Source organism: Alloyangia mangrovi, from assembly GCF_002300555.2.
Taxonomy (GTDB): domain Bacteria; phylum Pseudomonadota; class Alphaproteobacteria; order Rhodobacterales; family Rhodobacteraceae; genus Salipiger; species Salipiger mangrovi.
The window spans coordinates 1-107,687 of record NZ_NTHN02000012.1; the positions used below are offsets into that span (position 1 = coordinate 1).

Sequence of the window (107,687 nt, forward strand, 5' to 3'; positions counted from 1 at the left end):
CTCTCGCGCCCCCCGCGCCGCCAGCCGATCCGCCAGCACCTCGGGACGCGCGGTCACATGCAGCACCTCGAGCTCGGGCAGCACCCGCGCCGCCTGCTCGAGCGCCCCGCGGGAGCCGTTGAAAACCACCGGGCGGCCTGCCACGCGCGGCGCCAGCTCGGACCAGCGGATGCCGTAGCGCAGCCCGTGCGCCCCCCCAGTGCAGGGCAAAGGCCCCCTCCTCCAGCATGTCCGCGAAGACCTCCTCCGAGACGGCAAGGCAGGGCTCGCCGCCGGCCTCCGGCGCGCGGGTGACGACGCGCTGCACCACATGCAGCCCGGGCACCTGCACCGCGGCCTTGGCGAGCAGGCTGTCCTTGCCCACCCCCGAGGGGCCGACAAGGGCGAAGACCGGCGCCCTTTTCTCGGCTCCGCTCATGCCGCCCGCGCCGGGGTGAAGCCGCTGACATCGATCTCGCGGTCGCAGACCGCCTCGCGCGCCTCGGCGTCGTGGAAGATGCCGATGATCGCGGCGCCGCGCGCCTTGGCCTCCTCGATCAGCTCCAGAACGACCGCGCGGTTGGTGGCGTCGAGCGAGGCGGTCGGCTCGTCGAGCAGCAGCGCCGGGAAGCCATGGGCGAAGCCGCGCGCGATATTGACGCGCTGCTGCTCGCCGCCCGAGAAGGTGGTGGGCGAAAGGCTCCAGAGCCGCTCGGGGATGTTGAGCCGCGCCAGCAGCTCGCGCGCCCGCGCCTCCCCCTCGGCGGCACTGCCGCCCGCCGCCAGCACCGGCTCGGCCACCACCTCCAGCGTCGGCACCCGCGGCACCACGCGCAGGAACTGGCTGACATAGCCCAGCACCTCGCGGCGCAGCGTCAGGATCTCGCGCGGTTCGGCCCGCGCCACATCCACATCGCCGACCATGATGCGCCCGGCCCCGGCAAGGTAATTGCCGTAGATCATCCGCATCAGCGTGGACTTGCCCGCGCCGGAATTGCCCACCAGCGCCACGCATTCCCCGGGCGCCACGGAAAGCGACGCGCCCTCCATCACCGGGATCACCGCGCTGCCCTGGTTGTGCAGCACGAAGCTCTTCGACACGTCCGAGATCCGGATCATCGCCCCTGTCCTTCTTCTCTTTCCAAATACGCAAATCCCGCCCGCCCCACGGGCGCCACGCCGGTCATACCTGCAGCACGCTCGACACCAGCAGCTGCGTGTAGCCATGCTGCGGATCGTCGAGCACCTGGTCGGTGAGCCCGGTCTCGACGACGCGCCCGCCCTTCATCACCATCAGCCGGTCGGCCAGCAGCCGCACCACCGCGAGGTCGTGCGTGACGATCACCGCCGAGAGGCCCATCTCGCGCACCAGCCCGCGCAGCAGGTCCAGAAGGCGCGCCTGCACCGAGACGTCGAGACCGCCGGTGGGTTCGTCCATGAACACCAGCCGCGGCCCGGTGACGAGGTTGCGGGCGATCTGCAGGCGCTGCTGCATGCCGCCCGAGAAGGCGCGCGGACGGTCGTCGACCCGGTCCTCGGAGATTTCCACCCGGCCCAGCCAGTCGATCGCCTGCGCCCGGATATCGGCGTAGTTGCGCGCACCCACGGCCATCAGCCGCTCGCCGACGTTGCCGCCCGCCGAGACGCCCATGCGCAGCCCGTCGCGGGCGTTCTGATGCACGAAAGCCCAGTCGGTGCGCGCCAGCATCCGCCGCTCGGGCTCGGACATGGTGAGCACGTCGCGCGGGCCATCGGCGCGGGTGTCGAAGACCACCTTGCCCGCGTCGGGGGCCAGCTGGCCCGACAGGCACGACAGCAGGGTTGACTTGCCCGAGCCGCTCTCGCCGACGATGCCCATGACCTCGCCGGGCCAGAGGTCGAAATTAACGTCGCCGCAGCCGAGCCGCGCGCCGTAATGCTTGGTAACGCCCTGGACGGAGAGCAGCGGGGTCATGCGTGTTCCTCCTGCGGGGAGAGCGCGCCGCGATGGCCCTGGGCCTGCCGCGAGGCGCAGAAGTCTGTATCGGAGCAGACGAACATCCGCCCGCCCGCGTCGTCGGTGATCACCTCGTCGAGATAGCTCGTGCCGCAGCCGCAGAGATCGCAGTCGTGATCGGCCTTGCTGGGCTCGAACGGGTGGTCCTCGAAATCGAGGCTGACCACCTTGGTATGTGGCGGCAGCGCGTAGATGCGCTGCTCGCGGCCCGCGCCGAAGAGCTGGATTGCCGCGCTTTCGAGCTTGGGGTTGTCGAACTTGGGGATCGGCGAGGGGTCCATCACGTAGCGCCCCTCGACCTTCACCGGGTAGGCGTATGCCGTCGAAATCGCGCCGTTATGGGCGATGTCCTCGTAGAGCTTGACGTGCATCAGCCCGTATTCTTCCAGCGCGTGCATCTTGCGGGTCTCGGTCTCGCGCGGCTCCAGGAAACGCAGCGGCTCGGGGATCGGCACCTGGTAGACCAGGATCTGCCCTTCCCCGAGCGGCTGCTCGGGGATGCGGTGGCGGGTCTGGATCACCGTCGCCTCGGCGGTGTGCTCGGTGGTTTCCACCTCGGCGGTGCGCTCGAAGAACTTGCGGATCGAGACGGCGTTGGTGGTGTCATCGGCGCCCTGGTCGATGACCTTGAGCCGGTCCTCGGGGGTGAGGCAGGCGGCAGTCACCTGCACGCCTCCCGTTCCCCAGCCGTAGGGCATCGGCATCTCGCGGCTGGCGAAGGGCACCTGATAGCCCGGCACCGCCAGCGCCTTGAGCAGCGCCCGGCGGATCATCCGCTTGGTCTGCTCGTCGAGATAGGCGAAGTTGTAGGCCTGATCGGTCATGACTCTGGCTCCTCGCCGAAGAGATAGATTTCACCCCAGACGATCTCGTCGCCCAGCTCGGGGTCGCTGAAGGCTTCCAGCAGCCCCTCGTCGACCGCACCATCCTCGTCGAGCGGCAGGTCCGAGGGGGCCGAGATCCGCCGCACGTCCTCGATGCTGCTGGCCACGCCGCCGCATTCCGCGACATGTTCAGAGAGCTGCACCTCGACCTCGGCCGGGGAATTGGCCGAGAGGCAGATCCACAGCACCGCCAGCGCCGCGTCCTCGTCGACCTCTCCCTCGTCGTCACCGAAGAAGGGACAGGGCGTGCCCGGCATGCGGACCACCTCGACCAACGCGCAGTACCAGTCCTGACCCTTCGGCAGTTCGGGCAGTTTCGCCCCGTGATAACCCTTGCTCATTCCGCAGCCTCCTTGAATTTTGCTGTGCCCATCGCCTCTGCCCGCATCTTGCGGACCAGTTCCAGCTCGGACTGGAAGTCGACGTAGTGCGGCAGCTTGATATGTTCGAGGAAGCCTGTCCCCTGAATATTGTCGGAATGGGCCAGAACGAACTCTTCGTCCTGCGCCGGGGCGCCGAGGTTCTCCTCGCCGAGCTCCTGCCAGCGCAGCGCCCGGTCGACCAGCGCCATCGAGATCGCCTTGCGTTCGGTCTGGCCAAAGACCAGCCCGTAACCGCGGGTGAACTGCGCGGGCTCAAGCTTGGAGCCGGCGAACTGGTTGACGGTCTCGCATTCGGTGAGCGTCAGCTCGCCGATGCAGACGGAGAAGCCCAGTTCCGGCACCTCAATCTCGACCTCGACCGCGCCGATGCGCAGCTCGCCGACGAAGGGGTGGTTGCGGCCGTAGCCGCGCTGGGTGGAATAGGCCATGCCCAGCACGAAGCCCTCGTCGCCGCGGGTCAGCGCCTGCAGCCGCAGCGGCCGGCCGGCAGGGTATTCCATCGGCTCGCGGGTCATGTCGGGCGGCGTGCCATCGCTGCGCGGCTCGTCCTGGATCAGCCCGTCCTTGTTGAGAAACTCCGTCACCCGCGGCGTCGGCTCGCGGCGCGGCTCGGCCTCGCGGGCCCGCGGCGCCTCGCCCTCGGCTTCAAGTGCGAAGTCCAGCAACCGGTGCGTGTAGTCGAAGGTCGGCCCCAGCACCTGCCCGCCGGGCACGTCCTTGAAGGTCGCGCTGATGCGGCGGTCACAGCGCATCGCGGTGGTGTCCACCGGCGCGGAATGGCCGAGCCGCGGCAGGGTCGTGCGGTAGGCACGGATCAGGAAGATCGCCTCGATCAGATCGCCGCGCGCCTGCTTGATCGCCAGCGCCGCGAGGTCGGGATCGTAGAGCGAGCCCTCGGCCATCACCCGGTTCACGGCGAGCGCCATCTGCTCGCGGATCTGCGGCACGGTGAGTTCGGGAACGGACGCATCGCCGCGCCGCTCCTCGGCCAGCCACTCATGCGCCGCGTCGATCGCGCGCTCGCCGCCTTTCACAGCCACATACATCAGAGCGCCTCCACTGTGGTTGTCCGCGGCAGCGCCGCCAGCCTGTCCTGCGCGGTGAAGTAGCAATCCCAGCCGAGCGGGAAGCGCCGGGCATTATGGGCGAAGGCCTCGACCTCGGGCAGGCTCAGCGCCGCCTCGGTCGCGATGCCCGGGCCGGTGAGCTTCATGCCGGCGCTCTCCAGCGCCGCAACCTCGACGATCAGCGTGACCGAGCGGTCGGGGTATTCGGCGGTGCCGATCCGGTAGCGGTCCAGCGGCTTCAGCGCCTCCCAGCCGCCGAGGGCGAACATCGCCTCTTCCGCCACAACCACCGGCGCGCCGATGTGGAAGGCGATCCAGCGTTTCAGCGCCTCGCCGTCGCAACCGGACGCAAGGTGGATCGGCGTCTCGCGGTCGCAGAGCGTCAGCAGCAGCACCGCCGCCGCCGTCGAAATCCCCGGCGCCTCGGCGCCCTCCACCGTTTCGATCCGGCCCGGACGCGCCATGGCCTCCAGCGCCGCGCGGAAGGCCCGCGCCGCCTGCACCGGGGCGTCGGCAAAGCCGCCCGTCAGCGCGTCGCCCGTCATTATATCCGCCATCGTCACTCCCCCCCGCACCATGGTGAAGAAGTCCACCTTCGTCGCTGCGGCCCGCGCCGCCCGCGCGTCGCGCCGCGCCGTTTCCTCGTCAGCGAGCGGCGCCAGCACGCTGGCCTGCATTTCGCCTGCCCGCGGGCCCTGCATCAGCGCGTCGACCAATGCAGCGCGCTCGGCATGGGCGCGGCCCCGCCCCTGCACATGGGCATGGCCCACCTCGCCGCTCTCCAGCCGCAGTGCGCAGCGCGTCACGGTCATCTCGCCGAGGTTGAACGGCGCGCCGGTGCCGCCCATGCGGCCACGCACCATGACGCCGCCGGTCTCGGGCACGCGCAGCCAGTCGAAGCCGGGTAGCGCCGCCCCCGCGAGCAGCGCTTCCAGCCGCTCCGCCGGGGCGCGGGCCAGAAGGCCCATCCAGCCCTGCCGCGCGGCGATTTCCTGTTCTGGAGTTTCCATCTGGACACCTTGCCGATTTGTCTAGATAACTATACAACTAGACATGTGATACGCCGCAGCGCCCGAGTCGGGCAAGGGCTCATTGCGTGAAGTTTCGGTGACAGAGGTTCCACCATGCCCCGCTCCCCCGTCTGGCACGCCATTGCCACAACCCTCGAAGGCGAGATCTCGCGCGGCCATTACCGTCCCGGCGACAAGCTGCCGACCGAGGCCGAACTGGCCACACGCTTCGGCGTCAACCGCCACACGGTGCGCCACGCGCTCAAGGATCTCGGCGACCGCGGCCTCACCCATTCGCGGCGCGGCGCCGGGGTCTTCGTGCGCATGGCCCCGATGGATTACCCGATCGGCGGGCGGACCCGGTTCAGCCAGAACGTCCGCGCCTCGGGTCGCCTGCCCGACCGCCGCCAGCTGCGCATGGAGACCCGCCCCGCCGACGAGGCCGAGGCCGAGGCGTTGCAGCTTGCCCCCGGCGAGGCGGTGTTGGTGCTCGAGGGCATTTCGCTGGCCGGCGGCGTGCCGATGGCGCATTTCGTCTCGCTCTTCCCGATTGCCCGCCTTCCTGACCTCGACGAGACCCTGCGCGAGGTGAACTCGGTCACCGAAGCTCTGCGCCGCCATGGCATCACCGACTACACCCGCGCGCAGACAAGGCTCACCGCCGAGCCCGCCTCGGCCACACAGGCGCTGCACCTGAACCTGCGCGAGGGCGAGCCGCTGCTGCGTTCGACCTCGATCAACCTGGGCCCCGACGGCGCGCCGGTGGAACAGGGCCACACCTGGTTCGCGGGCGATCGCGTGGCGCTGACGATCAACCACGAGGATACCGGCCCCGCAAAGTAACACCCCACGTCACGTCCCCCGTCACGTCCATGACACAGACCAGGGGTAGAACCGCCTGAAACCCCAGAGCAGCCACGGCGGGTGACAGACATGACGGCCCTACTCCCTCCCCTGCGCCTCACCGGCGCAACCCTCCTGCGCGACGGCGAGATGCAGAAGCGCTCGCTGGTGATCGAGGACGGCGTGATCAGCAAGGGACCTTTGCCCGAGGTCGACCTCTCGGGCCACCTGATCCTGCCCGGCATCATCGACCTGCACGGCGATGCCTTCGAACGGCACATCGCGCCGCGCCCCTCCGCCCCCTTCCCGATCCTCGCGGGTCTGCGCTGGACAGACCGCGAGGCCGCCGCCCATGGCGTCACCACCGCCTGGCTCGCGCAATGTTGGAGCTGGGAAGGCGGCATGCGCGGACCGGAGTTCGCCGAAAAGGTGATGGCCGCCCTCGCCGCCTACCGCCCGCAGGCCCATACCGACCTGCGCCTGCAAATCCGCTGCGAGACCCACATGCCCGACACCCGCGCGCGCATGCTCGCCGCGATCCTCGCGCATGGGGTCGATTACGTGGTGTTCAACGATCACCTGCCCGAGGCGCTCGAGGTTGCCGACCGCGATCCGCACAGGCTCGCGCTCTGGGCCGAACGCGCCGGCGAGACGCCGCAGACCTTCGTCGCCCGGCTGCAGGAGGCCCGTGCCCGCTCGCGCGATGTCCCGCGCCACCTCTGCGCGCTGGCCGAGAGCTTCGACGCCCATGACATCCGCTATGGCAGCCACGACGACCCCGACGGCGACACCCGCGAATACTACCGCCTGATCGGCGCCCGCATCGCCGAGTTCCCGACCACTGTCAGCGCCGCCAAGCTCGCCCGCGCCTTTGACGACCCGGTGCTCATGGGGGCGCCCAACGTGGTGCGCGGCCGCAGCCAGGCGGGCAATGTCTCGGCGCAGCACCTGATTGCCGACGGGCTCTGCGACGCGCTGGTTTCGGACTACCACTATCCCTGCCTCGCCGAGGCCGCCTGGACGCTGCTCGACAAGGGGCTCAAGACGCTGCCCGAAGCCTGGGCGATGATCTCCACCACCCCGGCCCAGATTATGGGGCTGGTCGACCGTGGCAGCCTCGATCACGGCAAGCGCGCCGACTTCGTGGTCGTGAACGCCGAGAGCCGCGCCATCGAGGCGACAGTATGCGGCGGCCGGCTGACCTATCTCGCCGGCGAGGCGGGCGCCCAGCTGGTCTCGACGATGCAGAGCCGGCGCCTGGCCGCCGAGTAGCGCCTGCCGGCGGGTTCGGGCCGCCAGCGGCCTTAAGCGGTTGTTCAACTCTCCTGTCGTAAGACCCCGGCACGCGTTCCCGCGCCGGAGACAGGAGACCTTGCCGATGCCCCGCCCCCCCTCTCCCTCGCAGGTTGCATCCCCTGCGCGCGCTGATGCTCCTGCTGACGCTGCTCTTCGCCGCCGCGCAGGCCCGGGCCGAGGGTCGGATCAGCATCATCGTCAACGACCCCGAGAACCCCTATTGGGCCGCCGAGGGCGAGGTCGCAAAGGCCACAGCGACCGAGCTCGGCTACAAGGCCGTCGTCGCCGCGCACGAAGGCAATCCGCTGATCGAGGGCACCCATGTCGACAGCGCCATCGCCGCCGGTGTCGATGCCATCATCCTCGACCCCGCCGACGCCACCGGCTCCGCCGAGGCGGTCAGGCGGGCCAAGGCCGCGGGCATTCCCGTCTTCATCGTCAACGCGGGGCTGGCGATGCCCGGTCTCGCAGTGGCGCAGCTCCTGTCGAACAACGCGCAGGGGGCGGAACTCGGCGCGAGCCACTGGCTGCAGGCCATGGGCGGGACGGGCAGCTACCTGGAACTGCTCGGTGCCGCTGCCGATCCCAACGCCGCCATCCGGTCCAGGGGCTTTGCCAACGTTCTCGGCACGGCGGACGGGCTGCAACAGGCCGCAGCAGCCGCCGCGGACTGGAATCGCACACTCGCCTACGAGGAGACCCGCAAGCTCCTGGCCAGCCACCCGCAGATCACCGGGGTGATCGCCGGCAACGACGAGATGGCGCTCGGCGCCGTGGCCGCGCTGAAAGAGGCGGGGCGTCTCGATGCGGTGACTGTGGGCGGCTTCGATGGCTCGCCGGATGCGGTGGCGGCGGTGATCGCGGGAGAGCTCGCCTACACGGTGCTGCAACCCGTCGCCATCTTCGCCGAGGAGGCCGTGCGCCAGGCAGATCACTACATCCGCACCGGCAAGCCCCGCGAAAAGCGCGAGGTCCAGTTCTTCGACTGCCTGCTGATCGATGCCGGCGCTGCCGGGCGCATGACGGCCCCCTTCGTCCTGGGCGACTGACCCAGAGCCGCGCCGGTTAGGCGCTTGTTCAGCCTTTCGTGGTTGAAAGACCTCACCGGCGGGTGCCGCCCGATCCCCGCCAGCAGCAACAGGAACCCGCCATGTCCCGCCTGCGCAGCCTCTCGGTCGCTCTCAAACTGCCCCTCCTGATCATCGCCATCGCTATGGGCTGCCTCGGCGTCGCCGGAGCCATTTCGTACGAGGTGTCGCTCGCGCAACTGATGCAGGAGGTGAGCTTCCGCCTCGCCGCCGTACGTGACACCCGCGCCGCGCTGCTCGAAGATTGGTTCGACGACAAGCTCGAGGCGCTCGGCGACATTGCGAAGCAAGCCCACACGATCGAGGCCGCAAGCAGTTTCCTCAGCACCTACGAGAGCCTCGGCCCCGAGGCGAACGACTACCTGCGCCTCCACTACATCGATGAGAACCCCAATCCGCCCGAGGCCCGCGACACCATGGAGGAGGCGACTGACACCACCGCGTATTCGCTCTTCCACAAGAAATTCCATGCCGCATTCCGCAACGATGTCGAGGCGTTGCATCTGCGCGACCTGCTCATCGTCTCTGCCGCGGGCGAGGTGATCTACTCGGTCCGCAAGCAGGAAAATTTCGCCACGAGCCTCGGCGAGACGGGCGGTGCGCTTGGCAGCGCGGTCCGTGCCGCGCTTGCCGAGGGTACAGAGTTCGGTTTCGGCGATTTCGCCGCGGAGCCTGCGCTCGACGGGCGGGTCGCCGGCTTCCTTGCGTCGCCGCTGACGAATGAATGGGGTGACGTGACCGCCGCGCTTGTCTTCGAGCTCGACGAGGCGGACGTCAGCGCAATTCTCGCCATGCCATCGGCGCTCACCGCCACCACCCGCATCGCGCTCATCGGGCAGGACCAAACCCCGCGCGGCACCGGCAGCCTCTCCGAAGAGACCGGCGCGCTCGGCGACGCGGCGCCGGACAATCCGGCGATCACCGCCGCGCTCTCCGGCGAGAGCGGCGTCACCGAGCTTGCCCTGCCCGATGGAGAGAGCCTCGCCGCCTTCCAGCCGGTCCGCCTCGGCCCGCCGGATGCGCCCGGCGGCACCACCTGGGCGCTGCTCGCCGCGGAGCCCTCCGAGGTGATCGCCGCCGGGCCGCGTGCCATGCTGGGCAAGCTGATCCGCGCCGCCGTGCCCGCGCTCATCGTCGCCCTGCTGGTGGCGGTGCTCGCGGCGCGCAACATCGCCCGCCCGCTGGGACGGCTCACCGCGGCCGTGGGCGAGGTCGCAGCGGGTCATTATGACGGTGAAATCCCGGCGCAGAAGCGCGGCGACGAGATCGGCCGCATCGCCTGTGCCCTCGATGCGCTGCGCCGCGACCTGCGCCAGAGCCGGGACGACCTGCAGTCCGGCGCCAGCACCCGCGCCGAGATGCAGAGCGCGCAGGCCTCGGTGGTGGAGGCGTTGCAGACCGCCCTCTCCCGGCTCGCCGAGGGTGATCTCGGCAGCACCATCGCGCAGGGCTTCCCCGAGGATTACGAACGCCTGCGCAATGATTTCAACCGCGCCACGGACCGGCTGCAGCAGGCGATGATCGACGTGTCGCAAAGCGCCGAGGCGATCAACCACGACGTCGATCACATCGCCCAGGCCTCGGAGGAACTGGGCCAGCGCACCGAACGCCAGGCCGCCACGGTCGAAGAGACCGCCGCCGCGCTCGACCAGCTCACCGCCTCGGTCTCGGAGGCGGCGAAGAACGCCGCCGAGGTCGACAGCATCGTCGGCAAGGCGCGCGAGGATGCGCAGGCCAGCGGCGAGGTGGTCCGGGAAACCATCGAGGCGATCGCTGTGATCGAGGCCTCGTTCCAGAGAATTTCCGGAAATATCAAGGTGATCGACGACATCGCCTTCCAGACCAACCTGCTTGCCCTGAACGCCGGGGTCGAGGCGGCGCGGGCCGGAGACGCGGGCCTGGGGTTCGCGGTCGTCGCTTCCGAGTTCCGGATGCTGGCGCAGCGCTGCTCCGAGGCGGCGCGCGAGATCAACACGCAGATCACCGCCTCGTCCGATCACGTGCAGGACGGGGTGCGATTGGTCGGGCGCACTGGCGGTGCTCTGAAGGAGATCATCGACTCGATCCGCACCATCGCCGACCGGGTCACCGCCATCGCCGACTCGGCGCGCGAGCAATCCACCGGCCTGTCGGAGCTCAACAGCGCGGTGAGCGAGCTCGACATGACCACCCAGAAGAACGCGGCGATGTTCGAGCAGACCTCAGCCGCCAGCTCGGACCTGCGCAGCGCGGCGCAGGGGCTGCGGCAGAACGTCGGCCGCTTCACCCTCGGCAGCCGCGCCGAAAGCTGGACGGCCGGGGACACCGCCACCGAGAAGGCGGCATCCCGGCACGCAGCCTCGGCATGAGGCCGCCCGCTCCCGCGCAGGCACGGACAGGCGCCCTTCGCCCAGCCCGATCAGGCGGGTTCGGCGCTCGCTGTCTCGTATTTCTCGAGGAATTCCTCCGCCGGCATCGCCCGGAAATCCGCCAGCCGCGCGTGCAGCACCTCATGTGGCCAGTCCCACCAGGCCAGCGCCATCATCCGCTCGGCCAGATCCGGCGCGAAGCGCGCGCGCAGCGGCTGCGCGGGCACCCCGGCGACGATGGTGTAGGGGGCGACATCCTTGGTCACCACCGCCGAGGAGGCGACCACGGCACCGTGCCCGATGGTCACCTCGGGGCGCACCACGGCGCCGTGACCGATCCAGGTGTCATGGCCGATGCAGGCGCGGCGCGCGTGGCGGGCGGCGAAGAAGTCTTCGTCGCGGCCGGTGCCCTCCCAGTAATCCTCGGACCGGTAGAGGAAATGGTGCAGCGACGCGTTGCCCATCGGGTGGTCGGTCGGCCCGATGCGGGTGAAGCTGGCGATATTGGCGAACTTGCCGACGGTGACATTTGCCAGATCGGCGTAACGGTCGCAGTAGGAGTAGTCGCCCAGCTCAACCCGGTACAAGCGCGAGCCGCGACCGATCTCGACGTAGGCGCCGAGCTCGGTCGCGGCGATCTCGCAGTCGGGATGGAGGAAGGGATCAGGTCCAAGACGCGGCATTCAGAGCCCCTTGATGAGTTTGCGGCGCAGCCAGCCCGAGACGCTGTCCATGGCCATGACCATGAGGATCACGAGGATGATGTAATAGGTCACCTCTTCCCAATCCTTCTGGGTGATCATCGCCTGGGTCAGCAGCAGCCCGATGCCGCCGCCGGTGATCGCGCCTATGATGGTCGCCGAGCGGGTGTTGGATTCCAGGAAATAGAGCACCTGGCTCACCAGCACCGGCACGACCTGCGGGATCACCCCGAAGCGGTAGCGCTGGATCGGCCTGGCCCCGGTCGAGGCGATGCCCTCGATCTGCTTGCCGTCGACATTCTCCAGCGCCTCCGAGAAGAGCTTGCCGAAGGAGCCGGTGTCGGTGAGCAGGATCGCCAGCGCCCCGGTCATCGGCCCCGGCCCGAAGGCGCGGCTGAGCACGATGGTCCAGATCAGCCCGTCCACCCCGCGCAGGAAGTCGAAGACCCGCCGGGCGGCGAAGCGCAGTGCCATCAGCGGCGCGAAATTCTTCGCCGACAGGAAGGCCAGCGGCAGCGCGACAAGCGCCGCGCCCATGGTGCCGAGGAAGGCCATGAGGAGGGTCTCGAAAAGCGCCCAGGCGACGTCGGCGTGGCGCCACATGGCGTTGCCCCAGAAGTCCTGCCAGGTGCCTGCGAGGTTGCCGCGCGCGGGATCGATCCGTGCGCCGAAGAGAATCTCGCCCAGCCCGTGGCCGTGGTAGGGACTGTCCAGTGTGAAGAAGAACAGCTCCCAGCCCGGGAAGTAGCGGAAGAGCTCGGTCTTGGCGCGGGTCAGCGACACGCGCGCGCCATCTGCGGTCACCTGCAGCCGCGAGGAAGAGGCAGAGATCCACTCCGGCAGGCCCTTTTCGGGCAGGTTGCTGACAATGTCGCGCCCCTCGAGGCGGGCCTCGATCAGGCCAAAACCGGGCACATCCCAGCGGAACCCGTTGCCGGGCAGCAGCAGCACCTCCTGCCCGCCTTTCAGAGCGACGCGGACGGCACCACCCTCCTGCGGGTGCACCCAGTCGGGCGCGGTGCCCTCGGGGTATTCGCCCTTGCGCTCGCCCTCGATGGCGACCGCGACACCGCCGCTGCGATTGTCGCGGGTGACATGGGTCTTGTAGCTCCAGGTGTCGGCGAGCAGTGTGCGGGCATTATCCCAGCGCGCTCGCTCGGCCAGCCCCGGCAGGTCGAAGGCGAAGAAGACATAGGCCAGGTACAGGAGGATCACGGCGGGCAGGCCGAAAGCAAGGATCCTCTTGCGGCGGAAGACCCGTTCGGCAGAGGCGTAGAGCGCGGCGTCGGCCATCTCAGAAACCTCCCTTCTTGGAGGAGATCATGGCCCCCCTCACATGGCTCGAAAGCTGGTCGAAGACGATGATGGTCAGGAAAAGCAGCAGGAAGATCGCCGCCGCCTCGTCGAAGCGGCCCTTCCCCCAGGCCATGGCATTGCGCAGCTCATAGCCGATGCCTCCCGCCCCGACGAAGCCGAGGATGGCCGAGGCACGGATGTTGATCTCGAAGCGCAGCAGCGCGTAGCTGAAGTAGTTGGGCGAGACCTGCGGTACCACGCCCAGCCACATGCGCTGCAACCAGGTAGCGCCAACCGACGACAGCCCCTCGACGGGCTTGAGGTCGGCGTTCTCGTTGACCTCGGAGAAGAGCTTGCCGAGCGCGCCAGCGGTGTGCAGCGCGATGGCCAGCATGGCAGGCACCGGCCCGCCGCCGAGCACGAAGATCAGCACCAGCGCCACGACGATCTCGGGCACGGCACGCAAGATGTCCATGAAACGGCGGAAGACCGCGATCAGCCGCGGCCAGCGCGCCAGGCCCCGCGTCGAAAGCAGCGACAGCACGATCGCCCCGGCGGCGCCAAGCAGTGTCGAAACCGCGGCGATGTTGATGGTCTCGAGCAGCGCCGGGAAGTAGCGCACCAGGTGTCCGGGCAGCCGGTCGAGCTTGGGCAGCGTGTCGGCGATCACGTCGGCGGGGAAGTCAAAAACCTGCGGCAGGCCGCTCCAGAAGCCGCCGGCGTTGCGCGAATCCGCCAGCATGAAGCCGGAGATCATCAGCAGGGCAAAAAGGCCAAGGGTGAGCCCGCCATAGAGGCGTCTTTGCGCCATCAGGGCCATGTAGTGGCCGCGCGGATCATGCGGGGCGTCCGGGGTCTGGGTCATCAAGAAGTCCTGCGGGAGGATGCGGGCGGCGCGTGCCGCCCGCGCATCCGGGAAACGAAAAGGACCCCGCGCGGCGGCGGGGTCCCCTTGGGCCTGGCGATCAGTTGATCTTCGAGCGGCGTGCCGCGACGATCGACTCGTATTCGGCGTGGGTCACCGGGATGAAGTCCTTGGCATCGCCCGCCGCGACGCCGTAGGCGCACTCGGGGTCTTCTTCCCAAAGGTTGGCGGTCAGCTCGGTGACGGCATCCTTGACGTCCTTCGGCAGCGCCTTGCGGATCACGAAGGGGCCTTCGGGGATGATGTTCGACTGCCAGATCTGCACCAGCTCGTTCATGTCGACGAGGCCGGCGTCCACGGCCTTGCGCAGCGCGCCCGAGTTGTAGCCGTCTTCCCAGTTGCCCTGGCCGTCGGCCCAGGTCACGCCGCCATCGACGTCACCGTTGTTGACCGCGACGATGGTCTGCTCGTGGCCGCCGGTGAAGACGACGTCGCCGAAGTAGGTGCCCGGGGTCATGTCGTAGCCGGCTGCCGCGATCTCGATCGAGGGGATCAGGTAGCCCGAGGTCGAGTTCGGATCGCCGAAGCCGAACTTCTTGCCCTTGAGGTCGTCGAGCGAGGTGATGCCGCTGTCGGCGCGGGCAAACCCGATCGAGTAGTAGCCGATCGAGCCGTCGAGGTTCTGCTTGACGAGGACCGGCTCGACCGCCTCGGGGTCGGCGATATAGGTGCCGGCGTAGGAGGAGGCGCCCATCCAGGCCGCGTCGATGGTGCCGCCCAGCAGGCCCTGCATCACGCCGTTGTAGTCGGCAGGGGTGAAGACCTTCACCTCGACGCCGAGGGCTTCAGCGATCTTCTCGGCGAAGCACTGGTTCGAGGTCATGCGGTCCTGGGCGTTCTCGCCGCCGAGGATGCCGAGGCGAAATTCGGTGATCTCCTGCGCCTGGGCGGCGCCCACGAGCACGGTGCTGGCCAGAGCGGCTGCGATCAGTTTCTTCATCTTCTGTCCCTCATGTGGATTTGGACCCGTCCCGATGGGTCCGGGTGATCAGACCGCGACTTCCGCGGCCCGAATGACTGCCGTGGCCACGGGGTCACGGATTTCGGTGGAGGTGGCATTCTCCGAAAAATCGGCGCCGGCCCCGTAGATGTCGCGTGCCACACCCGTGGTGAGCTGCGCCGGGGTGCCGTCGAAGACGATCCGCCCGGCGCGCATGCCGATGACCCGGTCGCAGTAGCGCCGCGCGGTATCCAGCGTGTGCAGGTTGGCGATGACCATGCGGCCGTCCTCGTCGTGGATGCGGCGCAGGTCGTCCATCACCAGCTGCGCGTTCATCGGATCGAGCGATGCGATCGGCTCGTCGGCGAGCACCACCTTGGGGTCCTGCATCAGCGCCCGGGCGATGGCGACGCGCTGCTGCTGGCCGCCCGAGAGCGCCTCGGCGCGCTTGGCCGCATGGGCCGCGATGCCGAGCCTCTCGAGAATGTCGATGGCGCGATGGATGTCTTCGCGCGGGTAGAGGTTGAACATCGTGGCCAGCGTGCCCCGCCGCGCGAGCGTTCCGTGCAGCACGTTCGACACCACGTCCATGCGCGGCACGAGGTTGAACTGCTGGAAGATCATCGCGCAGTCGGACTGCCAGAGGCGCTTCTCGCTGCCCTTGAGTTGCAGCACGTCGCGCCCTTCGAAGACCAGCTTGCCCTCGGTGGCGTCGGTGAGGCGGTTCATCATCCGCAGGAAGGTCGACTTGCCGGCGCCCGAGCGTCCGATGATGCCGATCATCATCGGACGCTCGACCGTAAAGCTCGCCCTGTCCACGGCGGTGTTCGCGCCGAAGCGCTTCGTCAGGTTCTCGACGGTGAGCATGGTTTCCCCTGTCTGTCCGAAACGGTGTCTCGCCCCGAACCGTATCGAGGCTGTGACGCCCGGGATTCGGCGGCGTGTCATTTCGGTGAAGCTTTCGTGACAGGGCGGCTGGATTGCCGGATCCACGCCCGCGCGCGGCCCCTGCGCCTGAATTCCGCGCATAACGCCCCGGGTGCCCCCCTTTGAGAGCCGATCCCCCACCGCTGCGCTGACCCCGGGGCATTGCCCTCCGCCGGCAAGGGTGGTCTATGTCCGGACAAAAGCCCGCACGAGACTGGAATCCGCACCGTGCCCACGAGCCTGCCCGTGACCCCCACGCCCCTCACCCGCCTGACCGGCCTGCTGATGGTGCTGATCACCTGCCTCGTCGTCGTCCAGGAATGGCATCTCGCCGGCCGGCTCGATCTGCTGGTCGTGCCCGCGGTCACGCTGCTGGTGGGGCTGCTGACGCTGCAGGTCGCGCCGGGACGACGGCTCTTCGTCGCGATGGCGGTGCTGCTCGGCCTCGCATTGATCTGGCGGGTGCCCGAGTGGCAGACGGTGTTGCTCAACGCCTTCCAGTCCGCCGCCTTCATTGCCGCCTTCTTCGCCGCGCTCGCCACGTTGCGCAGCGCCGCGCAGCAGGCGCCATCGATCCGCGCCGCCGGCAACTTCCTCGCGCTGCAGCCGCCGGGGCGGCGCTATATCGCGCTGACCCTGGGCGGACAGGCCTTCTCGCTGCTCCTGAACTACGGCGCCATCGCGCTGCTCGGCAGCCTTGCCACCGCCGCTGCCCAGGACGAGCCCGACGCCGAGATCCGCAGCCACCGGACCCGCCGCATGCTGCTGGCGATCCAGCGCGGCTTCGTCGCCTCGTTGCCCTGGTCGCCCATGTCCTTTTCGGTCGCCATCACCACCGCGCTGATTCCCGGCACCAGCTGGGGCTCGGTGGTGCTGCCCGCACTCGGCACCTCGGCACTGATCACCCTGACCGGCTGGGCGCTCGACACGATCTTCAAGCCGAGGCTCTCGCACCCCCCCCGCGCCGCGCGCCGCACCCGACGGCAGCTGGGCGCTGATGAGCCCGCTGCTCGTGCTGCTCGGCCTGCTCGGAGTCTCGGTGCTGATCCTGCAATCGCTGACCGGGCTGCGGATCATCGCCATCGTCCTGCTCGTCGTCCCGCTCATGGCCACCTGCTGGGTGCTCCTGCAGAAGCGTGGCGGCGGCGCCCCACTGCGCAGCCGAGCCGCCGACTTCGTCTTCCGCGAGCTGCCCGCCTACCGCGGCGAGGTCACCCTGCTGATGATGGCCGGTTTCATCGGCACCGTCGGCGCGCCGCTGCTGGCGCCGCTGGTCAAGGCCTCGGGCTTCCACCCCGAGGACCTGCCACCCGCGCTGGTGCTGGTCAGCTTCGTCTGGATCATCCCACTTCTTGGCCAGCTCGGCATGAACCCGATCCTCGCGGTCACCCTGATCGCGCCGCTGGTGCCGCATGCGGACCAACTCGGCGTGCCGCCCGAGGTCATCGTCGTCGCGATCACCGCCGGCTGGGCGCTCGGCGGCGTCAGCTCGCCCTTCACCGCCACGACGCTGCTGATCGGCAGCTTCGGCAACGTCAGTGCCCGCCACGTCGGCCTGCGCTGGAACGGCGGCTACATGCTGTGCCTGCTTATCCTTCTCTCGGCCTGGGTGCTCATCCTCGGCTACCTGTTCAACTGACCCCCGCCCTCCGCACCATCGAAAGTCCTCTCATGACGCATGCCACCACCCCGCCCATCTTCGACGGCCACAACGATCTCCTGCTGCGTCTGCTTGGCGGGGCGGTCACCGCGAGCGGCGTGACCAACGGCCTTGGCAGCGGCCACATCGACCTGCCGCGCGCCCGGAAGGGCGGCTTCGGCGGCGGCTTCTTCGCGATCTTCGTGCCGAGCCCGGCCAAGCCCGGCGACGACATGGAGGCGATGAGCCGCCCGCAGTACGACCTGCCGCTGCCCGAGATGATCCCCCAGCCCGAGGCGCTCGAAACCACCTGGCGCGGGGTCGAGGCCTTCGAGGCGCTGGCCGCCGCCGGTGCCATCACCCCCTGCACCACCGCCGCCGAAATCGAGGCCGCGCTCGGCGGGCCGAAGATGGCCGCCGTGCTGCACCTCGAGGGCGCCGAGGCGATCGGCCCCGATCTCGAGGAGCTGCACGCGCTCCATGCCCGCGGGCTGCGCTCGTTGGGTCCGGTCTGGTCGCGCCCGACGATCTTCGGCAACGGCGTGCCCTTCCGCTATCCCTCGACGCCCGACACCGGCGAGGGCCTCACCGAGGCCGGCAAGCGGCTGGTCAGGGAATGCAACGCGCTCAAGGTGATGATCGACCTGTCGCACCTCAACGAGAAGGGAATGGACGATGTCGCCGCGCTCTCCGACGCGCCGCTGGTCGCAACCCATTCCAACGCCCACGCGGTGACCACTCACGCCCGCAACCTCACCGACCGGCAACTGGCGATGATCGCCGAGAGCGACGGCATGGTCGGCATCAACTTCGCCACCGCCTTCCTGCGCGAGGACGGGCGGATGGGCAGCGACTGCGGCCTCGACGTGGTGCTGCGCCATCTCGACCACCTGATCGGCAAGCTCGGCGAGGACCGTGTCGGCTTTGGCTCGGACTTCGACGGCGCGACGGTGCCTGAGGGCATCGCCGATGTCGCCGGCCTGCCGAACCTGCGCGCCGCGATGACCGCCCATGGCATCGATGCCGCGCTGATGGAAAAGCTCTGCTTCGGCAACTGGCTGCGGGTGCTTCGCAAGACCTGGGGCGAATAAGCCGCGCCGGCCTTCGTCTCTTTTGAACGTCGCCGAGGGGAATCCGGCGCCCGCCGCGCGATCTCCTGCCGTCGTCCACCCAAACCAGAGGCCGAGCCATGCCTGAATCCCCGAGTATCCCGACCCCCGCCGTTCTGGCCGTTCTCCACCGCGGCGACGCGGTGCTGCTGGTGCGCCGGGCAAACCCGCCCGACGCCGGTCTCTGGGGATTTCCCGGGGGCAAGGTCGAGCGCGGCGAGACGCTCGCGCAGGCGACCGAGCGGGAGCTGCTGGAAGAGACCGGCATCACGGCGCGCGCCTGCGAGCCGATCACCGCGCTCGATGTGCTGGACGAGGAGCAGGGGCAGCTGCGCCACCACTACATCCTGATCGCGCTGCGCTGCGAAGACGCCGAGGGAGAGCCAAGAGCGGGTGACGATGCGCTCGAGGTGCGCTGGGTGCCGCTCGCGGGGCTGGACGACCTTCCGCTGAGCCGGGATGTCGCCCGGCTTGCCCGCATGACCGGGACACGGTGAGGCGCAGAGCCCCGGCGCCGTCCCCGGGGTGACAGCGGACAGGCCGCCTCCGGCAGGGATATTGGGACCTAGAAGAAAGGCAGGGGAGCGCGAGCCCCCCTGCCCTTGCAGGATGTGCCGATGTGGCGGGCGGTCAGACCGCTTCGAGGGCTGCGGTCACATCTTCCGGAGCGCCGACGTTGCGCAGGGCGGCGCTGCGCTCGATGCGCTTGACCATGCCCGAGAGCGCCTTGCCCGCACCGATCTCCCAGAACTCGGTGACGCCCTGCGCGACCATGTATTCCACCGACTCGCGCCAGCGGACCGAGCCGGTCACCTGCTCGACCAGAAGTGCGCGGATGCGGGCGGGATCGGTGACGGCCTCGGCGATCACGTTGGCGACCAGCGGCACGCTCGGCGCGGTGATCTCGACCCGCTCCAGCGCCTCGGCCATGACCTCGGCGGCCGGGGCCATCAGGGCGCAGTGGAAGGGGGCGCTCACCGGCAGCAGCAGCGCGCGCTTGGCGCCCTTCGCCTTGGCGATGTCGAGCGCCCGCTCGACCGCGGCCTTGCTGCCCGAGATCACCACCTGCGACGGGTCATTGTCATTCGCCGCGGCGCAGACCTCGCCCTGCGCGGCCTCCTCGGCCACGGCGCGGGCGCCGGCGAGATCGAGGCCCAGCAGCGCCGCCATGGCGCCCTCGCCGACCGGCACGGCAGCCTGCATGGCCTTGCCACGGGTGCGCAGCAGCTTGGCGGCATCCCCGACGCTCAGCGCGCCGGCGGCGGTCAGCGCCGAGTATTCCCCCAGCGAATGGCCGGCGACGAAGCTCGCCGCGCCGATCTCGATGCCCTCGGCCTCGAGCGCGCGCATGGCGGCCAGCGAGGTCGCCATCAGCGCCGGTTGCGCATTCTCGGTGAGAGTGAGCGTTTCGATGTCGCCCTCCCAGATCAGCGACGAGAGGTTCTCGCCCAGCGCCGCGTCCACCTCGTCGAACACGGCTTTCGCCGCCGGGTAGGCCTCGGCGAGCGCCTTGCCCATGCCGATGGTCTGCGCCCCCTGACCGGGGAAAATGAAAGCTCGCGTCATGATCGTCTCTCCTAAGGCTCTGTCCGCGCTTTGGCGCGCAGTCCTACTCCCAAGCGGCCGCCCGCGCAACGCCCGGTGCTTCGGCCCCTTCTTCCAGGTCCCAATATCCCGGGGGAGTCCGCGGCAGCGGACGGGGGCAGCGCCCCCGGGGCGGTCACGCAGGACAGAAAGCCGACCCACGCCGATGACACCACCTTTGTCAGCCGCGGCATTCGCGCGTAAGAGGGGTCCGCGGGAGTTTCGTTCGCCCGCCAACGAGGAGACGCGACCGAGATGACCCTGCTTCGACGCACCGTTCTGGCGCTTGCCGCAGCAACTGCCCTGACCCCATCCACCCTGCTTGCCCAGGAGACGGACACGGCGCCGATCAAGATCGGCGAGATCAACCACTTCAAGCGCCTCGCGGCCTTTGCCGAGCCCTACCGCAAGGGTATCGAGCTGGCGGTGAGCGAGATCAACGCGAACGGCGGCGTACTGGGCCGGCCGCTGGAGTTCCTCTTCCGCGACGACCAGGGCGATCCCGCCGAGGCGGTGCGCATCGCCGAAGAACTGATGACCCGCGATGGCGCGGTGATGCTCACCGGCACGATCCTCAGCAACGTCGGCCTGGCGATCAGCTCCTTCGCCGCCGAGAAGCACTACGTCTACCTTGCCTCGGAGCCGCTGGCGGACACGCTGGTCTGGGGGTCGGGCAATCCCTACACCTTCCGCCTGCGCACCTCGACCTGGGTGCAGGCCGCGATGCTGGCCGAACAGGCGGCGAGCACCGACGCCATCCGCTACGCCACCATCGCGCCGAACTATGCCTATGGCACCGAGGCGGTCGCCGCCTTCAAGGCCAACCTCACGCGGCTCAAGCCCGAGGTCGAGTTCGTCGCCGAGCAATGGCCGCCGCTGTTCAACATCGATGCCGGCGCCGAGGCGCAGGCACTGGAGCGCGCCAAGCCCGACGCGATCTACAACGTCACCTTCGGCACCGACCTTGCCAAGCTGGTGCGCGAGGGCACCGACCGCGGGCTCTTTGACGGGCGCGACGTCTATGGCCTGCTGACCGGCGAGCCGGAGTACTTCGAGCCGCTCGGCGACGAGGCCCCCGAGGGCTGGTTCGTCACCGGCTACCCCTGGTACGATTTTGCCGAGGGCACCCCCGGCGGGGACTTCGTCGCGGCCTACGAGGCGATGTTCGGCGAGACCCCGAAGAACGGCAGCAACGTCGGTTACCTGACCGGGCTCTCGGTCGCCGCCGCCATCGAACGCGCCGGCAGCACCGAGACCGAGGCGATCCGTGCCGCCTTTGAGGATCTGGATATCCCCGACACGCCCATCGGCCCGCTGCACTACCGCGCGCTCGACAACCAGTCGACGCTGGGCGCCTTCGTCGGCACCACGGAGCTGAACGCTGCAGGAGAAGGCGTGATGGTGGATTGGTCCTACAAGGACCCCGCGCCCTACATGCCCTCGGACGACGAGATCCGCGCGATGCGCCCCGCCGAGTGAAACAGCGGCGGAGAGGCCATGGAGCCTCTCTGCCACTCCACGTTCCCGCGTGGATCGATCGCGAGCCACCGCAAGACCGTGCCGGCTCTCTCCGGCCACGCGCCTTTGCTACCCGGCGCATAACTTCCGACAGTCGAGCATCCCTGCCCCATGGCCTTCTACCTCGCCCTGTTCCTGACCGGCCTTGCCAATGCCGCGGCGCTTTTCCTCGTCGCCTCGGGGCTGTCGTTGATCTTCGGCGTGACTCGGATCGTCAACTTCGCGCATGGCTCGCTCTACATGCTCGGCGCCTTCATCGGGGTCACCCTCATGCAGGTGCTGCCGGGCGCGGTGGGCTTCTGGGGCGCAATCCTGCTGACCGGGCTGGCGGTCGGCGTCATCGGCGCGCTGGTCGAGATCGTGGTGCTGCGGCGCATCTACCGCGCGCCGGAGCTCTTCCAGCTTGTCGCCACTTTCGGCGTGATCCTCGTCATACAGGATCTGGCGCTGATGATCTGGGGCGCCGAGGACCGGCTCGGCCCGCGCGCGCCCGGCCTGCGCGGGGTCTGGCGGATCTTCGGCGAGCCGGTGCCCAAGTATGACATCGTGCTCATTGCCATCACCCCGGTCATCCTGCTGGCGCTGTGGTACCTGATCACCCGCACCCGGCTCGGCATCCTCGTGCGCGCGGCAACGCAGGACCGCGAGATGGTCGGCGCGCTCGGGGTCAATCAGGCGTGGCTCTTCACCGGGGTCTTTGCCCTAGGCTCGGCGCTGGCTGGATGGGGCGGCGCCCTGCAACTGCCGAAGGGCGGTGCGGATCTGCTCATGGATTTCAACATCATCGGCACAGTCTTCGTGGTGGTGGTGATCGGCGGCATGGGAAGCCTGCCCGGCGCCTTCATAGCGGCGGTGCTGATCTCGGTACTCAATGCCTTCGGCGTCGCCTTCCTGCCGCAATCGACGCTGGTGCTGATGTTCGTCGTCATGGCGGCGGTGCTGATCGTCCGCCCTTACGGCCTGCTGGGCCGCGAGGAGGTCGCGGGCGAGCATGGTCAGGTCGGCGCGCCCGAGAGCCCGATCCGCCCTTACGGCCCGCGCGGCATCGTGTTGACCGCCTTCCTGTTGGCGCTGCTGGCCTCCCTGCCGGGCTTCGCCGAACCCTTCGTGCTGACGTTGGTGATCGATATCGTGGTCTTCGCCCTCTTCGCCGCCTCGCTGCATTTCATCCTCGGCACCGGCGGCATGGTGAGCTTCGGCCACGCCGCCTTCTTTGGCGGGGGTGCCTATGCGGCGGCGCTGCTGGTCTTCCATACCGACACGCCGATGGAGCTGGCCTTCCTCTTCGCGCCGCTCGCCGCCGGGCTGCTGGCGCTGGCGATCGGCTGGTTCTGCATCCGGCTCTCGGGGGTCTATTTCGCGATGCTGACTCTGGCCTTTTCGCAGCTTGTCTGGTCGCTGGCTTTCCAGTGGCGCAGCCTCACGCGCGGCGATGACGGGCTGATCAACATCTGGCCGGCGGACTGGCTGAACGGCCCGCTGCCCTATTACTACTTCACCCTGATCCTCGGGGTCGGCGGCATCCTCACCCTGCGCCACATCATCCATTCCCCCTTCGGATACGCGCTGCGCGCAGGGCGCGACAGCCCGCGGCAGGCCGAGGCGATGGGCATCGACGTCAAGCGCGTCCAGCTCGTCGCCTTTGCTCTGGCCGGGATGATGGCGGGGCTGGCGGGCGGGCTCTTCGTCTTTTCCAAGGGCTCGGTCTTTCCCACCGAGCTTGAGATTGCCAAGAGCTTCGATGCGCTGATCGTGGTCTTCCTCGGCGGGGTGAAGACCTTGGCAGGCGGCGTGGTCGGCGCCAGCTTCCTGACCTCGGTCGAGCATTGGCTCACCCGGCTCGAGTACTGGCGGCTGCTGCTGGGGCTGGTGATCATTGCCGTGGTGATCCTCATGCCCGAGGGCATCGTCGGCACCCTGCGGCGGCAGGCCTTGCGGCTGCGACGCGCCGACGAGGAGGCCCCGCGATGACCGAGATCCTCCGCGCCGAGCGCCTGCGCAAGAGCTACGACGGTTTTCTCGCCGTGGACGGGGTCAGCTTCTCCGTCCGCGCGGGAGAGCTAAAGGCCCTCATCGGCCCCAATGGCGCCGGCAAGTCCACCTGCTTCAACATGCTCACCGGGCAACTCAAACCCACGGCGGGCGAGGTCTACCTGCGCGGCACCCGGATCACCGGCAAGCCGCCGCGCGAGATCTGGCGGATGGGCGTCGGCCGCACTTTCCAGATCACCGGCACATACCGCTCGATGAGCGTGATCGAGAACGTGCAGATGGCGTTGATCAGTCACCACCGGCGGCTCTTCTCCTTTGGCCTGCGGGCGTGGAAGCTCTACCGCGAGGAAGCGCTGGAATTCCTGCGCACTGTCTCGCTCGAAGATCAGGCCGACCGCCCCTGCTCGGTGCTGGCCTACGGCGACCTGAAGCGACTCGAGCTGGCCATCGCGCTCTGCCACCGCCCGCGCCTGCTGCTGATGGACGAGCCGACGGCGGGCATGGCCCCGTCGGCGCGGATCGAGCTCATGCAGCTCGTGGCCGATATCGTCCGCGACCAAGGTCTGTCTGTGCTCTTCACCGAGCACGACATGGACGTGGTCTTTGCCCATGCGCATCACATCATGGTGCTGAACCGGGGCAAGCTGATCGCCGATGGCACCGCCGAAGAGGTGCGCAGCGATCCCAAGGTGCAGGAGGTCTACCTCGGCGGAGGAACGCTCTTCAAGGAGGCGGGTCGTGCTTGAGATCTCGGAGATCCACAGCTTCTACGGCAAGGCGCATATCCTCGGCGGGCTGAGCTTTTCCGTGGCACGCGGCGAGGTGGTGGCGCTGCTCGGGCGCAATGGCGCGGGCAAGTCCACCACGATGAAATCGGTGATGCAGCTGCTGCCGCCGCGCTCGGGCTCGGTCACCTTCGAAGGCCACGAGCTGGTCGGCCTGCCCGCCTATCGCGTCGCCAAGGCGGGGATCGGCTACGTTCCCGAGGACCGGCGGGTGTTCTCCGATCTCACGGTGCTCGAGAACCTCGAGGTCGGCCGTCAGCCCCAGCGCGAAGGCGCGCCGCATTGGACCGTCGAGCAGCTCTTCGAGCTCTTCCCCAACCTCGCCGAGCGACGGCACAACCGCGGCAAGCACATGTCGGGCGGCGAGCAGCAGATGCTGACCATCGCGCGCACGCTGATGGGCAACCCGGCGCTGCTGCTGCTCGACGAGCCGTCCGAGGGCATCGCTCCGGTGATCGTCGAGCAGATGGCGCGCAGTATCCTCCGGCTCAAGGCGGAGGGGTTGACCGTGCTGATCTCCGAGCAGAACCTGCATTTCGCTCGCGCCGTGGCCGACCGGGCGATCATCCTCGAGAGCGGCCGGAAAACGTTCGACGGCAGCTTCGAAGCGCTCGAAAAACAGCCGGAAATCCGCGATGCCTACCTTTCGCTCTGAGGTTGACGCCAAGTAGCGCCACATCGGCGTTGCCGTGCCTCGCCCGACGCCCTACCTCTGGGAAAGAGGAAGGAGCGCACCCTTGGCCGACACGCCCAAAGCCCGCACGAGCGACGAGCATGGTTACCAGCTGCACGAGCAGGTCGGCTTCCTGCTGCGCAAGGCCTACCAGCGCAACTGCACGATCTTCTCGGACAAGATCGACGGCACGCTGACCATGATGCAGTTCTCGATCCTGCACCGGCTGGCCGAGGACGGGCCGATGTCTCAGAACCTTCTGGGCCGCTCGGTGGCCATGGACGGGGCGACGACCAAGGGTGTGGTCGACCGGCTTGGCGCGCGCGGACTCTTGCGCACCGAGCGCGATCCCTCGGACCGGCGGCGACACCTCGTCTCGCTCACCGCCGAGGGGGTGGCGCTTGTAAACTCGGCCACCGACGCCGCCATCGAGGTCAGCGCCGACGTGCTCGTCCCGCTGAACAAGCGCGAGCGCGAGACGCTGATCCGCCTGCTCGGAAAGATCGCCTGAGCTACAGTTCCAACAGCAGCGGGCAATGGTCCGAGACCTCGGGATCGCGCACCACGCTGAAGCCCCGGACCGCGGCGGCGTCACTGACCAGCATGTAATCCGCGAACTTGCCGGGCTTGGCGTAATGCACACTGCGCGTGCCCTCGAAGCCCCGCGTGGTCACCAGTTCGGTCAGGCCATCCTCCGTCATCAGACGCAGGGTTGCGCTCTCCGGCTCGACGTTGAAATCGCCGCAGGCAATGCGCAGGTCGCCCGGTTCGGCCACCTGCTGGAGCAGGGCAAGAAAGCGCCGCGCCTGCACCGCGCGTTCGGGCGTGTCCATCTTGCCGCGCAGGTCGCGCAGCCCGTGCATCTGGACGATGCTCACCGCCCGGCCCCGCACGTGGTCGAAGACCCGCACCGCGTGGGCGCTGCGCGAGCGCGGGTGATCGCCGAAGCCATCGGGCTCGTAGCCCTTGTGCACGAAGCCCTGCGCTTGGCCGATGATCGGCAGCGACGGGTGCACGAAGGTGGCCAGTCCCCAGCGCGAGGGCACGGGCGTCTCGCCGTCCCAGAGCATGCCCTGCGCCGCCAGGCAGAAGATCGCCACATGCTCGGGAAGAGCGCCTGCCACCTCGGAGAAGAGGTTAGCGCGCTGAGGCAGCACGTGCTCGCCATCACGGTAGGTGAGGTCAGCCTTGTCGGTCTCGGGGCTGTGGATCACCTCCTGCAGGCAGAGCACCTCCGGCGCCTCCGACGCCAGGTATTGCAGCAAGGGCACGTGCAGCGTCCCGCCCCAGGCGTTGAGTGACATGATCCGCATCGCGCGCCCTCCCAAGGAAAACCCCGGGGCGCGGAACGCCCCGGGGCCTTGCTAACGGATAAGTCCGTGCGGGGAAACGTCAGGCGGCCGCCGTGCCGTCCTTCACCCGGCGCACCAGGCGCATGACCAGCACGTAGAAGCCCGGCACGAGGAAGATCCCGATCACGGTCGAGGCGATCATCCCGCCGATCACTCCGGTGCCGATGGCGTTCTGCGACGCCGCCCCTGCCCCGCTGGCGGTGGCCAGCGGCACCACCCCGAGGATGAAGGTCAGCGCTGTCATCAGGATCGGCCGCAGGCGCAGCTGCGCCGCCTCCTTGGCCGCCTGCGCGATGGTCCGCCCCTGCCGCCGCAGGTCCTCGGCGAACTCGACGATCAGGATCGCGTTGCGCGCCGCGAGGCCGATGGTCGTCAGGATGCCGACCTTGAAGTAGACATCGTTCGACTGGCCGAACCAATAGGCCGCAAGCAGCGCCCCAAACAGGCCCACCGGCACCGAGAGCATCACCGAGAAGGGGATCGCCCAGCTCTCGTAGAGCGCCGCCAGCGCGAGGAAGACCACGAGGCCCGAGATCGCGTAGAGCAGCGGCGCCTGCGCGCCCGATTGCTGCTCCTGGTACGACAGCCCGGTCCAGGCGAGGCCGTAGCCGCCATCCATGCCGTCCACCAGCTCCTGCATGACGTCCATCGCCACGCCCGAGCTGACATCGGCGCTCGGCGAGCCCGACACCTCGATCGCCTGCGTCGCCGAGTAGCGCTGCAGCTTGGGCGCGACCGGCTCCCATTCGGTCGTCATGAAAGTCGAGAATGGCACCATCTCGCCGTCCGAGTTCTTGGCGTACCAGTCCATGATGTTCTCGGGTTGCATGCGGTGCTCGGCATCCGCCTGCACGATGACCGGTCGCAGCTCGGAGCCAAGGATGAAGTCGTTCACCTCGCTGCCCGAGAAGATCACCGAGAGCATCGAGTTGATCTCCGACAGGGTCAGCCCGAAACTCTCGGCCTTCTCCCGGTCGATGGAGATGCGCAGCGCGCTTTCATCCTCGGTGCCCGAGACGCTGACGTTGGCGATCTCGGGACGGGCGCCGGCCAGCGCCTCGAGGTCGTCGGCTGCGTCCTGCAGCGCCTCGATGCCGTTGCCCGCCTGGTCGACGAGGTAGAAGGAGAAGCCGCCGGTGTTGCCGAGACCGCGGATCGCCGGGGGCTGCATCACCATGATCTGCCCGGCGCGGCTGGAGGCAAAGGCCGCCGTGGCCCGCGCCGCGACGGCGCTCGCGGAAAGCTCGGGATTGTCCTGCCGCAGCTCAAAGTCGCGCAGCTTGACGAAGACCATTGCCTGGTTCTGCCCCGAGCCGCTGAAGCCGAAGCCGAGCGAGGCGAAGGTGCTCTCCACCGCGTCGCCCTCCTGGTTCAGCAGGTAATCCTCGACCTGCTCGAGCGTCGCCAAGGTCTGCTGGGTGGTCGCGCCCTCGGTGAGGTTGATCATGGTCATCAGCACGCCCTGGTCCTCGGTCGGGATGAACGAGGAGGTCAGCCGCTCGTTGACCATCCACGCTCCGCCGAGCGCCCCCGCCAGCACAAGAAGCACCAGCGCGGGCATCTTCAGCGACCAGTCGATTGCGCGACCGTAGCCTTCGGTCACCTGGGCGAGGCCGTTGTTGAACCAGCGCGCCGGGGGGGAAATTCGCCGGGCCATGCGCGGGCTTCAACAGCCGTGCCGACATCGGCGGCGACAGGATGATCGCCATGATCAGCGAGATCGCCATGGCCGCGACCATGGTGATCGAGAACTGCCGGTAGATCACCCCGGTTGAGCCGCCGAAGAAGGCCATCGGCAGGAAGACCGCCGCCAGCACCACGTTGATGCCGACAAGCGCCGAGGTGATCTGGCTCATCGAGCGTTTCGTCGCCTCGAAGGCCGACAGCTTGTCCTCCTCCATCAGGCGCTCGACGTTCTCGACCACGACGATGGCGTCATCGACCAGCAGGCCGATCGCCAGCACCATGGCGAACATGGTGAGCGTATTGATCGAATAGCCCGCCACCATCAGCACGCCGAAGGTTCCGAGCAGCACCACCGGCACGGCGATCAGCGGCACCAGCGTGGCGCGCCAGCTCTGCAGGAAGATCAGCAGCACCGCGAGCACCAGCACCACCGCCTCGAAGAGCGTGTGGTAGACCTGCTCGATCGACAGCTCGACGAAGGGCGAGGTGTCATAGGCGGTGCGGAACTCGACCCCATCGGGCAGCGCCGCGCTCAGCTTGTCGAGCTGCGCGCGCACGGCGGCGGCGGTGTCGACGGCATTGGCCCCGGTCTCGAGGTTGACCCCAAAGCCCGAGGAGTTGAGCCCGTTGAACCGCGAGTCGCCGCCGTAGTCTTCCTGCCCGATCTCGACCTTGGCCACGTCGCCGAGCCGCACCACGCCGCCCTCTTCGGACGAGCGCAGCAGGATCGAGTCGAACTCGTCCACGGTGGTCAACTGGCTCTGCGCGGTGATCGTCGCGGTGAACTGCTGGCCCTTGGTGGTGGGCTGCTCACCAAGCGAGCCGACCGAGACGGTGGAGTTCTGCGCCGAGACCGCGCTCACCACATCCGAGGCGGTGAGCTGGTAGCGCGCCAGCGACAGCGGATCGAGCCAGATCCGCATGGCATAGCCAGAGCCGAAGCTCTGCACGCCTCCCACGCCCTCGGTGCGCTCGATCGGACCCTCGACGGTGGTGGACATGATGTCGCCCAGCTCGACCGTGCTGTAGGTGCCGGTGGTGTCGACCAGCGCGCCCACCATCAGGATCGACGAGGACGACCGCGAGACGCGCACCCCTTGGCTCTGTACCGCGGTGGGCAGGCGGCTCTCGATCTGGCTGACCTTGGATTGCACCTCGTTCTGGGCGTCCACCGGATCGACGCTCTCGTCGAAGGTGATCTCGATCGAAGACCGCCCCTTGGACGAGCTGGAGGTCATGTAGAGCATGCCCTCGAGGCCGGTCATCGAGTCCTCGATCTCGCGGGTCACCGAGTTCTGCACCGCCTCGGCGGTGGCACCGGTATAGGTGGCAGAGACCCGTACCGTGGTGGGGGCGATGTCGGGATACTGGCTGACTGGCAGGGTGACCACGGCCATCGCCCCGGCCAGCATGGTGAGGATCGCCAGCACCCAGGCAAAGACCGGGCGCGCAATGAAGAAATTTCCCATGCCGTCAGCCCTCGTTCCCCGACTCCGCGCCGGCCGCCGGCGCGCCGCCGAAGCTGTCGGGCGTGCCATCGGCGCGGGTGACAACGCCGGTCTCGGAGATGCTCACCGCGATCGGGCTGACCGTGGCGCCGTTCTGCAGGTTGCGCAGCCCGTCGACGATGAGCTGCTCGCCGAGCTCCACGCCCTTGGTGACGATCCAGGCGTTGTTGTAGCTGCCCTGCGCGGAAAGAGTCCGCTTTTCGGCCTTGCCGTCGGCATAGACGAAGGCGGTCAACGTGCCATCTGAGGCACGCGAGGTGGCCCCCTGCGGCACGAGGATCGAGGAGGTGGTGCCGAAGGTCAGCTTCGCCCGCAGGAATTGTCCCGGCAGGATGCCGCGCCGCGGGTTGTCGAAGCGCAGCCGGATGACCGAGGTGCCGGTGGTGGTCGAGACGCTCACCGGGGGCGACACGAAGGTGCCCTGCCCCTCGAACAGCGAGCCGTTCTCCAGCTCCAGCTCTGCCTCGATCCGTTCGCCGCGATTCAGCGAACCCTGGTCAAGCCGCTCGCGGGTCTGCTGCACGCGGGTGATGGATTCCTGCACGTCGACGTAGATCGGGTCGATCCGCGTCACCGTGGTCAGCTCGTCCTCCTGGTTGGCGGTGACCAAATCCCCGACCGAGACCTCGGGCAACACGGCGATCCCGTCGATGGGGCTGGTGATTTCGGTGCGCTCGAGGTCGAACTTGGCGAGCTCCAGCGCCGCCTGTGCCGCGCTCAGCGTCGCCTTGGCCTGCATCACATCGACCTCGGCAGTGTCTACGTCGGCGGCGGTCACCCCGGTGCCGACCAGTTTCTGATAGCGCGACAGCGTCGTCTCGGCGCTGCGTAGCGCCGCCTCGGCGCCGGCCACTTCCGCCGCAGCGGCATCTACGTCAGCCTGGTAGGTATCGCCTTCGATGCGGAACAGCAGGTCGCCCTTCTTCACGTTCTTGCCCGGCTCATAGAGGATCTCGGAAATAATGCCCGAAACGCGCGGCCGGATCGCCACCTCTTCGAAAGCGGTGGAGCGGCCCGGCAGGGTCACCGAATAGGGGACGTCGCTGGCCTCGAGCGTGATCACCCCGACCTCGCGCGCCGCGCTCGCGGCCGGAGGGGCATCCTGGGCATGCAGCAGCGCGGCCTGTGGGAGGGTCAGCGCAAGGGCTGTGACAAGGACGCGGATGGTCCGGGGGGGGGCGGCTAGAGGCCATCTTCTTCTCCTTCGGGCGGACGTGTGGGCGATCACCGCCCACGCGAAATCTTGATACGCGCCGATGGTGACTTTCCGTCGCGACGATTCTCGGACTTTATCTGACCTTTTCGTGATCGCAGAACCGCGGCGCTCCGAGCAAAGAAAAAGGGGCGCGCCGCAGCTCGCCCCTTTCTCAAGTAATCCGTGCCAGACCTCAGCTCACCCGGCGTTGCCCGGCCTTGGCGACCACGCCGCCCGGCGCCTGCGCCTCGCGCCGCACCGGTTTGCGCGACTGTGCCATCCAGGCGACCACCAGCATGATCACGATGCCCAGCGGCGGCAGCCCCCAGCCCATCCAGACCGCCAGCGGATTGCCGGCCATGATCACCTGGAACGCCAGCGCCACGATGGTGCCGGTGCAGAAGACCAGCAGACCCTGCTGGCCCAGCAACCGCAGCGGCGCGGCCACCTTGCCGGCGCAGAAGCGCGTCACCGCGGGCAGGCACGAGAGCACATAGGCCAGCGCCAGGATGTTGAGCAGCCGCGGCAGCGCCACGAAGGTCTTGTCGTGGGTGGTCAGGTGGAACGGGATCCCCGCTTGGTAGAGTCGCGCCATCTGGTGATTGATCACCGCCCCGAACTCGGGGATGAACTTCCAGGCCACCACCAGGACGCAGAAGCCGAGGCACGCCCAGAACAGGGGACGCGAGACCGGCACGAAGCGCTCGCCGCGGCGCATGGCAAGGCCGGTCAGCATGCCGATGGCAAAGAGCAGCTCCCAGCTGATCGGGTTGAAGAACCAGCCACCCGGGTTGGGGAAGTTCGGCAGGTTCAACCGCCAGAGACCTGCTGCCATCCAGATCGCCAGCGCGGTCCAGAGCAGAGCCTTCGGCTTCCAGAGCCCCAGAAGCAGCATGGCCGGTGCGCAGAAGAGCAGTACCGAATAGGCTGGCAGGATGTTCACATAGCCAAGCTGGTGGGTCAGCGCGGCGATGCCGAAGAGTGCCTCTTCCGGGTTGGAGAAGACCTGCCGGAGGTTGATCGTCTCGAGCAGCTCGGGAAGGTTGAAAATCCCCGCGCCCGCCGAGAAGATGGCGATCGCCCAGACCGTCATGAAGATATGCGCGAGATAGAGCGTCCAGCTGCGCTTCCACATGGGCAGCACGCCGTTCATCAGCCCATGCTCGGCCCGCGCCTCGGGCGACAGCCGGCCGGAATAGGCAAGCGCCGCGGCAAGGCCGGACATGATGAAGAAGGCCTCGGCCGCATCGGAATGGGCAAAGTTGCGGATCGTCAGGTACTCGTAGGGGTTCCCCGGCACGTGATCGATGAAGATCATGATCAGCGCCAGCCCGCGGAAGGCGTCGATACGCGCGTCGCGCGGACGGCGCACGGAGGGTGCCTTCGTGCCCGGGAAGGTCACGAGTTGATGCTCAGGCTGCGGCATGTTGTGCGCCCCTTCCAAGTCCAGGCTGCGGCAGGGGTGCCTGCGGTGCCCCGCTCCAGCGGGCGTGAATCTCGCGATAGCTGCGCACCACCGGCGCGGGCGTCAGTTCGTCGGGGGTGATGAAGAGCTTGTGGGTCAGCGGGCGCGAGCTCCAGGAGATCAGCACCGGCGCGAAAAGCATCGGCAGGCAGACCGGCAGCAGCCAGGGCACCAGGTCGGGCGAGAGCCAGGCGGTGACCGCCAGCGCAACGGCACCTGTCGCGGTGATCCAGAGGCCTGCGCGGATGCCCTGCACCAGCGTCAACTGGCCCTCGCCGCGCTGGCTGGACGGCCAGCCGCCGTCACGGCCGGAGAGCACCTGCAGCACGGCCTTGGTCTGATACATAAGCATCAGCGGCGCGATGAGCGAAGTCAGCACGACTTCGGTGACCACCGACCAGAAGGCCCGCATTGCCCCGCCAAACCCGCCAACGCGCCGGGTCAGCACGCTTTCGGTGAGGATGGCGAACTTGGGCATGATGAGCAGACCGAAGATGCCGATCATCAGCGCGATCATTTCCTTGGTCCTATCGCTCGGGAAGACCGGGAACAGCAGGTGCGGCTCGGGGAAATAGTCCGGCGGCGGCGCGGTCACGGCGGCAATCACCGAGGCCACGAGGAAGCCGAACCAGAGCAGCGACACGAGATAGGAGAAGATGCCCAGCACGAAGACGAACCGGCTCCAGGGCGCGAGGCCCGGCGCCAGCAACAGCCGGATGTGCTGCAGGTTGCCCTGGCACCAGCGGCGGTCGCGCTTGGCAAAGGAGAGCAGGTTCTCGGGGCCTTCCTCGAAGGAACCGTCGATGCTTGCATCGACCTCGACCTTCCAGCCGGCACGGGCCAGCAGCGCGGCCTCGACGTAGTCATGGCTGAGGATGTGCCCGCCAAAGGGCGGCTTGCCCTGCAGCTCGGGCAGGCCGCAGCTCTCGGCAAAGGCCTGAACGCGAACTATGGCGTTGTGTCCCCAGAACGGGCCGGTCGCGCCCTGCATGCGGGCCAGCCCGCGGGTGAAGACAGGGCCGTGGAAGGCGGCGGCGAACTGCATCGCGCGGCCGAAAAAGCTGCGCCCGCCGACGATGCGCGGCAGGGTCTGCAGCAGGCCGATCTGCGTGTCTGCCTGCATCCGCGCGATCATCTGACGGATGGCGGAGCCCTCCATCAGGCTGTCCGCGTCGAGGATCACCGCAAGCTCGTAGGCGGCGCCGGAGCGGCGGAAGAAATCCTCGATGTTGCCCGCCTTGCGGCCGCGATTGTCCTCGCGGCGGCGGTAGAAGATGCGCCCATGCCCGCCCGTCTCTTCAAGCAGGCGCACGAAGGTGCGGCGCTCTTCCTCGGCCGCGGCCTCGTCGCGGGTGTCCGACAGGATCGCAACATCCGCCGTCACCCCGGCCGCGATGATCGAGCGGTCCATCGCGGCAATGCGCGCGAAGGTCGCCACCGGATCCTCGTTGCAGATCGGCACGAGCACCACGGTACGCGGCTGCGGCAGCTGCATGTCGCGCGCGGCGCTCCGGCGCAGCGGCGCCAGTCCGGTGAGCGCGAGCGCCGCGCCCCAGGCGAGCCAGGCGGTGGTCACCAGGATCAACCCGGCGCGCACGAAGTCGAAGGGCTCGACCCCGTCCTGCAGGGCAACCTCGAGCAGAAGCCCTGTCGCCGCCCCCGCCGCGACAAGTGCGAAGGCGGCAGAGAAAAGACGGGTGGCAACCGTCATACGGCTGGGGCGAGGCAGAACAGGCATGTGCAGGTCCTCAGGCTCGCTGGCCCGGCATCAAGATGCGCGCAATCATCTCGCCCAGCGACACACGCTCGGCGCGCGGGGCCTCGACGTCCTGCCGCGGCATATCCATCGGCGCCTCGGGCGGAGCCCAATGCGGCATCTCGATGGCGCGCGCCTCGGCAATCTCCATTTCCTTCATCGGTTCAGCATTCATTCCTTCACCCATTGATAAGTCCAGGTTTCGGTAAGCATACGACCATACCCTTTGAGCCCCGCCTTGAGTTCGGCGACCGCGCCGTTCGGCGCGTCTACTTCCAGAACAAGGCGCCATGTCTCGGTCCCCGAGATTCGGCTCACTACCGCTTCGGCAATCTCTGCGTTGGCGGCACTTACTTGTGGTTCAACTTCGGCGCCAGCGGGAAGTTCCCCCAAAGTGCCGCCTTCGAAATCGATGACGAATTTCCGCCGATCGGTGTCCTGCTCGACCCCCGATACGCCGCCCCTGCCAACCCGCGTGCGCACCACGCGGGCCCGGTCGACGGCCCCATCGCCCGGCGGGGTCATGCCCCAATGCAGGCGATAAGAGAATTCCAACGCATCCCCGGCCTTGGTCTCGGCCTTGGGAATCCAGAAAGCGACGATATTGTCGTTGGCCTCAAGATCCGAGGGGATCTCGACCAGCCGCACCGAGCCTTCGCCCCAGTCGCCGATCGGCTCCACCAGCAGCGTCGGGCGCTTCTCGTAATGGGCCTGGGCGTCGAGGTAATGCTCGAACTCCCGGGTCCGCTGGACGAGCCCGAAGCGCACCGGACTGAGCGCGCCGAAGTAGGAGCTGGCCAGCCGCGGCGGATTGTTGAGCGGGCGAAAGAAGGTCTCGCCGCCCTGGGTGGTGAGCATCAGCGCCTCGCTGTCGTGCACCGCCGGGCGGAAGTCGTCGAAGTCCCCCATGTCCGGTCCGCCGAAGAGGAACATCGAGGTCAGCGGCGCGATGCCGAGCTGCTGGATGTCGTTGCGCAGGAAGAGCCGCGCGGTCACCTCGATCTGGGTGTCCTCGCCGGGGCGGATCACGAAGCGGTAGGCGCCGGTGATCGAGGCGCTGCCGAGCGCCGCGTAGACGGTCATGTGCTCGGCGCCCGGGCCGGGGCGTTCGAGCCAGAACTCGTTGAATCGCGGGAATTCCTCGGCGCCCGAAAGGCCGGTGTTCACCGCCAGCCCGCGGGCGCTCAGCCCGTAGGTGTTGCCGCGGCCGAGGGCGCGGAAGTAGCTCGCGCCCAGGAAGGCCACCAGTTCGTCGAAGGTATCGGCGCGGTTCAGCGGGTTGTGCAGCCGGAAGCCGGCAACGCCGGGCATCTCGGTGTTCTCGGGGATCGGGGTCTCGACCGAGGAATAGTCGAAATCCGCGGTCGAGAAATGCATCAGCCGCGACTCGCCGTTGACCACCTCGTGCAGGCGCACGGGTTGCTTGAACAGCCAGCCGAGATGGAAGGCATGCAGCCGGAAGGTGTCATCCGGCAGGTCCGCCCAACGGGCCTTGTCGGGGTCGAACCGGATGCGCTGGTAGCCATCGTAGTCGAGCTCGGCGAGGAAGCCCTCGACCTGCTCGGGTTCCTGCGGCGGCGCTTTCGCGGCCTCGGCCATCTGCGCCGAGAGGATGTCGAAGGAGAAGGGGGTGGTCTCGCTCTGGGTCTGCTCTTCGGGAGCCGTCTCCACGGCCTCTTCGGTCGCCTCCTGCGCGGCAAGGGACGTCGCGCTCAGGAGCGCGGGAACGGCGGCGGAGCCGGCAAGCTGGGCCAGGAACTGGCGTCGATTTTGACGCGCCACGAACGCGCGTCCGGACACAACAGGACTAGGGATCGGAAACTTCCGCAAATGTCTGCTCCAAGGGGTGGTACTGGGCGGGAATCTGATAGCGAGTACGGGAAAGACAACACCCCGTAATCAATGGGGTTCCCTTCAAAAGCGGGCTTTTGCTGCGCGGCGGCAAGACTCTGCCGAATCTCCGCTCATGCTGCGCTTTCGAAGGCAATCCACTGGCGGATTGCCGCAGATTCAGTCGGTTGGCAAGCGGAGTTTCGCTCGCAATTCAACCGCCGCACGTAAAATAGGCGAAACAAGAAGACACGGCGCGTGATCGGCGAGTCGATCTGCCGCCTCGCCCAGCGGACCACCCCCGATGATCACCGCCTCGGCGCCGTCGCGATGCGCGAGCGTTGCCGCGTAAAGCAATGCATCATCTAGATTTTTCTGATTTTTCGACAGCTCGTGCGGGTCGCCCTCTGCAAGGTAGGTTCCGAGGTAACGCCCCCCCGGGAGCGGCACTGTTCATCAATCGATCGATGCTTGTTTCCAAAGCAGGTGTATGGGTGACCACCGCGAAGGCGCGCCCTCCTTCCGCCGCCGCACGGGCCGCGGCACCACCGATGCCGATTACGGGAACCCGCAACTTCGCGGCCAGCGCCGCCTGCCCCGGATCGCCGAAGGCCGAGACGATGACCCCGGCGATCCCCGGTGCAATCTCCGCCGATGCGACATGGTCCGCGGCCTCGGCCAGCGCCTCGGGATCGGCGATCAGCGGGGGGGCCTGCGGGCGCGGTCCAGCCATGCACCGCCGGCAGCACCCGCGCCGCGATGGCGCACATGGCGCGGGTCGTGGCCGCGTTGCTGTTGGGGTTGATCAGCAGGACGGCAGGCGCGCCGGTTTCAGCCAACTTCGCCCCCACGGCGCCCCACGATCAGCATCCTTTGCCCGTCATTCAGCGGCCAACGCGGGGGCGGCCATCACGCAGGCGACGCGGCGACGCGGCGCGGGGGTGAAGACCGGCGGCAGCGCGGCGCGGCACTCGGCGGTGGCATGGGGACAGCGCGGCGCGAAGGAGCAGCTCTCGGGCTTGGCCTCGAGCGACGGCGGCGCGCCGGGGATGGCGTTGAGCCGCGCGCCGCGCTCGACGTCATGCAGGTTCGCCGCCAGAAGCCCCTGCGTGTAGGGGTGCTGCGCGGACTTGATGATCTCGGAGGTCGTCCCCTCCTCGACGATCTGACCCGCGTACATCACCGCCACGCGCTCCGAGATCTCCACCGCCACGCCGATGTCATGGGTGACGAAGATCACCCCCATGCCGAACTCCTTCTGCAGCTCGCGCAGCAGAAGGAGGATCTGGATCTGGACCGTGGCGTCGAGCGCCGTCGTGGGCTCGTCGGCCAGCAGCAGCCGCGGACGGCAGGCCAGCGCGAGGGCGATCATCACCCGCTGGCGCATGCCTCCCGACAGCTCATGCGGATAGTTGTGCAGCCGCCGGTTGGCCGAAGGGATGCGCACGCGGTCGAGCATGTCGAGCGCGGTCGACATGGCCTCGGCCTTGCTGACGCCCTTGTGGCGCATGACGGATTCGGCAATCTGGCGCCCGACGGTATAGACCGGATCCAGCGCCAGCGCCGGTTCCTGGAACACCATGGACACCTCGCCGCCCCGGTATTTCTGCAGCTTCCTGCCCGAGAGGCTCAGCACGTCGGTGCCGTTGACCTCGATCTTGCCCTCGATCTCGGTACGCTTCGGCGGCAAGAGGCCCAGAAGCGCCTTCAGCGTCACCGATTTGCCGGAGCCGGATTCGCCCAGGAGCGCCAGCGTTTCGCCTTGCTCCATGCTCAGCGAGACGTCGTTGATCGCATGGACCGTGCGCTTGCCCTTGAAGCGCAGCGTGAGGTTTTGGATGTCGAGCAGCTTGGTCACTTGCCCTCCTCCGGGGCCGGTGCGGCGGCGGGCGCGGTTTTGCTCGCGGTCCAGAAGACCTCGCGTTTCGCGTTCGCGCATTTGCCCGTGAAGATCATTGCGGCACCCCCTGCCCGGCTTTCGGATGGCCCGATGTTGCATCGTGAAGGTGGCAGGCCGCAAGGTGCTCGGCGTTGCCGGGAAGCCCCTGCAGCTTCGGCACTCTGGTCTTGCACACCTCGCTGGCAAAACGGCAGCGGGTGTGGAAGCGGCAGCCCTTGGGCGGGTCGATCGGGTTCGGCGGATCGCCGGCCAGCGGCGGTTCCTGCGTGCGGTTGTCCGGATCCATCGACGGCATCGCCGAGAACAGCGAGCGCGTGTAGGGATGCGCCTGCTCGCGCCAGATGCTGTCCACCGGCGCGACCTCGACCACCTCGCCGAGGTACATCACGAGGATGCGGTCCGAGATGTAGCGCACCACGTTCAGGTCGTGGCTGATGAAGATGTAGGTGAGGCCGAATTCGCGGCGCAGGTCCGACAGCAGGTTCAGCACCTGCGCCTCGACCGACTTGTCGAGCGCCGAGACCGCCTCGTCCAGCACCACCAGCCGCGGCGACATGGCGAGCGCGCGGGCGATGTTCACCCGCTGGCGCTGGCCGCCCGACAGCTCGTGCGGGTAGCGATGGGCAAAGCGGTCCGGATCGAGCCCGACGCGCGCCATCAGGCTGCGCGCCCGGCCATTGGGATCGTCGAGCCCCTGCACCTTGGCGCCGAAGGCCACCGAGTCCTCGATGGTCAGCCGCGGGTTGAGCGAGGCGTAGCTGTCCTGGAAGACCATCTGCACATCCTTGCGCAGCTCCTTCAGCGAAAGAGCATCGCCGAGCCCCTGCCCGTCGAAGATGATCTCTCCCTTGTCCTTCTCGATCAGGCCGATGAGCAGCCGAGCGGTGGTCGACTTGCCGCAGCCGGACTCGCCGACGATGCCCAGCGTCTCGCCCTTCTTTACCTCGAAGGAGACGCCGTCCACCGCCTGCACCATGGCCTGCGTGCGGCCGAGGATGCCGCCGCGGACGGGGAAGTGTTTCTGCAGATCGCGGACGATCACCAGCGGCTGCGCCGGGCCGCCCTTGTCGCGGCTCTCGGGGGCGGCGGTCTTCGGCTTGAGTGCGGGGAAAAGGTCAGTCGCGGACATTCATCGCGCTCCTCAGTCCGTCGCTCAGCAGGTTGAGGCAGAGCGAGGTGACAAAGATCATCACCCCCGGCAGCGCCGAGAGCCACGGGTTGATGTAGATGGCCGAGCGCAGCGTGTTCAGCATCAGGCCCCACTCGGGCTCGGGCGGACGCACGCCGATGCCGAGGAACGACAGGCCCGCGGCGAGGATCATGCACACGCTCGTCAGCGAGGTGGCATAGACGAAGATCGGCGAGAGCACGTTGCCGATCACATGCACCCGGATCACCGTCAGCGCGTTCGCCCCGGTGGCGCGGGCGGCGTCGATGTAATCGAGTGCGCGCACCCCCGAGGTCACCGCCTCGGCGACGCGGGTGATCGGCGGGATGAAGACGATGGTGAGCGACACGAGGGAGTTCACGATCCCCGCCCCCAGCGCACCCGAGATGGCGATCGCCAGCAGCACCGAGGGGAAGGCGAAGAAGACGTCGACGATGCGCATGATAATGGTGTTGGTCATGCCCCCCACGTAGCCCGCGACGATGCCGAGCGCTGAGCCGATGAAGAAGGCGAAGACCACCGGCATCAACCCGATGAAGAGCGTGAGCCGCCCGCCGTAGATCAGCCGCGCCAGCATGTCCCGGCCCTGCTCGTCGGTGCCCAGCAGGTGACCCTCGGTGCCGAGCGGCTTCAGGCGGGCGATCATCGAGCCCTTGTAGGGGTCGGGCAGCCCGATGTAGGGCGCGAAGATCGCCGAGAGGATCAGCAGCAGCACCACGGCAAGGCAGATCATCGACACGGGATCGCGCACCACGCGCGCGCCCACCCCGGCCCAGTAGCTCTGCGGCTTGGCGGCCTTGGTGTCGGTCATGGGTTCGGTTTCCGCAAGAGCCATGGGTTAGGTCCTCTTGATGCGCGGATCGATCGCGGCCTGCGCCACATCGACGATCAGGTTCATCGCCACGAAGAACAGGGCGAGGATCAGGATGGTGCCCTGCAGGAGCGGCAGGTCGCGCTGGAAGATGGCGTTCGACAGCAGGAAGCCCGAGCCGGGCCAGTTGAACACGGTCTCGATGAGGATCGAGCCGCCCAGCAGGTAGCCCAGCTGCAGCCCCATGACCGACAGCGCCGTGGCGGCGGCGTTGCGCGCCACGTGGCGCAGCACGTCGCCGCGGCTCATGCCCTTGGCGTAGAGCGCCTGCACGAAGTCCATCGTCAGGATGTCCCCGGCGAGCGCCCGGACGGTGCGCGCGACGATGCCGATGGGCACGACGGCCAGCGTCACCGCGGGCAGGATCAGGTGGCGCATGTGCAGCCAGTCCCAGGCCCAGCTCTGCGAGCCGCCCGGCCCCGCCCCCATCGAGGGCAGCCAGCCGAGGTTCACGGAAAAGATGATGACCAACACGATGCCGAGCCAGTAGTTGGGCACCGACACGCCGGTGATCGACAGCGCGGTGACCGCGCGATCCAGCAGCGTGTCGCGGAAATAGCCGGCGAGGAAGCCGAGGAAGATGCCGATCGGGAAGGCGATGACCGCGGCCGAGACGGCCAGCAGAAGCGAGTTCTGCACCGCGCCGAAGACTTCCTGCGCGACCGGACGGCCGGTGGCGATGGACTTGCCCATATCGCCCTGCGCGAGGTTGCCGATCCAGATCGCGTATTGGATGGGCAGCGGCTTATCGAGCCCGTAGGCGGCGCGCATGGCGGCCTGCTCCTCGGCGGTGGCATCGACGGGCATGATGGCGGTGAGCGGATCGCCGGGGGCGATCTGCACCAGAAGGAAACAGATGACCGACACCCCGAAGGCCACGGGCAGCACGAGGATGAGGCGGCGGAGGAAGTAGCTGAGCACGGGTAGTGGTCCCTGGCGTGAAGTGATCCCCCGCCGCGGCGCGCGCGGCGGGGGCCTGACCCTTGTGGGGCCTTACTCTTCGATCGTGATCGACGAGAAGTTCTGGTACCAGTTCTGGGCCTGCACGAAGCCCTTCACCTTCGGCGCCATGGCGCGCGGGGCGACGTCATGGGTGACCATCAGGAAGAGCGCGTCATCGACGTATTTTTCATGCGTCTTGCGCAGCACCTCGTCCTGAGCCTCGGGGTCGAAGGTGGTCTTGATCTGCTTGAACAGCTCCTGCATCTCGGGGTCGCTGTAGTGGCCCCAGTTGGTGCCGTTGGGCGCGATCAGGTTCTCGTCGAGGTGACGGATCAGGCCGGTGAACGGGTCCTGGATGAAGTAGGTGAAGTTGATCGACATGGCGCCGTCCACCGCGGGATCGGCCGCGCCGGCGCGCCACAGGTTGATCATCTGGTTCCACTCGACGACCATGAACTCGACGTCGATCCAGATCTCGGCGAGGCTCTGCTGGACGTATTCGTTCATCGGCAGCGGCAGCATCTGGCCAGAGCCCGACGGCGAGATCAGCGCCTTGACCTTCAGGTGGTTGTCGGGGCCGAAGCCGGCCTCTTCCATCAGCGCCTTGGCGGCGTCGAGGTCATATTTCACCTCGAAGGTCGGATTTCCGAACCACTGCGAGCTGGGCGGCAGGAAACCCTTGGCCGGGACCATCAGGCCACCCAGCAGCGGCATCATGCCCTCGCGGTCGATGGCGAGGTTGGCGGCCTTGCGCACGCGGATGTCGTTCCAGGGCGAGCCCTCGAGACGCGACAGGTGCCAGGTCCAGTTGTGCGGATAGGCGTTCGACGAGATGACGAAGCCGTTGCCTTCCATCGCCGGGATGGTGTCGGGTGCCGGGGCCTCGATCCAGTCGACCTGACCGGACAGCAGCGCGGCCGAGCGGGCGTTGGGCTCGGGCAGCGGGATCAGCACCATCTTGTCGAGCTTGGGGATGCGGCTCTCGTCCCAGTAATCGGCGAAGGGCACCATCTCGGCGCGTTCGCGCGGGACGAAGGTTTCCAGCTTCCACGGACCGGTGCCCGAGGGACTGCCCGCGACCTTCTCCCAGTCCTTGTCCATGGCTTCCCAGTTCGCCTTGGACGACATCAGGATCCAGGTCATCTGGTAGGGCAGCGTGGCGTCGGGCTCCTTGGTGGTGATCACCAGCGTGTAGTCGTCCACCGCCTCGTAGGAGGCCACGGCGGGAATGCGCGACTTGCCCTGCGCCGCCTGGCGCGGGTCGTATTGCTCGGAGCTGTCGACGAGGATCTTGTCGAGGTTCCACACCACGTCGGCGGCGGTGAAAGGCGCGCCGTCGTGGAAGGTCACCCCCTCGCGCAGCTTGAAGGTCCACTTGGTCTTGTCCTCGGCATCCACCGACCATTCGGTGGCAAGGCCGGGGATCAGCACCGACGGCTTGTCGGCGCTGGTGAGATCCCATTCGATCAGCGAGTCATAGACGGTGTAGCCCATGAAGCGCATGCCCTCGCCGCCCTGGTCGGTCTGACCGGTGGTGAGGGGGATGTCGGCCGCGGTCATGCCGACGCGCAGCGTGCCCTGCGCCATTGCGGCACCGGCCATGGTGGCAGCGACGGCAAGCGCCGCGATACCTGCTTTCAGACGAAGCATTGGAACCTCCGAGATTTCCCTGTTGCATGGCCCGGCGTTTCTGTGCTGCCGGTCCCCGGACCATTTGACGCGAGCCCCCGAGCTTTTTGCAGGGGCGGCGGGGGATCAGGGCAAGGGGACCGCCAACAATTGCAGAAGTCGCCCACAAAAAAATGCATACAATCCCCACGCGCTCAGGAAAAAGGCGACGCGAAATCGTATTTGTACGAATAATCTCGCCGGGACCGGCCCGGAAAACCCGTTGCGGATAAGCCTCACGCCATGGTGGAAAATAAAATCGGACGCTCGCGTAAGCTTTGGTATTGCGGCAGAAGACGCCTAATTATCAATCATATGCGTTTCGATGGCCGAAAGACGACTGCGAGTGATCAACAGACGCCAAATAATGTCCGGAGCCGCTGCCCTGCTTGCGGCAGGGCTTCCGGCCGAGGCAGCCCCCCTGGATCCGGGTCAATGCTGGCGCTTCTGGCGCGCCCGCTTCGTCCAGCCCGACGGTCGCGTGGTGGACGATCTGCAGAACGCGACCAGCCACTCAGAGGGCCAGGGATACGGGCTTCTGCTGGCGCAGGCCTACGGCGACGAGCGCACCTTCCGCAATATCGAAGAGTGGACCGACCATAACCTGGCCATCCGCCAGGACAATCTCATGGCGTGGCAATGGATCCCTCGCCGGCGCGACAATATCGACGACTGGCACAATGCCACCGATGGCGACCTGTTCCGGGCCTGGGCGCTGCTGCGGGCCGCGCGGGACAGCGGCTGGTGGGAGTATCGCGACAAGGCCGTCGCCATTGCCCGCGACATCTCGGCGCTCTGTCTCGCCCCCGACCCCCGCGCGCCGGAGGAGTTCTTGCTCAAGCCCGGCGCCGAATCCCGCGCCTCCCCCGAGCGGGTGCTTTTCAACCCGTCCTACATCATGCCCCGCGCGCTGCGCGAACTGGGCTTCGCCGCCGAGGACGAACGGCTGGTCCGCGCCGCCGATCACGGCGAGACGGTGCTTGCCGAACTCTCGCGCGAGCCGGTGATGCCCGACTGGATCGACGTGACGCCGGACGGCTTCGCGCCGCCGCAGGAACATGAGCTGCGCTCGGGCTACGACGCGCTGCGCATCCCGCTCTACCTCGGCTGGTCCGGGCGCAACGGCAACCCGGCGGTGGGTCATGTGCTCGACCGACTGGAAAGCGCCGGCACGCCGGACAAGGTCGCGGTGAGCGTCGATGCCGCCGGGGGCCTCCGGGATGTCTCCGACCACGCGGGCTATCGGGCGATCGTCGCCCTGGGCCGCTGCGGTGCGCTGCCCGAGATCACCGCCCGGGACACGGCGCAATCCTACTATCCTGCCACCCTGCAGCTTCTTGCCGGCCTCGCAAAAGGTGAACAGCGTCACTGCTGACCGCCCTGTTCCGGCCACAAAGTGACGCTACGAAACCCGCCGGACGCACGCCGGCGGCCGGAGAGCCATGCAAGCGCTTGCACCTCGCCGGAGGCTGCGATGTATTGCCTCTCAAGCAGGCACAAAAAAACGCGAGCAGGACATGAAGTACACCCGCCTCATCATTGGCATCACCGCGATTCTTGTCACGCTCTGGGTGATCATCGGCGAACAGATGACCGCCGCCAGCGCCAATGCCGTCGTCAACGCGCCAGTGGTGACGCTGCGCAGCCCGATCGCCGGCGACCTCGAGCTGCAAAGCCATGCGCTTGGCGCCCGGCTCTCACAGAACGAGCTGCTCGCGGCGGTGACCAACACGCGGGTCGACACGGTCCGTCTCGCCGACCTGCAGCTCGAGCTCGACAGGCTCGATGCCGGGACCAACCGCATGCAGGCGCAGATCGCGGCGCTGAGCCGGGACCGCGACGCGCTGGCGCAGCGCACCGAGGTCTTCACCAAGGCGCGTCTCGCCGAACTCGAAGCCAAGCTGACCGAAGCGCAGGTCCGGCAGCAGCTTCTGCAGGCGGGTGATGCCGGCGCGGGCGCCACTGCCCTCGCCGACGCTGTGACCGCCGAGGAGAGCCGCCGCCCCGGCGCGCCGACCACGTCTGCCCTTGCCCTGTCGCATGCCCGCGAGCGGGTCCAGACGCTGCTGGCCGCGCGCGATGCGCTGCGCGAAGGTGTCTTCCTCGGCGACGGTTACAACGACGCCCCCTTCTCCGAGCAGCGCCGCATCCAGCTCGACGCCCAGATCGCCGAGCTCGGGCTCACCCGCACGGAGGTGGGCCTGCAACGTGCCGCGCTGGAGCGGCGCATCGCCCGCGCCCGCCAGACACAGGGCATGGAAGCGCGCAGCGAGCTGCGCGCGCCCGGCGCCAACATGCTCTACTGGGAAACCCTGCAGGCCGATGCCGTCACCGTGCAGCGCGGCGACCCGATCCTGCGCGTCGTGGACTGCGGGCAGAGCATCATCACCCTGTCGGTGACCGAGCGGGTCTTCAACACGCTGCGCGTCGGCCAGGACGCCAGCTTTCGCTTCAGCGGCCAATCCAAGCTCTATCCCGCCACCGTGGGCCGGCTTGCCGGCAGCGGCGCACGCACGGTCTACCAGAACCTCGCCATCGCACCGAGCGAGAAGCACCTCGAGCGCTACGACGTGAGCCTGCTGGTGCCCGAGCTGAACACCGACACCGAGCTCGGCTGCGCCATCGGCCGCACCGGACGCGCCTTCTTCGACGGCCGTCCGCTCGATCTCTTCCGCGGCTGGTTCGGCTGACGTGGCCCCCTTCCCGCACCTCGGCGAGCTCGGCTCGAGCGGCGCCTACCTTCTGCTGGTCGCGGGGATCGGGCTCGTGCTGCCCTTCGTCGTCAACCCGGACCGGACCCGCGACCGCGCCCTCCTCTTCGGCATCGCCGCCATCTTCGCGGTCCGCTACGCCTGGTGGCGCGGCACCGAGACCCTGGCCCCGCCGGGGCTGACCATCGACGCGGTGATGAGCTACATGCTCTACGCGCTCGAGCTGCTCACCCTTGTCGGCTCGCTCAGTGCCTTTCTCATCCTCGCCCGGGTCAAGCAGCGCGGGGCCGAGGTGGAGGAGCATGCTGGCTGGTGGGGCGAGACCGAGCCCAAGGTCGCGGTGATGATCGCCACCTACAACGAGGAGCGCGACATCCTCGAGCGCACGGTCATCGGCGCCAAGTCGCTGCGCCACAAGAACAAGGAAGTCATCATCCTCGATGACAACCGACGCGACTGGCTGCGTGACTACTGCATCGAGCAGAAGGTGCGCTACATGCGCCGCCCCGACAACAAAGGCTCGAAGGCGGGCAACATCAACCACGCGCTCGACCGGCTGGCCGAAGATCCCGAGCCACCGCAGTTCATCGCCGTGCTCGACGCCGATTTCGTGCCGCACCGAGGCTTCCTGTCGCGCAGCCTTGCGCTGTTCCACGATCCCAGCGTTGGTCTCGTGCAGACCCCGCAGCACTTCTTCAACGCCGACCCGATCCAGCACAACCTCGGGCTCAGCGCCTCCTACCCCGACGAACAGCGTTTCTTCTTCGACCACATGCAGGCCTCGCGCGATGCCTGGGACATCGCCTTCTGCTGCGGCACCTCCTCGGTCTGCCGCTGGGACGCGGTGCGCAGCATCGGCGGCTTTCCGACCGAGAGCATCACCGAGGACTTCATGCTCACCATCGCGCTGCAGAACGAAGGCTGGCGCACGGTCTACCTGAACGAGCCGCTGACCGAGGGGCTCGCGCCGGAGGGGCTCAAGGAATACATCACCCAGCGCGCCCGCTGGTGCCTCGGGCTGATGCAGATCGCCCGTTCGTCGCTGGGCCCCTTCTCCAAATCGAACCTGCGCCTGCGCGACCGCTGGAGCGTGATCGACTCGGTGTTCTTCTGGACCACGAGTTTCCCCTTCCGCATTGCCGCAATCGTCTTCCCGCTGCTCTACTGGTTCTTCGGCATCACCGTGGTCAACGCCCGGCTGGCGGACGTGCTGGTCTACTTCGGTCCCTATTTCGTCTGGGTCACCATGGTGATGAACCTGATGTCGCGCGGACTGATGATCCCGATCATCCACGACGTCGGCCAGCTGATCGGCGCCATCCCGATCACCCGCGCCGCCTACACCGGGCTGCTGCGTCCCAAGGGGCACAAGTTCTCGGTCACCGCCAAGGGCGGCGACCGCTCGAAGGTCGTGGTGCAATGGCGGCTCATGGCCCCCTTTGCCATCGCCTTCCTGCTGAGCTTCATCGGGCTGATCCTCGGCATCGTGAGCGACACGCTCGCGATGAACGACGCGGGCGACGGCAAATGGGTGATCCTGTTCTGGACGCTCTACAACATGGTCGTCCTGGCGGTGACCTGCTTCACCTGCGTCGAACTTCCGCGCTCTGAGAGCCATGTGGCCGACAAGCCCGAGCGGGTCACCTTCACCGCGGGCGGCGAGACGCAGGAACTCTGGCTGTCCTCGCTGACGCTCGACACCGCCCGGCTGCGCGGCAAGCCCTACCCGCCGCAGACCCGCGGCATGCTGCACCTGCCCGACGTCGGCAATCTCGAGGCCTACGTGATCGCGCCCACCACCGATGGTGCCCGGCTGCAGCTTGTGCCGACCGAGGAGCAGCGCGAGGCGCTCTTCGTGCGCTTCTACGCCGAGGGTGACGCTCCCGGTGTGGTCAGCACCCGCACCTCGGCGGTGATCGCCGATATCGCAAGGCGGATCAGCTTCGGCCTGCCGGGTTGAGAGGGACCCGCCGGGACGATCAGAAAGTGTTCACCGAGAAGCCGATGAAGTACTCCTCGGACTCGAAACGGTAGCCTACGCGGAAGCTCACCGGCCCGTCGTAATGCTTGGTCACCGCCAGCGTCGTGTCGCTGTAGCTGTCGCTGCCGCCGGTCGAGAGCTCGGTGCCGAAACCCGAGTCGCCCCAGCCGCTCGAGGCCAGCAGGAACCAGCTGTTGTCGATGCTGTTGACTTCGGCGAGGTAGTAGAACGAGCCCCAGTCGGTGGCCATCCAGCGGTCGAGCGAGGCGCGCACGCCCAGCTCGTAGTCGTCCTCCTCGCCGTCCTTGTAGACACCGCCGAGGGCGGGCCCGACCTTGAAGGTCGCGCCGAGAGGTGTGTCGAAGCCGTGGAGCAGGCTGCCGACCACCGAGTAGCCACCGTCCCAATGGCTCACGATAGCGCCGTAGTTGAGCCGGTCCCGGGTCACCGCCAGCACCGCGCCGGAGGTGGTATTGGCCTGTTCAAGCTGCACGAAGGTGCCATCGGCAAGCGCGGCAAGCGGGGTCAGGGCAAGCGCTGCCGCGCCGAGGGAGGCGGTAATTTTCATGGCTGGGTCCGTCTTCTGAAACTGCTCGCCGGGTCTGTGCCGGGCTTGGCGCGAGCTTTGCAACGCAAGCCCGGCGATGCAAGAGGCGGAAACGGACAGCTCCGGCGCGTGACGCCAGCGCAATAGCCGCCGCGCGATAGCAAAGGGGCGGAGGTTTCCCCCCGCCCCTCGAGATGGTTTCAAGTCCGTGCGCGTCTCGCGCCGTCGAGCGCGGCCGGGATCACCCGCCTTCGAGCGCAGCCGGGGTCACGCGCCTTCGAGCGCGATCGCGATGCCCTGGCCGACGCCGATGCACATGGTCGCCAGCGCCTTCTGGCCGGCCTTCAGCTCGAGCGCGGCGGTGCCGGTGATGCGGGCGCCGGACATGCCGAGCGGATGGCCGAGCGCGATGGCGCCGCCGTTGGGGTTCACCCGCGGATCGTCATCGGCAATGCCCAGATCGCGCAACGTGGCGAGCCCCTGCGAGGCGAAGGCCTCGTTCAGCTCGATCACGTCGAAGGCGTCCTGCGTCAGACCGAGTCGGGCCATCAGCTTCTTCGAGGCGGGTGCCGGGCCAAAGCCCATGATGCGCGGCTCCACACCCGCCGTCGCGCCGCCGAGGATGCGCGCGATCGGGGTCAGACCATGCGCCTTCACCGCCGCTTCCGAAGCCACGATCAGCGCCGCGGCGCCGTCGTTGACGCCCGAGGCGTTGCCCGCGGTCACCGAGCCGCCCTCGCGGAACGGTGTCGGCAGCTTGGCGAGCTTCTCGAGCGAGGTCTGCCGCGGGTGCTCGTCGCTGTCCACGACGATGGCATCGCCCTTGCGCTGCGGGATGGTCACCGGGGTGATCTCCTGCGCGAGACGGCCATTGGCCTGCGCGGCCGCCGCCTTTTCTTGGCTGCGCATCGCAAAGGCGTCCTGATCCTCGCGCGAGATGCCGAACTCCTCGGCCACGTTCTCGCCGGTCTCGGGCATGCTATCCACGCCGTATTGCGCCTTCATCATCTTGTTGACGAAGCGCCAGCCGATCGTGGTGTCGTAGATTTCGGCGTTGCGCGAGAAGGCCGAGCTGGCCTTCGGCATCACGAAGGGCGCGCGGCTCATGCTCTCGACACCGCCCGCGATGGCAAGCTCGATCTCGCCCGCCTTGATGGCCCGCGCCGCCGCGATGATCGCGTCCATGCCCGAGCCGCACAGGCGGTTGAGCGTGGTGCCCGGCACGGTCACCGGCAGCCCTGCCAGCAGAGCCGACATGCGCGCGACGTTGCGGTTGTCCTCGCCCGCCTGATTGGCGCAGCCGAAATAGACCTCGTCCACTGCCGACCAGTCGATGTCGTGCTTGGCCATCAGCGCCTTCAGCGGGATCGCGCCAAGGTCGTCGGCGCGGACCGACGAGAGCGACCCGCCGAAGCGGCCGATGGGGGTGCGGATATAGGAACAGATATAGGCGTCGGTCATCTCAGAGCTCCGGGCAGATGAGGTCGGCGACCTCGCCCTCGACATGCAGCGGCGCGCCGGTGAGGGCCTGCAGCTCGTCGAACGAGATGGCGGGGATCTTCTCGCGCAGGACGAACTTGCCGCCCACCACATCGACAACAGCCAGCGAGGTGTAGATGCGCGTCACGCAGCCCACACCCGTCAGCGGCAGCGAGCAACTGGCGACGAGCTTGGGCTCGCCCTTCTTGGTGACGTGGTCGGTCAGCACCGCCACGCGCTTGGCGCTCTGCACCAGATCCATTGCGCCGCCGACTGCAGGCACGCCGCCCTTGCCGGTGGACCAGTTCGCCAGATCGCCGGTCTGCGCGACCTCGTAGGCACCGAGGATGGCGACGTCGAGATGGCCGCCGCGCACCATGGCGAAGCTGTCCGCGTGGTGGAAGAACGCGGTGCCCGGCTTGATGGTGATCGCCTTCTTGCCCGCGTTGATGCAGTCCCAGTCCTCTTCACCGGGCTTCGGCGCCTCGCCGAAGTCCAGCACGCCGTTCTCGGTGTGGAAGATCGCCTGCTTGCCCTCGGGCTGGAACTTGGCGACCATCTCGGGGAAGCCGATGCCGAGGTTGACGTAGGCGCCGTCCTCGATGTCCTGCGCCGCGCGCCAGGCGATCTGGGCGTTGCTCAGCTTGATGGCGGAGATATCGGTCATGGTCTCGCTCATGGGTAGACGGCCTCCGCCCGGTTCAGCTCTTCTTCCTGTGCGGGCTTTGCGACCTCGACCACCGAGCCGACGAAGATGCCCGGGGTGATGACGTGCTCGGGATCGATCCCGCCCAGTTCGACCACCTTGCTCGCCTGCACGATGGTGTAGGTCGCGGCCATGGCCATCACCGGGTTGAAGTTGCGCGCCGCCATCCGGTAGGTCAGGTTGCCATGCGGATCGGCCAGCTCGGCCTTGATCAGCGCGTAGTCGGCCTTGAGCCAGCGCTCGCGGACGTAATGCTTGCCCTCGAACTCCTCGGTCGGTTTCCCTTCCGCAAGCTCGGTGCCGTAGCTCGTCGCGGTGTAGAAGGCGGGGATGCCCGCGCCGCCTGCCCGAATACGCTCGGCGAGCGTGCCCTGCGGCACCAGCTCAAGCTCGATCTCTCCGGCGAGGTAGGCCTCGGTGAAGACCCGCGGGTCCGCCGAGCGCGGGAAGGAGCAGATCAGCTTCTTCACCCGCTTCTGTTCGATCAGCGCGGCGAGGCCGACGTGGCCGTTGCCCGCATTGTTGTTGACGACGGTCAGGTCCTTGGCGCCGTGGTCGATCAGCGCGTGGATCAGCTCGATCGGCGCGCCGGAGCCGCCGAAGCCGCCGATCATCACGGTCGCGCCGTCGGGAATGACCGAGACAGCCTCCCGGACGCTGGCGATGGTCTTGTCCATGAAATCCTCCTTGGGGCGCGTGTCGCCCTCGGCGCCTGAAATATGACTTGGGCGTAACAGGAGCCACGGATTTCGTGCGCATCTTGACATTTGTTCACATCCCGCGAGAGATCGTGCGCATGTTGAACAAACCGACCGATTTCATCGCCTCGCTGGCGAAGGGCCTGCAGGTGATCGAGTGCTTCCGCGCCGAGACGCCGCGGCTGTCGATCGCGCAGGTGGCCGAGAAGACCGGGCTCGACCGCGCCACGGCACGGCGCTGCCTGCTGACCCTGCACCGGCTCGGCTATGCCGATTACGACGGCAAGTTCTTCCAGCTCACGCCGCGCATCCTGCGGCTCGGCATGGGGGCGCTGGCCGCCCTGCCGCTGCCGCAGCTGGTGCAGCCATGGCTCGACCAGCTCTCAGAGCAGATCCACCAGTCGAGCAGCGTTTCGATCCTCGACGAGACCGAGATCGTCTACCTCGCCCGCGCCGCGCAGCGCCGAGTGATGAGCATCGGCCTGATGCCCGGCTCGCGGCTGCCGGCCCATTGCACCTCGATGGGCCGGGTGCTGCTCGCCGCCCTGCCCGAGGCGGAGATGCTGGCGCTGCTCGAGCGCTCGGACCTCACCCCGCGCACGCCGCGCGCGCTGACCGATCCGGCCGAGATCGCCGCCCGCATCGCGCAGGTGCGCGCGCAGGGTTTCGCGATCATCGACCAGGAGGTGGAGATGGGTCTGCGCTCGATCGCCGTGCCGCTCCACAACGCCCACGGGCAGGTGGTGGCGGCGCTGAACACCGGGCTTCCGGCAACGCAGGCCGAACCCGAGGAGCTGGCGCGGGACTACCTGCCGGCGCTGCTGAAAGTACAGGCGGGGCTGCGGCGGGTGCTGCACTGAGCAAAGGCCGGGTCGCCTCCGGCGCTTCACCAAGGCACGAAAAAGGGGCAAGGTTTCCCCCGCCCCCATTTCATGAGTGGTCCTGTGGAACCGAGGCTCAGTTGTCCTCGATGTTCAGCGCCACGAAGCGCGGATCGCCGCCACGGCGCACCAGCAGCAGGATAGACTTGCGGCCGGCATCCTTGGCTTCGGTGATCTTGGTCTCGAGGTCTTCGATGCTCAGCACCTCGGCCTGGCCGGCCTCGGTGATCACGTCGCCCGAGCGCAGGCCCTTTTCGTAGGCCTTCGAGGCGGGATCGACGTCCGTCACCGCAAGACCCTTGGCGCTGTCCGCGAGGCCCATTTCGCCGCGCAGCTCGGCGGTGAGCGGCGAAAGCGTCAGACCCATGAGATCCTTGGTGGCCGGGGCCTCCGGTGCGGGCTGCTCTTGCGAGGCGGGCAGCGTTTCCGCGGTGTCCTCGCGCAGGCCGAGGGTGACCAGCAGCGTCTCGGTATTGCCGTTGCGGTTGACCACCACGCGGACCGACTTGCCGACCTCGGTGTTGCCGACGATGCGCACGAGCTGGCGGGTGTCGGTGACCGGCTTGCCGTCGAAGGAGACGATGACGTCACCCGACTTCATGCCTGCGTCCATGGCAGGGCCTTCCGGAACGTCCGAAACCATCGCGCCCTCGGCCTTTTCGAGGCCAAGCGCCTCGGCCATGTCCGGGGTCACGTCCTGGATGCGCACGCCCAGCCAGCCACGGCGGGTTTCGCCGAACTGCTTGAGCTGGTCGACCACCTTGGTCACCACGTTCGACGCCATCGAGAAGCCGATGCCGATCGAGCCGCCGTTGGGCGAGAGGATCGCGGTGTTCACCCCGATCACGTCGCCGTTCATGTTGAACAGCGGACCGCCCGAGTTGCCGCGGTTGATGGCGGCATCGGTCTGGATGTAGTCGTCATAGCTGCCCGAGAGCGCGCGGTTGCGGGCCGAGACGATGCCGGCCGAGACCGAGAAGCCCTGACCCAGCGGGTTGCCCATGGCCATGACCCAGTCGCCGACCTTGGCCTCATCCGAGTTGCCGAACTTCACGAAGGGCAGCGGCTCGTCGGCCTCGACCTTCAGCACGGCGATGTCGGTGTTCGGGTCGGTGCCGACCAGCGTCGCGTCCAGTTCCTTGCCGGAGAAGAACTCGATGGTGATCTCGTCAGCGCCCTCGATGACGTGGTTGTTGGTGACGATATAGCCGTCCTCCGAGACCACGAACCCCGAGCCGAGCGCCGAAGAGCGCCGCGGGCGGTCGCCTTCGGGGTTGCCGTTCGGGTTCTGGAACTCGCGGAAGAAATCCTCGAAGGGCGAGCCCTCGGGCACGATGCCCTGCGGGCCGGTGCGTCCGGCGACCATGGTCGAGGTGGTGATGTTCACCACCGCCGGGCTGACCCGCTCGGCGAGCGGGGCGAAGCTGGACGGGGCACTCTGCGCCTCGGCCATGAGCGTCTGCGAGACGATCAGGAACATCGAGACGGTGGCCAGCCAGAACAGGCGCACCGGGCTCGACCCCTCCGTCACTGCAAGGTTTTGTGGTTTCACAGGGAACTCCTTCTGTTCGGCGGCTGCTGCACGGCCCCCGCGCGGCAACTCTGCCTCCTCATGAACAAGCGTAACATAGGAGCTTTTTGCGACCACCAAAGAAAAGGTTTCAAGCTTTCAAGCCCATGTGACATGCGAGTGAAAAACCATCCGTGCAGAAATGCAAAGCGGCGGGACGCAAGGTCTCCTGTGCACGTCGGGTGGCGGTCCTCAGCCGCCGAAACGCCTTGCGATCCAGAGCAGCAGCACGCCTGTAACAATTGTCACGAGCCCCAGCGTCCGGCGTGTCTCCAGCGGCATCTGCCGCAGCGCCTCGAGCATGCGCTCGACAAGCGAAGGGGCCAGTGCGTACACCAGCCCCTCGATCACGAGGACCAGAGCGATCCCCGTCAGTATGTCCGTACCCGTCACTCGGTCGCGGTTCCGCCGGCGGCGGAGGTGCTCGAAGTGCCCGAGGACGAGGCGGACGGCACCGGGGTGCCGATCTCGCCCTGCGACTTGAAGTACTCGAAGAACTCACCCTTCGGGGTCATGACCATCGAGGAATTGCCCGAGCCGAGCGATGTCTCGTAAGCCTGCAGCGACCGGTAGAAGGCAAAGAACTCCGGGTCCGCGCCATAGGCCTCGGCGAAGATGCCGTTGCGCTCGGCGTCGGCCTCACCGCGGATGATGTCGCCATCGCGGTTGGCTTCCGACTGGGTCTCGACCACGGTCCGGTCGGCCAACGCGCGAACACGCTGCGCTGCCTCGTTGCCCCGGGCGATCTCGTCGGCGGCCTCGCGTTCCCGCTCGGCCCGCATCCGGGCGAAGGTGGCGTCAAGGTTCTGCGTCGGCAGGTTGGTCTGCTTGAGACGCACGTCCACCACATCGAGACCCAGCGACAGTGCCTGCTGGCGTGCCTGGTCGCGAATGCGGTTGGTGAGCCCGCGGCGGTCCGTCGAGAGGATCACGTCCGAGGTCACCTGGTCGGCACCCAGCACTTCGCGGATCTGCGCGTTGAGGATGCCCGACAGGCGGTCCTCGGCGGTGCGCAGACCGCCCACGCCCACGGCCTGCCGGAAGCGGACCACGTCGGCGATGCGGTAGCGTGCGAAGGCATCCACCACGAGGCGGCGGTCATCCGACGGCGTGACCTCGATGGTCTCGGTGTCGAGCGACAGGATGCGGTCGTCGTATTTCACGACTTCCTGGATGATCGGGATCTTGAAGGCCAGCCCCGGCTCTTCCTTGACCGACTTGATCTGGCCGAACTGCATCACCAGCGCCTTTTCGCGCTCGTCGACGACGAAGATCGACGACAGGGCGACGACCGCAAGGACGACGATGACGGGCAGCACATAGGTCGACTTGCGCATGTCAGTTGCCTCCCTCGGTGGTGGTTCGGTTGCCCTGCAGCTGGTTCAGCGGCAGGTAGGGCACGACGCCGCCCTCACCGGTCAGACCCTCGTCGAGGATGGTCTTGTCGACGTTGCCGAGCACCTTTTCCATCGTCTCGAGATAGAGACGCCGGCGGGTGACCTCGGGGGCCTTGGCGTATTCCTCGCGCACGGCCGAGAAGCGGCTGGCTTCACCCAGCGCCTCGTTGACCACGCGGGCGCGGTAGCCCTCGGCCTGTTCGCGGATCTGCGCGGCTTCACCACGGGCCTCTGCAACCACGCGGTTGGCATAGGCGTCGGCCTGGCGCTCGAGCCGGTCACGTTCCTGTTCGGCGGCCTGCACCTCGCGGAAGGCGTCGATCACCTCGCGGGGCGGGTCGGCGGTGTCGAGGTTGATCCGCACGATGTTGATGCCGCTGTCATACTCGTCGAGCGTCGCCTGGATCTGCTCGCGCGCGGTGTCGGCAATGATGCCGCGGTCGCGGTTGAGGATCGGCGCGAGGTTGCTGGCCGCGATGATCTCGCGCATCACCGCCTCCGACACCGCCTGGACGGTGAGCTGCGGGTCGCGGATGTTGAACAGCAGCTTCGCCGGATCGTTGATGTTCCAGACCACCTGGAACTCGATGTCGACGATGTTCGCGTCGGTGGTCAGCATCAGGCTGTCCGCCGGGTCGCGGCCGTTGCCGATGGTCTCGGTCCGCTCGGAGGTCACGTTGACCACCTCATGCGTCACGAAGGGCCAGGGCGCGAAGTTGAGGCCCGGGTCGCCGGTCGAGGAATACTTGCCGAGGAAGAGCTCCACCGACTGTTCCTCGGGGCGCACGGTATAGAAGCTCATCCAGGCCCAGACGCCCACCGCGGCCAGCGCGGCAATCGCCACGGTGCCGCGGTTGAACTTCGGCCCGCCCGAGCCGCCACCGGTCCCACCGGTGTTGCCGCCGCCGCCACGCCCGCCCATCAGCACGCGCAGCCGCTCCTGGCCCTTCTTCATCAGCTCGTCAATCTCGGGGATCTGCGGGTCCTCGGGGCGCCGGCCGCCGTTGTTGCCGCCTCCGCCACCGCTGGGGGGCCTGCCCCCACCCTGATTGCCACCGCCGCCCCAGGGGCCGCCGCCGTGTCCTGCCATTAGGTTCCTTCCCTCTCACTCACTTGTCCGTGTCTCCCCCTACCTGTGCATTAAGCCCGCGGATTCAAGCGGTGCGCACAGGGTTCCGCATGGTGACCATCTCTTCGGCCATGGTGGGGTGCACCGCCACGGTGCGATCGAAATCTTCCTTTGTCGCGCCCATCTTCACCGCGATGCCGGCCAGCTGGATCATCTCGCCTGCATTCGGTGCGACGATGTGACAGCCCAGCACCTTGCGTGTCGCCTTGGAGACGACGAGCTTCATCATCACACGGTCGGGACGCCCGGCAAAGGCCGTCTGCATCGGCCGGAAGGAGGTCGCATAGACCTCGATCGGCTCCTGCTCGGCGGCATCCTCCTCCGAGAGGCCGATGGTGCCGAACTCGGGCTGGGTGAAGACCGCCGAGGGGATCAGCTCGTGATCGACCTTGGTGGGGTTGTCCTTGAAGACGGTCTCGACAAAGGCCATGCCCTCGCGGATCGCCACCGGGGTCAGGTTCACCCGGTCGGTCACATCGCCGATGGCGTGGATCGAGGGCACCGCGGTGGCGCTGTAGGCGTCGACCTCGATCTCGCCCCGGCGGCCGAGCTTCACGCCGACCTCCTCGAGGCCCATGTCATCGCTGTTGGGTGCGCGGCCGGTGGCAAAGAACACCTGGTCGTAGACCTTCACCTCGCCATTGGTGCCCTTCACGAGGATCGGCCCCTCACCCGGGGTGCCGCCGCTGTGGTCGGCCAGCATCTCCTGCATCGAGCTGCCCATGGGCACGCCCGCAGCGCTCTTGCCTTCAAGGTCGTCCGCGGTGGCCCGGCGCATCTCGACGATGTCTGTGCCGCAATGCAGGTGCACGCCGTTCTCGATCATGCTCTCGGCAATCAGCCCGCGGGCCTGCTCGTCGAAGCCCCGGAGGATCTGCGCGCCTCGGTAGTATTGCGTCACCTCGACGCCGAGCCCGTTGAGGATGCAGGCGAACTCGCAGGCGATATAGCCGCCGCCGACGATCAGGATCGACTTCGGCAGGGTCTCGAGATGGAAAATGTCATCCGACACCAGCCCCAGCTCGGCATTCGGGATCTCGGGGCGCACCGGGCGGCCGCCGGTGGCGATGAGGATGTGCTTTGCGGTGATCGTCTCGCCGGTGGAAAGCTCGACCGTATGCGCGTCCTTCACCTTGGCCCGCGCGTCATAGGAGATGACGCCGGAGTTCTTCAGCAGGTTGCGGTAGATGCCTTCGAGCCGGTCGAGTTCGGCGTTCAGCCGGTGCTGGAAGGTGCCCCAGTCGAAGCTGCCCGTCTCGATGTTCCAGCCGTAGCCCTTGGCATCCTCTGCGACGGTGCCGTATTCCGAGGCGAAGACCATCAGCTTCTTGGGCACGCAGCCGCGGATCACGCAGGTGCCGCCGTAGCGGTCTTCCTCGGCCAGAGCCACCTTGGCCCCGGTCTCGCCCGCCGCCACGCGCGCCGCCCGGACGCCACCGGAGCCGCCGCCGATGACAAAAAGATCGTAGTCAAAATCGCTCATGGCTCGCCTCTTGGTCTGTTGGCCGAGAGGTAGACCACAGGCCGCTACGGAAGGCCAGAGGCGGCGGCTGTGGGCGGCACGGGCAAGGCGCGACGATCCCGCCCGGAATCAAGGCGAAGCCGCCGGGCGAGCGCCGGCCCGTCCCGGCGGGCTGGCGCTCGCCCGGCTCTCGTCCCGCAGCTTCCCGGAGCGAAAAAAAGGCCGCCCGGATGGGCGGCCTCTCAGCTTTCCTGACCCGCAGGGAGCTTACAGCCCCGCCGCCTCGGCAAGATTGATCTCGGTCACGCTCACGTCCCCGCTGGCACCGTCGCGCAGCTCGGCCCGGCCGTCCTCGAAGCCGATCACCACCTTGTCGCAGATACCGATGAAGAGCCCGTTCTCTACCACACCGGGGATCTGGTTCAGCGCCAACGACAGCGCCTTCACATCGCCGATCCGCTTCAGGTGCAGGTCGAGCACATGGTTGCCTTCATCGGTGAGGAACGGCTCGCCCCCTGCCATGCGCAGCGAGGTCTCGCGCCCGTCCACGTCCATCTCTGCCAGCAGCCGCTCGACCAGCGTGCGGGTCGAGGCGCCGCCGAAGCGGATCACTTCCAGCGGCAGCGGGAAGGCGCCCAGCGTCGCCACGTCCTTGGCGGCATCGGCGATGACGATCATCTGGTCCGAGGCCGCGGCCACGATCTTCTCCTGAAGATGCGCGCCGCCGCCACCCTTGATCAGGTTGAGCTGGGGGTCGAACTCGTCGGCGCCGTCGATGGTCAGGTCGAGCCAACCCGCCTCGTCGAGGCTGATCACCTCGATGCCGACCTGCCGTGCCAGCTCGGCGGTACGGGTCGAGGTCGGCACGGCGCGGATCTTCAGACCCTCGTCGCGCACCCGGCGGCCGAGGTATTTCACCAGCCAGGCGGCGGTGGAGCCGGTGCCGAGACCGACACGCATGCCGTCCTCGACGAAATCGGCGGCACGGCGCGAGGCCACGAATTTTGCAATATCGGTCGGCGAGAGCTCTGCGGTCATCGCTGCGATTCCCCTTTTTTTCGGATGTTGCGGCGCTTATAGGATCTTCGCGCGCGCCCGCGATAGGCAAAAGTCCCGCGCCTCCGCAGCGTTTTCCTTCGATGAAACGCCGCAATTCTTCATGTGATCCGGCCGCCGGCCGGGCTAGGGTCCGGCGCAACCACAGCCCAGAGTCGAGGTCCCTCATGTTTCTTTCCGTGTTCGAGATGTTCAAGGTGGGCATCGGCCCGTCCTCCTCGCACACCATGGGGCCGATGGTGGCGGCGGCGCGCTTTCTGGACCGGCTGCGCGCCGCGCCCTTCGCCGCCGCCGGGCTGCGCGGCTCGCTGCATGGCTCGCTTGCCTTCACCGGGGTTGGCCATGCCACCGACCGCGCCACCATCCTCGGCCTCGCCGGCTTCGAGCCCGAGAGCTACGACGCCGAGGCCGCCGAGGCCGCGCTGGCCGAGATCGAGGCCACCGGCATGGTCCATCCCGAGGGCCTCGCGCCGCTGAAGTTCTCGCCCAGGACCGACCTCCGCTTCGACTATGACCGCAATCTTCCCGGCCATGCCAACGGCATGATCCTCATGGCCACCGACGCGCAGGGCGACGTGATCCTGCAGGAGATTTATTACTCCGTCGGCGGCGGTTTCGTGCTGACCGAGGACGAGCTCGCCTCGGGCAATGACAAGGACCACGGCCCCGCCGTGCCCTACCCTTTCAAGAGCGCCGCCGAGATGCTGGAGATGGCCGAGGCATCGGGCCTCTCCATTGCAGAGATGAAACGCCGCAACGAGCTTTCGCGCCGCCCCGCCGCCGAACTCGACGCCGGGCTGCTGCGCATCTCCGAGGTGATGATGAATTGCCTCGACCGCGGCCTAGAGGGCGGCGGCATCCTTCCCGGCGGGCTCAACGTCAAGCGCCGGGCCGGCAACATTCACGAGCAGCTGCAGGCCGAGCGCGGCCGCAACCTCACCGCGCCGCATGTGATCAACGACTGGATGAGCTGCTACGCCATGGCGGTGAACGAGGAGAATGCCGCCGGCGGTCAGGTCGTCACCGCGCCGACCAACGGCGCCGCGGGCGTGGTCCCCGCGGTGCTGCGCTACTGGCTCGACTTCGTGCCCGGAGCCACCCCCTCGCGCATCCCCGAGTTCCTGCTCACCGCCGCCGCCATCGGCGGGCTGGTGAAGTACAACGCCTCGATCTCGGGCGCCGAGGCGGGGTGTCAGGCCGAGGTCGGCAGCGCCTCGGCCATGGCCGCCGCCGGGCTCTGCGCCGTGCTCGGAGGCACGCCCGCGCAGATCGAGAACGCCGCCGAGATCGCCCTCGAGCACCACCTCGGCATGACCTGCGACCCGGTGAAGGGCCTCGTGCAGGTGCCCTGCATCGAGCGCAACGGCCTCGGGGCGATCAAGGCGGTCTCGGCTGCCTCGCTCTCGCTGCGTGGCGACGGCACCCACCTCGTTTCGCTCGACGCCTGCATCGAGACCATGCGCCAGACCGGTCGCGACATGGGCCATGAATACAAGGAAACCTCGCTCGGCGGTCTCGCGGTCAACGTGCCGAACTGCTGAAGGCGGCGCGCGGCCCTAGGCCGCCCGCGCCCCCAGCCGGTACATGAAAAGCGTCGCATCCCGCCGCGCCGTTCCTTCCGGGGCCAGCGCGTATTCGGGAATTTCTCCCGCCGGCAGGAAGCCGCAGGAGGCATAGAGCTGCTGCGCCGCATCCCCGGTCCGCGTGTCGAGCGTGATCAGATCCCGCCCCAGCCCCTCGGCCCGGGCAAGCAGCGCCTCGACCAGCGCCCGCGCCAGACCGCGACGGCGGAACGCGGGGTGCACCAGCATCTTCGAGATCTCCGCCCGGTGGGTCTGGTTGGGCATCCCCGCCAGCGCCAGCGAGACCGTGCCGACCATGCGCTCCCCCTCGAAGGCCCCGAAGAGAATCCGGTCGCCGCTCTCGATTTCGGGAACGAGCCCCTCCCAGAAGCGCAGCGCCTCCTCCGCGGCAAAGGGCATCACGAAGCCCACGCTCGCCCCGTCCGCGACGCAGGCGGCAAGGATATCCGCCAGATCCCGCAAGTGATCGCGGATCCCGGATGCGGGAATCTCGCGGATCACGGCGTCACCAGCACCAGCACGTAGAGCGCCGGTTTCTTCTTGCTGAGCGCGGCAAAACGCGTCGGCCCCTCCAGCCGGTAGCGCAATGTGTCGCCCGCCGCCAGATCGTGAGCCACGCCCTCGACCTCGACCAGCAGCTTGCCCGACAGCAGGTGCAGGTGATGCTCGAGCCCCGGCACGGGCGAGGCGTCATAGGCGATTTCCGCCCCCGGCTGCAGAACGCACTGCAACATCTCGGCGGCGAGCCCGGTGGCCGCGGGCGAGATCACCCGGCGGGTGAAGCCGGTGGCCTCGTCGCGCCATTCCGGCTGCTCGGCAGCGGGCACACGCGCGGTGAACCCCTCCTCCACCATGGCCATCAGCCGGGACATGCTGAGCCCGTAGGCGAGGCAGAGCTTGCCCAGCACCTCGGCGGTGGGGCTGGTCTCGCCCTTCTCGAAGCGCGACAGGGCGGCGCGCGAGATGCCGCTGCGCTCGGCCAGCTGGTCGAGCGTCAGCCCGGCCTCGCCGCGCAGCGCCGCAAGGCGGCGGGCCAGCCGCGCGGTCAGATCGCCCGAAGGCGCGGGACGCGTCGGCGACGCAAGCTCATCCATCTGGGTGTCTCCGGGTTTCTCTCTATTATGAGAAATATTCCCGATTCAGATCGAGAGCGCAAGCCCGCTCACGCCTGCGCCTTCTCCCGCCCCGCCGAAAGCGATTTCACCGGCCCCGAGGCAATCACCTCGCCGCTCTCGGCAAAGCGGTCGTGATATTGCTCCACCTTCGCCAGATCGTAGAGGTAGTTGACCATCGCCCCGCCCGACTGCCGCACGCCGTTCTCCGAGGTATCGCGCCCGCATGCACCGCGTGCACCAAGGCGCCATTGCCGAGATGGAAGCGCGCCACCGGATCGCGCGGCCGCCCGTCGCCCCGCTTGGCGGTCAGCAGGTAATGCGCCGCGAGCTGGGTCATGCGCTTGCCGTCGGCGGGATCATAGCTCACCCCCTGCTCCTCCAGCCAGCCCACCAGCCCCGGGATCGGCGAGAGCGTCACGAAGGTCTTCAGCCCCGGCAGGGTACTGGCGAGATCGGAGGCCACCTGCTTGATCAGCGAATTGCCAAAGGAAATGCCCGCCAACCCCGGCTGGCAGTTGGAGATCGAGTAGAAGACGGCGGTGTCGGCGCTGCGCTCCTCCAGCGGCACCCGCTCTTCCTCGAGCAGCGCCTGGATCGAGCCCGGCACGCCGCGGGTCAGCGCCACCTCGACGAAAATCAGCGGCTCGTCCGGCATCGCCGGGTGGAAGAAGGCAAAGCAGCGCCGGTCCGGCGGCGCGAGCCGACGGCGCAAATCGTCCCAGCTCTGGATCGCATGCACCGCCTCATAGGCGATGATCTTCTCCAGCACATGCGCCGGGCTCTCCCAGCTGATCGGCCGCAGCACGAGGAAGCCTCGGTTGAACCAGCTCTTGAACAGGTGACGGAAATCCTCGTCGAGCGCCTCGAGCTCGGGCTCCCCCCGCCCCTGCCGCAAGAGATCGGCCCGCATCCGCACCAGCCGCTCTGTCGCCCCGGGCACCATGTTGAGCCGTCGCAGAAGCTCGGCCCGCGGCGGCTCGGCGGCGGCCATGAAGGCACGGTAGCTGCGCCCCGAGGGCTCGACCTCATAGGCCGCCAGCGCCCCGCGCACCGCCTCGGCATCGACGTTGAGCGCCGCCAGCCCGTGGAAGGCGGCGAGCTTTTCCTCGCCGGACATGCCATCGTAGCGTTGCAGCACATGCCGTGCCAGCGTCGCGGCGACCGTCTCGCTGCGCGCCTCCAGAAGCTCCGTCACCAGCTCCGGCAGCGCCCGCGGATCGCGCCGCAGCCGCGGTGCCGCCCCGGCGCGGCGGTCGAAGATCGTGCTGAGCAGATCGGCAAAGAGACTCATGCGAACTCCTTTCCCGGCGCCAGCCCGGCGCCGCGCGCCCTCCCGGGCCCAAGGGTGCGCAGCCTCAAGCCCCCTGACAAGCCTGTTCGCGCCAACGCCCCCGCAACGCGCGGCATTCCCCGCTTTCTTCTAGGTCCAAATATCCCGGGGGAGTCCGCGCAGCGGACGGGGGCAGCGCCCCCTGACCCCGCGCCACACAGCCAAGCCCCGGAAGCCTGCCCATTACCTGGGCATGCACCCTGCTCCTGCCCGTCGCTTGGGCAAAAATCCCCCAGTCAGAGGCGAGGGCAATTGCCACGAATCGGCGCATTCCTTACCGCTTGGTAAAAAATTCACAAAACACCCTCAGGGATGGAAAAGGACAGACGGATGGCAATCGACAAAACGGCCGGGCTGCTGACCCGGCGCGGACTGCTGAAAAGCACGGGCGGGCTCGCCGCCTTCGCCAGCACCGGGCTCGCGGGCAAGCTGATGGCGCAGGAGCCGATCAGTGTCGCCGGCATCTACACGGTGCCGGTCGAGCAGCAATGGGTGAGCCGCATCCATGTCGCCGCCGAGGCAGCCAAGGCGGCGGGGCTGATCAGCTACACCTACTCCGAGAACACCTCCAACACCGACTATCCGCGCGTCATGCGCGAATATGCCGAGAGCGGCGCGCAGCTCATCGTCGGCGAGATCTTCGGCGTCGAGCAGGAGGCCCGCGAGGTCGTGCTCGACTACCCCGAGACCGCCTTCCTGCTCGGCTCGTCCTTCCTGCCCGACGAGAGCTATCCGAACCTCGGGGTCTTCGACAATTACATCCAGGACGCCTCGTATCTCTCGGGAATCATCGCTGGCGCGATGAGCGAGAGCGGAAACATCGGCATGGTCGGCGGCTTCCCGATCCCCGAGGTAAACCGGCTCATGCACGCCTTCATGGCAGGCGTGAAGGAGAGCAAGCCCGAGGCCACCTTCCAGGTCAGCTTCATCGGCTCGTGGTTCGATCCGCCCAAGGCCAAGGAAACCGCCTTCGCGATGATCGAGAACGGCGCCGACCTGCTCTATGCCGAGCGCTTCGGCGTTTCCGACGCGGCGCAGGAAAAGGGCGTTCTGGCGATCGGCAACGTCATCGACACGCAAGCCGACTACCCCGACACCGTGGTCGCCTCGGCGCTCTGGGACTTCGGCCCGACGCTGGCGGCGGCGCTGGCCAAGGTGGCGGACGGCAGCTTCGCGGCCGAGAACTACGGCAGCTACAGCTTCATGAAAGAAGGCGGCTGCGCGCTCGCCCCGCTCGGCACCTTCGAGGGCAAGGTCCCGCAGGCGGCGCTCGATCTCGTGGCGGCGAAGGAAGCGGCGATCAAGGACGGCTCCTTCACCACCCTGATCAACGACGAAGAGCCCAAGTCCTCGTGAGGACACGGGTAAGGAACCGGCAATGACCGAGACCAAGGAGGCGCAGGACGTGGTCCTGCGCCTTTCCGGCATCACCAAGCGCTTCGGCGCGCTGACCGCCAATGACGCCATCAGCTTCGAGCTGGCGCGCGGCGAAGTCGTGGCCCTGCTCGGCGAAAACGGCGCCGGCAAGACCACGCTGATGAACATCCTCTTCGGCCATTACACCGCCGACGAGGGCACGGTCGACGTGTTTGGCCAGCCCCTGCCCCCCGGCCTTCCCGGCGCGGCGCTGGCGGCGGGCGTGGGCATGGTGCACCAGCATTTCACGCTCGCGGGCAACATGACCGTGCTCGAGAACATCCTGCTCGGCACCCGTTCGCTCTGGACCCCCGGCCTCGGCCGCGCGGCGGCCCGGCGGCGGGTGCAGCAACTCTCGCACGACTTCGGCCTTGCCGTGCATCCCGACGCCCGTGTCGCGACGCTCTCCGTGGGCGAGCGGCAGCGGGTCGAGATCCTCAAGGCGCTCTACCGCGAGGCCCGCATCCTCATTCTCGACGAGCCCACCGCCGTGCTCACCCCGCAGGAAAGCGACGCCCTCTTCGAGACGTTGCGCAAGGCGGTGGCGCAGGGGCTCTCGGTGATCTTCATCTCGCACAAGCTGCACGAGGTCATGGCGGTCTCCTCCCGCGTGCTGGTGCTGCGCCACGGCAAGCTCGTCGGCGAGGTCGCCACGGCCGAGACCGACCGCCACCAGCTCGCCGAGCTGATGGTCGGCGCCGAGATCACGCCCCCCGCCCCCGCCGAGGCCCGCCCCGGCGCCACGCTGCTCCGGCTGGACAAGGTCTCCACCCCCGCGCGCGGCAACCGCACCGGGCTGCGCTCTGTCGACCTTGAGCTCAAGGCCGGGCAAATTCTCGGCCTCGCCGGGGTCTCGGGCAACGGCCAGGGTGCACTCGCCGACCTGCTGTCCGGCCTCGAGACGCCCAGCGCCGGAACCATGGAACTGGCGGGCGCCGAGATCCCCCGCTGGTCCCCGCGCGAGGCGCTGGCCGCCCGCATCGGCCGCATCCCCGAGGACCGCCACAGGACCGGCACCATCGCCGATTTCACCCTCACCGAGAACGCGGTGCTGGAAAGCTACGCGGAGGCCCCCGTGGCGAAGGCCGGATGGATGGACTGGTCCGCCGCCCGCCGCGCCGCCGAGGAGATCATCGAAACCTACGACGTGCGCTGCCCGGGTCCCGAGACCCGCATCCGCCTGCTGTCGGGCGGCAACATGCAGAAGCTGATCCTCGGCCGGGTGCTGGGCGCGCAGCCGAGGATCATCCTCGCCAACCAGCCGGTGCGCGGCCTCGACATCGGCGCGGTCACCTACGTGCAGCAGCGCCTCATCGCCGCCCGCGACGCGGGCGCGGCTGTGCTGCTGATCTCTGAGGATCTCGACGAGGTGCTGACGCTCTCGGACGTGGTGCGGGTGATCTGCGAGGGCCGGCTCTCGCCGGAGTTCCCGCGCGGCAGCAAGACCCCCGCCGAACTCGGCCAGTGGATGGCCGGACAGGGCTTCGACGATGCCGCCTGAGAATACGCGCCACCTCGCCCCTTCTTCTCTTTCCAAATACGCACATCCCGCCCCCTCCGCCCGCGCCTCAGGCCGGGCAAAGGCACAGCCCACCAGAGCCCCCCATGCGCCTTGATCCCATCACCGCCCCCTCGCCCGCCCGCAGGCTTGGCCTTCCCGCGCTGGCGCTCGGCGCCACGGTGCTCGTCGCCATGGGCCTCGCGCTCATCGCGGGGGCCGATCCGCTCGCCACGCTGGGTCTCATCCTCAAGGGCGCCGCGGGCTCGAAATTCGCCCTGCTGGAAACGCTGAACCGCGCCACGCCGCTGATCTTCACCGGCCTCGCCGTCTCGGTCGCCTTCCGCGCCCGGCTCTGGAACATCGGCGCCGAGGCGCAACTCTACGCCGGCGCGCTCCTCACCGTCGTGATCGGCACGCAGCTCGGACTGCCCGGGCCCCTCGCCCTGCCGCTGATGGCGTTCGGCGCGGTGTTTGCCGGGGCACTGGTGCTGCTCGGCCCGGTGCTGCTGAAAACCCGCCTCGGCGTCGACGAGGTGGTGACCACGCTGCTTCTCAACTTCATCATGGCGCTCTTCATCTCCTACCTGCTAGAGGGGCCGCTGAAGGACCCGATGGGCATGGGCTGGCCGAAATCCCCCGCCCTGCCGCGCGATGCCCGCCTGCCACGCCTCATCGAGGGGCTGCGGCTGCACTGGGGTTTCGGGCTGGCGCTCATCTCGGCGCTCACGGTCTGGGTCATGCAGACCCGCACCACGCTCGGCTACGAGATCCGCGCCACCGGCCTCAACCCCGAGGCGGCGCGCTTCGCCGGCATCCCGGTCGGTCGGGTGCTGGTCAAGACCGCGCTCATCTCCGGCGGCCTCGCCGCGCTGGCGGGCTTCTCGGAGGTCGCGGGCCTCAAGGGCAACCTCACCGCCGACCTCTCGCCCGGCTTCGGCTACACCGGCATCGTGGTCGCCATGCTGGCCCTGCTGCACCCCCTCGGCGTCGTCGTCTCGGCGCTCTTCGTCGCGGGGGTCTTCGTCGGGGCCGACAGCATGTCGCGCGCCGCGGGCGTGCCCACCTACATCGCCGATATCCTGCTGGCCACGGCCCTGCTCTTCATGGTGCTGGCCATCCTTCTCACGAAAGTCCGGGTGGTGCGCGGATGACCGAGATCGTCGACATCCTCATCTCGGCGAGCTTCTGGGCCGCCGTGCTGCGCATCGCCTCGCCGCTGATCTTCGCCACGCTCGGAGAGCTGATCTGCGAGCGCGCGGGCGTTCTCAACCTCGGCATCGAGGGCATCATGGTCTTCGGCGCCTTCGCCGGCTGGATGGCCGTCTACGCGGGGCTTGGCCTCTGGCCGGGCGTTCTGGTCGCGCTGCTCGCCGGTATGGCTTTCGGAGCCCTGCACGCGCTGCTGACGGTGCCCTTCGGCCTGTCGCAGCACGTGGTCGGCCTCGGCATCACCATGCTCGCCACGTCATCGGCCTATTACGCGTACCGCCTCGCCCTGCCCGAGGTCACGAGCCCGCCGCGCATCGCGCCCTTCCAGCCGCTGCACATCCCGGTGCTGTCGGACATCCCGTGGCTCGGGCAGGCGCTCTTCTCGCAGACCGCGCTCACATGGGCCGCCTTCGGCTGCGCCGCGCTGGTGGCGCTGGTGCTCTACCGCACGCCGCTCGGCCTCGCCGTGCGCGCCGCCGGGGAAAACCCGCAGGCGGTGGAGGCGCAGGGGCTTTCCGTTGCGGCGATCCGCATGGGCGCGGTCATCGTCGGCTCGGGCCTCATGGCGGTGGGCGGGGCTTTCCTCACCATGTCGGCCTTCTCGTCCTTCTTCTTCGAAATGGTCAACGGCCGCGGCTGGATCTGCATCGCTCTGGTGGTCTTCGGCGCGTGGAAACCCGGCAAGGCGCTCTTGGGCGCGCTGCTCTTCGCCGGTTTCGACGCGCTGCAGATCCGCCTGCAGCAGACCCCGATGGGGCAGGTCGTGCCCTATCAGGTCTTCCTGATGATCCCCTACGTGCTGTCGATCCTCGCCCTCATCCTCATGTCGCGCCGCGCCGAAGTTCCGGCGGCGCTGATGACCCCCTTCAACCGCGGAGAGCGCTGAATGGCCACTTTCGACATCCTCGTGACCGGTGGCACCCTGCCGGACGGGACCACCGCCGACATCGGCATCACCGGCAGCCGCATCGCGGCCATCGGCAACCTCGCGGACTCCGAGGCGGGCGAGACCATCGACGCTTCGGGCGACCTCGTGTCGCCTCCCTTCGTCGACCCGCATTTCCACATGGACGCGACGCTGAGCTACGGCACGCCCCGGATCAATGCCTCGGGCACCCTGCTCGAGGGCATCGACCTCTGGGGCGAGCTGCGCGAGGAGGCGACGGTCGACGAGATGGTCGCCCGGGCGTTGGAGTATTGCGACTGGGCCGTCTCGCTGGGCCTGCTGGCGATCCGCAGCCATGTCGACACCACACCCGATCACCTGAACACCGTCACCGCGATGCTGGAGGTTCAGGCGCGGGTCAAACCCTACCTCGACCTGCAGCTCGTCGCCTTCCCGCAGGACGGCTTCCTGCGCACGCCGACGGGGCGCGAGAACCTGATCCGTGCGCTCGACATGGGCGTCGGCGTGGTCGGCGGCATCCCCCACTTCGAGCGCACCATGGCGGATGGGGCCGCCTCGCTGAAGGAGCTTTGCGAGATCGCCGCCGAGCGCGGCCTGCTGGTCGACATCCATTGCGACGAGACCGACGACCCCCTCTCGCGCCATATCGAGGCGCTGGCCTACGAGACGCAGCGCCTTGGCCTGCAGGGCCGCGTGGCGGGCAGTCACCTCACCTCCATGCACTCCATGGACAACTATTACGTGTCAAAACTTCTCCCTCTGATCGCAGAAGCGGAAATTTCCGCCATTCCCAACCCGCTGATCAACATCACCCTGCAGGGACGGCATGACAGCTACCCCAAGCGCCGCGGCCTCACCCGCGTCAAGGAGATGCAGGCGCAGGGCATCCGCGTCGGCTGGGGACAGGACTGCGTGCGCGACCCCTGGTACTCGCTCGGCACCGGCGACATGCTCGACGTGGCCTTCATGGGGCTGCACGTGGCGCAGATGACCTCGCCGCAGGAGATGGCCCGCTGCTTCACCATGGTGACCGAGGAGAACGCGAAGATCCTGCACCTCGAGGGCTACGGGCTGGCGGTCGGCAACATGGCCTCGCTGGTGGTGCTTGACGCGGGCGATCCGATCGAGGCGCTGCGGCTGCGGCCGGACCGGCTCTGCGTCATCTCCAAGGGCAAGGTGGTCACGCGCCAGGCGCGCAACGACGCGACGCTGGCCCTGCCCGGTCGCCCCGGCAGCGTGCGCCGGCGACACAAGGTCCCGGGCTGAGCGGACGCGCATCGGCGCTGTCCCTGCGGGGACAGCGTTTTCCGCCGCTCGGAGGGCAAGACACGCAAACGCGAAAAGGGCACGCGGAAGCCGCGCGCCGTTCGGCGTCTCGCTCATGTCGAAGTCATGGGAGAAGTGGCAGCCCGTAGGGGAATCGAACCCCTCTTTCCAGGTTGAAAACCTGGCGTCCTAACCGATAGACGAACGGGCCGTGCCGGCTGGTGAGGGGCGTTCTAGTCAAAGCTCCGACCCCTTGCAAGCGGAATTTTGCGGTTTTTTCACCCATCCGTGACTTTTTCTCAAATCACTGATATTGTTTTGAAATTTCCGCCTCACATCCGCTTACCCAGCGGCAGGCGCAGCGTCCTCCAGACGCATCTGCACCGAGCGCCGGCCGTTCCACTCGTTGATCTCGAAGCGCCCGGCGAGGTGGAATCGTGCGCCCTTGTGCTGGCTCAGCACCTGGCCCATCGGCGTGTCGAAGGCCCCGAAGCAGATGGCGTCGATCTTCGCCCCGAGCCCGTCCCCGGCGGTGATCTTGAGGTGCCCGGTGCCCACTTCCTTGGCAAAAAGGATCTGCGCATCGGGCATGGCGAACCGCGGCCCCGGCGCCCCGGCGCCGAAGGGCCCGGCCTGCTCGAGCCGGTCGCAGAGGTCGGTGCTGGCAACGCCCGGCATCATCAGCCCGTCGAGCCGCAGGTCCGCCGCCCCGCCCTGCCCTGCGCCCTGCTTGGCGAGAAGCTCGGCCAGCCGCGCCATGGCGGGCTCCAGCTTGTCCTCGGCCACGGTCAGCCCCGCAGCCATCTTGTGGCCGCCGCCCTTGACCAGCAGCCCCTCGGCGGCAAGCTTCTGGATGCTCGCGCCCAGATCGACGCCCGAAACCGAGCGGCCCGAGCCCTTGCCCTCGCCGCCGTCGAAGCCGATGACGATGGAGGGGCGGTTGGTCATCTCCTTGAGGCGCGAGGCAACGATGCCGACCACACCCGGATGCCAGCCCTGGCCCGCCGCCCAGACCAGCGGCGCGTCGAGGCCGCGCTCCTCGGCCTGCGCGATCGCCGAAGCGCGCACCGCTTCCTCGACCTCGCGACGCTCGGAGTTGAGCTTGTCGAGCCGCGCGGCCAGCGCCTCGGCCTCGTGACGGTCCCGTGTGGCCAGCAGCCGCGCGCCGAGGTCGGCCTGGCCGATCCGCCCGCCGGCGTTGATCCGGGGCCCGAGCACGTAGCCGAGGTGATAGGCCGAGGGCGCCGTGTCGAGCCGCGCCACGTCCGAGAGCGCCACGAGCCCGGGCCGCGCGCGCCGCGCCATGACCTGCAGGCCCGAGCGCACGAAGGCGCGGTTGACCCCGCGCAGCGGTGCCACGTCGGCAACGGTGGCCAGCGCCACCAGATCGAGCAGCGACATGAGGTCCGGCCCCTTTGCGCCCGCCTCGCGAATTTGCCGCCCGCAATCGACCAGGACCATGAAGACCACGGCGGCGGCGCAGAGATGCGCCAGCGCGCCGTCCTCGTCCTGGCGGTTGGGGTTCACCACCGCCACGCAATCCGGCAGCGTCTCGCCGCCGAGGTGGTGGTCGAGCACCACCACATCAGCGCCCGTCGCCGCGGCGATGGGCTCATGCGAGAGCGTGCCGCAGTCGACGCAGATGATCAGGTCATGCGCCGCGGCGAGCTGCTGCATGGCGGGCACATTGGGCCCGTAGCCCTCGTCGATGCGGTCGGGCACGTAGAGCGTCGCCTCGAGCCCGAGCTGGCGCAGCCAGTCGATCAGCAGCGCCGCCGAACTGCCGCCGTCGACGTCGTAATCGGCAAATATGGCGATGCGCTCGCGCCCCCGAACCGCCTGCAGGATACGGGCGGAAGCCTTCTCCATGTCGCGCATGACGCGCGGGTCGGGCATCAGGTCGCGCAGCTTGGGATCGAGGAAGCCCGGCACCTCCTCGCCCGGCACCCCGAGCCGCGCCAGCACCGCGCAGAGCGGGCGCGGCAGGTGGGAGGCCTGCGCCAGCGCCTCGGCCTGCCGCTCGACCTCGACCGCCGGACCGACCCACCGCCGCCCGGTCAGCGACTGCTCCACACCCAGATAGCTCATGCGCCCCTCGCGTTTCTTCCTTGCCTGAAATCGCCCCCTCCTAGCGCGAAACGGCGCCGAACGGAACGGGGCTCGCCGGCCCGGCGCCGCGCGGGTGATGAGGACGGGATCTGCGTATTTTTGAAGAGAAGAAGCCGGTGGCCTGAAAAGCGGAAGGGGCCCGCGCGACGCGAGCCCCTTCTTCTCTTTTCAAATACGCAAATCCGGCGCCGGCCGGCCCGCGCTCAGCCCTCGAAGGGGTTGCGGTACTGCACGCGGCGCACCGAGCCGGTCTTCGAGCGCATCAGGATGGTCTCGGTTTCGATCCAGCCCGGCGAGCGCTTGATGCCCGAGAGGATCGAGCCATTGGTCACACCGGTGGCGGCGAAGATCACATCGGCGGTGACCAGCTCGTCACGCGCGTAAATCTTGTCGAGATCGGTGATGCCCGCCTTGGCGGCGCGGCCGCGCTCGTCGTCGTTGCGGAACAGCAGTCGGCCGTACATCTGGCCACCCATGCATTTCAGCGCGGCAGCCGCCAGCACGCCCTCGGGGGCGCCGCCGGAGCCCATGTACATGTCGATGCCGGTGATGTCGGGTTCGGCGCAATGCATCACGCCCGCCACGTCACCGTCGGTGATCAGCCGGATGCCGGCGCCGGTGGCGCGGACCTCGGCGATCAGATCCTCGTGGCGCGGACGCTCGAGGATGCAGACGGTGATGTCGGTCATCGCGCAGCCCTTGGCCGCGGCCAGCGCCGCGACGCGCTCGGAGGGGGTCATGTCGAGCGTCACCACGCCCTCGGCAAAGCCCGGGCCGATCGCCAGCTTGTCCATGTAGACGTCGGGCGCGTGCAGCATCGAGCCGCGCGGGCCCATGGCGATGACGGTGAGCGCGTTGGGCATGTCCTTGGCGGTCAGCGTGGTGCCTTCCAGCGGGTCGAGCGCGATGTCCACACCCGGTCCGTTGCCGGTGCCCACTTCCTCGCCGATGTAGAGCATCGGCGCCTCGTCGCGCTCGCCTTCGCCGATCACCACGACGCCCGCGATGTCCAGCAGGTTGAGCTGTTCGCGCATGGCGTTGACCGCGGCTTGGTCCGCCGCCTTTTCATCCCCGCGGCCAATCAGGCTGGCAGAGGCGATGGCGGCCTGTTCGGCGACCCGGGCGAGGCCGAGCGAAAGCATACGGTCATTGAAATCGACGGGAGCGGACATGGAGTCTTCCTTGAAAAATTTAACGCTTGGAAAGGGTGTAGCGCGCGTGGTCCGACGAGGGCAAGGCCGCTGGCGCTAACCGTCCCCGCGCAGGGCGGCGCGGGGACGCGGAGATGTCGCGGGTGTGTCAAAGCGGGCGCCGGGCGCCGCTCAGACCGCCTCGATGCGCAGCGCGACCGGGGTGCCGTGCACGACGCCGGTGTCGGCCATGGCCGCCAGCGCCGAATCGAGCGCCGCGCGGGTGGTCTTATGGGTGACGATCAGCACCGGGGCAGTGTCTGCGGTGGTGGTCTGGCCGTATTGGCGCAGGCGGTTGATCGAAACACCTGCCTCGCCGAGCGCCGCGGCGACCTTGGCAAGCGCGCCGGGCCGGTCGGCCAGCGCCATGCGCAGGTAATAGGGCGCGGGGGTGGTGGCCTTCGCCGGGACCGCCTGCACCAGGCTCGAGGCCGGGGCGCCGAAGGTCGACAGCCGGGTGCCGCGCGCCACGTCCATCACGTCGCCCATCACCGCCGAGGCGGTCGGCCCCTCGCCCGCGCCGGCGCCGCGCAGCACGATCTGACCGACCTCATCCCCCTCGATCACCACCATGTTGGTACCGCCCTCGAGCTGGCCCAGCGGCGAGGAGGCGGGCACGAGGCTCGGCGCCATCGACTGCTCGAGGCCGAGATCGGTCATCCGGCACACGCCCAGCAGCTTGATGCGGTAGCCCATGTCGGCGGCCTGGCGGATGTCCTCGATCGACACCCGGCCTATGCCCTCGAGCTCGACCGCGTCGAAGGCGACCTGGGTGCCATAGGCAATGGAGGAGAGCAGCGAGAGCTTGTGGCCGGCGTCGATGCCGCCGACGTCGAGATCGGGATCGGCCTCGAGATATCCCAGCCCGTCGGCCTCGGAGAAGGCTTCCTGGTAGGAGAGGCCCGCGTTCTCCATCCGGGTCAGGATGTAGTTGCAGGTGCCGTTCATCACGCCCATGACGCGGGTGATGCGGTTGGCGGAAAGGCCCTCGGTCAGCGCCTTGATCACCGGGATGCCGCCGGCGACGGCGGCCTCGAAGCGCAGCACGGCGCCGGTGCTCTCGGCCAGTTCGGCCAGCGCCTGGCCGTGGTGGGCGAGCAGCGCCTTGTTGGCGGTGACCACGTCTTTGCCGAGCTTCAGCGCGGCCTCGGTGGCGGCCTTGGCCGGGCCGTCGGAGCCGCCCATCAGCTCGACCAGCACGTCGATGTCGTCGCGCTTGGCAAGGGCGACCGGGTCGTCCTCCCAGGCGTAATCCGCGAGCGAGACGCCGCGGTCCTTGTCACGGTTGCGCGCCGAGACCGCCGAGATGACGATCTTGCGGCCGGAGCGGGCCTCGAGCAGCGCCGCCTTCTGCTGCACGATCTTGACGACGCCGGCACCGACGGTGCCAAGGCCCGCAATCCCCAGGCGCAGAGGTTCAGACATTTGCGGGATCCTTCTTCTTCGGTGTCTTCAGGTGATTTGGTCGCCGTTGCCTTAGCCGTATCGCGGCGCGGGTGCAACGTCGCGGAAGGGCGCGGCAGCGCCCGGGAGGCCCCGCTGTGGCCGCCCGGCTTTACGCGTCCGGAACCTCGGGGAAGGTGACGCCGCCGTCCATCCGGCGGCGCGTGCCCTCGTCCACCACCGCGCCCCTGCTGCAGCGCTCGCGCGGCGGCGCAGCGCCTCGCGCGGGTAGTCCAGATCCTCGGCCATCTCGGGCTGGGTGCGCGCCGGCGGCTGCCCCTCGAGCAGCCCCGAGAGCGGCACCAGCCGGGGCCAGGGCGCGCCGGCGACACCGGGGCTCTGCGAGCCGTCGAACTCGGGAAAGTCGGTGCAGGCGCCCGTCAGGGCAAGGAGGGTCAGGAGCACGAGGCGCATGAGGATCTTCGGGTCGCTTTCCGGGCCGGTATCACGGCAGACTGTGCCCGTCTTGCCGCAAGCGCCGCGGCAGGGCAAGGGCGGCGCGCGCCGCGCTTGATCTGAACGCACGTTCAGATAAACAGGAGAGATGGCCCGTACCGCAGGATCGCATTCCGACATCACCGGGCCGCGGATCCGCGAGGCGGCGCTGCGGCTCTTTGCCAAGCACGGCTATGCCGCCGTCTCGATGCGCCGCATCGCGTCGGAGGTCGGCGTGCAGGCCGGGGCGCTCTACAACTACATCCCGGACAAGCAGGCCCTGCTCTTCTCGCTGCTCAAGGGCCATATGGACGAGCTGCTCGAGGCCTGGGAGGCCGAGCCGCATCCCGCCGATCCGCTGGCCCGGCTCGAGGGGTTCGTGCGCTTTCACATCCGCTTCACCCTGCGACGGGCAGAATCGATCTTCATCTCCTACATGGAGCTGCGCAATCTCGAGCCGGAGAACTTCGCGCAGATCGAGGCCCTGCGCAGCCGCTACGAGGGGCTGCTCGAGCAGATCCTGCGCGATGGCCAGGCGGCGGGGCAGCTCTCGGTGCCCGACACGCGGATCGCCGCCTTTGCGCTGATCGGCATGCTGACCGGCGTCAACACCTGGTACCGCGAGGGCGGGCGTCTCTCCGAGGAGGAGGTCGCCGCGCTCTACTGGGACATGGCCCGCAAGGCGGTGGGCGCGGGCTAGGCGCCGGGGGGCCGCAGGGGGCCAAAAGCCTTTGAAGGCTCTTGCAACGACCTTGGAAGGACGTTGCCTCAGTTGGAGAGCTGGATCGATTCGAGGTACTCGAGCAGCGCCACCATCTTGCGCGGTGTCGGCGTCAGGATGCCGTCGCCGGTGTCGAGCGGCACTTCCTCGCCCTTCAGCAGCTCGCCGAACTCCGGCATGCCCGGCCCTGCCATGTTCGAGCGCGCGTAGCCGTCGATCATCGAGAGCACCTCGGCGCGGGGGAAGTTCCCGCCCCGGCGCGCGGCAATATGGGTGAGATCGGCCGGGGTGATCCCGAGATCCGCCGCCAGCGGCCCGTTGCCGACCGCCGTGGTGCCATGGCAGGACGCGCAATAGTCCATGAACAGCGCCTGCCCGTCCGCCGCCTCGGGCATGGCGGCCTCCATGCAGGCCCCGAGGCCCAGCAGCCCCGCCGCAGAGATCGCCCAGATCCCGCCCTTCATCGCCGTGTTCATAGCGCGTGCTCCCTCAACATGTCGCCCGGGGTCGGGCCCGGCCCTGCGGCCCGCTTGTCCCTGCCCCTTCCTCCTGTGTCGCCCGCCGCCGCGGCCGGATCAAGCCCGGATCGGGCCGGGGGCACTCCGGCGCGGCGGTTTCGGCGGGTGACAATCCCCGCGACCCGCGCCAGTGTCGGCGCGACAGCGAAGACGGAGTCCGCGAATGCCCACACAAGCCCTGATCATGCTCGCCGCCGGGATCGGCATCCCGGTGCTCGCCGCGCTCAATTCGCGGCTCGGCGTCTGGCTGGGCTCGCCCGCGGCGGCGGCGGTGATCCTCTTCTGCGTGGCGCTGAGTGCAAGTCTGATCGTGCTCTTCTCGCTGGACGCGCGCCCCATTGCCCGGGCGGTGGACGCACCGAAGCACCTCTTCCTCGCCGGGCTCTTCGTCGCCTTCTACGTGCTGAGCGTCACCTATGTCGCTCCGACCTTCGGCGTCGGGCGGGCGGTGTTCTTCGTGCTGCTGGGGCAGCTCATCAGCGCTGCGGCGATCGACCACTTCGGGCTTTTCGGGGTGATCGCCACGCCGATCAGCGCGCGGCGCGGTCTGGGTCTGGCGATGATGGCCGCGGGGGTCTTCCTCGCGCAGCGCTGAGCGCGCAAAGGCGGTGCGTCAGGCCGCCGTGCCGAGGAAGGCGACGCTGTCCGAGGTGATCGGCGCGCTGCGCCCGACCAGCGTGACCGAGGCGCCATTGTCCAGCGTCACCACCAGCCCCGAGGGGCCGGCGACCTGCGAGACAATCTCGGGGGCGATGTCGCCCTCGTAGGTGAAGACGACCATGTCCTCGGTCTCGTCGAAATCCTCGATGACCGCCCCGTCGGCGAGCACGAAGCGGTCGGCCCCTGCCCCGCCGAGGCCCAGATCGCCGGAGCCGAGCATTAGCGTGTCGTCCCCGGTGCCGCCGATCAGCAGGTCGGCCTCGGCGTCGTCGCCATCCGCGTCCGAGCCCCAGAGCAGGTCATCGCCCGACCCGCCCATCAGCGTGTCCGTCCCGGCACCGCCGGCGATCGTGTCGCCACCGCTGCCGCCCTCGGCGTAATCCGCGCCGCTGCCCGCGTCGATGCTGTCGGAGCCCGAGAGGCCGTAGATCACATCGTCCCCCGCGCCGCCGACAAGCGTGTCGCCGACCTCGCTGCCCGAGAGCGTGTCGGTCTCGGTGCCCGTGGTGTCTTCGCCACTGCCGAGAGTGTCTTCGCCGGAGGTGTCGCCGGGCGTTTCGGTCTCCGTCTCGCCCGGGGTGTCTTCGGTGGTGTCTTCGGTGGTGCCCTCGCCCGTCCCGCCTTCGGGTGGGGTTTCCTCTTCCTCGATGGGGAGAATCATGTCCTCGCCACCGGTCTCACCCTCGTCCTCCGCAACCGCGTCCGAGGCGTCCTCACCGTCGTCATCGCCCTTGTCGAAGGGAAAGGCCGCGACGGCGAAAGGCAGGAGCGCAGTGAGGGCAATAAGGAATTCGAGGGGCATGAGGTGTCCGGAAGGCAGGGTCACTGGGGCGTTTCGCCCGGACCCTGCCGCCGGAGTTTGACAAAAATCGGGCGGGGTCGCGGCCCTGCCGGGGTCTTCCTATGTTGGGCTGAACGGCGTGCTCAAAGCGGAACCAGCCGCCCATCGCGCAATTCTACCTGCCGGTCCATGCGGCCCGCCAGCTCGAGGTTGTGCGTGGCGATCAGTGCCGAGAGCCCGGTCTCACGCACCAGCGTCATCAACGCGCCGAAGACCCGATCCGAAGTCGTCGGATCGAGGTTGCCCGTGGGCTCGTCCGCGAGCAGCAGCTTCGGCGCATTGGCCATGGCGCGGCAGAAGGCGACGCGCTGCTGCTCGCCGCCGGACATGGCCGCCGGGCGGCGCGCGGCGCGGCCCTCAAGCTCGACCGAGGCCAGAAGCTGGCGCGCCCGCGCCGTGGCCTCCTTCGGCGGCACACCGTTGGCGAGCTGCGGCAGGGTGATGTTCTCGAGCGCGGTGAACTCGGGCAGCAGGTGGTGGAACTGGTAGACGAAGCCCACCTCCTGTCGGCGCACGATGGTGCGGCGGCGGTCGGACTTGCCGCCGAGCACCTCGCCGGCGATCGCCACCTCGCCCGCGTCGGCGGTGTCGAGCAGCCCGGCGATATGCAGCAGGGTCGACTTGCCCGCCCCCGAGGGGGCGACCAGCGCAACCACCTCGCCGCGCGCCACCGACAGCTCGGCACCGCGCAGCACCTGCACCTCGTTGGGCAGACCGCGGTTGTAGAATTTCTCGATGCCCGAGAGACGCAGGACGGGATCACTCATAGCGCAGCGCCTCCACGGGGTTCATGCGCGCGGCGCGGCGCGCGGGGAAGATGGTCACGATGAAGCTGAGGCCGAGCGAGAGCGCCATGGCGGCAAAGACGTCGCCCCATTGCAGCTTGGCGGGCAGCGCGTAGATGCCCCGCACCGCCGGATCCCAGACACCCCCGCCGGCGACGTAATTCACGAAGGAGAAGATCGGGTCGATGTAGATTGCGAAAAGGCAGCCGAGGATCACCCCCAGCAGCGTGCCGATCACCCCGGTGAAGGCGCCGCAGATGAAGAAGACCCGCAGCACCGAGCCCTCGGTCAGGCCCATGGTGCGCAGGATGCCGATGTCGCGCCCCTTGTTCTTCACCAGCATGATCAGCCCCGAGACGATGTTCATCGTGGCGATCAATACCAGCACCGAGAGGATCACGAACATCACGTTGTCCTCGACCTCGAGCGCGCGCAGGAAACCGCCCGAGGCATCCTGCCATGTCCAGACCAGCGCGCCCTGACCGGCGGCCTGCTGGATGGCAGTGGCCATGCCGTCGACGGCTTCGGGATCATCGACCATCACCTCGAGCTCGTCCGCCGCGCCCTCGCGGTTGAAGTAGAGCTGCGCCTCCTCGAAGGGCATGTAGGCGCGGGTGCGGTCGATGTCGTAGCGCCCGGCGGTGAACACCCAGACGACCTCGTAGGCCTTGACCCGGGGCGAGACGCCGAAGGCGGTCTTCACCCCGTCGGGCGAGATCAGCTTTACCTGGTCGCCGACGTCGACGCCCAGTTCGCGCGCCACGCCCGAGCCAAGCGCAATCCCCTCGCCGAAGCGGGAAAGATCGCCGCGCCCGGTCTCGGGATCGACGACGCGGCGGATGCCCTGCAGGTCCTCGCCCGAGATGCCGAAGACCTCGACCCCGGCGTTGCGGCCGTTGGCATTGGCCATGACCTGTCCCTTGACCAGCGGCGCGGCGCGCTCGACGCCGGGCAGCTCGGCCACGGCCTTGGCGCGGTCGGTGTAATCCTCGAAGGTGCGGATGGTGCGGCCCTGCTCGTCGACGCGGGCCGACGAATAGACCGTCACATGGGCGTTGGAGCCGAGGATCGTGTCGACGAACTCGGCGCGGAAGCCCGAGCGCACCGAGAGCGTGGCGATCAGCGCGAAAACCGCGAGGGTGATGCCGATGAGGCTGATCCAGGTCATCACGCTGACCCCGCCCTCGGCGCGCCGGGCACGCAGGTAGCGCCAGGCGATCATCCATTCGAAGGGGGCAAAGGGCGGCGGGGTACGGGCCATGGGCACTCTTTCCGGGTCTGCGTGTCGCGCGCGAACCTGACCGCAACCCCCGGCGGGGTCAATCCCTCGCCGCCCTGCCCTACGGTGCTGTGACCGGGGCGCCCGCGCGGCGGGGCTCGCGGAATGTGGCTGTTTCGGGACTATTGCCAGAGCTATTCCGCTGCGGCATATCTCCGCCATGACTGGACCTCGCTACACCCCGCTTGTCGCTTCGCTCCCCGAGACCGTGCCCTTCGTCGGCCCGGAAACCCAGGAGCGCGAGCGCGGCACCCCGTTCCGCGCCCGCATCGGCGCCAACGAGAACGTCTTCGGCCCCTCGCCCCGCGCGATCGAGGCGATGCAACGCGAGTCCGCGGAAATCTGGAAATACGGCGACTCGACCAGCTACGAGCTGCGCCATGCCATCGCCGCGGAGCATGGCGTTGCGCCGGAGAACGTCATGGTCGGCGAGGGCATCGACGGGCTGCTCGGGTATCTCGTGCGGCTGGTGGTGGCGCAGGGCGATGCGGTGGTGACCTCGGATGGCGCCTACCCGACCTTCAACTACCACGTGGCGGGCTTCGGTGGCGTGCTGCACAAGGTGCCCTACAAGGATGACGCCGAGGATCTGCCCGCGCTGCTGAGCAAGGCGGCCGAGGTGGATGCCAAGCTCGTCTACTTCGCCAACCCCGATAACCCGATGGGCTCTTGGAAGCCGGGCGCCGAGATCGCGGCGCAGCTCGGCGCCGTGCCCGAGGGCACGCTGCTGGTGCTCGACGAGGCCTATGTGGAGTTCGCCCCCGAGGGCACCGCGCCCGAGATCGACATCGAGGATTCGCGCGTGGTCCGGTTCCGCACCTTCTCCAAGGCCTACGGCATGGCGGGCGCGCGCGTCGGCTACGCGCTGGCGGCGGCGCCGCTCATCCGCGCCTTCGACAAGATCCGCAACCATTTCGGCATGAACCGCGCGGCGCAGGCCGGGGCCCTGGCCGGGCTGCAGGACCGGGAGTGGCTGGAGCAGACCGTCGAGAAGGTCGCCGCCGCGCGGGGCCGCATCGCCGCCATCGCGCAGGCGAACGGGCTGTCCGCCCTGCCCTCGGCGACCAATTTCGTCGCGGTGGACTGCGGCGGTGACGGCACGCTCGCCAAGGCGGTGCTGGCGGGGCTGGGCGCGCGCGGGGTCTTCGTGCGCATGCCCTTCGTGGCGCCGCAGAACCGCTGTATCCGCATCGGCGCGGGCACCGAGTCAGATCTCGACGCGCTGGAAGAGGCGCTGCCCGCGGCGCTGGCAGAGGCCCGCGAAAGCGCCGTCTGAGCCTGCGCTTCGGTCAGATGCACAAATTTCCGCCGACCTGCAGCGGCAGATCGGCGGGAAAGGTTTTTGAAATCAGTTTTGATCAGCCTGATGCGTGACCCGGGCCCGAGGTGCGCTACCCTTGTGGTATTGCACGTCCCCTCTCAGCCCGCCGTCTTTTCAGTCCGCCGTCTTATTCAGTCCGTCTGAGGATCGCATCATGGCCTATCCCTCCGAACCGCCGCGGCCCGATTTCTTTAGCGCAAACCTCGTGCTGGTCTTCGTGGTGATGTTCCTTGTCTTCCTGCTGCTCTGGATCAGCTACGGGCTCGGCCCGGTGGTGATCGTCGGGGTGGCGATCAACCACGTGATCACCATCATCGAGCATCGCAGGAACGGCCCGCGCGAGACCCCGCCTCAGGGGTGAGTCTCGCGCCCGGGCGCCCAGGCATCCGCCGGACGCCCCTTTGCCGAACCCGTCAGCCCTTGGCGATCTCTGCCGCGGCGGCGCCGAGCGCGCCCTGCCCGTGCGGGATGTCCAGCGAGACGAAGCCTGCCTCGATCACCCCCAGCAGGCCAAGGATCATATGGGCATTGACGTGACCCATGTGACCAAGGCGGAAGAAGCCGGTGCCCATGGGATCCTCGGGCTCGGTCATGCCGAGGCCGATGCCCAGCGTCACGCCCGCCTCGGTCTCGCACCACTTACGCAGCTGCGCGCCATAGGGCTTGCCGAGCCGCAGCGCGGTCACGGCATGGCTGCGCAGGCCCCGGTCGGCGACGTTGAGCGTCAGAGGGCCCCCTTGCCCCCAGGCCTCGGCCGCCGCCCAGATAGCGCGGGCCAGCACGGCGTGGCGGTTCCAGACCTGCTCGATGCCCTCTTCGCGGATCATGTCGAGCGCCACGCGCAGGCCGTAGAGGTGATGCGTCGGGGCGGTGCCGCCGAAATACTCGTAGAAGAAGTCCGGCTTGCCGCGCGGGACCCAGTCCCAGTAGCGCGACACGCGGGTCATCTCGGTGCGGCGCGCCTCGGCCTTCTCGTTGAAGAAGACGAAGCCCAGCCCCGGCGGCACCATCAACCCCTTCTGCGAGGCGCTGACCATGATGTCGACGCCCCAGTCATCCATGCGGAATTCCTCGACGCCCAGCGAGGCGACGCAATCGGCCATCAGCAGCGCCGGGTGGCCGGTGCTGTCCATGGCCGCGCGCAGGCTGGCGAGATCGTTGCGGATCGAGGTCGCGGTGTCGACGTGGCTGGCAAGGACCGCCTTGATCTCGCGGCCCGTGTCAGCACGCAGCGCCTCGGCGACCCGCTCGGGGTCGTAGGTGGACTTGGTGCCGAAGTCGATCAGCTCGACCTCTGCCCCGAGACCGCGGGCCATCTCGGCCCAGCCATGAGCGAAACGCCCGGTGGCCGGCACCAGCACCCTGTCGCCCTCGCCCACGACGTTGGCCAGTGCCGCCTCCCAGGCGCCATGTCCGTTGGCGATGTAGATCGCCACCTTGGCCGCCACGCTCTGCGCCACGTAGCGCAGGTCGGGGATCAGCCCCGCCACCATCTCGACGATCGCGCCCTCGTAGATATTGGGCGAGGCGCGGTGCATGGCACGCAGCACAGCGTCGGGCATGACGGAAGGACCGGGGATGGCCAGGTAGGGGCGACCATGGGCGAGAGACATGCGAAAACTCCGAAAGCACCCCTTGAAATTCCGGGGCGAGGGCCAACCTAACCGCGGTTGCGCCGAGGTCAATCTCCCTCGGCCGCGCCACGGACACGCCCCGGACGCAAGGCCGCTGCCTGCCCCGCGCAGGGCACGGCGCTTGCCAGCAGGGGCCGGAGACCGTAAACCGCCGCGCGACAGGCACAGGAAATAATGCATGCTGACCAAGTTCTGGGACAAGATCGAGACCGCGGAGCGGCGCTTTCGCCGGTCCTTCGGCAAGGACATCTCGACGCCCCGCGCCCGGATGCTCTCGAAGCTGCATTACAATGTCTTCGATCACGCCTTCCTGCGTCTCTTCTGGCACAATTTCTGGCAGATCGCGCCCGGCGTCTGGCGCTCGAACCAGCCGACCCACGCGCGTTTCGAGAAATATGCGCAGATGGGCGTCAAGACCGTCATCACGCTTCGCGGTGAAGAGAAATACTCGCATTATCTCTTCGAGAAGGAGAGCTGCGAGAAGCTCGGCCTGACGCTGCTGCACGCCAAGCTCTGGGCGCGCATGGCGCCCAAGGCCGAGCGGATCACGCATCTCATCGACACGATGCGCGAGGCCGAGAAACCGATGATGTTCCACTGCAAGTCGGGCGCCGACCGCGCCGGGTTCGCCTCTGCCGTCTACCTGATGGTGTTCGAGGGCGTGCCGGTGGAAGAGGCGCGCAAGCAGATGGGGCTGAAATACGCCCACCTCGAATTCACCAAGACCGGGATCCAGGGCTACATCCTCGACACCTACGCCGCGCGCAACCGCCGCCGGCCGATCGCCTTCGAGGAATGGGTGCGTACGGAATACGACTCGCGCCAGTTGCAGGCGGGCTTCGACAACAAGCGCCCGCCGGAAGAGATGGCATGAGCGGCGCGGACAAGAAACGCGGCAACCTGCTCTTCTGGCTCGGCCGCCGGTATCTCTGGCGCTACCGCTGGCAGATCATCATCGCCTTCATCTTCATGATGCTCGAAGGCTCGATGTTCGGTTTCCTCAGCTACATGATGAAGCCGATGTTCGACCAGGTGCTGGTTGGCGGCAGCCGCGCCGCACTGACCTGGGTCGGCCTCGCGATCTTCGCCATCTTCATGACCCGCGCCCTGGCCAGCATCATCCAGAAGGTGGTGCTGACGCGGGTCTCGCAGCTCACCGTCGCCGACATCCGCAACGACCTGCTGACGCACCTGATGCGGCTGGACGGGAGCTTTCACCAGAAATACGGCCCCGGCTACCTAATGCAGCGCATCGAGGGCGACGTCGCCTCGGTCAGCAAGGTCTGGAGCATCCTGATCACCGGCACCGGGCGCGACATGATCGCGCTGGTCTCGCTCTTCGGCGTGGCCATCAGCATGGACTGGCGCTGGACGCTGATCGCGCTGATCGGCGTGCCCCTCATGGTCGCCCCATCGGTCATGCTGCAGCGCTACGTGCGCAAATACGCGCGCCACGCCCGCGACATCTCGGCCGGGCTGTCGACCCGGCTGAACGAGATTTTCCACGGCATCGTGCCGATCAAGCTCAACCGGCTCGAGAAATACCAGGCCAAGCGCTACAAGTCGCTGACCAAGGAGCGGGTGCGCACCACCGTCGCCTCGAGCCTCGGCCAGTCGGCCATTCCCGGGCTGATCGACGTGATGTCCGGCATCGGGATCTGCGGCGTGCTGATCTTCGGCGGCGGCGAGATCATCTCGGGGCAGAAGAGCGTCGGCGATTTCATGGCCTTCTTCACCGCCATCGGCCTTGCCTTCGAGCCGCTGCGCCGGCTCGGCGCGGTGAGTGGCACCTGGCAGATCGCCGCCGCCTCGATCGAGCGCATCAAGGAGCTCCTGGAGCTTGAGCCCGACCTGCGCGACCCGCCGCAGCCGATACCCGCCCCGAAGGGCGTGCCCGAGATCGTTCTGCGCGGCGTCGAGCTGAACTACTCGGGCTCCGCCGTGCTGCGCGGCACCACCTTCACCGCCGAGGCAGGCAAGACCACGGCGCTTGTCGGCGCCTCGGGCGCGGGCAAGTCGACGGTGTTCAACGTGCTGACCCGGCTGGTCGATCCCGACGCCGGCGAGGTCACCATCGGCGGCGTGCGCACCGATGCGATGAAGCTCGCCGAGCTGCGCGGTCTCTTCTCGGTGGTCAGCCAGGATGCGCTGCTCTTCGAGGACAGCCTGCGCGAGAACATCTTGCTGGGCCGTCAGGATGTGCCCGAGGAAGAACTCGACAAGGTGCTCGACGCGGCGCATGTCTCGGACTTCGTGCCGCGCCTGCCCGAGGGGCTCGACAGCCTTGCGGGCACCCGCGGCAGCAACCTCTCGGGCGGCCAGCGCCAGCGCGTGGCGATCGCCCGCGCCCTGCTGCGCGACACGCCGATCCTGCTGCTCGACGAGGCGACCTCGGCGCTCGACGCCGCCTCGGAGCAGGTGGTTCAGGCGGCGCTCGACAAGCTCTCGGCCGGGCGCACGACGCTGGTCATCGCGCATAGGCTCTCGACCATCCGGCATGCAGACAAGATCGTGGTGATGGATGCCGGACACGTGGTCGAGCAGGGCACGCATGACGAACTGATGGCGCTTGGCGGCGCCTATGCACGGCTGCACGCCATGCAGTTCGAGGATGAACAGACCGTCTGAGGCGCTGCCCCTGTAACCTGTCCCGCGCCGCCCCTATACTTGGCGCAACGGACAACGGACGGAGCAACCATGACCGCCACCACAGGCATCCCCAAGGACGCCCCGCGCAGCGTGCTGCGCGTCAGCGGCCCCGAGGCCAGCGACTTCCTGCAGAACCTCGTCACCAACGACCTGGGCAAGCTGAAAGAGGGGCTGGTCTATGCCGCGCTGCTGACGCCGCAGGGCAAGTACCGGGCGGATTTCTTCCTCGTGCCGCGTGCCGACGGGTCGATCCTGATCGACGTGGCCGAGCCTCTGGCCGCCGATCTCACCCGCGCGCTCACGCTCTACAAGCTGCGCGCCAAGGTCGATCTCGAGGAGACCGATATCCAAGTGACCCGTGGCACCGGCCCTGCCCCAGAGGGCGCCTTTGCCGACCCGCGCGATGCGGCGCTCGGCTGGCGCGGATATGACGGTCAGCCCGGGCAGGACACCGACTGGGACGCGCTGCGCGTTGCCGCCTGCGTGCCCGAGAGCGGCGTCGAGCTGACCCCGGACACCTTCATCCTCGAGGCCGGCTTCGAGCGGCTGAATGGCGTCGATTTCAAGAAGGGCTGCTACGTGGGCCAGGAGGTCACCGCGCGGATGAAGCACAAGACCGAGCTGCGCAAGGGGCTGGTGCCCGTCGAGGTGTCCGGCGCGGCGCCGGTGGGCACGGCGGTCGAGACCGATGGCAAGCCCGCAGGCACGCTCTACACCCAGTCGGGCGGGCGCGGCCTGGCCTACCTGCGCTTCGACCGGGCCGAGGGCGAGATGACCGCCGGCGCGGCGACGCTGCGCCGGACCTCTTGAGCCGGGCCGCGCTGGAGACCGCGCTCGGCGCATCCATCGCGGCCAGCCGGGCGCTGCACGGCGGCGATCTGTCGGAAGTCGTGCTTGCCACCCTGAGCGACGGCCGCACGGTGGTGATCAAGCGCGGCGCCCGCGTTGCCGCCGAGGCGCGGATGCTGCGCACCATCGCTGCCTGCGGCGCCCGCGCGCCGGACGTCCTGGCGCAGGCCGGCGACTGGCTGGCGCTGGAGGCGCTTCCCGAGACCTCGGCCAGCCCCACCGGATGGAAGGCGCTGGGGCAGGAGCTGCGCAGGCTGCACGACACCCACGGCACGGCCTATGGCTGGAGCGAGGGCTACGGTTTCGGCCCGCTGCCCCTCGACAATGCGCCGCGCGCCAGCTGGCCCGCCTTCTGGGCCGAGGCGCGGCTGCTGCCCTTCCTGCCCGCGCTCCCTGCCGAGCTTGCCGGCAGGCTCAAAGCCCTGATCGAGCGCCTGCCAGAACTCCTGCCGCACACCCCGCCCCCCCGCGCTGCTGCATGGCGATCTCTGGACCGGCAACGCGCTCTTCATGTCGGGCGGTGCCGCGCTGATTGACCCCGCCTGCTACCATGGCCATGCCGAGGTCGACCTCGCCATGCTCGAACTGTTCGGCACGCCGTCCGCCGCCTTCTGGCAGGGCTACGGGCCACAGGAGCCGGGCCGGGCCGCGCGCCGCCCGGTCTACCAGCTCTTCCCGGCGCTGGTGCACCTGCGGCTTTTCGGCAGCGGCTACGCGGGCATGGTGCGCGGGCTCCTGGATCAGATCGCGACCTAGCCCGCTGGCTGGAACCGCTTTTCGAGCACCTCGACCGCCCCCGTCGCCCCCACGCCGAGCATCAGCGCGCGAGAGGGCGCGTTGAAGGCATGCACCGCGGTGGTCCAGCCCTCTGCCCCCTGCCCGGCAATCTCGGCCTCGAAGCCGGCGATGAGCCGCCGCGCCACGCCGCGCCGCCGCCACGAGGGCTCGACCCAGATGTGCTCGAGCACGGCGTGGCGCTGCGGGTGCTTGAGCGCGGTGGCCTCGGACAGCCGCCAGCGCCACATCAGGTAGCCGCGCGGCACCTGGCCCACGCGGTAGGCGCAGAGGCAGGCACCCTCGGCCATGGCTTCGGCGAGGAAAGCCTGCAATTCGGCCTCGCTTGCACGGTCGTGGAAGCGGTGCGGCACATGGGCAACGTGATGCCCGTGCAGCCCGCGCAGCATGACGGCCAGCGCGGGAATGTCCGTTGAATCGCAAGGGGTAAACATGAAAAGGGCCTCCTGGGCGGTGCGCCGGAGGCCCTTTGGATCATGATGTGTCGCCCCCGGATCGCACGGGGACAAAGTGGTCGGCGCGCGGGTTATGCGCGTTCCGAATACTCCATGGTCTCGGTGTTCACGATGATGTCCTCATCCTGCCCGACGAAGGGCGGAACCAGGACGCGCACACCGTTGTCGAGCACGGCGGGCTTGAAGCTGTTGGCCGCGGTCTGGCCTTTGACCACCGGCTCGGTCTCGACGATCTTGCAGGTCACCTTCTGCGGCAGGGTCGCGTTCAGCGCCTCTTCCTCGTGGAATTCGACCACGATGGTCATGCCGTCCTGCAGGAAGGGGCGACGCTCGCCGAGGATGTCGGCGTCGAGTTGCACCTGCTCGTAGGTCTCGGTGTCCATGAAGATCAGCTGGCCGGCGTCCTCGTAGAGGAACTGCATGTCCTTCTGCTCGAGGCGCACGCGCTCGACCTTGTCCGCCGAGCGGAAACGCTCGTTCAGCTTGGAGCCGTTGCGCAGGTTCTTCATCTCGACCTGGGCGAATGCGCCGCCCTTGCCGGGCTTCACGTGGTCGACCTTCACTGCGGCCCAGAGGCCACCTTCATGCTCGAGCACGTTCCCGGGGCGGATCTCGTTACCGTTGATCTTGGGCATGGTCAGAAAACTTTACAGTAAGGTTGAAGGGGTTTTCCGGCCTCCTATATATGGCCGGTTCGCCCCGTGCAAGACAACGATATCTCGCCTTCCGCACATGCCGAGATATGCACCCAATGCAACGACGCTATGCGTTTGTGCTGTATCCGAATCGAACGGAATGGTCCATAACGCCGCACACGCCAGAAAAGACAAGAGCAATAATCAAAAAGGTCGAAAGATGAAGGATTTCGTGGACAGCACAGCCTACCATGCTGAACAAGGCAACCGCGCGCGGAAACTTTTCGCCGCTGTGGTTCTGGCTGCGCTCGACGATGCAATCGCCGATGACAAGAAATACGGCAATGGTCCGGAGCAGATCGCCCGCTGGGCACGCTCGCGTGATGGCCGTGAAGTACTGAGCTGCGCTGGTATCGACCCGAACGAGCGGGTTGTCTCCGGCCTGATGGAGTTCGTGTCGAAAGGTATCCGCACCTCGGTCGCGCTGTCGCGCGAAGAGAGCGAGCGTCGTCACGCAGCCGCAGCCGCGGAACAAGCCGAAGCTGCTTGATCCCGGTATAGGGGGCCCGGCCCCCAGCAAGTCGAAGGCGCGTCCCGAAACGGACGCGCCTTCGGCGTTTTCAGAAGGGCTATCGGTCACGTCCCGCCGATTCCTGCCCCGCCAGCCCGGGCAGCAAAAAGCCCGGACACCAAAGGCACCGGGCTTTCGTTCGGTCGTTTTTCCGAGACATGTCCCGGGCGATCAGTCCAGATCGTCACTCGCCAGCAGGCGCTGCAGCTCGCGGCGCACCAGCCTGCGGACATTGCGCGTCGCCCGCTCCCCCAGTGCCCCCTGCAGTTCCTCGCGGACCACCTCCGTGATCAGCGCGCGCAGGCGTTCTTCGTCGATTCCGGCCACGCTCGGCGCCTCGGCGACGGGTGCCGCCGGCAGTTCCGGCGCGGGCGCGTCACTGCGCAGATTGCTCTGGCTACGCTGCCAGACCGGGTTGCGCAGGATTTTCACCGGGCGGCGCGGCGCGGGTTCGGGCTCGGCCTGCAGCTCTTCTGCGGCGTCCTCCTCTGCCTCGGAGAGCGTTGCGGTCATGGCCTGCGCGTCGACGACGGTGTCTTCGAACTCATCTTCGACGGCTTCGACTTCGGGCTCGGGCTCGGCCTTGGGCGGCGCGAGGGTCTCGAGCGCATAGGGCTCGTCCACCAGTTCCGGCTCGGGCATCGGACGGCTCGCGAGTTCCGGGTCCTCGTCCTCGACATCCACGCTCGGCGCGGGCTCTTCGCCCGGCTGGTGCCGGAAGATCGCCTCGGGGGCGGCTTCGCCACGCTCGGGCTCGAACTCATGCGTGCTGCGCGCGATCATCTCCTCGAGCTCGGCAATCTTCTGCGCGAGGCTGCCTTCCCTCGCCCCGGCATCGGCGACAGGCGCGGGCTGCGGCGGGGTGCTGTCGCGCAGCTTCAGCGCGAAGAAATCGGCGATGGAGGACTCGGCGAACTCGCCTTCGGAGTGTTCGTCGACCTCGATGAAGGGAGCCTCTTCGATCTCGTCGCTGACCGGTGTCTCAGGAGCTGCCTCCGGCGCGACGGGGCGCAGCGGCGCACGGCGTGCGGCCTCGGCGACCTCTTCCTCGGCGGGGACGAGTCGCGCGGCGACTGGCGCCGCATGGCGCATGCGCTCCTCTTCACCGGTCTCGGGAGAATCGCTGTCCATCTCGTCGGATGCGGGGGCCTCCTGCACGCGCAACGCAGGGGTCAGGACCAGTCGCCCCGCCGGAGCGGAGCGCTGCGCCGGCGGCGCCTCTGACGTGGACTCGGGACGGGAATCTTCGGAAACCAACCTCCGGATAGAGGAAAGAACGTCCTCGATTTCCACATTGGTCACGGGATCGGACATTTATGTACCACTCTTGCCTGTCCCCCCAAGTGTAGCGGCTTGGGGGGCGCCAGACAACAAGGACGAGGAGAAGCTTACTGCTTCCCCATCGCCTTCAGGATGCGGTTCAGGTCCGCGCCCTGGCGCGACTGGACCGGAGCGGACTTGACCAGGTTGTAATACTCGGCCGGGTCGTAACGCGGGACGTTCAGCGCCAGGTCTTCAGCGGTCAGCTGACCCATGGTGTAGAGCACCGTGTAGGCCGCGATGGTCTCGTCGACCACGGCGGAGATCTGCGTGTTGCGCGCGTCGAGCAGTTCCTGTTCGGCGTCGAGCACGTCGAGCGTGGTGCGGGCGCCGAGCGTCGCTTCCTCGCGGGTGCCGCGGAATGCGACGGTTGCCGCGCGGACCTGCTCGTCCGAGGCAGCGCGGGCCGCCTGAGCCACGCGCAGGTTGGCGTAGGCGTTGGTCACCGACTGCGGGATCGACTTGGTGAGCTGCAGCAGCGCGGCACGGCGCTGGTCACGGCTGGCATAGGCTTGGCGTTTGATCGAGCTGAGCTGGCCGCCCTGGTAGATCGGGCCCGAGACGTTCAGACCGACGGTGCCGCCGCGCGAGCCTGCCTCGCTGTCGAAGCTCTCGTCATAGCCGTAGGTGCCTTGCAGCGATACGGTCGGGCTCATGTTGGACTGCGCGATGGCGACGCCGACTTCGGCTGCGGCCACCTGGTGCTGCACCTGGATGATGTCGGGATGATCGCGCAGCGCGATGGCCCGGGCCTGGTCGGCGGTGGCCGGAATGCGCGGCAGGCTGCCCGGCGAGACGAGGTTGCCCGGCAGGTGACCCACCGACGCGCGGTATTCCTCGCGGGCCTGGGCCAGCGCGCCTTCGGCCGCGGCAAGCAGCGACCGGGCCGCGGCGAGCCGTGCCTCGGCGGAGGCGACGTCGGTACGAGTGACTTCGCCGACCTCGAAGCGGTCGTCCGCGGCGCGGAGTTCCTCGCCGATCACGCGCACGTTGTTCTGGCGCAGAGTCAGCGTTTCGATGGCACGGCGGACTTCCATGAAGGCGTTGACGCCGCGCAGCAGCACGTCTTGCTCGACCGAGACGAGGCCGGAGCGCGTTGCCAGAACGGCTTCCTTGGCCGCATCCACCGAGAGCCGGTTGCTGCCGCCATCGTAGAGCACCAGCGAGGCGATGAGCCCGATCGACGTGGTGTCGGTGGCCGCGCCGGTGTAGTTGCCGGTCACCGCGCTGCGGGTCTCGCCGTAGTTGCGGGTCACGTCACCCGTCCAGGAGACCACGGGCCGAAGCGCGCCGACCGCCTGGGCCACGTCTTCGTCTGCGGCACGCAGCACCGCGCGGTTCTGCTCGAGCAGCCCGCTGGTGTTGTAGGCCCCGGCCAAAGCATCCGCCAGCGTCTCTGCCGCGGCGGGCATCGCGAGCCCGGCCGCAAGGCACACACCCGTCATCCATCTAGTCAGCGATTTACGCGCCATCTTCCTGCCCTCTCGATCCCGTTATCTATCCGCCTGCCCGTTTCGGGTCAGAGCGCAAAGGCCACCTCTTTGCTGAACCCGGCAAGCACGGGCGCTGTGGCGTTGAAAGAAAATCGCCAGGTGATGGTGCCGTCGATCTTCCAGCCGACCTTCACCGTTCCCAGCGCCCCGTCCATGAAAATGCAGGCGATCCGCCCGCCGTCCTTGAGCTGCCCGGCAATGGTTTCGGGAAGCTGTTCAATTCCGCCCTCGATCACGATGGCGTCGTAAGGCCCGTGTTGCGGCGCGCCCTCGGCGAGCGGGCCGACATGCTGGATCACGTTGTCCGCATGGTCCATCAGCAGTGGCTGCGCCTCGTCGGCACGCTCCGCATCGTCCTCGACCGCGACCACGGCCTCGGCGATGCGGGCGATGACCGCGGCGCTGTAGCCGAGCCCCGAGCCGATATCGAGCACGAGGTCGTCGCCGTCCACGTTCAGCGCGTCGAGCATCTTGGCAAAGGTCCGCGGGTCCAGCACAACGCGCCCGTCACCGAGCTCGATGTTGCGCCCGGCATAGGCCGCGTCGACGGCCTCGTCGGGCACGAAAGCTTCGCGCGGGACACGGAGCATGGCGTCGATGATAGGGAACTTGGTGACGTCCGAGGGACGAACCTGTGTATCAACCATCATACGGCGGAGGGTGACGAAATCGGTCATCCGCTAAACTCTTCCGTTCAGATATCCTTACAAAAACTTCTGCCACACTTGCCATCCCGGGGCAATGTCCGGCCGCCTACAAAAGAACAATCGCGCACCAGACTGTGGCGCGCGCGCTTCGAAATCAATAAATTTTTGACACATTCGGTGAAAAAAATAGGCGGCAGCAAGGAGATCCGCGCTGCGGCGGATCAGTCCTTGCGCATCGCCTGCCCTGCCGCGCGGCCCGCAAGGAACGCTTCGACCAGCGAGGTCACCGGCGCGGCGGTGGTGGCCGCGGTGACGCGCACCCGCGGGCGGACCGGAAGGAAGAAGAGCAGCATCGCCAGTACGAGGTAGACGCTGCCAACCACCAGCGCGGCAACCAGTTCGCCCTGCGCTTCGGCCAGCGCGATCCAACCGGCGATGGTAAAGAAAATCGCCGCGACGGCCATGCAGACCGCCCCGGCGATGGTGCGGCCGACCCTCGTCAGGCCGGCTCTCAGTCTTGCCTCAAACAGGGCGAACAAACGATCTTACCTCCGGCTGCCGACATAACCGATCAGGAAGCCGACCGCCGCTGCGAGGCCGATGGCCTGGAACGGGTTGGCCTGGATCTGGCCGCGCGCATTGTTTTCCAGCTCGGCGACGCGCTTGCCTGCGTCGCGCAGAGCTTCCTCGCCGCGGTCGCGCACTTCCTGCGCCTTGGCTTCGCCGGCAGCCTTGTATTCCGCGCCGCGGCGCTTGCCGATGTCCCCGACCAACTCGGCCAGCGAGGCTACGTCGGCACGCAGGGTCTTGATCTGATCGCTCAGCGCTTGCCCGTCGCCGGGCAGCGGCTCGGCGACCTTGGGGGTATCGTTCGATTTGGTTGCAGTCTGGGCCATGATGACGTCCTCCGTCTGCGTGTCCTTTGCCGAACAACCCGGCAAGTGTGCGCGAAGTTCCCAGGGTCACGCAAGTTTCATTACCATAAGGCACGCCGCGCTTTCTTGCGCGGGATCAAGCTCGCCGCGGCGCTACTCGCCAAGAGCGATCCCCTCGCGACGCGGGTCGGCACCGCCGGTGAGGGCCTCACCCACCGCGATTGCGTGCAGCCCCGAGTTCAACTCGCGGACGCTGGTCTCGAAGCCCATTTCGCCGAGCGGGCCGGCCAGCGCCTCGGCGCCGGTGCCCTCCTCGATGTCCATGGTGCCGAAGCGGTTGAGGACATGCGGCGCCGAAACGGCCTGCTGCGCGTCCATGCCCCAGTCGAGATGGGCGATCACCGCCTGCGCCACGTAGCCGATGATCCGGCTGCCCCCCGGCGAGCCGACGACCATGACCGGCGCGCCGTCCTTCATCACGATGGTTGGCGCCATCGAGGACCGTGGCCGCTTTCCCGGCTCGAGCCGGTTGGCGATGGGCAGCCCGTTCTCATGGGTCTCGAAGCTGAAGTCGGTGAGCTCGTTGTTGAGCAGGAAGCCCCGCACGAAAAGCCGGGAGCCAAAACCGTTCTCGATGGTGGTGGTCATCGACAGGGCGTTGCCCGCGGCATCCACGATCGAGATATGCGAGGTCGAGGGGAACTCGATGGAGCGGTCATCGGCCCAGAGCTGCGCGTGGTCCCATTCGGGATCACCCGGCGCAACCTCGGGCAGCGCGGTGGCGCCATCCAGAAGCTCGGCGCGGCCCTTGAGGTAGGCGGGATCGACCAGCCCCTCGGTCGGCATGGGCACGAAATCGCTGTCGGCCATGTAGCGACCACGGTCGGCAAAGGCGAGCCGCGAGGCGTCGCCGATCAGCCGCCAGGCCTCGGGGCTGTCCGGGCCGAGTGCGGCAAGGTCGTAGGGCTCGAGCGCGCCGAGGATTTGCCCGACGGTCAGCGCCCCCGACGAGGGCGGCCCCATGCCGCAGACATCATGGGCGCGGTATTCGACACAGACCGGCGCCCGTTCGATAACGTCATAGAGGGCGAGATCGGCGCTGCTCAGCAGGCCCGGATTGCCCTCGGCGCCGCGGACGGTCCGGACGATATCGGCGGCGATCTCGCCGCCATAGAAGGCGGCGCTGCCCTCGGCGGCGATGGCCCGCAGCGTGTCGGCATAGGGCTGGTTCAGCACCACTTCCCCGGATTGAAGCGCCGTGCCACCCGGGAAGAAATAGGCGTCGGTCTCGGGGAAGCGGCGCAGGGCATCCCCCTCTTCGGCGACGAGCGCGGCAAGGCGCGGCGAGACGGCAAAGCCCTTTTCGGCAAGGCTGATGGCCTCGTCGAAGAGCCCCGACCAACTGGACCTGCCCCAGCGCCGGTGCGCCTCTTCCAGCAGGCGCGGCGTGCCGGGCGTGCCGACCGAGAGCCCGCCGACCACTGCGTCGAAGAACCCGAGCGGCGCGCCGTCCGCGTCTAGGAAATAGGTGGGTTTCGCTTCGAGCGGCGCGGTCTCGCGCGCGTCGAGCGTGGTCAGGGACTTCGTCCCGGCATCATACCAGACAAGGAAGGCGCCACCGCCGAGCCCCGAACTCTGCGGCTCGACCAGCCCGAGCACCGCCTGCACGGCAACCATTGCGTCGGCGGCGCTGCCGCCCTCGCGCAACACCCGCGCCCCTGCATCAACTGCCAGCGGGTTGGCGGCGGCAATCATCCAGTCCTGCGCCTCGGTCGGCTTTCCCTGCGCCTTGGTCTCGGTCGCGGCCCGCGCCGCGGCGGAGAGACCGGCGATCTCGGCGGTCGCCGGCCCGGTCGCGGCCTCGGGCGCCACAGCGTCGGCGGCCTGCTGCGCCGCGAGAGGCGCGGCAAGGGCAAGGGCCAGAAGGTTGCTCAGGATGATGGCGCGCATGGGGTCCTCCCTGTCTGCGTTCCCCGCGCGGGGGACGCTGGACAGGAAGGTAACCCGAAGCGCCGGTTTCTCAAATCGCCGAAATGGGTCGGCCGGACCGGCCGCTCAGCTCAGCGGGCCGACCTCGACCAGCGTGGTATGGGCCGAGCACCCCTGCCCCAGCGACGAGGTGCCCTTGTCGCGGGTCAGCACGTTGGGGTTGCCATGCGGGTCGATGTTCTCGGAAGCATCGCCGTACCACGCGCCGGTCGGCAGGGCGACGACGCCAAGCCGGATATCCTCGGTCACCACGGCCCGTGCCCGGGCCGCGCCGCGGGCGTTGCGCACCAGCACCAGGTCGCCCGAAGCGATGCCGCGCGGGCGGGCATCCTCGGGGTGGATCAGCAGCCGCTCGGGGCGGGCATCCGGCTGATCAGCCAAGGCGCTCTCGAGCTGGCTGTGCAGCTTGTCGCCGGGCTGCGGCGAGACAAGGTGCAGCGGGGTCTGCGCCGTGGCCTTACCCAGCCATTCGGTCGCTCGAGCCAGGCCGGATGGCCGGGGCAATCGGCATAGCCGAAGCCGTCGACGGTTTCCGAGAAGATCTCGATCCGCCCCGAGGGGGTGTTCAGCGCGTTGCCCTCGGGATCGGCGCGGAAGCGGGCAAGGAAGGAGGGCAGCGGCGGCTCCTGCACGATGGGCAGCTTGACCCAGTTCTGCGCGCGCAGATCGTCGAACCCCGGCACCTCGACGCCCGCCGCGGCGCCGCTCTCGCGATAGCCGTCGTAGAGCTGCCGCAGCCAGTCTTCGCTGCTGCGCCCTTCGGTGAAGCGCGCGCCCTCGCCCAGGCGCTCGGCGAGCCCGGAGAAGATGTCGTAGTCGTCGCGCGCCTCGCCCACTGGCTCGATCAGCGCGGGCATGTTGAAGAGATACTCGTCAAGATCGGTGCGGCCGATGTCCTCGCGCTCGTAGCTGGTGGTCGCCGGGAAGACGATGTCGGCGCGCTTGGCGGTGGCGGTCCACCACGGCTCGTTGACGATCACCGTCTCGGGGCATTTCCACGCCTCGGACAGACGGTTGAGATCCTGGTGATGGTGGAACGGGTTGCCCCCCGCCCAGTAGACAAGGCGGATGTCGGGATAGGGCTCGCGCCGGCCATTGAAATCGTAGGGTACGCCGGGATTGGCCAGCATGTCGGCGATGCGCGCCACGGGAATGAAGGTGCCGACCGGGTTCTGCAGTTGGTCGAGAGTCACGCCGCGGAGCGATTTCATCGACTTGCCGATGCCGCCGATGGCACCGTAGCCGTAGCCGACGCCGCCGCCCGGAAGGCCGATCTGCCCCAGCATCGCCGCCAGCACCGCCGACATCCAGTAGGGCTGCTCGCCGTGTTCGGCGCGCTGCAGCGACCAGGCGACGGTGATCAGCGTGCGGGTGCTGGCCATGCGCCGCGCCAGCGCGCGGATGGTATCGGGATCGGTGCCGCAGATCGGGCTCGCCCATTCCGGCGTCTTGGGCATCCCGTCGCTTGATCCCATGAGGTAGGGGCGGAAGAGCTCGAAACCGACGGTGTAGCGGGCGAGGAAGTCATGGTCCGTCAGCCCCTCCTGCTCGAGCACGAAGGCCAGCGCCAGCATCAGCGCGGTGTCAGAGCCGGGGCGGACGGGCAGCCACTCGCAGCCCTCGGGCGCGTCGCGGCGCTGCGGGCCGATGTTGAGGCAGCGCATGCCCTTGGCGTGGAAGCGGTCGAACCAGCTTGCCGTGTCGTGGCGGGTGATGCCGCCCATGCTGACCTGCGCGTTCTTCTTGTTGATGCCGCCGAACATCACCAGCGTCTCGGTGTTCTCGGCGATGGTCTGCCAGCTGTCCTGCTCGTTGTAGAGATAGCGCAGGAAGGACACGCCGAAGACATGCGGCATGATCGCCTGCGCGCAGCCGGTGGAATAGCTGCCGAAGGAGGCGACATAGCCGCCGATGCTGTTGAGGAAGCGGTGCACCTGGCTCTGCGCATGGTGGAAGCGCCCGGCCGAGGACCAGCCGTAGGAGCCACCGAAGATTGCCTTGTTGCCATGCTCCTTGCGGATGCGGTCGATCTCGGCGGCGGCGATGTCCAGCGCCTCGTCCCAGGGCAGCTCGACGAACTCGTCGCTGCCGCGGCCGGCGCGGTCGCGGCGCTCGAGCCAGCCGCGGCGGATGGAAGGTCGGGCGACGCGGCTGCGGTGGTGAACCGCCTGCGGCAGGATATCGGGAATGGCCGAGGGATCGGGATCGTCGGCAAAGGGCTCGGTGCCGATGATCCGCCCGCCCTCGGTGGTGACCTTGAAGGCCCCCCCAGTGGCTGGTGGTGACACGGGTCTTGCGGTCGGACAGGGGGGACATGGGGCGACTCCGGCAGCTGATCTGGCAGCGTGACTTTGCCGCAGTGTATCACGGCATCGCGGGGGAAATGGCAAGAGAGCGCCCGGCGGAAACAGGCGGGCGGCCTCAGCCATCCTCGTCGAGCGGCGCGGTGGAGAAGTCGAAATCGAAGTCCATGGCCGCGCCCTCCTCCTCGGCAGGCGCGTCTTCGCCGAAGGCCGAGGCAAAATCGAAATCCCCCCCCGGACGGCTCGGGCAGATCGGGCAAGTCGGGCAGGCCCGATGCCATCTCGTCGAGGCCGAACTCCTCGGTCGCGGCGGCGGGCGTGGGCGGCGCCATCTCGGGCAGCCCCGCCATGGCGGGCGTGTCCGACGCTTCCGCCTGCGGCGCGACGCGCGGCCAGGAGAGGCGCACCGCACGCATGCCGTTGATTTGCCCGAGCCGGCCGCCCGCCACCGGCGCGCCGGGGCCCGCGTGCAGGGTCACCGCGTCGAGCATCTCGGGGCTGAGCGGCAGCAGATCCCCCGGCCGCAGCGCCTGCGCCTTGTTCAGCGGCAGGCGCAATGCGCCCAGCACCGCCCGCATCTGCGCCGGCAGGAGCGCCATCTTCTGCTCATGCGTGCCAGGCTGGCCTGGCGGTACCGCCCGCCGCGCGCCGGGGCGTTCGGGCAGGAACAGCCGCAGCTCGCCCCGCCGCCGCCCCAGCGCGAGATCGAGCGTGGCGCGGAACACCATGTAGCCCGGCGCGTCGAGCAGCAACCCGGCAGCACGCGCGTCCTCGAGCATGGCGCCGAAACGGAACCCCTCGATCTGCGGGCGCAGGGGATGATCCTCGAGAAAGCGGGCGAAGCGCTCGAGTGTGCCGTCGAGAAGCGGCGCGGTCATCGCCGCGTCGGTGGCGGTGAACGGGCGCGGCTCGGCGGGCATCTGTGTGACCTGCAGCATGGTCTGCACCTCGGTCAGTCCAGTGACGAGGTCACGGTCGACCGTGACGAACCCCACCACCCCGTCCGGCCCGTCGAGCAGCACGAGCAGCGCCTCTGGCGGGAGTTGCGCGACGACGCCGTCCTGATCGAGATGTTCCTGATCGACCGCATGGGCAACGAGCGCCAGATCCCACAGCACGTCGGCACTGCGCGAGAGGGCCCGGCGCAGTGCCTTGGCCGGGGACATGGCGCGCGCCTCGAAGGCGCGGCGCGCAGCCTCTGCCTTGCGGCTCAGCACGTTCTTGCTGCCGGTGCCGCCACCCCTGCCCTGTGCGGAGTCCTGTCTTGAAGCCTGTCCGGCGGCGTCTGGCATCGTCCCTGTCGGCCCAATCTGTCGAGATACCCCGGCCCCGATCTATGACGGGATTTGGTTACCATCGGCTTTATCCCGCGGCGGGAAAGGCCCCGGTCACTGCGCGGCGATGGCCAGATCGGCGGGCAGGCTCACACGGAAGGAGGCGCCGCCCCGCCCCGGCACATAGGTGATGTCGCCGCCGAGCCGGGTGACGATCTGCCGGCAGATCGCGAGACCGAGTCCCGCGCCCCCGGCCTTCTGGTCGCTCACGCGGCTGAACTTCTCGAAGATCACGTCCTGCGCCTCGGCAGCAACGCCCGAGCCGTTGTCGGTGAAGTCGATGGCCAGCCGCGCCCCCGCCCGCACCGAGATCTCGAGCCGCGGGCGCGGCGCGTCGCAATACTTGCGGGCATTGGCGATGAGGTTGATGAACACTTGGCTGAGCCGGTCGAGATCGGTGTGCAGCACGATCTGCTCGGCACCGCGGTCGCGGCGGATCTCGAGCCGCCGCCCGGCCTCGTCCGCCGCCGCCGCCGCCACGGCACGGTCAAGCACGTCTGACAGCAACCCCTCGCGCAGGTTCAGGTTCACCTGCCCGTTCTCCAACACCGACAGGTCGAGCAGGTCGTCGAGCAGCCGGGTCAGGCGGATCGCCTCGTCGTGGATGATCGAGGCGTATTTCGTCTTTTCCGCGTCGCCGAGACCCGATGTGTCACGCAGGATCTCGGAAAAGGCCCGGATCGAGGTCATCGGCGTGCGCAGCTCGTGGCTGATCTGGCTGAGGAAGGCGTCCTTCTGCACCGACAGGCGCGTGAGCTTGGCATTGGCCTCGCGCAGCTGCGCGGCGGTGCGCGCCAGCTCCTGCGACTGCGCCTCGAGCCGGGCGGAATACTCCATCATCTGCGCGGTCTCGTCGGCCACGGCCATGAGGTCCTCGACCGAGACCGACATGCCGCCGACGATCTGCCCGACCATGGCATGCGCCGTGGCGGCGCCGACCGAGCCCGCCAGCTCGCGCTCGAGCGTTTCGAGGAACTGCGGCGTCACGTCGGGCAGCGGGCCGCGCCCGCCCTGTTTCTCGGCCTCGCGCTCGAAGAGCTCCTGCGCATCGCGCGCACCAAGGATGCGCTGCGCCATGATCATCAGGTCCTCGGATTGCGCGACGTTGCCGGTCCAGCTGCGCGGGCTGGTGGAATGCTCGAAGACGTTGACGAATTGCGCCCCCTGCAAGCGCTCCAGCGGCTGCGGGAAGCTGACCAGCGAGCCGAGGATGAAGCCGCCGGTGTTGACACTCATCGACCAGAAGAACGCGTGCAGCAGCGGATCCATGTCCGACAGGCCGAACATCGCCTGCGGGCGCAGGAAGCCGATGCCGAAGGGGCCATGGGCGAACCACGCCTCGGGCATCAGCACCCCCGGCCCGAAGGAGGGCAGGAAGAGCGTGTAGTTCCACACCACGAAGCCGAGGATCAGCCCGGTGAACGCCCCGGCCTTGGACGCGCCGCGCCAGAAGATGCCGCCGAGCATCGCCGGCAGCACCTGCGCGACCCCGGCGAAGGAGACGAAGCCGATGGTGGCCAGCGCCTCGCCGCCGCCCGACAGGCGGTAGTAGAGATAGCCCAGCATCACCACGCCGATGATCGACAGGCGGCGGGCCAGCAGAACCACGGTGCGCACGTCGCCCGAGACCGTCGCGCCCGGCTCGGCAAAGCGCAGCCAGAGCGGCATGACCACGTGGTTCGACACCATGGTCGACAGCGCGATGGCGGCGACGATGACCATCGAGGTCGCCGAGCTGAAGCCGCCGAGGAAGGACAGCACCGCCAGCCCGCCCTGCCCCTGCGACAGCGGCAGGGTCAGCACAAAGAGATCGGGGTTCGAGCCCTCGGGCAGCAGGTCGAGGCCGATCACCGCGATGGGCACTACAAAAAGGCTCATCAGGCCCAGATAGAGCGGGAAGGCCCAGCTCGCGGTGCGCAGGTGGGTCTCGTTGTCGTTTTCCACGACCAGCACCTGGAAGATTCGCGGCAGGCAGAGGAAGGCGGCCGCCGAGAGCAGCATGACCCCGGCCCAGCGGCCGCCGTCGATGCGCCAGTGGCCGAGCTCCGAGGCATCGATCCGCGCAAGCGTCTCGGTGAGCCCGCCGCCCAGCCCCCAGACCACGAAGACCCCGACGGCGAGCAGCGCGAAGAGCTTGACCACCGCCTCGACCGCGATCGCCATGACCACGCCGTTGTGGCGCTCGTTGGCATCGAGGTTGCGGGTGCCGAAGATCACCGTGAAGAGCGCCAGCCCGGCGGCGACCCAGAGCGCGGTATGGCCCTTTTCCTCGCCGACGATCACCTCGCCGGCCGAGAACGCTTCGAAGCTCAGCGTCACCGACTGCAACTGCAGCGCGATATAGGGCGTAGTGCCGATCACCGCGAGCAGGGTCACGCCGACCGCCAGCAGGTTGGACTTGCCGTAACGCGATGAGACGAGGTCGGCGACCGAGGTGATGCGCTGCGAGCGGCCGATGCGCACCAGCTTGCGCAGGATCCACCACCAGCCGACCAGCACCAGCGAGGGACCGAGGTAGATCGCCATGTACTCGAAGCCGCTGCGCACCGCCGAGCCGACCGCGCCGTAGAAGGTCCAGGCGGTGCAGTAGATCGACAGCGACAGGGTATAGACCACCGGCGAGCGCAGCCAGCGCGCCTGTCCGTGGGCGGCGATGCGCTCGGCGGCGAAGGCGATGGCGAAGAGAAAGAGCGCGTAGGCGATGCAGACGGCGACCAGCGTATTGAGCATGTTCACTCGCCCCCGCTGCCCAGCCCGTCGCCCGGCGCCGGGCGCCCCAGCGCCCAGGCGACGAAGCCCGCCAGCAGCACCAGCAGCAGCCAGACCCCGAAGAGGTAGACAATCACCGCTGAGCTGCGCACGCCCTGCTCGGGGTCTTCCTGCCAGAGCAGCGGCACCAGCCAGAGCAGCGCCCCGAGAAAGGGCAGCACCCGGGCTCCGTCCATCACCCGGCGGCGGCGGTAGGACTGCCGTTCGAGGAAGACAGGCGGCGTGCCGCGGCGGGGCGAGCCCTCGCTCATGGCTTGCCGGGGGCCTCTTCCGGCACGCCGTTCAGCAGCGCCCGCACGGTGTCGAGCATCTCGGAATTGGCAAAGGGTTTCGACATGAAGGCACTGACCCCCTCGCGCTCGGCCATCTCGCGGTCGCGGGTCTGGCCGCGGGCGGTGAGCATGAGCACCGGCAACGCCGCGGTGGCCGGATCGGCGCGCAGCTCGCGCAGGATGTCGTAGCCGCTCTTGCCGGGCAGCATGACGTCGAGGATCAGCAGGTCGGGACGCGCGCCGCGCAGCTTCTCGTTGGCCGTGGTGCCGTCGGAGTGGGTCTCCACGGCCAGCCCGTCGCGCGACAGGATGAAGCTGATCGCCTCGATGATATTCGGCTCATCCTCGATCAGCAGCACGTGTTTGGACATGCACCCCTTTCCCCAAGGCCCCGGTCTCTCCCCTTGCCGGCACCGAGGCTAACTCCCCCGTGATTTCCTTTTATCGCCAATGTTTCCCACCCTGTCAAAATAAGACCATCCTCAGGCGCCGCGCTCCGCTGCGTCACCCAGCAGCGAGGGCTCGCGCCGCGCCGGGCAGCCCGCGCGGGCGCAGATGCGGCAGGTGACGCCGACAAGCTCGGTCTCCTCGCCGCCGCGCGCCGGACCTTCGGGGGTGAACATCATGTGCGCCTCGAAGATCGGATCGCGGTTGGCCTGCGGCATGCCGGCGGGCTGCGCCACGGCAAAGGCGCGCACCGCCCCACCCTGCCGCCCGGCGAATTGCACCCGGCGCGAGAGCACCGTCATTGGCCGGCTGAGCGCGGGAAAGAGCGGCCAGAGCGGGCAGTCGGCGCCGAAGCGCGGGATCGGGAACTCGGGCAGCGGCTTGCGGAAGGTGAGCGCGCCCGAGGCGTCGCAGATCGCAAGCCCGACAGGCCCGCAGGGCGCATCGCCGGGCAGCGCGGCGAGCCTTCGCATGGCGCGGGCCGGATCGCAGCCGAAGCGGCGCAGCAGCGCCAGCGGGTCGGCGCCGTCCTCGCCAACCGCGGCAAGCACCTGTGGCAGCGGCAGCGCGGCCGCGTCCTCGGCATAGGTGCAGAGCGCCCGGCGCAGCAGCACACGGGCGCTGTCCGACAGATCCTCTTCGAGCTCCGCCGCCAGCGCCTCGGGCAGCTGACCGGCTTCGAGGTCGGGGAAGTGATACCCCTCGGCCTCAAAGAGCGCCGTCACCTCTTCCTGCGGGGTGCCGCTCTCGCTGGCCGCCTTGCCCTCGGCCTCGAGGTAGCTGACGAGGCTGCGGCTGCTCTCGGCGAGCCGGGCGCTGTCCTCGTGGATGTTGCGGTGGAAGCGGCGCTGCCATTCGGGGTCGATTGCCTCGGGCTCGTTGAGGATCGAGGCCGCCGAGCGGATCGCGGTCACGGTCGAGAGCATCTCGTGCAGCGCCTCGGCGAGCTGCGGATCGTGCGCAAGCCGGTCGCTCAGCGTCTCGACGCTGCGCTCGAGTGTCTCGATCCGGCCCCGGGCTTCGGACAAGAGCCGTGCCCAACCGGGAAATCGCCCGGCGAATTCATCGACACGGTCCAATTCCGCCGTGCTGCCCCGGGTCGTGCTCGCCGCCTCGCGCAGCGATGCAATCAGCGCCGCCTCGGCGCCCTCGGTCAGCATCGACGGTTCGACCTTGAGGATTTCCGCCAGATCGAGCAGCAATTTGCCACCGATTCTGCGGCGGTTATGCTCAATTAGGTTGAGGTAAGACGCGGAAATTCCCGCCTGCCGTGCAAGATCGGCCTGCTTGAGGCCTAGAATCGTGCGTCTTTCGCGGATGCGGCTTCCTGTGAGCGTGTCGCGGGGCATGCGGTTTTCGAACCCTTTCAAGGCCTTTCTGCGGCGCAAGATAAATTAATTTACACCCCAGCCTATTCCTTTGTGCATTTGTTGACAAAAAAAATTGTTAACCTAAAAGCAGTTGTTGCGTGATTTTCTTTCGTGGTCCGATACTGATTTTGCACGGAAACGTGTTTTGCGCCCTCGGGAAGAGGAGCCCGGCGGTGCAGATTTCGAAACGGGAGGAAATCAATGTCCAAATCGACTCTGACACGCCGCGGCGTGCTGAGAACGGGTGCCGTCGCGGGAGCCGGAGTTGCCCTGCCGACGATCTTCACCAGCTCGTCCGCATCCGCCTTCACCAACGAACCCACCGGGGGCAGCGTGACCCTCGGTTTCAACGTGCCGCAGACCGGCCCCTACGCCGATGAGGGCGCCGACGAGCTGCGCGCCTTCGAGCTGGCGGTCGAGCACCTGAACGGTGGCGGCGACGGCGGCATGATGAACACCTTCAGCTCGAAGACGCTGGATGGCACCGGCATCCTCGGCAAGAAGGTCGAGTATGTGACCGGCGACACCCAGACCAAGTCCGACGCCGCCCGCGCCAGCGCCAAGTCGATGATCGAGAAGGACGGCGCGGTGATGATCTCGGGCGGCTCGTCCTCGGGCGTTGCCGTGGCCGTGCAGGGTCTCTGCCAGGAGGCCGGCGTGATCTTCATGGCGGGGCTCACCCACTCCAACGACACCACAGGCAAGGACAAGAAGGCGAACGGCTTCCGCCACTTCTTCAACGCCTACATGTCCGCCGCGGCGCTCGCGCCGGTGCTCGAGAAGATGTACGGCAAGGACCGCAAGGCCTATCACCTGACCGCCGACTACACCTGGGGCTGGACCCAGCAGGAGTCGATCCAGGCGGCCACCGAGGCGATGGGCTGGGAGACCGTCAACAACGTGCTGACGCCGCTCGCCCAGACCGATTTCTCGTCCTACATTGCGCCGGTGCTGAATTCCGGCGCCGACGTGCTGGTGCTCAACCACTACGGCGGGAACATGGTGAACTCGCTCACCAACGCCGTGCAGTTCGGCCTGCGCGACAAGCAGGTGAACGGCAAGAATTTCGAGATCGTCGTGCCGCTCTACTCGCGCCTGATGGCGCGCGGCGCCGGCGAGAACGTCAAGGGCATCTTCGGCTCGACCAACTGGCACTGGTCGCTGCAGGACGAGGGCTCGAAGGCCTTCGTGCAGAGCTTCGGCACCAAGTACGGCTTCCCGCCGAGCCAGGCCGCGCACACCTGCTACGTGCAGACCCTGCTCTATGCCGACGCCGTGCAGCGCGCCGGTTCGTTCAACCCCTGCGAGGTGGGTGCCGCGCTCGAGGGCTTCGAGTTCGACGGGCTGGGCAATGGCCCGACGCTTTACCGTGCCGACGATCACCAGTGCTTCAAGGACGTGCTGGTGGTGCGCGGCAAGGAGAACCCGGAGTCCGAGTTCGACCTTCTCGAAGTGGTCGAGGTCACACCGCGCGCGCAGGTGGAATATGCCCCGGATCACCCGATGTTCGCGGGCGGCAACCTCGGGTCCTGCAACCCGGGCGCCTGAGCCCTTCACCGGAATCCGGCCAGGTTGCGTTTGCCTGGCCGTATCCCCGCGTTCCCGGCCCCGTGCCGGGAACGTTCGCACTTCCTTTGACCTGAAGGCCGGGACATGGACGCAATCATTCTTCAAATCCTGAACGGGCTCGACAAGGGCTCGGCCTATGCGCTGATCGCGCTGGGGCTCACCCTCATCTTCGGAACGCTCGGGGTGGTCAACTTCGCCCATGGCGCGCTGTTCATGATCGGCGCCTTCTGCGCCGTCACCCTCAACCGCATCCTGACCCTGTCGCACCAGGTCGTCGACGAGAGCCGCAAGGACTTCCTCGGCAACCCGCTGAAGGTCGACGTACCCTATGTGAACGACTGGTTCGGAGAGGCCGCGGGCGCCACGATCATCGACTGGGCGGTGCCGCTTGCCATCCTCTTCTCGATCCCGGTGATGATCGCCATCGGCGTGATCATGGAGCGCGGGCTGATCAAGCATTTCTACCGCCGCCCTCACGCCGACCAGATCCTCGTGACCTTCGGCCTTGCCATCGTGCTGCAGGAAATCATCAAGTACTTCTACGGCGCCAACCCGATCCCGACGCCCGCGCCCGACGTGTTCCGCGGGTCGTTCGATTTCGGCGTGCTGCTGGGCTTCGATCCCAACGTGATCATCTATCCCTACTGGCGCCTCGTCTATTTCGCCTTCGCCGCGTTGATCATCGGCGGGGTCTTCGCCTTCCTGCAGTTCACCACCTTCGGCATGGTGGTGCGCGCCGGCATGGCCGACCGCGAGACCGTGGGCCTTCTGGGCATCAACATCGACCGCCGCTTCACCATCATGTTCGGCCTTGCCGCCGCGGTGGCGGGGCTTGCCGGGGTGATGTACGCGCCGATCAACTCGCCCAACTACCACATGGGAATGGATTTCCTCGTGCTGAGCTTCGTGGTGGTGGTCGTCGGCGGCATGGGGTCGCTGCCTGGCGCAGTGCTGGCGGGCTTTGTGCTGGGTGTGCTCGAGAGCTTTGCGTCGATGAACGAGATCAAGTCGATCCTTCCCGGCATCGACCAGATCATCATCTACCTCGTCGCCATCATCATTCTGCTGACCCGTCCGAGGGGCCTCATGGGCCGCAAGGGCGTGATGGAGGACTAAGACCATGTTCGGACTTGGCAAGAAAGATACCACCGTCTTCGTGGTCGTGATCATCCTGGCGCTTTGCGCGCCGTTCATCCTCAACCCCTTCCCCACCGGCAGCTCGCTGGCGCAGTTCAACGCGGGCTACCCCGACCTGATGCAGCGCTTCGTGATCTTCGGCATCTTCGCCATCGGCTTCAACCTGCTGTTCGGCCTGACCGGCTACCTGAGCTTCGGGCACGCCGCCTTCCTCGGGATGGGGTCCTACGCCGCGGTGTGGATGTTCAAGCTGCTGAGCATGAACGTTATCCCGGCGATCCTGCTGTCGATGGTCGTGGCGGGGCTCTTCGCCGTGGTCATCGGCTACGTCAGCCTGCGCCGCTCGGGCATCTACTTCTCGATCTTGACGCTGGCCTTCGCGCAGATGAGCTACAACCTCGCCTACTCGGTGCTCACCCCGATCACCAATGGCGAGACCGGGCTGCAGATCACCCTCGACGATCCGCGCATCTTGGGCAGCTCCGCGACCGCCGACGGCTCGATCCCGGTGACCAACCTCTTCGGGCTGGAGATGCGCCACTTCACCACCGTCGACGTCGCCGGCTGGAGCTTCAACTTCTCGGTCGGCTACTACCTCTGCGCGGTGATCATGATCCTCGCCTTCTACGTGGCGGTCCGCATCTTCCGCTCGCCCTTCGGCATGATGCTGCGGGCGATCAAGTCGAACCAGCAGCGGCTCTACTACACCGGCCTCAACGCCCGCCCCTACACGCTTGCGGTCTTCGTGATCTCGGGCATGTACGCGGGGCTTGCGGGCGGTCTCATGGCCTCGATGGACCCGCTCGCCGGACCCGAGCGCATGCAGTGGACCGCCTCGGGCGAGGTGGTGCTGATGACCATCCTCGGCGGCGCGGGCACGCTGATCGGTCCGGTGCTGGGCGCGGGCTTCATCAAGTACTTCGAGAACATCTTCTCGAAGATCAACGACAGCGTGCTGCACGGCTGGTTCGCTTTCCTGCCCGACGGGCTGGAGAATTTCGTCATCGCCATCCTGCACCCCTTTGTCGGCAAGGGCTGGCACCTGACGCTGGGCCTGATGTTCATGCTGGTGGTGATCTTCCTGCCCGGCGGGCTGGTGGAAGGCGGCCAGCGCATCTCGAGGGCGCTGAGGCGCGACAAGCCCGAAGACAACGGCGCGGCCAGCAAGGCCAGCCATGAACCCGCAGAGTAAGGAGGCGATGATGGGCATTCTTGAAGTCAAAGACGTCAACAAGCGCTTCGGCGGGCTCAAGGCGCTGTCCGAGGTCAACCTGAGCGTCACGGAGAACACCGTGCACGCGATCATCGGCCCCAACGGCGCGGGCAAGTCCACCCTGCTCAACTGCCTTGTCGGCAAGCTGATCCCGGACACCGGCTCGGTGATGTTCGACGGGCAGTCGGTGCTTGGAAGAAAGCCATTCGAAATCAACCAGATGGGAATCAGTCGCGTATTCCAGACCCCCGAGATCTTCGGTGATCTGACTGTGATGGAGAACATGATGATCCCGCTCTTCGCCCGCCGCGACGGGGCCTACCGGCTGCACGCCTTCCGCTCGGTCGAGAGCGAGGCCGAGCTGCGCAGCCGCGCCGAGGCCATGCTCGAGGACGTGAAGATGCTCGACAAGCGCAACATGCACTCGGCGTCGATGTCGCGCGGCGACAAGCGGCGGCTCGAGATGGCCATGTGTCTGGTGCAGGAGCCGCGCCTCTTGCTGCTCGACGAGCCCACTGCCGGCATGGCGCGCGCCGACACCAACAACACGATCGACCTGCTGAAGGAGATCAAGGAAAAGCGCGACATCACCATGGCGATCATCGAGCACGACATGCACGTGGTCTTCAGCCTCGCCGACCGGATCACCGTGCTCGCCCAGGGCACACCGCTGGTCGAGGATTCCCCCGAGAACATCAAGGGCCACCCCAAGGTGCGCGAAGCCTACCTCGGCGAAGCGGCGTAAGGAGAGAACCAGATGAACGTCAGACCGGATTTTTCCAAGAACGCCAACATGGCCGAAACGGCCCCGGCCTTCCTGTCGGTGTGGGACATGCATTCCTACTACGGCGAGAGCTACATCGTGCAGGGCATCAACTTCAACGTGCACGAGGGCGAGATCGTCGCCCTGCTCGGCCGCAACGGCGCGGGCAAGACCACCACCTTGCGCTCCATCGCCCGGCTCAACTCGCCGCAGGTCCAGCGCGGCGAGATCTGGCTCGATCACAAGCCCCTGCACAGGATGAGCTCCTACGAGGCCGCGACGGCGGGGCTTGGCCTCGTGCCCGAGGACCGGCGGATCATCCCGGGCCTGACGGTCGAGGAGAACCTCCAGCTGGCGCAGATCGCCCCGCCCATCGGCTGGTCGCTCGAGCGCCTCTACGAGCTTTTTCCGCGCCTCGGCGAGCGCCGCAAGCAGGAGGGGGTGACCCTCTCGGGCGGCGAGCAGCAGATGCTGGCCATCGCCCGGGCGCTGGCGCGTGACATCAAGGTTCTGCTGCTCGACGAGCCCTACGAAGGGCTGGCGCCGGTGATCGTCGATGAGATCGAGAAGACCCTGCGCCACATCAAGGAACAGGGCATGACAACGATCCTCGTCGAGCAGAACGCCGTGCGTGCGCTGCAACTGGCGGACCGGGCGATCATCCTCGACACGGGCTCGATCGTCTTCGACGGCACCGCCGCCGAGGTGCTGCAGAACGAGGAGCTGCGCGCCGAATACCTCGCGATCTGACACCGCCTTTTCGAATCCCCGGCGGGCTTGGGACTTCCGCCGGGGGGGCGCGCGGGCCGGTTTTGGGGAACCGCCCGCGCGCATGGTCCCGCGTCTGGCCGTCTGTGCCTGCCGAGCGCACATCCGTGACCGGATTTCGCACGATGCGCCCTTGCATTCGCCGCTCCAGGACGCATCCTGCTCGCCAACACAGGAGGAGACACCATGACGCACACCGTCCTTCACGCCCCGTCCGAGGATTTCGTGGCCAAGGCCCATGTGGATGTGGCGCGCTACGA

98 protein-coding genes, 1 tRNA gene and 5 pseudogenes are annotated in these 107,687 nt (G+C 68.1%); 37 read left to right on the forward strand and 67 right to left on the reverse strand.

Annotated elements, in window-relative coordinates:
• The 8 genes and pseudogenes from CLG85_RS08580 to phnG all read right to left on the reverse strand — a co-directional run.
• Nucleotides 1–210: pseudogene (locus CLG85_RS08580) on the reverse strand (phosphonate metabolism protein/1,5-bisphosphokinase (PRPP-forming) PhnN); the annotation flags it as partial.
• Between the two features lie 204 nt (nt 211–414).
• Entirely contained in the window at nt 415–1,098 is a 684-nt protein-coding gene (phnL, locus tag CLG85_RS08585; RefSeq protein WP_260348712.1) for a phosphonate C-P lyase system protein PhnL, read from the reverse strand.
• A gap of 64 nt (nt 1,099–1,162) precedes the next feature.
• Entirely contained in the window at nt 1,163–1,933 is a 771-nt protein-coding gene (gene phnK / locus CLG85_RS08590; RefSeq protein WP_095884063.1) for a phosphonate C-P lyase system protein PhnK, read from the reverse strand.
• Nucleotides 1,930–2,799 carry an alpha-D-ribose 1-methylphosphonate 5-phosphate C-P-lyase PhnJ gene (locus CLG85_RS08595; protein WP_095884062.1) on the reverse strand — a complete coding sequence of 290 codons (870 nt, stop codon included), beginning with the start codon at nt 2,797–2,799 and terminating at the stop codon, nt 1,930–1,932. Before CLG85_RS08595 ends, phnK begins: the two co-directional genes overlap by 4 nt.
• A complete protein-coding gene (locus CLG85_RS08600) occupies nt 2,796–3,200 on the reverse strand; it encodes a hypothetical protein (protein ID WP_095884061.1) in 405 nt (134 codons plus the stop codon). Before CLG85_RS08600 ends, CLG85_RS08595 begins: the two co-directional genes overlap by 4 nt.
• Nucleotides 3,197–4,288 carry a carbon-phosphorus lyase complex subunit gene (locus CLG85_RS08605; RefSeq protein WP_260348714.1) on the reverse strand — a complete coding sequence of 364 codons (1,092 nt, stop codon included), beginning with the start codon at nt 4,286–4,288 and terminating at the stop codon, nt 3,197–3,199. The genes CLG85_RS08600 and CLG85_RS08605 overlap by 4 nt, the downstream gene beginning before the upstream one ends.
• Complete coding sequence (gene phnH / locus CLG85_RS08610; protein ID WP_311734978.1) at nt 4,288–4,887, reverse strand: phosphonate C-P lyase system protein PhnH; 600 nt, start codon at nt 4,885–4,887, stop codon at nt 4,288–4,290. Before phnH ends, CLG85_RS08605 begins: the two co-directional genes overlap by 1 nt.
• Nucleotides 4,876–5,319, reverse strand: a pseudogene (gene phnG, locus CLG85_RS08615) (phosphonate C-P lyase system protein PhnG); the annotation flags it as partial. The pseudogene phnG and the gene phnH, both read right to left, overlap by 12 nt.
• Nucleotides 5,320–5,433: 114 nt before the next feature.
• Here phnG and phnF point away from each other — a divergent pair.
• The 4 genes from phnF to CLG85_RS08635 all read left to right on the forward strand — a co-directional run bounded on the left by phnF (nt 5,434) and on the right by CLG85_RS08635 (nt 10,894).
• Nucleotides 5,434–6,162, forward strand: coding sequence for a phosphonate metabolism transcriptional regulator PhnF (gene phnF / locus CLG85_RS08620; protein ID WP_095884280.1), 729 nt, complete (start codon nt 5,434–5,436; stop codon nt 6,160–6,162).
• A gap of 90 nt (nt 6,163–6,252) precedes the next feature.
• Nucleotides 6,253–7,434, forward strand: a complete 1,182-nt coding sequence (locus CLG85_RS08625) for an alpha-D-ribose 1-methylphosphonate 5-triphosphate diphosphatase (RefSeq protein WP_095884279.1) — start codon at nt 6,253–6,255, stop codon at nt 7,432–7,434.
• Nucleotides 7,435–7,589: 155 nt separating this feature from the next.
• Complete coding sequence (locus tag CLG85_RS08630; RefSeq protein WP_095884281.1) at nt 7,590–8,507, forward strand: substrate-binding domain-containing protein; 918 nt, start codon at nt 7,590–7,592, stop codon at nt 8,505–8,507.
• A 101-nt stretch (nt 8,508–8,608) separates the two neighbouring features.
• Entirely contained in the window at nt 8,609–10,894 is a 2,286-nt protein-coding gene (locus CLG85_RS08635) for a methyl-accepting chemotaxis protein (protein ID WP_260348715.1), read from the forward strand.
• 50 nt (nt 10,895–10,944) lie between these two features.
• Here CLG85_RS08635 and CLG85_RS08640 read toward each other — a convergent pair whose 3' ends face one another.
• The 7 genes from CLG85_RS08640 to CLG85_RS27360 form a co-directional block, all read right to left on the reverse strand.
• Complete coding sequence (locus tag CLG85_RS08640; protein WP_095883147.1) at nt 10,945–11,577, reverse strand: LbetaH domain-containing protein; 633 nt, start codon at nt 11,575–11,577, stop codon at nt 10,945–10,947.
• Nucleotides 11,578–12,888 (reverse strand): phosphonate ABC transporter, permease protein PhnE, encoded by a 1,311-nt coding sequence (gene phnE, locus CLG85_RS08645; protein ID WP_095883146.1) that lies wholly within the window; start codon nt 12,886–12,888, stop codon nt 11,578–11,580. It lies immediately after the preceding gene.
• 1 nt (nt 12,889) lies between these two features.
• Nucleotides 12,890–13,756, reverse strand: a complete 867-nt coding sequence (phnE, locus tag CLG85_RS08650; protein WP_095883145.1) for a phosphonate ABC transporter, permease protein PhnE — start codon at nt 13,754–13,756, stop codon at nt 12,890–12,892.
• A 100-nt stretch (nt 13,757–13,856) separates the two neighbouring features.
• Entirely contained in the window at nt 13,857–14,756 is a 900-nt protein-coding gene (gene phnD, locus CLG85_RS08655) for a phosphonate ABC transporter substrate-binding protein (RefSeq protein ID WP_095883144.1), read from the reverse strand.
• Between the two features lie 48 nt (nt 14,757–14,804).
• On the reverse strand, nt 14,805–15,623 hold the full coding sequence (gene phnC / locus CLG85_RS08660) for a phosphonate ABC transporter ATP-binding protein (RefSeq protein WP_095883143.1): 819 nt from the start codon (nt 15,621–15,623) through the stop codon (nt 14,805–14,807).
• Between the two features lie 246 nt (nt 15,624–15,869).
• Nucleotides 15,870–16,430 (reverse strand): hypothetical protein, encoded by a 561-nt coding sequence (locus tag CLG85_RS27355; RefSeq protein ID WP_311734972.1) that lies wholly within the window; start codon nt 16,428–16,430, stop codon nt 15,870–15,872.
• Entirely contained in the window at nt 16,352–16,621 is a 270-nt protein-coding gene (locus CLG85_RS27360) for a hypothetical protein (protein WP_311734973.1), read from the reverse strand. Before CLG85_RS27360 ends, CLG85_RS27355 begins: the two co-directional genes overlap by 79 nt.
• 59 nt (nt 16,622–16,680) lie before the next feature.
• Between CLG85_RS27360 and CLG85_RS27365 the strand changes: the two genes are divergently transcribed.
• The 3 genes from CLG85_RS27365 (at nt 16,681) to CLG85_RS08675 (ending at nt 18,928) form a co-directional block, all read left to right on the forward strand.
• Entirely contained in the window at nt 16,681–17,322 is a 642-nt protein-coding gene (locus tag CLG85_RS27365) for a hypothetical protein (protein WP_311734974.1), read from the forward strand.
• 32 nt (nt 17,323–17,354) lie between these two features.
• Entirely contained in the window at nt 17,355–18,413 is a 1,059-nt protein-coding gene (locus CLG85_RS08670) for a dipeptidase (protein ID WP_095883142.1), read from the forward strand.
• A 98-nt stretch (nt 18,414–18,511) separates the two neighbouring features.
• Nucleotides 18,512–18,928 carry an NUDIX hydrolase gene (locus tag CLG85_RS08675; protein ID WP_095883141.1) on the forward strand — a complete coding sequence of 139 codons (417 nt, stop codon included), beginning with the start codon at nt 18,512–18,514 and terminating at the stop codon, nt 18,926–18,928.
• Between the two features lie 133 nt (nt 18,929–19,061).
• On the opposite strand, the gene fabD is transcribed toward CLG85_RS08675, so the two are convergent.
• Nucleotides 19,062–19,997, reverse strand: coding sequence for an ACP S-malonyltransferase (gene fabD / locus CLG85_RS08680; protein ID WP_260348716.1), 936 nt, complete (start codon nt 19,995–19,997; stop codon nt 19,062–19,064).
• A gap of 273 nt (nt 19,998–20,270) precedes the next feature.
• On the opposite strand from fabD, the gene CLG85_RS08685 reads away from it, so the two are divergent.
• The 5 genes from CLG85_RS08685 to CLG85_RS08705 all read left to right on the forward strand — a co-directional run bounded on the left by CLG85_RS08685 (nt 20,271) and on the right by CLG85_RS08705 (nt 25,494).
• Nucleotides 20,271–21,494 carry an ABC transporter substrate-binding protein gene (locus CLG85_RS08685; RefSeq protein ID WP_176476682.1) on the forward strand — a complete coding sequence of 408 codons (1,224 nt, stop codon included), beginning with the start codon at nt 20,271–20,273 and terminating at the stop codon, nt 21,492–21,494.
• Between the two features lie 150 nt (nt 21,495–21,644).
• Nucleotides 21,645–23,504: an ABC transporter permease gene (locus CLG85_RS08690; protein ID WP_095883666.1), complete on the forward strand. Its 1,860-nt coding sequence runs from the start codon at nt 21,645–21,647 to the stop codon at nt 23,502–23,504.
• Complete coding sequence (locus tag CLG85_RS08695) at nt 23,501–24,271, forward strand: ABC transporter ATP-binding protein (RefSeq protein WP_095883665.1); 771 nt, start codon at nt 23,501–23,503, stop codon at nt 24,269–24,271. The genes CLG85_RS08690 and CLG85_RS08695 overlap by 4 nt, the downstream gene beginning before the upstream one ends.
• The gene (locus CLG85_RS08700) at nt 24,264–24,965 is read left to right on the forward strand and encodes an ABC transporter ATP-binding protein (RefSeq protein WP_095883664.1); all 702 of its coding nucleotides are present in this window, start codon (nt 24,264–24,266) and stop codon (nt 24,963–24,965) included. The genes CLG85_RS08695 and CLG85_RS08700 overlap by 8 nt, the downstream gene beginning before the upstream one ends.
• An 82-nt stretch (nt 24,966–25,047) precedes the next feature.
• Complete coding sequence (locus CLG85_RS08705; RefSeq protein ID WP_095883663.1) at nt 25,048–25,494, forward strand: MarR family winged helix-turn-helix transcriptional regulator; 447 nt, start codon at nt 25,048–25,050, stop codon at nt 25,492–25,494.
• 1 nt (nt 25,495) lies between these two features.
• On the opposite strand, the gene CLG85_RS08710 is transcribed toward CLG85_RS08705, so the two are convergent.
• From CLG85_RS08710 to CLG85_RS08770, 13 genes and pseudogenes are all read right to left on the reverse strand, one after another.
• Nucleotides 25,496–26,296 (reverse strand): endonuclease/exonuclease/phosphatase family protein, encoded by an 801-nt coding sequence (locus CLG85_RS08710; RefSeq protein WP_095883662.1) that lies wholly within the window; start codon nt 26,294–26,296, stop codon nt 25,496–25,498.
• 79 nt (nt 26,297–26,375) lie between these two features.
• Nucleotides 26,376–29,490 (reverse strand): annotated as a pseudogene (locus CLG85_RS08715) (multidrug efflux RND transporter permease subunit).
• 4 nt (nt 29,491–29,494) lie between these two features.
• Nucleotides 29,495–30,592 carry an efflux RND transporter periplasmic adaptor subunit gene (locus tag CLG85_RS08720; RefSeq protein ID WP_260348717.1) on the reverse strand — a complete coding sequence of 366 codons (1,098 nt, stop codon included), beginning with the start codon at nt 30,590–30,592 and terminating at the stop codon, nt 29,495–29,497.
• Nucleotides 30,593–30,917: 325 nt separating this feature from the next.
• Entirely contained in the window at nt 30,918–32,150 is a 1,233-nt protein-coding gene (locus CLG85_RS08725; protein WP_095883659.1) for an OpgC family protein, read from the reverse strand.
• Nucleotides 32,137–33,927 carry a glucans biosynthesis glucosyltransferase MdoH gene (mdoH, locus tag CLG85_RS08730; RefSeq protein WP_260348718.1) on the reverse strand — a complete coding sequence of 597 codons (1,791 nt, stop codon included), beginning with the start codon at nt 33,925–33,927 and terminating at the stop codon, nt 32,137–32,139. The genes CLG85_RS08725 and mdoH overlap by 14 nt, the downstream gene beginning before the upstream one ends.
• Before the next feature lie 10 nt (nt 33,928–33,937).
• On the reverse strand, nt 33,938–34,120 hold the full coding sequence (locus CLG85_RS08735) for a hypothetical protein (protein WP_141244748.1): 183 nt from the start codon (nt 34,118–34,120) through the stop codon (nt 33,938–33,940).
• The gene (locus CLG85_RS08740; protein ID WP_235865511.1) at nt 34,117–35,727 is read right to left on the reverse strand and encodes an OpgD/OpgG family glucan biosynthesis protein; all 1,611 of its coding nucleotides are present in this window, start codon (nt 35,725–35,727) and stop codon (nt 34,117–34,119) included. The genes CLG85_RS08735 and CLG85_RS08740 overlap by 4 nt, the downstream gene beginning before the upstream one ends.
• Nucleotides 35,728–36,136: 409 nt before the next feature.
• Complete coding sequence (locus tag CLG85_RS08745) at nt 36,137–36,508, reverse strand: aspartate/glutamate racemase family protein (RefSeq protein ID WP_260348719.1); 372 nt, start codon at nt 36,506–36,508, stop codon at nt 36,137–36,139.
• A 147-nt stretch (nt 36,509–36,655) separates the two neighbouring features.
• Nucleotides 36,656–37,633, reverse strand: coding sequence for an ABC transporter ATP-binding protein (locus tag CLG85_RS08750; protein ID WP_260348720.1), 978 nt, complete (start codon nt 37,631–37,633; stop codon nt 36,656–36,658).
• A 94-nt stretch (nt 37,634–37,727) separates the two neighbouring features.
• Complete coding sequence (locus tag CLG85_RS08755) at nt 37,728–38,804, reverse strand: ABC transporter ATP-binding protein (protein WP_095882532.1); 1,077 nt, start codon at nt 38,802–38,804, stop codon at nt 37,728–37,730.
• Nucleotides 38,791–39,654, reverse strand: coding sequence for an ABC transporter permease (locus tag CLG85_RS08760; protein ID WP_375796908.1), 864 nt, complete (start codon nt 39,652–39,654; stop codon nt 38,791–38,793). The genes CLG85_RS08755 and CLG85_RS08760 overlap by 14 nt, the downstream gene beginning before the upstream one ends.
• A gap of 27 nt (nt 39,655–39,681) precedes the next feature.
• Complete coding sequence (locus CLG85_RS08765) at nt 39,682–40,635, reverse strand: ABC transporter permease (RefSeq protein ID WP_095882530.1); 954 nt, start codon at nt 40,633–40,635, stop codon at nt 39,682–39,684.
• Nucleotides 40,636–40,707: 72 nt separating this feature from the next.
• Nucleotides 40,708–42,306, reverse strand: a complete 1,599-nt coding sequence (locus CLG85_RS08770) for an ABC transporter substrate-binding protein (protein WP_095882529.1) — start codon at nt 42,304–42,306, stop codon at nt 40,708–40,710.
• Nucleotides 42,307–42,691: 385 nt separating this feature from the next.
• On the opposite strand from CLG85_RS08770, the gene CLG85_RS08775 reads away from it, so the two are divergent.
• From CLG85_RS08775 to CLG85_RS08785, 3 genes are all read left to right on the forward strand, one after another.
• Nucleotides 42,692–43,699: a family 8 glycosyl hydrolase gene (locus CLG85_RS08775; protein ID WP_095882528.1), complete on the forward strand. Its 1,008-nt coding sequence runs from the start codon at nt 42,692–42,694 to the stop codon at nt 43,697–43,699.
• A 142-nt stretch (nt 43,700–43,841) separates the two neighbouring features.
• Nucleotides 43,842–45,014, forward strand: coding sequence for an HlyD family secretion protein (locus CLG85_RS08780; RefSeq protein WP_095882536.1), 1,173 nt, complete (start codon nt 43,842–43,844; stop codon nt 45,012–45,014).
• Between the two features lies 1 nt (nt 45,015).
• On the forward strand, nt 45,016–46,995 hold the full coding sequence (locus CLG85_RS08785; RefSeq protein ID WP_095882527.1) for a glycosyltransferase: 1,980 nt from the start codon (nt 45,016–45,018) through the stop codon (nt 46,993–46,995).
• Between the two features lie 19 nt (nt 46,996–47,014).
• Here CLG85_RS08785 and CLG85_RS08790 read toward each other — a convergent pair whose 3' ends face one another.
• The 4 genes from CLG85_RS08790 to CLG85_RS08805 form a co-directional block, all read right to left on the reverse strand.
• Nucleotides 47,015–47,584 carry a hypothetical protein gene (locus tag CLG85_RS08790; RefSeq protein ID WP_095882526.1) on the reverse strand — a complete coding sequence of 190 codons (570 nt, stop codon included), beginning with the start codon at nt 47,582–47,584 and terminating at the stop codon, nt 47,015–47,017.
• 246 nt (nt 47,585–47,830) lie between these two features.
• Entirely contained in the window at nt 47,831–49,024 is a 1,194-nt protein-coding gene (pcaF, locus tag CLG85_RS08795) for a 3-oxoadipyl-CoA thiolase (protein ID WP_095882525.1), read from the reverse strand.
• 1 nt (nt 49,025) lies between these two features.
• Nucleotides 49,026–49,709, reverse strand: a complete 684-nt coding sequence (locus CLG85_RS08800; protein ID WP_311734975.1) for a 3-oxoacid CoA-transferase subunit B — start codon at nt 49,707–49,709, stop codon at nt 49,026–49,028.
• A gap of 8 nt (nt 49,710–49,717) precedes the next feature.
• Nucleotides 49,718–50,425 (reverse strand): 3-oxoacid CoA-transferase subunit A, encoded by a 708-nt coding sequence (locus CLG85_RS08805; protein WP_095882523.1) that lies wholly within the window; start codon nt 50,423–50,425, stop codon nt 49,718–49,720.
• A 119-nt stretch (nt 50,426–50,544) separates the two neighbouring features.
• Here CLG85_RS08805 and CLG85_RS08810 point away from each other — a divergent pair, with 119 nt between their 5' ends.
• The gene (locus CLG85_RS08810; RefSeq protein ID WP_095882535.1) at nt 50,545–51,306 is read left to right on the forward strand and encodes an IclR family transcriptional regulator; all 762 of its coding nucleotides are present in this window, start codon (nt 50,545–50,547) and stop codon (nt 51,304–51,306) included.
• A gap of 97 nt (nt 51,307–51,403) precedes the next feature.
• Here CLG85_RS08810 and CLG85_RS08815 read toward each other — a convergent pair whose 3' ends face one another.
• The 6 genes from CLG85_RS08815 to rpiA all read right to left on the reverse strand — a co-directional run bounded on the left by CLG85_RS08815 (nt 51,404) and on the right by rpiA (nt 57,923).
• Complete coding sequence (locus CLG85_RS08815; protein WP_095882534.1) at nt 51,404–52,807, reverse strand: DegQ family serine endoprotease; 1,404 nt, start codon at nt 52,805–52,807, stop codon at nt 51,404–51,406.
• 282 nt (nt 52,808–53,089) lie between these two features.
• Complete coding sequence (locus CLG85_RS08820) at nt 53,090–53,290, reverse strand: DUF2065 domain-containing protein (protein WP_095882522.1); 201 nt, start codon at nt 53,288–53,290, stop codon at nt 53,090–53,092.
• A complete protein-coding gene (gene hflC, locus CLG85_RS08825) occupies nt 53,287–54,234 on the reverse strand; it encodes a protease modulator HflC (protein WP_095882521.1) in 948 nt (315 codons plus the stop codon). Before hflC ends, CLG85_RS08820 begins: the two co-directional genes overlap by 4 nt.
• A 1-nt stretch (nt 54,235) precedes the next feature.
• Complete coding sequence (hflK, locus tag CLG85_RS08830; protein WP_224849150.1) at nt 54,236–55,384, reverse strand: FtsH protease activity modulator HflK; 1,149 nt, start codon at nt 55,382–55,384, stop codon at nt 54,236–54,238.
• Between the two features lie 64 nt (nt 55,385–55,448).
• A complete protein-coding gene (locus CLG85_RS08835; protein WP_095881924.1) occupies nt 55,449–56,906 on the reverse strand; it encodes an FAD-dependent oxidoreductase in 1,458 nt (485 codons plus the stop codon).
• Nucleotides 56,907–57,152: 246 nt separating this feature from the next.
• Nucleotides 57,153–57,923 carry a ribose-5-phosphate isomerase RpiA gene (gene rpiA, locus CLG85_RS08840; protein ID WP_095881925.1) on the reverse strand — a complete coding sequence of 257 codons (771 nt, stop codon included), beginning with the start codon at nt 57,921–57,923 and terminating at the stop codon, nt 57,153–57,155.
• Nucleotides 57,924–58,108: 185 nt separating this feature from the next.
• Between rpiA and CLG85_RS08845 the strand changes: the two genes are divergently transcribed.
• Nucleotides 58,109–59,482 carry an L-serine ammonia-lyase gene (locus tag CLG85_RS08845; protein ID WP_260348722.1) on the forward strand — a complete coding sequence of 458 codons (1,374 nt, stop codon included), beginning with the start codon at nt 58,109–58,111 and terminating at the stop codon, nt 59,480–59,482.
• 15 nt (nt 59,483–59,497) lie between these two features.
• On the opposite strand, the gene CLG85_RS08850 is transcribed toward CLG85_RS08845, so the two are convergent.
• The 3 genes and pseudogenes from CLG85_RS08850 to CLG85_RS08860 all read right to left on the reverse strand — a co-directional run bounded on the left by CLG85_RS08850 (nt 59,498) and on the right by CLG85_RS08860 (nt 61,930).
• On the reverse strand, nt 59,498–60,025 hold the full coding sequence (locus CLG85_RS08850; RefSeq protein ID WP_095884382.1) for a GNAT family N-acetyltransferase: 528 nt from the start codon (nt 60,023–60,025) through the stop codon (nt 59,498–59,500).
• A complete protein-coding gene (locus CLG85_RS08855; protein WP_224849158.1) occupies nt 60,022–60,618 on the reverse strand; it encodes a helix-turn-helix domain-containing protein in 597 nt (198 codons plus the stop codon). Before CLG85_RS08855 ends, CLG85_RS08850 begins: the two co-directional genes overlap by 4 nt.
• 68 nt (nt 60,619–60,686) lie before the next feature.
• Nucleotides 60,687–61,930 (reverse strand): annotated as a pseudogene (locus tag CLG85_RS08860) (malonyl-CoA decarboxylase).
• A 369-nt stretch (nt 61,931–62,299) separates the two neighbouring features.
• Between CLG85_RS08860 and CLG85_RS08865 the strand changes: the two are divergent.
• From CLG85_RS08865 to CLG85_RS08885, 5 genes are all read left to right on the forward strand, one after another.
• The gene (locus CLG85_RS08865) at nt 62,300–63,325 is read left to right on the forward strand and encodes a BMP family protein (RefSeq protein WP_095884380.1); all 1,026 of its coding nucleotides are present in this window, start codon (nt 62,300–62,302) and stop codon (nt 63,323–63,325) included.
• A gap of 22 nt (nt 63,326–63,347) precedes the next feature.
• Nucleotides 63,348–64,886 (forward strand): ABC transporter ATP-binding protein, encoded by a 1,539-nt coding sequence (locus CLG85_RS08870; RefSeq protein ID WP_260348723.1) that lies wholly within the window; start codon nt 63,348–63,350, stop codon nt 64,884–64,886.
• 104 nt (nt 64,887–64,990) lie between these two features.
• Nucleotides 64,991–66,037 carry an ABC transporter permease gene (locus tag CLG85_RS08875; RefSeq protein WP_260348724.1) on the forward strand — a complete coding sequence of 349 codons (1,047 nt, stop codon included), beginning with the start codon at nt 64,991–64,993 and terminating at the stop codon, nt 66,035–66,037.
• The gene (locus CLG85_RS08880; RefSeq protein WP_095883818.1) at nt 66,034–66,981 is read left to right on the forward strand and encodes an ABC transporter permease; all 948 of its coding nucleotides are present in this window, start codon (nt 66,034–66,036) and stop codon (nt 66,979–66,981) included. The genes CLG85_RS08875 and CLG85_RS08880 overlap by 4 nt, the downstream gene beginning before the upstream one ends.
• The gene (locus CLG85_RS08885) at nt 66,982–68,268 is read left to right on the forward strand and encodes an amidohydrolase family protein (protein ID WP_095883819.1); all 1,287 of its coding nucleotides are present in this window, start codon (nt 66,982–66,984) and stop codon (nt 68,266–68,268) included.
• A 136-nt stretch (nt 68,269–68,404) separates the two neighbouring features.
• Here the strand turns inward: CLG85_RS08885 and CLG85_RS08890 are convergent.
• From CLG85_RS08890 to CLG85_RS08910, 5 genes are all read right to left on the reverse strand, one after another.
• Nucleotides 68,405–68,479, reverse strand: a tRNA-Glu gene (locus CLG85_RS08890).
• 131 nt (nt 68,480–68,610) lie between these two features.
• Entirely contained in the window at nt 68,611–70,356 is a 1,746-nt protein-coding gene (gene recJ / locus CLG85_RS08895) for a single-stranded-DNA-specific exonuclease RecJ (RefSeq protein ID WP_260348725.1), read from the reverse strand.
• Between the two features lie 224 nt (nt 70,357–70,580).
• Entirely contained in the window at nt 70,581–71,549 is a 969-nt protein-coding gene (gene glpX / locus CLG85_RS08900; protein WP_095884469.1) for a class II fructose-bisphosphatase, read from the reverse strand.
• Between the two features lie 150 nt (nt 71,550–71,699).
• Entirely contained in the window at nt 71,700–72,992 is a 1,293-nt protein-coding gene (locus CLG85_RS08905) for a homoserine dehydrogenase (RefSeq protein WP_224849167.1), read from the reverse strand.
• Nucleotides 72,993–73,043: 51 nt separating this feature from the next.
• Complete coding sequence (locus CLG85_RS08910; RefSeq protein WP_260348726.1) at nt 73,044–73,424, reverse strand: hypothetical protein; 381 nt, start codon at nt 73,422–73,424, stop codon at nt 73,044–73,046.
• Nucleotides 73,425–73,554: 130 nt separating this feature from the next.
• Between CLG85_RS08910 and CLG85_RS08915 the strand changes: the two genes are divergently transcribed.
• The gene (locus tag CLG85_RS08915) at nt 73,555–74,145 is read left to right on the forward strand and encodes a TetR/AcrR family transcriptional regulator (RefSeq protein ID WP_095881383.1); all 591 of its coding nucleotides are present in this window, start codon (nt 73,555–73,557) and stop codon (nt 74,143–74,145) included.
• 68 nt (nt 74,146–74,213) lie between these two features.
• Here the strand turns inward: CLG85_RS08915 and CLG85_RS08920 are convergent, their stop codons facing one another.
• Nucleotides 74,214–74,642, reverse strand: a complete 429-nt coding sequence (locus CLG85_RS08920; protein WP_095881384.1) for a c-type cytochrome — start codon at nt 74,640–74,642, stop codon at nt 74,214–74,216.
• A 205-nt stretch (nt 74,643–74,847) separates the two neighbouring features.
• Between CLG85_RS08920 and CLG85_RS08925 the strand changes: the two genes are divergently transcribed.
• Nucleotides 74,848–75,279, forward strand: a complete 432-nt coding sequence (locus CLG85_RS08925) for a DMT family transporter (RefSeq protein ID WP_095881385.1) — start codon at nt 74,848–74,850, stop codon at nt 75,277–75,279.
• A gap of 18 nt (nt 75,280–75,297) precedes the next feature.
• On the opposite strand, the gene CLG85_RS08930 is transcribed toward CLG85_RS08925, so the two are convergent.
• The 3 genes from CLG85_RS08930 to CLG85_RS08940 all read right to left on the reverse strand — a co-directional run bounded on the left by CLG85_RS08930 (nt 75,298) and on the right by CLG85_RS08940 (nt 78,231).
• Entirely contained in the window at nt 75,298–76,146 is an 849-nt protein-coding gene (locus CLG85_RS08930) for a calcium-binding protein (protein ID WP_095881386.1), read from the reverse strand.
• Between the two features lie 122 nt (nt 76,147–76,268).
• The gene (locus CLG85_RS08935) at nt 76,269–76,952 is read right to left on the reverse strand and encodes an ABC transporter ATP-binding protein (protein ID WP_260348728.1); all 684 of its coding nucleotides are present in this window, start codon (nt 76,950–76,952) and stop codon (nt 76,269–76,271) included.
• On the reverse strand, nt 76,945–78,231 hold the full coding sequence (locus CLG85_RS08940) for a lipoprotein-releasing ABC transporter permease subunit (RefSeq protein WP_095884499.1): 1,287 nt from the start codon (nt 78,229–78,231) through the stop codon (nt 76,945–76,947). Before CLG85_RS08940 ends, CLG85_RS08935 begins: the two co-directional genes overlap by 8 nt.
• A 178-nt stretch (nt 78,232–78,409) precedes the next feature.
• Here CLG85_RS08940 and CLG85_RS08945 point away from each other — a divergent pair, with 178 nt between their 5' ends.
• The gene (locus tag CLG85_RS08945; RefSeq protein ID WP_260348729.1) at nt 78,410–79,525 is read left to right on the forward strand and encodes a pyridoxal phosphate-dependent aminotransferase; all 1,116 of its coding nucleotides are present in this window, start codon (nt 78,410–78,412) and stop codon (nt 79,523–79,525) included.
• A 199-nt stretch (nt 79,526–79,724) separates the two neighbouring features.
• Nucleotides 79,725–79,931, forward strand: a complete 207-nt coding sequence (locus CLG85_RS08950) for a histidinol phosphate aminotransferase (protein WP_224849180.1) — start codon at nt 79,725–79,727, stop codon at nt 79,929–79,931.
• A gap of 52 nt (nt 79,932–79,983) precedes the next feature.
• On the opposite strand, the gene CLG85_RS08955 is transcribed toward CLG85_RS08950, so the two are convergent.
• Nucleotides 79,984–81,183 (reverse strand): pyridoxal-phosphate-dependent aminotransferase family protein, encoded by a 1,200-nt coding sequence (locus tag CLG85_RS08955; protein WP_260348730.1) that lies wholly within the window; start codon nt 81,181–81,183, stop codon nt 79,984–79,986.
• A gap of 199 nt (nt 81,184–81,382) precedes the next feature.
• On the opposite strand from CLG85_RS08955, the gene CLG85_RS08960 reads away from it, so the two are divergent.
• From CLG85_RS08960 to CLG85_RS27370, 5 genes are all read left to right on the forward strand, one after another.
• Complete coding sequence (locus CLG85_RS08960) at nt 81,383–82,078, forward strand: fused DSP-PTPase phosphatase/NAD kinase-like protein (protein ID WP_095884262.1); 696 nt, start codon at nt 81,383–81,385, stop codon at nt 82,076–82,078.
• Nucleotides 82,075–83,832 carry an ABC transporter ATP-binding protein gene (locus tag CLG85_RS08965; protein ID WP_260348731.1) on the forward strand — a complete coding sequence of 586 codons (1,758 nt, stop codon included), beginning with the start codon at nt 82,075–82,077 and terminating at the stop codon, nt 83,830–83,832. The genes CLG85_RS08960 and CLG85_RS08965 overlap by 4 nt, the downstream gene beginning before the upstream one ends.
• A 69-nt stretch (nt 83,833–83,901) precedes the next feature.
• The gene (ygfZ, locus tag CLG85_RS08970) at nt 83,902–84,663 is read left to right on the forward strand and encodes a CAF17-like 4Fe-4S cluster assembly/insertion protein YgfZ (RefSeq protein WP_260348732.1); all 762 of its coding nucleotides are present in this window, start codon (nt 83,902–83,904) and stop codon (nt 84,661–84,663) included.
• Nucleotides 84,660–85,238, forward strand: a complete 579-nt coding sequence (locus CLG85_RS08975) for a fructosamine kinase family protein (RefSeq protein WP_311734976.1) — start codon at nt 84,660–84,662, stop codon at nt 85,236–85,238. The genes ygfZ and CLG85_RS08975 overlap by 4 nt, the downstream gene beginning before the upstream one ends.
• Nucleotides 85,213–85,458 (forward strand): fructosamine kinase family protein, encoded by a 246-nt coding sequence (locus CLG85_RS27370; RefSeq protein WP_311734977.1) that lies wholly within the window; start codon nt 85,213–85,215, stop codon nt 85,456–85,458. Before CLG85_RS08975 ends, CLG85_RS27370 begins: the two co-directional genes overlap by 26 nt.
• Here the strand turns inward: CLG85_RS27370 and CLG85_RS08980 are convergent.
• Nucleotides 85,455–85,931: a GNAT family N-acetyltransferase gene (locus CLG85_RS08980; protein WP_260348733.1), complete on the reverse strand. Its 477-nt coding sequence runs from the start codon at nt 85,929–85,931 to the stop codon at nt 85,455–85,457. The two genes, CLG85_RS27370 and CLG85_RS08980, sit on opposite strands and share 4 nt — an antisense overlap.
• A 92-nt stretch (nt 85,932–86,023) precedes the next feature.
• On the reverse strand, nt 86,024–86,587 hold the full coding sequence (gene efp, locus CLG85_RS08985) for an elongation factor P (protein WP_095884089.1): 564 nt from the start codon (nt 86,585–86,587) through the stop codon (nt 86,024–86,026).
• A gap of 220 nt (nt 86,588–86,807) precedes the next feature.
• On the opposite strand from efp, the gene CLG85_RS08990 reads away from it, so the two are divergent.
• Nucleotides 86,808–87,137 (forward strand): DUF6280 family protein, encoded by a 330-nt coding sequence (locus CLG85_RS08990; RefSeq protein ID WP_095884090.1) that lies wholly within the window; start codon nt 86,808–86,810, stop codon nt 87,135–87,137.
• Between the two features lie 192 nt (nt 87,138–87,329).
• On the opposite strand, the gene CLG85_RS08995 is transcribed toward CLG85_RS08990, so the two are convergent.
• From CLG85_RS08995 to CLG85_RS09055, 13 genes and pseudogenes are all read right to left on the reverse strand, one after another.
• Nucleotides 87,330–88,472 (reverse strand): hypothetical protein, encoded by a 1,143-nt coding sequence (locus tag CLG85_RS08995; protein WP_260348734.1) that lies wholly within the window; start codon nt 88,470–88,472, stop codon nt 87,330–87,332.
• A 74-nt stretch (nt 88,473–88,546) separates the two neighbouring features.
• Entirely contained in the window at nt 88,547–89,950 is a 1,404-nt protein-coding gene (locus tag CLG85_RS09000; protein WP_224849195.1) for a TolC family outer membrane protein, read from the reverse strand.
• A 47-nt stretch (nt 89,951–89,997) separates the two neighbouring features.
• Entirely contained in the window at nt 89,998–90,648 is a 651-nt protein-coding gene (locus CLG85_RS09005; protein WP_095882246.1) for a protein-L-isoaspartate O-methyltransferase family protein, read from the reverse strand.
• Between the two features lie 191 nt (nt 90,649–90,839).
• Nucleotides 90,840–91,157, reverse strand: a complete 318-nt coding sequence (locus CLG85_RS09010) for a hypothetical protein (RefSeq protein WP_095882247.1) — start codon at nt 91,155–91,157, stop codon at nt 90,840–90,842.
• Nucleotides 91,158–91,163: 6 nt separating this feature from the next.
• Complete coding sequence (locus tag CLG85_RS09015; RefSeq protein ID WP_095882248.1) at nt 91,164–91,514, reverse strand: ElaB/YgaM/YqjD family protein; 351 nt, start codon at nt 91,512–91,514, stop codon at nt 91,164–91,166.
• A 132-nt stretch (nt 91,515–91,646) separates the two neighbouring features.
• Nucleotides 91,647–93,443, reverse strand: coding sequence for a gamma-glutamyltransferase (ggt, locus tag CLG85_RS09020; protein WP_260348736.1), 1,797 nt, complete (start codon nt 93,441–93,443; stop codon nt 91,647–91,649).
• A gap of 105 nt (nt 93,444–93,548) precedes the next feature.
• A complete protein-coding gene (locus tag CLG85_RS09025; RefSeq protein ID WP_260348738.1) occupies nt 93,549–93,863 on the reverse strand; it encodes a molybdopterin dinucleotide binding domain-containing protein in 315 nt (104 codons plus the stop codon).
• Nucleotides 93,824–95,770, reverse strand: a complete 1,947-nt coding sequence (locus CLG85_RS09030) for a molybdopterin-dependent oxidoreductase (RefSeq protein ID WP_260348739.1) — start codon at nt 95,768–95,770, stop codon at nt 93,824–93,826. The genes CLG85_RS09025 and CLG85_RS09030 overlap by 40 nt, the downstream gene beginning before the upstream one ends.
• A gap of 473 nt (nt 95,771–96,243) precedes the next feature.
• Nucleotides 96,244–97,077: pseudogene (locus CLG85_RS27375) on the reverse strand (flagellar motor switch protein FliM); the annotation flags it as partial.
• Nucleotides 97,078–97,173: 96 nt separating this feature from the next.
• Complete coding sequence (locus CLG85_RS09040; protein WP_095883766.1) at nt 97,174–99,855, reverse strand: ATP-binding protein; 2,682 nt, start codon at nt 99,853–99,855, stop codon at nt 97,174–97,176.
• Nucleotides 99,852–100,139 carry a hypothetical protein gene (locus tag CLG85_RS09045; protein ID WP_095883767.1) on the reverse strand — a complete coding sequence of 96 codons (288 nt, stop codon included), beginning with the start codon at nt 100,137–100,139 and terminating at the stop codon, nt 99,852–99,854. Before CLG85_RS09045 ends, CLG85_RS09040 begins: the two co-directional genes overlap by 4 nt.
• On the reverse strand, nt 100,136–100,531 hold the full coding sequence (locus CLG85_RS09050) for a response regulator transcription factor (RefSeq protein ID WP_224849203.1): 396 nt from the start codon (nt 100,529–100,531) through the stop codon (nt 100,136–100,138). Before CLG85_RS09050 ends, CLG85_RS09045 begins: the two co-directional genes overlap by 4 nt.
• A 111-nt stretch (nt 100,532–100,642) precedes the next feature.
• Nucleotides 100,643–101,956 carry a helix-turn-helix domain-containing protein gene (locus tag CLG85_RS09055; RefSeq protein WP_260348740.1) on the reverse strand — a complete coding sequence of 438 codons (1,314 nt, stop codon included), beginning with the start codon at nt 101,954–101,956 and terminating at the stop codon, nt 100,643–100,645.
• A gap of 222 nt (nt 101,957–102,178) precedes the next feature.
• On the opposite strand from CLG85_RS09055, the gene CLG85_RS09060 reads away from it, so the two are divergent.
• The 5 genes from CLG85_RS09060 to CLG85_RS09080 all read left to right on the forward strand — a co-directional run bounded on the left by CLG85_RS09060 (nt 102,179) and on the right by CLG85_RS09080 (nt 107,409).
• Nucleotides 102,179–103,525 carry a substrate-binding protein gene (locus CLG85_RS09060; RefSeq protein ID WP_095884030.1) on the forward strand — a complete coding sequence of 449 codons (1,347 nt, stop codon included), beginning with the start codon at nt 102,179–102,181 and terminating at the stop codon, nt 103,523–103,525.
• A gap of 105 nt (nt 103,526–103,630) precedes the next feature.
• On the forward strand, nt 103,631–104,662 hold the full coding sequence (locus CLG85_RS09065; protein WP_095884031.1) for a branched-chain amino acid ABC transporter permease: 1,032 nt from the start codon (nt 103,631–103,633) through the stop codon (nt 104,660–104,662).
• Between the two features lie 4 nt (nt 104,663–104,666).
• Nucleotides 104,667–105,875, forward strand: coding sequence for a branched-chain amino acid ABC transporter permease (locus CLG85_RS09070; protein WP_095884032.1), 1,209 nt, complete (start codon nt 104,667–104,669; stop codon nt 105,873–105,875).
• Nucleotides 105,876–105,885: 10 nt separating this feature from the next.
• The gene (locus CLG85_RS09075) at nt 105,886–106,641 is read left to right on the forward strand and encodes an ABC transporter ATP-binding protein (protein WP_260348743.1); all 756 of its coding nucleotides are present in this window, start codon (nt 105,886–105,888) and stop codon (nt 106,639–106,641) included.
• A 12-nt stretch (nt 106,642–106,653) separates the two neighbouring features.
• Nucleotides 106,654–107,409, forward strand: coding sequence for an ABC transporter ATP-binding protein (locus CLG85_RS09080; protein WP_095884033.1), 756 nt, complete (start codon nt 106,654–106,656; stop codon nt 107,407–107,409).
• Nucleotides 107,410–107,687: the final 278 nt, after the last annotated feature.

Excerpts from the sequence above, each read along its gene's own strand:
- phnL (WP_260348712.1), bottom strand. The coding sequence starts at position 1,098 with ATGATCCGGATCTCGGACGTGTCGAAGAGCTTCGTGCTGCACAACCAG.
- phnK (WP_095884063.1), bottom strand. The coding sequence starts at position 1,933 with ATGACCCCGCTGCTCTCCGTCCAGGGCGTTACCAAGCATTACGGCGCG.
- CLG85_RS08595 (WP_095884062.1), bottom strand. The coding sequence starts at position 2,799 with ATGACCGATCAGGCCTACAACTTCGCCTATCTCGACGAGCAGACCAAG.
- CLG85_RS08600 (WP_095884061.1), bottom strand. The coding sequence starts at position 3,200 with ATGAGCAAGGGTTATCACGGGGCGAAACTGCCCGAACTGCCGAAGGGT.
- CLG85_RS08605 (WP_260348714.1), bottom strand. The coding sequence starts at position 4,288 with ATGTATGTGGCTGTGAAAGGCGGCGAGCGCGCGATCGACGCGGCGCAT.
- phnH (WP_311734978.1), bottom strand. The coding sequence starts at position 4,887 with ATGGTGCGGGGGGGAGTGACGATGGCGGATATAATGACGGGCGACGCG.
- phnF (WP_095884280.1), top strand. The coding sequence starts at position 5,434 with ATGCCCCGCTCCCCCGTCTGGCACGCCATTGCCACAACCCTCGAAGGC.
- CLG85_RS08625 (WP_095884279.1), top strand. The coding sequence starts at position 6,253 with ATGACGGCCCTACTCCCTCCCCTGCGCCTCACCGGCGCAACCCTCCTG.
- CLG85_RS08630 (WP_095884281.1), top strand. The coding sequence starts at position 7,590 with ATGCTCCTGCTGACGCTGCTCTTCGCCGCCGCGCAGGCCCGGGCCGAG.
- CLG85_RS08635 (WP_260348715.1), top strand. The coding sequence starts at position 8,609 with ATGTCCCGCCTGCGCAGCCTCTCGGTCGCTCTCAAACTGCCCCTCCTG.
- CLG85_RS08640 (WP_095883147.1), bottom strand. The coding sequence starts at position 11,577 with ATGCCGCGTCTTGGACCTGATCCCTTCCTCCATCCCGACTGCGAGATC.
- phnE (WP_095883146.1), bottom strand. The coding sequence starts at position 12,888 with ATGGCCGACGCCGCGCTCTACGCCTCTGCCGAACGGGTCTTCCGCCGC.
- phnE (WP_095883145.1), bottom strand. The coding sequence starts at position 13,756 with ATGACCCAGACCCCGGACGCCCCGCATGATCCGCGCGGCCACTACATG.
- phnD (WP_095883144.1), bottom strand. The coding sequence starts at position 14,756 with ATGAAGAAACTGATCGCAGCCGCTCTGGCCAGCACCGTGCTCGTGGGC.
- phnC (WP_095883143.1), bottom strand. The coding sequence starts at position 15,623 with ATGCTCACCGTCGAGAACCTGACGAAGCGCTTCGGCGCGAACACCGCC.
- CLG85_RS27365 (WP_311734974.1), top strand. The coding sequence starts at position 16,681 with ATGAGCCCGCTGCTCGTGCTGCTCGGCCTGCTCGGAGTCTCGGTGCTG.
- CLG85_RS08670 (WP_095883142.1), top strand. The coding sequence starts at position 17,355 with ATGACGCATGCCACCACCCCGCCCATCTTCGACGGCCACAACGATCTC.
- CLG85_RS08675 (WP_095883141.1), top strand. The coding sequence starts at position 18,512 with ATGCCTGAATCCCCGAGTATCCCGACCCCCGCCGTTCTGGCCGTTCTC.
- fabD (WP_260348716.1), bottom strand. The coding sequence starts at position 19,997 with ATGACGCGAGCTTTCATTTTCCCCGGTCAGGGGGCGCAGACCATCGGC.
- CLG85_RS08685 (WP_176476682.1), top strand. The coding sequence starts at position 20,271 with ATGACCCTGCTTCGACGCACCGTTCTGGCGCTTGCCGCAGCAACTGCC.
- CLG85_RS08690 (WP_095883666.1), top strand. The coding sequence starts at position 21,645 with ATGGCCTTCTACCTCGCCCTGTTCCTGACCGGCCTTGCCAATGCCGCG.
- CLG85_RS08695 (WP_095883665.1), top strand. The coding sequence starts at position 23,501 with ATGACCGAGATCCTCCGCGCCGAGCGCCTGCGCAAGAGCTACGACGGT.
- CLG85_RS08710 (WP_095883662.1), bottom strand. The coding sequence starts at position 26,296 with ATGCGGATCATGTCACTCAACGCCTGGGGCGGGACGCTGCACGTGCCC.
- CLG85_RS08725 (WP_095883659.1), bottom strand. The coding sequence starts at position 32,150 with ATGCCGCAGCCTGAGCATCAACTCGTGACCTTCCCGGGCACGAAGGCA.
- mdoH (WP_260348718.1), bottom strand. The coding sequence starts at position 33,927 with ATGCCTGTTCTGCCTCGCCCCAGCCGTATGACGGTTGCCACCCGTCTT.
- CLG85_RS08735 (WP_141244748.1), bottom strand. The coding sequence starts at position 34,120 with ATGAATGCTGAACCGATGAAGGAAATGGAGATTGCCGAGGCGCGCGCC.
- CLG85_RS08745 (WP_260348719.1), bottom strand. The coding sequence starts at position 36,508 with ATGGCTGGACCGCGCCCGCAGGCCCCCCCGCTGATCGCCGATCCCGAG.
- CLG85_RS08755 (WP_095882532.1), bottom strand. The coding sequence starts at position 38,804 with ATGTCCGCGACTGACCTTTTCCCCGCACTCAAGCCGAAGACCGCCGCC.
- CLG85_RS08760 (WP_375796908.1), bottom strand. The coding sequence starts at position 39,654 with ATGACCGACACCAAGGCCGCCAAGCCGCAGAGCTACTGGGCCGGGGTG.
- CLG85_RS08770 (WP_095882529.1), bottom strand. The coding sequence starts at position 42,306 with ATGCTTCGTCTGAAAGCAGGTATCGCGGCGCTTGCCGTCGCTGCCACC.
- CLG85_RS08775 (WP_095882528.1), top strand. The coding sequence starts at position 42,692 with ATGTCCGGAGCCGCTGCCCTGCTTGCGGCAGGGCTTCCGGCCGAGGCA.
- CLG85_RS08780 (WP_095882536.1), top strand. The coding sequence starts at position 43,842 with ATGAAGTACACCCGCCTCATCATTGGCATCACCGCGATTCTTGTCACG.
- CLG85_RS08790 (WP_095882526.1), bottom strand. The coding sequence starts at position 47,584 with ATGAAAATTACCGCCTCCCTCGGCGCGGCAGCGCTTGCCCTGACCCCG.
- pcaF (WP_095882525.1), bottom strand. The coding sequence starts at position 49,024 with ATGACCGACGCCTATATCTGTTCCTATATCCGCACCCCCATCGGCCGC.
- CLG85_RS08800 (WP_311734975.1), bottom strand. The coding sequence starts at position 49,709 with ATGACCGATATCTCCGCCATCAAGCTGAGCAACGCCCAGATCGCCTGG.
- CLG85_RS08805 (WP_095882523.1), bottom strand. The coding sequence starts at position 50,425 with ATGGACAAGACCATCGCCAGCGTCCGGGAGGCTGTCTCGGTCATTCCC.
- CLG85_RS08810 (WP_095882535.1), top strand. The coding sequence starts at position 50,545 with ATGTTGAACAAACCGACCGATTTCATCGCCTCGCTGGCGAAGGGCCTG.
- CLG85_RS08815 (WP_095882534.1), bottom strand. The coding sequence starts at position 52,807 with ATGTTCCTGATCGTCTCGCAGACGCTCATGGCCGAGGCGCAGAGTGCC.
- hflC (WP_095882521.1), bottom strand. The coding sequence starts at position 54,234 with ATGCGCAAGTCGACCTATGTGCTGCCCGTCATCGTCGTCCTTGCGGTC.
- hflK (WP_224849150.1), bottom strand. The coding sequence starts at position 55,384 with ATGGCAGGACACGGCGGCGGCCCCTGGGGCGGCGGTGGCAATCAGGGT.
- CLG85_RS08835 (WP_095881924.1), bottom strand. The coding sequence starts at position 56,906 with ATGAGCGATTTTGACTACGATCTTTTTGTCATCGGCGGCGGCTCCGGT.
- rpiA (WP_095881925.1), bottom strand. The coding sequence starts at position 57,923 with ATGACCGCAGAGCTCTCGCCGACCGATATTGCAAAATTCGTGGCCTCG.
- CLG85_RS08845 (WP_260348722.1), top strand. The coding sequence starts at position 58,109 with ATGTTTCTTTCCGTGTTCGAGATGTTCAAGGTGGGCATCGGCCCGTCC.
- CLG85_RS08855 (WP_224849158.1), bottom strand. The coding sequence starts at position 60,618 with ATGGATGAGCTTGCGTCGCCGACGCGTCCCGCGCCTTCGGGCGATCTG.
- CLG85_RS08865 (WP_095884380.1), top strand. The coding sequence starts at position 62,300 with ATGGCAATCGACAAAACGGCCGGGCTGCTGACCCGGCGCGGACTGCTG.
- CLG85_RS08870 (WP_260348723.1), top strand. The coding sequence starts at position 63,348 with ATGACCGAGACCAAGGAGGCGCAGGACGTGGTCCTGCGCCTTTCCGGC.
- CLG85_RS08875 (WP_260348724.1), top strand. The coding sequence starts at position 64,991 with ATGCGCCTTGATCCCATCACCGCCCCCTCGCCCGCCCGCAGGCTTGGC.
- CLG85_RS08880 (WP_095883818.1), top strand. The coding sequence starts at position 66,034 with ATGACCGAGATCGTCGACATCCTCATCTCGGCGAGCTTCTGGGCCGCC.
- CLG85_RS08885 (WP_095883819.1), top strand. The coding sequence starts at position 66,982 with ATGGCCACTTTCGACATCCTCGTGACCGGTGGCACCCTGCCGGACGGG.
- recJ (WP_260348725.1), bottom strand. The coding sequence starts at position 70,356 with ATGAGCTATCTGGGTGTGGAGCAGTCGCTGACCGGGCGGCGGTGGGTC.
- glpX (WP_095884469.1), bottom strand. The coding sequence starts at position 71,549 with ATGTCCGCTCCCGTCGATTTCAATGACCGTATGCTTTCGCTCGGCCTC.
- CLG85_RS08905 (WP_224849167.1), bottom strand. The coding sequence starts at position 72,992 with ATGTCTGAACCTCTGCGCCTGGGGATTGCGGGCCTTGGCACCGTCGGT.
- CLG85_RS08910 (WP_260348726.1), bottom strand. The coding sequence starts at position 73,424 with ATGCGCCTCGTGCTCCTGACCCTCCTTGCCCTGACGGGCGCCTGCACC.
- CLG85_RS08915 (WP_095881383.1), top strand. The coding sequence starts at position 73,555 with ATGGCCCGTACCGCAGGATCGCATTCCGACATCACCGGGCCGCGGATC.
- CLG85_RS08920 (WP_095881384.1), bottom strand. The coding sequence starts at position 74,642 with ATGAACACGGCGATGAAGGGCGGGATCTGGGCGATCTCTGCGGCGGGG.
- CLG85_RS08925 (WP_095881385.1), top strand. The coding sequence starts at position 74,848 with ATGCCCACACAAGCCCTGATCATGCTCGCCGCCGGGATCGGCATCCCG.
- CLG85_RS08930 (WP_095881386.1), bottom strand. The coding sequence starts at position 76,146 with ATGCCCCTCGAATTCCTTATTGCCCTCACTGCGCTCCTGCCTTTCGCC.
- CLG85_RS08935 (WP_260348728.1), bottom strand. The coding sequence starts at position 76,952 with ATGAGTGATCCCGTCCTGCGTCTCTCGGGCATCGAGAAATTCTACAAC.
- CLG85_RS08940 (WP_095884499.1), bottom strand. The coding sequence starts at position 78,231 with ATGGCCCGTACCCCGCCGCCCTTTGCCCCCTTCGAATGGATGATCGCC.
- CLG85_RS08945 (WP_260348729.1), top strand. The coding sequence starts at position 78,410 with ATGACTGGACCTCGCTACACCCCGCTTGTCGCTTCGCTCCCCGAGACC.
- CLG85_RS08950 (WP_224849180.1), top strand. The coding sequence starts at position 79,725 with ATGGCCTATCCCTCCGAACCGCCGCGGCCCGATTTCTTTAGCGCAAAC.
- CLG85_RS08955 (WP_260348730.1), bottom strand. The coding sequence starts at position 81,183 with ATGTCTCTCGCCCATGGTCGCCCCTACCTGGCCATCCCCGGTCCTTCC.
- CLG85_RS08960 (WP_095884262.1), top strand. The coding sequence starts at position 81,383 with ATGCTGACCAAGTTCTGGGACAAGATCGAGACCGCGGAGCGGCGCTTT.
- CLG85_RS08965 (WP_260348731.1), top strand. The coding sequence starts at position 82,075 with ATGAGCGGCGCGGACAAGAAACGCGGCAACCTGCTCTTCTGGCTCGGC.
- ygfZ (WP_260348732.1), top strand. The coding sequence starts at position 83,902 with ATGACCGCCACCACAGGCATCCCCAAGGACGCCCCGCGCAGCGTGCTG.
- CLG85_RS27370 (WP_311734977.1), top strand. The coding sequence starts at position 85,213 with ATGTCGGGCGGTGCCGCGCTGATTGACCCCGCCTGCTACCATGGCCAT.
- CLG85_RS08980 (WP_260348733.1), bottom strand. The coding sequence starts at position 85,931 with ATGTTTACCCCTTGCGATTCAACGGACATTCCCGCGCTGGCCGTCATG.
- efp (WP_095884089.1), bottom strand. The coding sequence starts at position 86,587 with ATGCCCAAGATCAACGGTAACGAGATCCGCCCCGGGAACGTGCTCGAG.
- CLG85_RS08990 (WP_095884090.1), top strand. The coding sequence starts at position 86,808 with ATGAAGGATTTCGTGGACAGCACAGCCTACCATGCTGAACAAGGCAAC.
- CLG85_RS08995 (WP_260348734.1), bottom strand. The coding sequence starts at position 88,472 with ATGTCCGATCCCGTGACCAATGTGGAAATCGAGGACGTTCTTTCCTCT.
- CLG85_RS09000 (WP_224849195.1), bottom strand. The coding sequence starts at position 89,950 with ATGGCGCGTAAATCGCTGACTAGATGGATGACGGGTGTGTGCCTTGCG.
- CLG85_RS09005 (WP_095882246.1), bottom strand. The coding sequence starts at position 90,648 with ATGACCGATTTCGTCACCCTCCGCCGTATGATGGTTGATACACAGGTT.
- CLG85_RS09015 (WP_095882248.1), bottom strand. The coding sequence starts at position 91,514 with ATGGCCCAGACTGCAACCAAATCGAACGATACCCCCAAGGTCGCCGAG.
- ggt (WP_260348736.1), bottom strand. The coding sequence starts at position 93,443 with ATGCGCGCCATCATCCTGAGCAACCTTCTGGCCCTTGCCCTTGCCGCG.
- CLG85_RS09045 (WP_095883767.1), bottom strand. The coding sequence starts at position 100,139 with ATGAGCGAGGGCTCGCCCCGCCGCGGCACGCCGCCTGTCTTCCTCGAA.
- CLG85_RS09050 (WP_224849203.1), bottom strand. The coding sequence starts at position 100,531 with ATGTCCAAACACGTGCTGCTGATCGAGGATGAGCCGAATATCATCGAG.
- CLG85_RS09055 (WP_260348740.1), bottom strand. The coding sequence starts at position 101,956 with ATGCCCCGCGACACGCTCACAGGAAGCCGCATCCGCGAAAGACGCACG.
- CLG85_RS09060 (WP_095884030.1), top strand. The coding sequence starts at position 102,179 with ATGTCCAAATCGACTCTGACACGCCGCGGCGTGCTGAGAACGGGTGCC.
- CLG85_RS09065 (WP_095884031.1), top strand. The coding sequence starts at position 103,631 with ATGGACGCAATCATTCTTCAAATCCTGAACGGGCTCGACAAGGGCTCG.
- CLG85_RS09070 (WP_095884032.1), top strand. The coding sequence starts at position 104,667 with ATGTTCGGACTTGGCAAGAAAGATACCACCGTCTTCGTGGTCGTGATC.
- CLG85_RS09075 (WP_260348743.1), top strand. The coding sequence starts at position 105,886 with ATGGGCATTCTTGAAGTCAAAGACGTCAACAAGCGCTTCGGCGGGCTC.
- CLG85_RS09080 (WP_095884033.1), top strand. The coding sequence starts at position 106,654 with ATGAACGTCAGACCGGATTTTTCCAAGAACGCCAACATGGCCGAAACG.